Origin of the sequence: Variovorax sp. V213 (assembly GCF_041154455.1) — a bacterium.
GTDB lineage: Bacteria > Pseudomonadota > Gammaproteobacteria > Burkholderiales > Burkholderiaceae_C > Variovorax.
In genome coordinates this window covers 2173727-2285885 of the sequence record NZ_AP028664.1, presented here as the reverse complement: position 1 = coordinate 2285885, position 112159 = coordinate 2173727, and the positions used below count along the sequence as shown (strand labels likewise).

111 protein-coding genes and 2 tRNA genes (2 of these 113 cut by a window edge) are annotated in these 112159 nt (G+C 66.4%); 60 read left to right on the top strand and 53 right to left on the bottom strand.

Annotated elements, in window-relative coordinates:
* Together ACAM55_RS10900 and ACAM55_RS10895 are read right to left on the bottom strand one after the other, a co-directional pair.
* Positions 1–571: the 5' portion of a microcin C ABC transporter permease YejB gene (locus tag ACAM55_RS10900; RefSeq protein WP_093022711.1), read on the bottom strand. It extends 464 nt beyond the left edge of the window; 571 of the gene's 1035 nt are visible here — the first part of the coding sequence; the start codon lies at positions 569–571; its stop codon lies off the left edge, out of view.
* Positions 572–586: 15 nt separating this feature from the next.
* Entirely contained in the window at positions 587–2383 is a 1797-nt protein-coding gene (locus tag ACAM55_RS10895; protein WP_369656018.1) for an extracellular solute-binding protein, read from the bottom strand.
* Between the two features lie 37 nt (positions 2384–2420).
* Between ACAM55_RS10895 and fabI the strand changes: the two genes are divergently transcribed.
* Entirely contained in the window at positions 2421–3203 is a 783-nt protein-coding gene (gene fabI, locus ACAM55_RS10890; protein WP_369656017.1) for an enoyl-ACP reductase FabI, read from the top strand.
* 58 nt (positions 3204–3261) lie between these two features.
* Positions 3262–4113 carry a DNA ligase gene (locus ACAM55_RS10885; protein ID WP_369656016.1) on the top strand — a complete coding sequence of 284 codons (852 nt, stop codon included), beginning with the start codon at positions 3262–3264 and terminating at the stop codon, positions 4111–4113.
* A gap of 42 nt (positions 4114–4155) precedes the next feature.
* Here ACAM55_RS10885 and ACAM55_RS10880 read toward each other — a convergent pair whose 3' ends face one another.
* Positions 4156–6459, bottom strand: coding sequence for an Orn/Lys/Arg decarboxylase N-terminal domain-containing protein (locus tag ACAM55_RS10880; protein ID WP_369656015.1), 2304 nt, complete (start codon positions 6457–6459; stop codon positions 4156–4158).
* Between the two features lie 108 nt (positions 6460–6567).
* Between ACAM55_RS10880 and ACAM55_RS10875 the strand changes: the two genes are divergently transcribed.
* From ACAM55_RS10875 to ACAM55_RS10855, 5 genes are all read left to right on the top strand, one after another.
* On the top strand, positions 6568–6993 hold the full coding sequence (locus ACAM55_RS10875) for an NfeD family protein (protein ID WP_369656014.1): 426 nt from the start codon (positions 6568–6570) through the stop codon (positions 6991–6993).
* 24 nt (positions 6994–7017) lie between these two features.
* Positions 7018–7947 carry an SPFH domain-containing protein gene (locus ACAM55_RS10870; protein ID WP_369656013.1) on the top strand — a complete coding sequence of 310 codons (930 nt, stop codon included), beginning with the start codon at positions 7018–7020 and terminating at the stop codon, positions 7945–7947.
* Positions 7948–7971: 24 nt separating this feature from the next.
* Positions 7972–8062 (top strand) — tRNA-Ser (locus ACAM55_RS10865).
* Positions 8063–8119: 57 nt separating this feature from the next.
* Positions 8120–8605, top strand: a complete 486-nt coding sequence (locus tag ACAM55_RS10860) for a hypothetical protein (protein WP_369656012.1) — start codon at positions 8120–8122, stop codon at positions 8603–8605.
* 108 nt (positions 8606–8713) lie between these two features.
* Complete coding sequence (locus ACAM55_RS10855; protein ID WP_369656011.1) at positions 8714–9106, top strand: response regulator; 393 nt, start codon at positions 8714–8716, stop codon at positions 9104–9106.
* 86 nt (positions 9107–9192) lie between these two features.
* Here ACAM55_RS10855 and ACAM55_RS10850 read toward each other — a convergent pair whose 3' ends face one another.
* The 4 genes from ACAM55_RS10850 to ACAM55_RS10835 all read right to left on the bottom strand — a co-directional run bounded on the left by ACAM55_RS10850 (position 9193) and on the right by ACAM55_RS10835 (position 12913).
* Positions 9193–10398: a branched-chain amino acid ABC transporter substrate-binding protein gene (locus ACAM55_RS10850; RefSeq protein WP_369656010.1), complete on the bottom strand. Its 1206-nt coding sequence runs from the start codon at positions 10396–10398 to the stop codon at positions 9193–9195.
* Positions 10399–10533: 135 nt separating this feature from the next.
* On the bottom strand, positions 10534–10938 hold the full coding sequence (locus ACAM55_RS10845) for a hypothetical protein (RefSeq protein WP_369656009.1): 405 nt from the start codon (positions 10936–10938) through the stop codon (positions 10534–10536).
* Positions 10938–11381: a DNA polymerase III subunit chi gene (locus ACAM55_RS10840; protein ID WP_369656008.1), complete on the bottom strand. Its 444-nt coding sequence runs from the start codon at positions 11379–11381 to the stop codon at positions 10938–10940. The genes ACAM55_RS10845 and ACAM55_RS10840 overlap by 1 nt, the downstream gene beginning before the upstream one ends.
* Complete coding sequence (locus tag ACAM55_RS10835) at positions 11378–12913, bottom strand: leucyl aminopeptidase (RefSeq protein ID WP_369656007.1); 1536 nt, start codon at positions 12911–12913, stop codon at positions 11378–11380. Before ACAM55_RS10835 ends, ACAM55_RS10840 begins: the two co-directional genes overlap by 4 nt.
* A gap of 21 nt (positions 12914–12934) precedes the next feature.
* Here ACAM55_RS10835 and lptF point away from each other — a divergent pair, with 21 nt between their 5' ends.
* The 6 genes from lptF (at position 12935) to ACAM55_RS10805 (ending at position 18054) form a co-directional block, all read left to right on the top strand.
* On the top strand, positions 12935–14071 hold the full coding sequence (gene lptF / locus ACAM55_RS10830) for an LPS export ABC transporter permease LptF (protein WP_369656006.1): 1137 nt from the start codon (positions 12935–12937) through the stop codon (positions 14069–14071).
* Entirely contained in the window at positions 14068–15177 is a 1110-nt protein-coding gene (gene lptG, locus ACAM55_RS10825; protein ID WP_369656005.1) for an LPS export ABC transporter permease LptG, read from the top strand. Before lptF ends, lptG begins: the two co-directional genes overlap by 4 nt.
* An 18-nt stretch (positions 15178–15195) precedes the next feature.
* Complete coding sequence (locus tag ACAM55_RS10820) at positions 15196–15570, top strand: sirohydrochlorin chelatase (protein ID WP_369656004.1); 375 nt, start codon at positions 15196–15198, stop codon at positions 15568–15570.
* A 63-nt stretch (positions 15571–15633) separates the two neighbouring features.
* Positions 15634–16575, top strand: a complete 942-nt coding sequence (locus ACAM55_RS10815; protein WP_369656003.1) for a CysB family HTH-type transcriptional regulator — start codon at positions 15634–15636, stop codon at positions 16573–16575.
* A 29-nt stretch (positions 16576–16604) separates the two neighbouring features.
* Positions 16605–17780: a pyridoxal phosphate-dependent aminotransferase gene (locus ACAM55_RS10810; protein ID WP_369656002.1), complete on the top strand. Its 1176-nt coding sequence runs from the start codon at positions 16605–16607 to the stop codon at positions 17778–17780.
* Between the two features lie 115 nt (positions 17781–17895).
* Positions 17896–18054, top strand: a complete 159-nt coding sequence (locus ACAM55_RS10805) for a DUF3309 family protein (RefSeq protein ID WP_369656001.1) — start codon at positions 17896–17898, stop codon at positions 18052–18054.
* A gap of 72 nt (positions 18055–18126) precedes the next feature.
* Here the strand turns inward: ACAM55_RS10805 and hrpA are convergent, their stop codons facing one another.
* Positions 18127–21915 (bottom strand): ATP-dependent RNA helicase HrpA, encoded by a 3789-nt coding sequence (gene hrpA, locus ACAM55_RS10800; protein WP_369656374.1) that lies wholly within the window; start codon positions 21913–21915, stop codon positions 18127–18129.
* Positions 21916–22146: 231 nt separating this feature from the next.
* On the opposite strand from hrpA, the gene argA reads away from it, so the two are divergent.
* The 9 genes from argA to ACAM55_RS10755 all read left to right on the top strand — a co-directional run bounded on the left by argA (position 22147) and on the right by ACAM55_RS10755 (position 32339).
* Positions 22147–23493 (top strand): amino-acid N-acetyltransferase, encoded by a 1347-nt coding sequence (argA, locus tag ACAM55_RS10795; protein WP_028258750.1) that lies wholly within the window; start codon positions 22147–22149, stop codon positions 23491–23493.
* A 32-nt stretch (positions 23494–23525) separates the two neighbouring features.
* Positions 23526–24173, top strand: coding sequence for a LysE family translocator (locus ACAM55_RS10790; protein WP_369656000.1), 648 nt, complete (start codon positions 23526–23528; stop codon positions 24171–24173).
* A 34-nt stretch (positions 24174–24207) separates the two neighbouring features.
* A complete protein-coding gene (gene dapC / locus ACAM55_RS10785) occupies positions 24208–25428 on the top strand; it encodes a succinyldiaminopimelate transaminase (protein ID WP_369655999.1) in 1221 nt (406 codons plus the stop codon).
* Between the two features lie 44 nt (positions 25429–25472).
* Complete coding sequence (gene dapD, locus ACAM55_RS10780) at positions 25473–26306, top strand: 2,3,4,5-tetrahydropyridine-2,6-dicarboxylate N-succinyltransferase (protein WP_369655998.1); 834 nt, start codon at positions 25473–25475, stop codon at positions 26304–26306.
* Positions 26307–26357: 51 nt separating this feature from the next.
* Positions 26358–27506 (top strand): PilT/PilU family type 4a pilus ATPase, encoded by a 1149-nt coding sequence (locus ACAM55_RS10775; protein ID WP_369655997.1) that lies wholly within the window; start codon positions 26358–26360, stop codon positions 27504–27506.
* 25 nt (positions 27507–27531) lie between these two features.
* On the top strand, positions 27532–28707 hold the full coding sequence (gene dapE / locus ACAM55_RS10770) for a succinyl-diaminopimelate desuccinylase (RefSeq protein ID WP_369655996.1): 1176 nt from the start codon (positions 27532–27534) through the stop codon (positions 28705–28707).
* Positions 28708–28768: 61 nt separating this feature from the next.
* A complete protein-coding gene (gene prmB, locus ACAM55_RS10765) occupies positions 28769–29650 on the top strand; it encodes a 50S ribosomal protein L3 N(5)-glutamine methyltransferase (RefSeq protein WP_369655995.1) in 882 nt (293 codons plus the stop codon).
* A 140-nt stretch (positions 29651–29790) separates the two neighbouring features.
* Positions 29791–31812 carry an ABC-F family ATP-binding cassette domain-containing protein gene (locus ACAM55_RS10760; RefSeq protein WP_369655994.1) on the top strand — a complete coding sequence of 674 codons (2022 nt, stop codon included), beginning with the start codon at positions 29791–29793 and terminating at the stop codon, positions 31810–31812.
* Between the two features lie 23 nt (positions 31813–31835).
* The gene (locus tag ACAM55_RS10755; RefSeq protein ID WP_369655993.1) at positions 31836–32339 is read left to right on the top strand and encodes a hypothetical protein; all 504 of its coding nucleotides are present in this window, start codon (positions 31836–31838) and stop codon (positions 32337–32339) included.
* Between the two features lie 622 nt (positions 32340–32961).
* Here ACAM55_RS10755 and ACAM55_RS10750 read toward each other — a convergent pair.
* The 5 genes from ACAM55_RS10750 to tolB all read right to left on the bottom strand — a co-directional run bounded on the left by ACAM55_RS10750 (position 32962) and on the right by tolB (position 36475).
* Positions 32962–33037: transfer RNA gene (locus ACAM55_RS10750), tRNA-Lys, on the bottom strand.
* Between the two features lie 55 nt (positions 33038–33092).
* Positions 33093–33884 carry a ThiF family adenylyltransferase gene (locus ACAM55_RS10745; RefSeq protein ID WP_369656373.1) on the bottom strand — a complete coding sequence of 264 codons (792 nt, stop codon included), beginning with the start codon at positions 33882–33884 and terminating at the stop codon, positions 33093–33095.
* 71 nt (positions 33885–33955) lie between these two features.
* Complete coding sequence (gene ybgF, locus ACAM55_RS10740) at positions 33956–34705, bottom strand: tol-pal system protein YbgF (protein WP_055796966.1); 750 nt, start codon at positions 34703–34705, stop codon at positions 33956–33958.
* A complete protein-coding gene (pal, locus tag ACAM55_RS10735; protein WP_369655992.1) occupies positions 34705–35223 on the bottom strand; it encodes a peptidoglycan-associated lipoprotein Pal in 519 nt (172 codons plus the stop codon). Before pal ends, ybgF begins: the two co-directional genes overlap by 1 nt.
* Before the next feature lie 25 nt (positions 35224–35248).
* On the bottom strand, positions 35249–36475 hold the full coding sequence (tolB, locus tag ACAM55_RS10730) for a Tol-Pal system beta propeller repeat protein TolB (RefSeq protein ID WP_369655991.1): 1227 nt from the start codon (positions 36473–36475) through the stop codon (positions 35249–35251).
* A gap of 251 nt (positions 36476–36726) precedes the next feature.
* Here tolB and msbA point away from each other — a divergent pair, with 251 nt between their 5' ends.
* On the top strand, positions 36727–38511 hold the full coding sequence (gene msbA, locus ACAM55_RS10725; protein WP_369655990.1) for a lipid A export permease/ATP-binding protein MsbA: 1785 nt from the start codon (positions 36727–36729) through the stop codon (positions 38509–38511).
* Positions 38512–38515: 4 nt separating this feature from the next.
* Here msbA and rng read toward each other — a convergent pair whose 3' ends face one another.
* The 8 genes from rng to ACAM55_RS10685 are packed head-to-tail and all read right to left on the bottom strand — an operon-like array spanning position 38516 to position 45398.
* Entirely contained in the window at positions 38516–40042 is a 1527-nt protein-coding gene (gene rng / locus ACAM55_RS10720) for a ribonuclease G (protein WP_369655989.1), read from the bottom strand.
* A 13-nt stretch (positions 40043–40055) separates the two neighbouring features.
* Positions 40056–40661 (bottom strand): nucleoside triphosphate pyrophosphatase, encoded by a 606-nt coding sequence (locus ACAM55_RS10715; RefSeq protein ID WP_369655988.1) that lies wholly within the window; start codon positions 40659–40661, stop codon positions 40056–40058.
* Positions 40658–41125, bottom strand: coding sequence for a 23S rRNA (pseudouridine(1915)-N(3))-methyltransferase RlmH (rlmH, locus tag ACAM55_RS10710; RefSeq protein ID WP_215245358.1), 468 nt, complete (start codon positions 41123–41125; stop codon positions 40658–40660). Before rlmH ends, ACAM55_RS10715 begins: the two co-directional genes overlap by 4 nt.
* Entirely contained in the window at positions 41122–41787 is a 666-nt protein-coding gene (gene rsfS / locus ACAM55_RS10705) for a ribosome silencing factor (RefSeq protein WP_369655987.1), read from the bottom strand. Before rsfS ends, rlmH begins: the two co-directional genes overlap by 4 nt.
* Positions 41787–42422: a nicotinate (nicotinamide) nucleotide adenylyltransferase gene (gene nadD / locus ACAM55_RS10700; protein ID WP_369655986.1), complete on the bottom strand. Its 636-nt coding sequence runs from the start codon at positions 42420–42422 to the stop codon at positions 41787–41789. The genes rsfS and nadD overlap by 1 nt, the downstream gene beginning before the upstream one ends.
* Positions 42419–43336 (bottom strand): oxygen-dependent coproporphyrinogen oxidase, encoded by a 918-nt coding sequence (hemF, locus tag ACAM55_RS10695; RefSeq protein ID WP_369655985.1) that lies wholly within the window; start codon positions 43334–43336, stop codon positions 42419–42421. The genes nadD and hemF overlap by 4 nt, the downstream gene beginning before the upstream one ends.
* Entirely contained in the window at positions 43336–44634 is a 1299-nt protein-coding gene (gene purD / locus ACAM55_RS10690; protein ID WP_369655984.1) for a phosphoribosylamine--glycine ligase, read from the bottom strand. The genes hemF and purD overlap by 1 nt, the downstream gene beginning before the upstream one ends.
* A 38-nt stretch (positions 44635–44672) precedes the next feature.
* Positions 44673–45398, bottom strand: coding sequence for a YebC/PmpR family DNA-binding transcriptional regulator (locus ACAM55_RS10685; RefSeq protein WP_028260000.1), 726 nt, complete (start codon positions 45396–45398; stop codon positions 44673–44675).
* Positions 45399–45515: 117 nt separating this feature from the next.
* On the opposite strand from ACAM55_RS10685, the gene ACAM55_RS10680 reads away from it, so the two are divergent.
* From ACAM55_RS10680 to ACAM55_RS10665, 4 genes are read left to right on the top strand one after another with little or no spacing between them, the layout of a single operon-like run.
* Positions 45516–46304: a class I SAM-dependent methyltransferase gene (locus tag ACAM55_RS10680; RefSeq protein ID WP_369655983.1), complete on the top strand. Its 789-nt coding sequence runs from the start codon at positions 45516–45518 to the stop codon at positions 46302–46304.
* Positions 46305–46306: 2 nt separating this feature from the next.
* Positions 46307–47344 (top strand): Rid family hydrolase, encoded by a 1038-nt coding sequence (locus tag ACAM55_RS10675; protein ID WP_369655982.1) that lies wholly within the window; start codon positions 46307–46309, stop codon positions 47342–47344.
* A gap of 30 nt (positions 47345–47374) precedes the next feature.
* Positions 47375–48178, top strand: a complete 804-nt coding sequence (locus tag ACAM55_RS10670; RefSeq protein ID WP_369655981.1) for a lysophospholipid acyltransferase family protein — start codon at positions 47375–47377, stop codon at positions 48176–48178.
* The gene (locus ACAM55_RS10665) at positions 48145–48921 is read left to right on the top strand and encodes a glycosyltransferase family 2 protein (protein WP_369655980.1); all 777 of its coding nucleotides are present in this window, start codon (positions 48145–48147) and stop codon (positions 48919–48921) included. The genes ACAM55_RS10670 and ACAM55_RS10665 overlap by 34 nt, the downstream gene beginning before the upstream one ends.
* 12 nt (positions 48922–48933) lie before the next feature.
* Here ACAM55_RS10665 and fabG read toward each other — a convergent pair whose 3' ends face one another.
* The 10 genes from fabG to ACAM55_RS10615 are packed head-to-tail and all read right to left on the bottom strand — an operon-like array spanning position 48934 to position 58459.
* Complete coding sequence (gene fabG, locus ACAM55_RS10660; protein WP_369655979.1) at positions 48934–49665, bottom strand: 3-oxoacyl-ACP reductase FabG; 732 nt, start codon at positions 49663–49665, stop codon at positions 48934–48936.
* 58 nt (positions 49666–49723) lie between these two features.
* Positions 49724–50197 carry a hydroxymyristoyl-ACP dehydratase gene (locus tag ACAM55_RS10655; protein ID WP_369655978.1) on the bottom strand — a complete coding sequence of 158 codons (474 nt, stop codon included), beginning with the start codon at positions 50195–50197 and terminating at the stop codon, positions 49724–49726.
* On the bottom strand, positions 50194–50958 hold the full coding sequence (locus tag ACAM55_RS10650) for a class I SAM-dependent methyltransferase (protein ID WP_369655977.1): 765 nt from the start codon (positions 50956–50958) through the stop codon (positions 50194–50196). The genes ACAM55_RS10655 and ACAM55_RS10650 overlap by 4 nt, the downstream gene beginning before the upstream one ends.
* Complete coding sequence (locus tag ACAM55_RS10645) at positions 50955–51797, bottom strand: polysaccharide deacetylase family protein (protein ID WP_369655976.1); 843 nt, start codon at positions 51795–51797, stop codon at positions 50955–50957. Before ACAM55_RS10645 ends, ACAM55_RS10650 begins: the two co-directional genes overlap by 4 nt.
* Positions 51797–54196, bottom strand: coding sequence for an MMPL family transporter (locus tag ACAM55_RS10640; RefSeq protein ID WP_369655975.1), 2400 nt, complete (start codon positions 54194–54196; stop codon positions 51797–51799). Before ACAM55_RS10640 ends, ACAM55_RS10645 begins: the two co-directional genes overlap by 1 nt.
* Positions 54193–54807 carry a LolA-related protein gene (locus ACAM55_RS10635; RefSeq protein ID WP_369655974.1) on the bottom strand — a complete coding sequence of 205 codons (615 nt, stop codon included), beginning with the start codon at positions 54805–54807 and terminating at the stop codon, positions 54193–54195. Before ACAM55_RS10635 ends, ACAM55_RS10640 begins: the two co-directional genes overlap by 4 nt.
* Entirely contained in the window at positions 54779–55777 is a 999-nt protein-coding gene (locus ACAM55_RS10630; RefSeq protein WP_369655973.1) for an acyl-CoA synthetase, read from the bottom strand. The genes ACAM55_RS10635 and ACAM55_RS10630 overlap by 29 nt, the downstream gene beginning before the upstream one ends.
* Entirely contained in the window at positions 55777–57486 is a 1710-nt protein-coding gene (locus ACAM55_RS10625) for an AMP-binding protein (protein WP_369655972.1), read from the bottom strand. The genes ACAM55_RS10630 and ACAM55_RS10625 overlap by 1 nt, the downstream gene beginning before the upstream one ends.
* A 13-nt stretch (positions 57487–57499) precedes the next feature.
* Complete coding sequence (locus ACAM55_RS10620; protein ID WP_369655971.1) at positions 57500–58144, bottom strand: hypothetical protein; 645 nt, start codon at positions 58142–58144, stop codon at positions 57500–57502.
* A 3-nt stretch (positions 58145–58147) separates the two neighbouring features.
* Entirely contained in the window at positions 58148–58459 is a 312-nt protein-coding gene (locus tag ACAM55_RS10615) for a phosphopantetheine-binding protein (protein WP_354399570.1), read from the bottom strand.
* A 101-nt stretch (positions 58460–58560) separates the two neighbouring features.
* Here ACAM55_RS10615 and ACAM55_RS10610 point away from each other — a divergent pair, with 101 nt between their 5' ends.
* Entirely contained in the window at positions 58561–60072 is a 1512-nt protein-coding gene (locus ACAM55_RS10610; protein WP_369655970.1) for a helicase HerA-like domain-containing protein, read from the top strand.
* A gap of 30 nt (positions 60073–60102) precedes the next feature.
* Here the strand turns inward: ACAM55_RS10610 and ACAM55_RS10605 are convergent, their stop codons facing one another.
* Both ACAM55_RS10605 and ACAM55_RS10600 read right to left on the bottom strand, forming a co-directional pair.
* A complete protein-coding gene (locus ACAM55_RS10605) occupies positions 60103–60744 on the bottom strand; it encodes an NrsF family protein (RefSeq protein ID WP_369655969.1) in 642 nt (213 codons plus the stop codon).
* Positions 60741–61289, bottom strand: coding sequence for a sigma-70 family RNA polymerase sigma factor (locus tag ACAM55_RS10600; RefSeq protein WP_369655968.1), 549 nt, complete (start codon positions 61287–61289; stop codon positions 60741–60743). The genes ACAM55_RS10605 and ACAM55_RS10600 overlap by 4 nt, the downstream gene beginning before the upstream one ends.
* A gap of 212 nt (positions 61290–61501) precedes the next feature.
* Between ACAM55_RS10600 and ACAM55_RS10595 the strand changes: the two genes are divergently transcribed.
* From ACAM55_RS10595 to ACAM55_RS10545, 11 genes are all read left to right on the top strand, one after another.
* Complete coding sequence (locus ACAM55_RS10595) at positions 61502–61921, top strand: hypothetical protein (protein ID WP_369656372.1); 420 nt, start codon at positions 61502–61504, stop codon at positions 61919–61921.
* A 15-nt stretch (positions 61922–61936) separates the two neighbouring features.
* Positions 61937–62407, top strand: a complete 471-nt coding sequence (locus ACAM55_RS10590; RefSeq protein ID WP_369655967.1) for a DUF6152 family protein — start codon at positions 61937–61939, stop codon at positions 62405–62407.
* 112 nt (positions 62408–62519) lie between these two features.
* On the top strand, positions 62520–63848 hold the full coding sequence (locus tag ACAM55_RS10585) for a GTP cyclohydrolase II (protein ID WP_369655966.1): 1329 nt from the start codon (positions 62520–62522) through the stop codon (positions 63846–63848).
* Positions 63845–65266, top strand: a complete 1422-nt coding sequence (locus tag ACAM55_RS10580) for a URC4/urg3 family protein (protein WP_369655965.1) — start codon at positions 63845–63847, stop codon at positions 65264–65266. The genes ACAM55_RS10585 and ACAM55_RS10580 overlap by 4 nt, the downstream gene beginning before the upstream one ends.
* 33 nt (positions 65267–65299) lie before the next feature.
* Positions 65300–65929, top strand: coding sequence for a uracil phosphoribosyltransferase (gene upp / locus ACAM55_RS10575; protein WP_021007470.1), 630 nt, complete (start codon positions 65300–65302; stop codon positions 65927–65929).
* 76 nt (positions 65930–66005) lie between these two features.
* On the top strand, positions 66006–67010 hold the full coding sequence (locus tag ACAM55_RS10570) for a BMP family protein (protein WP_369655964.1): 1005 nt from the start codon (positions 66006–66008) through the stop codon (positions 67008–67010).
* A gap of 14 nt (positions 67011–67024) precedes the next feature.
* A complete protein-coding gene (locus tag ACAM55_RS10565; protein ID WP_369655963.1) occupies positions 67025–67963 on the top strand; it encodes a 5'-methylthioadenosine/S-adenosylhomocysteine nucleosidase in 939 nt (312 codons plus the stop codon).
* Positions 67964–68009: 46 nt separating this feature from the next.
* Positions 68010–69614: an ABC transporter ATP-binding protein gene (locus ACAM55_RS10560; protein WP_369655962.1), complete on the top strand. Its 1605-nt coding sequence runs from the start codon at positions 68010–68012 to the stop codon at positions 69612–69614.
* Positions 69614–70675 (top strand): ABC transporter permease, encoded by a 1062-nt coding sequence (locus tag ACAM55_RS10555; protein WP_369656371.1) that lies wholly within the window; start codon positions 69614–69616, stop codon positions 70673–70675. The genes ACAM55_RS10560 and ACAM55_RS10555 overlap by 1 nt, the downstream gene beginning before the upstream one ends.
* Positions 70672–71595: an ABC transporter permease gene (locus tag ACAM55_RS10550; protein WP_369655961.1), complete on the top strand. Its 924-nt coding sequence runs from the start codon at positions 70672–70674 to the stop codon at positions 71593–71595. The genes ACAM55_RS10555 and ACAM55_RS10550 overlap by 4 nt, the downstream gene beginning before the upstream one ends.
* On the top strand, positions 71595–72053 hold the full coding sequence (locus ACAM55_RS10545; RefSeq protein WP_369655960.1) for a hypothetical protein: 459 nt from the start codon (positions 71595–71597) through the stop codon (positions 72051–72053). Before ACAM55_RS10550 ends, ACAM55_RS10545 begins: the two co-directional genes overlap by 1 nt.
* A gap of 75 nt (positions 72054–72128) precedes the next feature.
* Here ACAM55_RS10545 and ACAM55_RS10540 read toward each other — a convergent pair whose 3' ends face one another.
* On the bottom strand, positions 72129–73205 hold the full coding sequence (locus ACAM55_RS10540) for a hypothetical protein (RefSeq protein WP_369655959.1): 1077 nt from the start codon (positions 73203–73205) through the stop codon (positions 72129–72131).
* Positions 73202–73783 carry an adenylyl-sulfate kinase gene (gene cysC, locus ACAM55_RS10535; protein ID WP_369655958.1) on the bottom strand — a complete coding sequence of 194 codons (582 nt, stop codon included), beginning with the start codon at positions 73781–73783 and terminating at the stop codon, positions 73202–73204. Before cysC ends, ACAM55_RS10540 begins: the two co-directional genes overlap by 4 nt.
* Positions 73784–74015: 232 nt before the next feature.
* Here cysC and ACAM55_RS10530 point away from each other — a divergent pair, with 232 nt between their 5' ends.
* Positions 74016–75296: an amidohydrolase family protein gene (locus tag ACAM55_RS10530; RefSeq protein ID WP_369655957.1), complete on the top strand. Its 1281-nt coding sequence runs from the start codon at positions 74016–74018 to the stop codon at positions 75294–75296.
* A gap of 11 nt (positions 75297–75307) precedes the next feature.
* Here the strand turns inward: ACAM55_RS10530 and ACAM55_RS10525 are convergent, their stop codons facing one another.
* From ACAM55_RS10525 to icd, 6 genes are all read right to left on the bottom strand, one after another.
* A complete protein-coding gene (locus ACAM55_RS10525) occupies positions 75308–75859 on the bottom strand; it encodes a GNAT family N-acetyltransferase (protein WP_369655956.1) in 552 nt (183 codons plus the stop codon).
* An 11-nt stretch (positions 75860–75870) separates the two neighbouring features.
* Positions 75871–77310, bottom strand: coding sequence for an exodeoxyribonuclease I (gene sbcB, locus ACAM55_RS10520; protein ID WP_369655955.1), 1440 nt, complete (start codon positions 77308–77310; stop codon positions 75871–75873).
* Positions 77311–78756 (bottom strand): cardiolipin synthase, encoded by a 1446-nt coding sequence (gene cls / locus ACAM55_RS10515; RefSeq protein WP_369655954.1) that lies wholly within the window; start codon positions 78754–78756, stop codon positions 77311–77313.
* A 115-nt stretch (positions 78757–78871) separates the two neighbouring features.
* On the bottom strand, positions 78872–81193 hold the full coding sequence (clpA, locus tag ACAM55_RS10510) for an ATP-dependent Clp protease ATP-binding subunit ClpA (RefSeq protein WP_369655953.1): 2322 nt from the start codon (positions 81191–81193) through the stop codon (positions 78872–78874).
* A 67-nt stretch (positions 81194–81260) separates the two neighbouring features.
* A complete protein-coding gene (clpS, locus tag ACAM55_RS10505; protein WP_369655952.1) occupies positions 81261–81620 on the bottom strand; it encodes an ATP-dependent Clp protease adapter ClpS in 360 nt (119 codons plus the stop codon).
* A gap of 398 nt (positions 81621–82018) precedes the next feature.
* On the bottom strand, positions 82019–83278 hold the full coding sequence (gene icd / locus ACAM55_RS10500) for an NADP-dependent isocitrate dehydrogenase (protein ID WP_369655951.1): 1260 nt from the start codon (positions 83276–83278) through the stop codon (positions 82019–82021).
* Between the two features lie 218 nt (positions 83279–83496).
* Between icd and ACAM55_RS10495 the strand changes: the two genes are divergently transcribed.
* From ACAM55_RS10495 to ACAM55_RS10485, 3 genes are all read left to right on the top strand, one after another.
* Positions 83497–83820 carry a cell envelope biogenesis protein TolA gene (locus ACAM55_RS10495; RefSeq protein ID WP_369655950.1) on the top strand — a complete coding sequence of 108 codons (324 nt, stop codon included), beginning with the start codon at positions 83497–83499 and terminating at the stop codon, positions 83818–83820.
* A gap of 152 nt (positions 83821–83972) precedes the next feature.
* The gene (locus tag ACAM55_RS10490; protein WP_369655949.1) at positions 83973–84161 is read left to right on the top strand and encodes a hypothetical protein; all 189 of its coding nucleotides are present in this window, start codon (positions 83973–83975) and stop codon (positions 84159–84161) included.
* Between the two features lie 86 nt (positions 84162–84247).
* Positions 84248–84706, top strand: a complete 459-nt coding sequence (locus ACAM55_RS10485) for a DUF192 domain-containing protein (RefSeq protein WP_369655948.1) — start codon at positions 84248–84250, stop codon at positions 84704–84706.
* 72 nt (positions 84707–84778) lie between these two features.
* Here ACAM55_RS10485 and ACAM55_RS10480 read toward each other — a convergent pair whose 3' ends face one another.
* A complete protein-coding gene (locus ACAM55_RS10480; protein WP_369655947.1) occupies positions 84779–85360 on the bottom strand; it encodes a superoxide dismutase in 582 nt (193 codons plus the stop codon).
* 50 nt (positions 85361–85410) lie between these two features.
* Positions 85411–86721, bottom strand: coding sequence for an exodeoxyribonuclease VII large subunit (xseA, locus tag ACAM55_RS10475; RefSeq protein WP_369655946.1), 1311 nt, complete (start codon positions 86719–86721; stop codon positions 85411–85413).
* A 315-nt stretch (positions 86722–87036) separates the two neighbouring features.
* Between xseA and ACAM55_RS10470 the strand changes: the two genes are divergently transcribed.
* The 6 genes from ACAM55_RS10470 (at position 87037) to adk (ending at position 90954) form a co-directional block, all read left to right on the top strand.
* Positions 87037–87669 (top strand): MotA/TolQ/ExbB proton channel family protein, encoded by a 633-nt coding sequence (locus tag ACAM55_RS10470; RefSeq protein WP_369655945.1) that lies wholly within the window; start codon positions 87037–87039, stop codon positions 87667–87669.
* A gap of 52 nt (positions 87670–87721) precedes the next feature.
* Entirely contained in the window at positions 87722–88162 is a 441-nt protein-coding gene (locus ACAM55_RS10465; protein ID WP_369655944.1) for an ExbD/TolR family protein, read from the top strand.
* Between the two features lie 6 nt (positions 88163–88168).
* Complete coding sequence (gene lpxK / locus ACAM55_RS10460; protein WP_369655943.1) at positions 88169–89203, top strand: tetraacyldisaccharide 4'-kinase; 1035 nt, start codon at positions 88169–88171, stop codon at positions 89201–89203.
* Entirely contained in the window at positions 89184–89366 is a 183-nt protein-coding gene (locus ACAM55_RS10455; protein ID WP_028260080.1) for a Trm112 family protein, read from the top strand. Before lpxK ends, ACAM55_RS10455 begins: the two co-directional genes overlap by 20 nt.
* 22 nt (positions 89367–89388) lie before the next feature.
* On the top strand, positions 89389–90162 hold the full coding sequence (gene kdsB / locus ACAM55_RS10450) for a 3-deoxy-manno-octulosonate cytidylyltransferase (RefSeq protein WP_369655942.1): 774 nt from the start codon (positions 89389–89391) through the stop codon (positions 90160–90162).
* Positions 90163–90297: 135 nt separating this feature from the next.
* Positions 90298–90954 (top strand): adenylate kinase, encoded by a 657-nt coding sequence (gene adk / locus ACAM55_RS10445; protein WP_369655941.1) that lies wholly within the window; start codon positions 90298–90300, stop codon positions 90952–90954.
* A 13-nt stretch (positions 90955–90967) separates the two neighbouring features.
* Here adk and ACAM55_RS10440 read toward each other — a convergent pair whose 3' ends face one another.
* Positions 90968–91960, bottom strand: coding sequence for an asparaginase (locus tag ACAM55_RS10440; protein WP_369655940.1), 993 nt, complete (start codon positions 91958–91960; stop codon positions 90968–90970).
* 72 nt (positions 91961–92032) lie between these two features.
* Between ACAM55_RS10440 and lexA the strand changes: the two genes are divergently transcribed.
* From lexA to ACAM55_RS10395, 9 genes are all read left to right on the top strand, one after another.
* Entirely contained in the window at positions 92033–92707 is a 675-nt protein-coding gene (lexA, locus tag ACAM55_RS10435; RefSeq protein ID WP_369655939.1) for a transcriptional repressor LexA, read from the top strand.
* A 138-nt stretch (positions 92708–92845) separates the two neighbouring features.
* Positions 92846–93217, top strand: a complete 372-nt coding sequence (locus tag ACAM55_RS10430) for a hypothetical protein (RefSeq protein ID WP_369655938.1) — start codon at positions 92846–92848, stop codon at positions 93215–93217.
* 92 nt (positions 93218–93309) lie between these two features.
* Positions 93310–94317 (top strand): D-2-hydroxyacid dehydrogenase family protein, encoded by a 1008-nt coding sequence (locus ACAM55_RS10425; protein WP_055796799.1) that lies wholly within the window; start codon positions 93310–93312, stop codon positions 94315–94317.
* Positions 94318–94321: 4 nt separating this feature from the next.
* Positions 94322–95479: an MFS transporter gene (locus tag ACAM55_RS10420; RefSeq protein ID WP_369655937.1), complete on the top strand. Its 1158-nt coding sequence runs from the start codon at positions 94322–94324 to the stop codon at positions 95477–95479.
* A gap of 126 nt (positions 95480–95605) precedes the next feature.
* Entirely contained in the window at positions 95606–97126 is a 1521-nt protein-coding gene (locus ACAM55_RS10415; RefSeq protein ID WP_369655936.1) for a 3-hydroxyacyl-CoA dehydrogenase, read from the top strand.
* Between the two features lie 31 nt (positions 97127–97157).
* The gene (locus ACAM55_RS10410) at positions 97158–97937 is read left to right on the top strand and encodes an oxepin-CoA hydrolase, alternative type (RefSeq protein ID WP_369655935.1); all 780 of its coding nucleotides are present in this window, start codon (positions 97158–97160) and stop codon (positions 97935–97937) included.
* A 59-nt stretch (positions 97938–97996) separates the two neighbouring features.
* On the top strand, positions 97997–98716 hold the full coding sequence (locus ACAM55_RS10405; RefSeq protein WP_369655934.1) for a Crp/Fnr family transcriptional regulator: 720 nt from the start codon (positions 97997–97999) through the stop codon (positions 98714–98716).
* 1 nt (position 98717) lies between these two features.
* Entirely contained in the window at positions 98718–99824 is a 1107-nt protein-coding gene (locus ACAM55_RS10400) for a phosphotransferase (RefSeq protein ID WP_369655933.1), read from the top strand.
* A 30-nt stretch (positions 99825–99854) separates the two neighbouring features.
* Positions 99855–101126 (top strand): acyl-CoA dehydrogenase family protein, encoded by a 1272-nt coding sequence (locus tag ACAM55_RS10395; RefSeq protein ID WP_369655932.1) that lies wholly within the window; start codon positions 99855–99857, stop codon positions 101124–101126.
* A gap of 80 nt (positions 101127–101206) precedes the next feature.
* On the opposite strand, the gene ACAM55_RS10390 is transcribed toward ACAM55_RS10395, so the two are convergent.
* From ACAM55_RS10390 to ACAM55_RS10370, 5 genes are all read right to left on the bottom strand, one after another.
* Positions 101207–101692 (bottom strand): GNAT family N-acetyltransferase, encoded by a 486-nt coding sequence (locus ACAM55_RS10390; RefSeq protein WP_369655931.1) that lies wholly within the window; start codon positions 101690–101692, stop codon positions 101207–101209.
* On the bottom strand, positions 101689–103026 hold the full coding sequence (glmM, locus tag ACAM55_RS10385; RefSeq protein ID WP_369655930.1) for a phosphoglucosamine mutase: 1338 nt from the start codon (positions 103024–103026) through the stop codon (positions 101689–101691). The genes ACAM55_RS10390 and glmM overlap by 4 nt, the downstream gene beginning before the upstream one ends.
* Complete coding sequence (gene folP, locus ACAM55_RS10380; RefSeq protein WP_369655929.1) at positions 103023–103925, bottom strand: dihydropteroate synthase; 903 nt, start codon at positions 103923–103925, stop codon at positions 103023–103025. The genes glmM and folP overlap by 4 nt, the downstream gene beginning before the upstream one ends.
* 63 nt (positions 103926–103988) lie before the next feature.
* Positions 103989–105905, bottom strand: a complete 1917-nt coding sequence (ftsH, locus tag ACAM55_RS10375) for an ATP-dependent zinc metalloprotease FtsH (protein ID WP_369655928.1) — start codon at positions 105903–105905, stop codon at positions 103989–103991.
* A gap of 180 nt (positions 105906–106085) precedes the next feature.
* Positions 106086–106754, bottom strand: a complete 669-nt coding sequence (locus ACAM55_RS10370; protein WP_369655927.1) for an RlmE family RNA methyltransferase — start codon at positions 106752–106754, stop codon at positions 106086–106088.
* 89 nt (positions 106755–106843) lie between these two features.
* On the opposite strand from ACAM55_RS10370, the gene ACAM55_RS10365 reads away from it, so the two are divergent.
* Together ACAM55_RS10365 and ACAM55_RS10360 are read left to right on the top strand one after the other, a co-directional pair.
* Positions 106844–107323 (top strand): YhbY family RNA-binding protein, encoded by a 480-nt coding sequence (locus ACAM55_RS10365; RefSeq protein ID WP_369655926.1) that lies wholly within the window; start codon positions 106844–106846, stop codon positions 107321–107323.
* Positions 107324–107364: 41 nt separating this feature from the next.
* Positions 107365–108084, top strand: coding sequence for a glycosyltransferase (locus ACAM55_RS10360; RefSeq protein ID WP_369655925.1), 720 nt, complete (start codon positions 107365–107367; stop codon positions 108082–108084).
* A 38-nt stretch (positions 108085–108122) separates the two neighbouring features.
* Here ACAM55_RS10360 and ACAM55_RS10355 read toward each other — a convergent pair whose 3' ends face one another.
* From ACAM55_RS10355 to carB, 4 genes are all read right to left on the bottom strand, one after another.
* Positions 108123–108545: a DUF4149 domain-containing protein gene (locus tag ACAM55_RS10355; protein WP_369655924.1), complete on the bottom strand. Its 423-nt coding sequence runs from the start codon at positions 108543–108545 to the stop codon at positions 108123–108125.
* 10 nt (positions 108546–108555) lie between these two features.
* Positions 108556–109032 (bottom strand): transcription elongation factor GreA, encoded by a 477-nt coding sequence (gene greA, locus ACAM55_RS10350; protein ID WP_369655923.1) that lies wholly within the window; start codon positions 109030–109032, stop codon positions 108556–108558.
* 64 nt (positions 109033–109096) lie between these two features.
* Positions 109097–109966 carry a Kdo hydroxylase family protein gene (locus ACAM55_RS10345; RefSeq protein WP_369655922.1) on the bottom strand — a complete coding sequence of 290 codons (870 nt, stop codon included), beginning with the start codon at positions 109964–109966 and terminating at the stop codon, positions 109097–109099.
* Positions 109967–109974: 8 nt separating this feature from the next.
* A protein-coding gene (gene carB / locus ACAM55_RS10340) for a carbamoyl-phosphate synthase large subunit (protein ID WP_369655921.1) crosses the window boundary here: on the bottom strand, positions 109975–112159 show its 3' portion. 1064 nt of this gene lie beyond the right edge of the window; the window shows 2185 of its 3249 coding nt (coding positions 1065–3249); its start codon lies off the right edge, out of view — the gene reads right to left on this strand; its stop codon occupies positions 109975–109977.

The following is a 112159-nucleotide window of genomic DNA, read 5'->3' as shown; positions in this document are numbered from 1 at the left end:
AGGTCAGCCCGCGCAGCGGAAACCACTGCAGCTGGCCGCCGAAGATCACGAGCAGCGCCACCCCCAGCACAAAGCCGGGAATCGCATAGCCGACCAGCACGATGAGCGTGGTCACGAAGTCGAAACGAGAACCCGCGCGCACGGCCTTCGCCACGCCAAGCGGCACCGCGATCAGGTAGCTGATGAAGAAGGTCCAGAGGCCCAGGCTGATCGAAACCGGCAATTTTTCCTTGACCAGGTCCCACACCGCCTTGCGCTGGTAGAAGCTCTGGCCCAAGTCGAGCTTCGCGAAAGACTTGAGCATCTGCCAGAAGCGCTCGTGCGCCGGCTTGTCGAAGCCGTAAAGCGCCTTGATCTCCGCAATGCGTTCCGGAGCCAGTCCCTGCCGCCCCCGATAGCCGGCGCCGCTGCTTGCGGCACGCTCGCCTCCCGAATCGCGCCCCTGCAACTGGGACACCATCTGCTCGACCGGCCCGCCCGGCACGAACTGGATGACCACGAAGGTCAGCAGCAGCACGCCGAGCAGCGTGGGCACCATCAGGAGCAGGCGTTTGAGGATGTAGCTGGCCATGGCGTGCGCGATTCTCTATTTGTTCGAGGGCGACGCCCACCAGGTGCTCATCGCCCACGTGTCGGCCTGGTAGTACGGAGGAATGGCATCCGGCAACACGAAGGGCCGCGGCCGATAGCCAATGAGGAAGGCGTCGCCGTAGTACTGCGGCACCGAGTAGTAGCCGTGCGACAGCACGCGGTCGAGTGAGCGCATTGCGGCGCCCAGTTCGGGCCGGGTGGTGGCGCCGACCACCTTCTGCAGCAGCGCATCGACCGCGGGGTCGGCAATGCCCCAGATGTTCTGCGAGCCGTGCGTGGCGGCCGCCTTGGAGCCGAACAGCTCCAGCAGTTCGCCGCCCGGCGCCGTGCTGCCGGGCAGCCGCAAGGAAGTCATCTCGAATTCGAAATTGTCCATGCGCTGCTGCGCGAGCGAGAAGTCCACCGTGCGAAAGCTCATCTGGATGCCGAGCTTCAGCAAGGCGGTCTGCAGCGGTGTCACGACGCGGATCAGCGACGGCTGGTCGTTCAGGAACTCGATGGTGAAGACCTCGCCCCTGTCGTTGCGCAGGGCGCCGTCGCGGTAGGTCCAGCCCGCCTCGGCCAGCAGCGTGCGGGCCTTGCGCAAGTTCTCGCGCAGGCTGCCCGGCGGCGCCGTGCTCGGCGAGATCGCGGCCGGGCCGAAGACCTCGGGCCGCAGCTTGTCGCGCAACGGTTCGAGCAGCGCCAGCTCGTCCGGCTTGGGAAGTCCTTCCGCATGAAACTCGCTGTTCGGGTAATAGCCCTGGACCCGCTTGTACAGGCCGTAGAAGAGCTGCTTGTTGAGCCATTCGAAGTCAAACGCGAGGCCGATGGCCTGGCGCACCCGGATGTCCTTGAACTTCGGGTTGCGGACATTGAACACATAGCCCTGGAAATCGCCCGGATTCTGGTTTTCGAAGGCGCGCTTCACGAGTTCGCCGGACGCGAACTGCTTGCCCGTGTACTGGCGCGCCCAGTTGCGCGAGGTGAACTCGCGCATGAAGTCGAACTCGCCCGCCTTCAGCCCTTCGAAGCGCGAGGTGTCGTCCAGGTAGATCTTGAAGGTGACGCGGTCGAAGTTGAAGAATCCCTTGCGCACCGGGAGCTCGGCACCCCAGTAGGCCGGGTTGCGCGCGTAGGTGATGTCGCGGCCCATGCGCGGGTTCGCGATCTTGTAGGGGCCCGAGCCGATCGGCACCTCGGTCGTGACCTGGTCGAAGGGCTTGCCGGCACCCCAGGCGCGGCTGAACACCGCCATCCCGCCCACCACCAGCGGCAGTTCGGGATTGGGGCTGGCGAAGTCGAAACGCACCGTGCGATCGCCGATGGCCTTGACGCCCTTCACTTCGGCATAGATGGTGCGGAACTGCGGCGCCGCCAAGGGCCCCGTAAGCGTGGTGAACGAATGCACGACGTCGGCCGCCAGCACCGGCGATCCGTCGTTGAAGCGCGCCTGCGGGCGGATGCGGAAGATGGCCGAGCGCTTGTCGGCCGCCACCTCGACGTCTTCCGCCAAAAGGCCATAGGCCGTGGTCGGCTCCTCCGAATTGCCTGTGAGCAGGCTCTCGAACATCAGCACGCCCAGGCCATAGGGCGCCGTGCCCTTGAGGGTGAACGGGTTGAACTTGTCGAAGTTGGTGGGCCGCGTCGGCGGCACCATCCGGATCTCTCCGCCCTTGGGCGCATTCGGATTCACGTAGCTGAAATGGGTGAAGCCGGGCGGATACTTGACATCGCCGAATTGCGCATAGGCATGGGCGGCCCATGAAGGAGCCGCCCAGAGCATCAAGAGAAAAAGCAGCCAAGCCCGCATGCGAGAATTCTGCCCAAGATTTTCACGAGGCAACTTCATGGGCTTTCTTTCCGGCAAAAAACTGTTGATCACCGGCGTGTTGAGCAATCGCTCCATTGCCTATGGCATTGCCAAGGCGTGTCACGAACAAGGCGCCGAGCTTGCTTTCAGCTACGTCGGCGAGCGATTCAAGGACCGTATCACCGAATTCGCCGCAGACTTCGACTCCAAGCTCATTTTCGACTGCGACGTGGGCGACGATGCGCAGATCGACAAGCTCTTTGCCGATCTGGCGCAGACCTGGCCCAAGTTCGACGGCTTCGTCCACAGCATCGGGTTCGCGCCGCGCGAGGCCATTGCGGGCGACTTCCTCGAAGGGCTGTCGCGCGAGGGCTTCAGGATTGCGCACGACATCAGTGCCTACAGCTTCCCGGCCATGGCCAAGGCCGCCCTGCCCTACCTCAACGACAAGGCCGCGCTGCTGACGCTGACCTACCTCGGCGCCGAACGCGCACTGCCCAACTACAACACCATGGGCCTTGCCAAGGCGTCGCTCGAGGCTTCGGTGCGCTATACCGCGGCGTCGCTCGGTCCCAGGGGCATGCGCGTCAACGGCATCAGCGCCGGGCCGATCAAGACGCTGGCGGCCAGCGGCATCAAGGGCTTCGGCAAGATGCTGTCCGCCGTGGCCGAGGCCTCGCCGATCCGCCGCAACGTGACCATCGAGGAAGTCGGCAACGTGGCCGCCTTTCTGCTGAGCGACCTCGCCAGCGGCGTGAGCGCCGAGATCACCTACGTGGATGGCGGCTTCAGCAACGTCGTCGCGGGAATGGGCGAATAAACGCTCGCCCCGGCAGCTTCCGCAGAACATTGCGTCTTCATCGATTGGCAGCGGCGTCGTGCTGACCCGACGTTCCCTCTTGCTTGCCGGGCTCGGTGCGCTGGCGGCCCGCACGGCCGTCGCGCGCGAGCCCGCACCGGCACTGATGCTGGCCGAGGTCTACCGCCCGGGCATGCCGCTGGCGGACTACTGGGTCAGCGAAAAATTCGATGGGGTGCGCGGCTACTGGGACGGCCAGCAGCTCTGGACGCGTGGCGGCGAGCCGGTGGTGGCGCCCGCCTGGTTCACGGCAAAGTTGCCGAAGCAGCCGCTCGATGGCGAGCTGTGGGCCGGCCGGGGCCAGTTTGCCCACGCCGTTTCCACCGTGCGAAGCCAGACGCCCAACGACGCCGCCTGGCACAGCATGCGGTTCATGGTGTTCGACCTGCCGTCCCAGGGCGGCGACTTCACGGCGCGGCTCGCTGCCCTGCGCAAACTGCTGCCGATCACCGACGCGCCGTGGATCGTGCCCGTGCCGCAAGAGCGCGCCACCACGCATCCCGAGTTGCAGGCGCTGCTCGACAAGACCGTGAAGATGGGCGGCGAAGGCCTGATGCTGCACCGGGGCGGCTCGCTCTATCGTGCCGAGCGCAACAGCGACCTGCTCAAGGTCAAGCTCCACGACGACGCCGAAGCCCGGGTGGTCGGGCACGTTCCGGGCAAGGGCCGGCACGGTGGCCGGCTGGGTGCGCTGCTGGTCGAAACGCCCGAGGGCAAGCGCTTCAAGCTCGGCACCGGCCTCACCGACGCCGAGCGCGAGAACCCGCCCGCCATCGGCAGCTGGGTGACCTACCGCTTCAACGGCACCAACCCTGGCGGCCTGCCGAGGTTTGCCCGCTTCATGCGGGAACGCATCGACCTGCCCTCCTGAAGCGCACCGCGCCCACGGCGCGCATTACTCTCGCTTCCCGGATTATTTTTTCTTCGGCGCGGCCACGCAGTCCGCGTAGTAGCGCTTCTTGCCGGTTTCGTCGACGCGCGCCACCAGGCCGTGGATGTCAGTCTCGAAGCCCGGGCACTGCAGGTTGAATTCGCGCGAGAACTTGAGGTAGTCGACGATCTTCTTGTTGAACACCTCGCCCGGAATCAAGAGCGGAATGCCCGGCGGGTACGGCGTGATCAGGCTGGTGGTGATGCGGCCTTCGAGCTCGTCGATCTCCACGCGCTCGGTCTTGCGGTGCGCGATGTGGGCGAAGGCGTCGCTCGGCTTCATGGCCGGCGTGAGATCGCTCAGGTACATCTCGGTGGTGAGGCGCGCCACGTCGTAACGTGCGTAGAGCTGGTGGATGTGCTGGCACAGGTCGCGCAGGCCCAGGCGTTCGTAGCCGGGGTGCTGCTGGCAGAACTCGGGCAGGATGCGCCACATCGGCTGGTTGCGCGCGTAGTCGTCCTTGAACTGCTGCAGCGCCGTCAGCAGCGTGTTCCAGCGGCCCTTGGTGATGCCGATGGTGAACATGATGAAGAAGCTGTAGAGCCCGGTCTTCTCCACGATCACGCCGTGCTCCGCGAGGAACTTGGTCACCACGCTGGCGGGAATGCCGGTCTCGGCAAAATTGCCCTCCAGGTCGAGCCCGGGCGTCACGATGGTCGACTTGATCGGGTCGAGCATGTTGAAGCCGTCGGCCAGATCGCCGAAGCCGTGCCAGTTGCGCGGCGACTTCTTGTTTTTCGGCTTGCCGTTCTTCTCGCCCGTCATGATCCAGTCTTCGGCGCGGCCGATGCCTTCGTCGACGAGCTTCTCGGGGCCCCAGACCTTGAACCACCACTCGTCCTTGCCGAACTCGTCCTCGACCTTGCGCATGGCGCGGCGGAAGTCGAGCGCTTCGAGAATGCTCTCCTCCACCAGCGCGGTGCCGCCGGGCGGCTCCATCATGGCGGCGGCCACGTCGCAGCTCGCGATGATCGCGTACTGCGGGCTCGTGGACGAGTGCATCAGGTAGGCCTCGTTGAACAGGTCGCGGTCGAGCGCACGGTTCTGCGAGTCCTGCACCAGCACGTGGCTGGCCTGGCTGATGCCGGCCAGCAGCTTGTGGGTCGACTGGGTCGCAAACACCAGCGATTCCTTCGGGCGCACGCGGCGCTTGCCCATGGCGTGGTAGGCGCCGTAGAACGGATGGAAGGCCGCATGCGGCAGCCATGCTTCGTCGAAGTGCAGCGTGTCGACGTAGCCGTCGAGCATGCCCTTGATGGTCTCGGTGTTATAGATCACGCCGTCGTAGGTCGACTGCGTGAGCGTCATCACGCGCGGCTTCACCTTGTTCGGATCCACGTCGGCAAGCAGCGGGTTGGCCTTGATCTTGGCCTTGATGGCGCTCTGCTCGAACTCGCTCTTGGGAATCGGGCCGATGATGCCGAAGTGGTTGCGCGTGGGCTTCATGAACACCGGGATCGCGCCGGTCATGATGATCGCGTGCAGGATCGACTTGTGGCAGTTGCGGTCGACCACCACCACGTCGTCGGGTGCCACCGTGTGGTGCCACACCATCTTGTTGCTGGTGCTGGTGCCGTTGGTCACGAAGAAGCAATGGTCGGCGTTGAAGATGCGCGCCGCATTGCGCTCGCTGGCCGCCACCGGGCCGGTATGGTCGAGCAGCTGGCCGAGTTCTTCCACCGCATTGCAGACGTCGGCGCGCAGCATGTTCTCGCCGAAGAACTGGTGGAACATCTGGCCCACCGGGCTCTTCAGGAACGCCACGCCGCCCGAATGGCCCGGGCAGTGCCACGAATACGAGCCGTCTTCGGCGTAGTCGATCAGCGCCTTGAAGAACGGCGGCTGCACGCCCTCCAGGTAGCTCTTGGCCTCGCGGATGATGTGGCGCGCCACGAACTCGGGCGTGTCCTCGAACATGTGGATGAAGCCGTGCAGCTCCCGCAGGATGTCGTTCGGGATGTGGCGCGAGGTCTTGGTTTCGCCGTAGATGTAGATCGGCACGTCGGCGTTCTTGCGGCGCACCTCGCCGATGAAGCTGCGCAGGCTCAGCACGGCGGGATCGAGGTCGGGGCCGACCGTGAACTCCTCGTCGTCGATCGACAAAATAAATGCGCTGGCACGGCTTTGCTGCTGCGCGAACTGGCTCAGATCCCCGTAGCTCGTGACGCCGAGCACCTCGAAGCCCTCGCTTTCGAAGGCCTGCGCAAGCGCGCGAATGCCAAGGCCCGAGGTGTTTTCGGAGCGGAAGTCCTCGTCGATGATGACGATGGGGAAGCGAAATTTCATGAGCAGGGCTCCGGACAGGCAATGAGGCGCGAAGTGTACGGAATTCGGATGAAGGATTCCCTGACCTTTTGACTCAGAATGTCGGGCGTCCATCAAAGAGGAGAAGACATGGCGAATTCCACCATCTGGTGGCTGATAGCGGGAGCCGCCATCGTGCTCGAATTGCTCTCGGGTACGGTTTACCTGCTGCTGCTGGCCACGGGCTTCGCAGCGGCGGCCGTTGCGGCGCACGTTGGCGCGGGAACGGTCGCGCAACTCGTCGTGGCGGCTGTGGTCGGCGTGGGCGCGGTCCTGGCCTGGTATGTGGTGCAGCGCCGACGCCCGGGCCCGCTTCCCACCGGCTCGAACCGCGACGTCAACCTGGACATCGGCGAGATCATCCATATCGAGGCATGGAACCCCGACGGCACGGCCACCGTGCGCTATCGGGGAGCCCAGTGGACCGTGGTTCCGCGCACCGGCCACGCGCCGGCCACAGGCGAGCACCGCGTGGTCGAGGTCATCGGCAGCCGCCTCGTGGTCGAGAAGACCTAGTCAGAATTCAAGAGGAGAAACATCATGGAATTTTCGGTTCCCATCATCATCCTGGTCATCGCGGTCATCGTCATCAGCCAGTCGGTCAAGTTCGTGCCGCAGCAGAACGCCTGGGTGCGCGAGCGCCTGGGCAAGTACCACAGCACCATGACGCCCGGGCCCAATTTCCTGATCCCCTTCATCGACAAGGTCGCCTACAAGCACAGCCTGAAGGAAATTCCACTCGACGTGCCGAGCCAGATCTGCATCACGCGGGACAACACCCAACTGCAGGTCGACGGCATCCTGTACTTTCAGGTGACCGACCCGATGCGCGCGAGCTACGGCTCGTCGAACTACATCGTGGCCGTGACGCAGCTGGCGCAAACGTCGCTGCGCAGCGTGATCGGCAAGCTCGAGCTCGACAAGACCTTCGAGGAGCGCGACGTCATCAACGCCCAGGTGGTTGCGGCCATCGACGAGGCGGCGCTCAACTGGGGTGTGAAGGTGCTGCGCTACGAAATCAAGGACCTGACGCCGCCCAAGGAAATCCTGCTGGCCATGCAGGCGCAGATCACCGCCGAGCGCGGCAAGCGCGCGCTCATCGCGGCTTCGGAGGGCAGGCGCCAGGAACAGATCAACATCGCCACCGGCGAGCGCGAAGCCTTCATTGCCCGCTCCGAGGGCGAGAAGCAGGCCCAGATCAACAACGCCCAGGGCGAGGCGGCCGCCATCACCGCCGTGGCCACCGCCACCGCCGACGCCATCGAGCGGGTGGCGGCGGCCATCCGCCAGCCCGGCGGCGAGCAGGCCGTGCAGCTCAAGGTGGCCGAGCGCGCGGTCGATGCCTACGGCAAGGTTGCGGCCGACTCCAAGACCACGCTGATCGTGCCAAGCAACATGACTGAAACCGCCGCGCTCATCGCGTCGGCCATGCGCATGGTCCAGGCCGGCAAGCCCTCGAATCCGACCTGAGCGACTGCTACAATCGAAGGCTCAGGAGCGGTGGATGAGCGGTTTAAGTCGCACGCCTGGAAAGCGTGTGAGGGTTAATAGCCCTCCGCGGGTTCGAATCCCGCCTGCTCCGCCAGAGAATTGATTGTTCGTAACCGTTCACGGACATGAGAGACAGAATAAAAAGCCCAGGTTGCCCTCCAGCATCCTGGGCTTTTTTGCTCGCCCGTTGCGCCCTTGCAACGTGCATCCGACTGCCCCCGCCGCCCTCAACTGGCGGTACGATCCAAAGTCTTACTTTCAAGCCCGCAAAGGAGCCCGGATGGCCGGACAATCCCAACCCACCCCGCATGGCGATACGTCGCTCGAACAGACATTGGAGAAGACCGAAGCGGTTGCCGCCGATGTGCAGCGGGCGTCGGACAACCTTGCGGTCGTGAACACGGTCCTCGAACAGGAGCTGCCCGAGGAAATCCAGGTGGGCGAAGTGGCTCAGGCCATCGAGCACACCAGCCAGCTTGAAGAAAAGCTGGCCAAGTCGGCCGAAACATTGGCCGAGGTCAACGCCGCCTTGAGCGAGGAAATCGAGAAGCGCCTGGAGATCACTGCCCAGCGCGATGAAAGCCAGGCACAGGCCGAAGAACTCAAGGCAAGGATCCGATCCGGCGCTGCGGACTGATCGTCTCCACGGTCTTTCCGGGCGGTACGGGTCGCTCCTTATCCCTTCTCCTACGCTGCAGACGCATCCGGCACGCTACGCTATTGGTTCTCAAAGCGAAACCACGGCATGGCCCTCATCACGTTCCTCGTCGAGGACAACAAGACCATCAGGGACAACCTGGTCCCGGCTCTCGAAGATCTGGTCAACGGCCAGATCGTCGGCTTCGCCGAAACCGAATCCGATGCGCTCGCCTGGCTCGCTTCCCATCCCCACGATTGGCAGTTGCTCATCGTTGACCTGTTCCTGAAAGAAGGCTCCGGGCTGGGCGTGCTGTCGGGCTGCAAGGCCCGCGGGCCGGGCCAACGCGTGGTGGTGCTGAGCAACTACGTGACAGCCGACATCCGTGCGCGTTGCGAGGCACTGGGCGCCGACGCGGTCTTCGACAAGTCGCGCGACCTCGACGCGTTCATCGAATACTGCAACACCGATCGGCCTTCGGGCCTTGCCGGCTTGAACTGACGCCAATTGCCGTTGCCAAGAAAAAAGGGCCCGAAGGCCCTTTTTTCTTTTTTGCGCCATGGCGCAACGGTGTGCAATGAAACCGATCAGCGCACCACGGCGATCTGCGTACGCACGCCACCCTTGTAGGTGAAGAGCGTCAGCGCGCCGTTCTTGATGTCGCCCTTTTCGTCGAAGGCGATCGGGCCGGTCACGCCCTTGTATTGCACCTTGCCGACTTCCGGCAGGTACTTTTCGGGGTCGGAGGAACCGGCCTTGACCATGGCTTCAGCCAGAACGTTGACCGCGTCGTAGACGTACGGTGCATAGATCTGGACTTCCACGCCGTTCTTGGCCTTGAACTTGGCCTTGAAGTCTTCCAGCGGCTGCTTGAAGTCGCCGTCGACACCGCCGGCTTCGGCGCAAACCACCATCTCTTCGCCGATGGCATCGCCAGCCAGCTTGGGCAGTTCGCCGGTGCACAGGCCGTCGCCGCCCATGAACTTGACGTTCAGGCCGAGTTGCTTGACCTGCTTGAGCATCGGGCCGCCAACGGCGTCCATGCCGCCGAAGAACAGCACGTCGGGCTTGGCGGACTTGAGCTTGGTCAGGATGGCGTTGAAGTCGGTCGACTTGTCGGTCGTGAACTCGTGGCCGACGATGGTCCCGCCGGCAGCCTTGGCAGCCTTTTCGAACTCCTCGGCAACGCCTTGGCCGTAGGCCGTGCGGTCGTCGATCACGGCAATGTTCTTGCCCTTGAGCGTTTCGACGGCGTACTTGCCCAGCGTGCCGCCGAGTTGCGTGTCGTCGGCCACCACGCGGAACGCGGTCTTGAAGCCTTGGCGCGTGTACTTGGGATTGGTTGCCGAAGGCGAGATCTGCGGAATGCCGGCGTCGCTGTAGAGCTTGGAGGCGGGAATCGTGGTGCCCGAGTTCAGGTGGCCGACGATGCCGTTGACCTTGCTGTCGACCAGCTTCTGGGCCACAGCCGTGCCTTGCTTCGGATCGCCGGCGTCGTCTTCTGCGAGCAGTTCGAACTTGGCAACCTTGTCACCGATCTTGAGGCCCTTGGCGTTCAGGTCTTCGATGGCCATCTTGGCGCCGAACTCGTTGTCCTTGCCAAGGTGGGCAATGGCGCCGCTGGTGGGGCCAACGTGGCCGATCTTGACGACCAGCGTGCTTGCCGGAGGCGCTGCAGGTGCGGGGGCCGCTGCCGTGGGCGCCGGAGCGGCGGGTGCAGCAGCTTCTTCTTTTTTGCCGCAAGCCACAAGCGTGAGAGCAGCCAGTGCGACCGCAGTCCATTTCAATTGCATGAGAACCTCCAGAACATTGATAAATAAACTAAGAACCGGTCGTGTGATCCGGGCGCGCAGACCTCGCAAGTTTCGCGCCGCAGACCAGCGGCACCCTCCCGCCCCACCGACCTGGCGCGCAGTTTAGCTGAAGCTTTACGCTCCGGAAGCTGGCGTAGACCCTGTGTTTTCGGAGAGCTCGGCGGCCATTGCCTCGATCACCAAAGCCCGCAATACGGCCTCGATTTCTTCGCGCAGCCGAGGCACCATGGCATCGAGTTGCTGCTGCACGGCCGCCGAGACGGTGTCGCTCAAACGCTCCTCCAAAGACAGGTCGACACGCTGCAGCACGCGGTGCAGAAGCTGCTCTTCGAGGCGGACGATTTCGGCCTCTGAGCGCTGTTCGGCCGGAGGCAGCGCAACGGCTTCGGCGGGGTCGATGGGTGCGGCCGGCGCGGCCACAGGGCTCGCCGGCTCGGCAGCCGGCGTCTCGGCCGGCAGGTCGAGCACCGTGGTCAGGGTGGGGACGAACCGGGGCGGTGTACGCAGCGTGCTGGCCATCAGGAAGCGCTCCTTGCAAAGTCGTGCGGCTGGATGGTGTAGCCCCGGTCGGCATAGTGGCGCCACCGCGAACGCCCGATCTGCCGGTCTGCCGCCTCGTCGCTCACGATGTCGATCAGGCGCTCGAAGCGCTCGAAACCCGCCGGGACCTCAGCCCCCAGGTTCACGAGCATTTCGCGGTGCGGCAGCGATGCGGCCTGCGCGCCCTCGGCCGAAAGAATGACCGGCGAGCGGGCCACCACATGAGGCTGCGCGTCGGCCCGGCAATGGGCAATGAAGTCGGAGGGCAAGAGCTGCCAGAGCGCGGCATCCATCGCCTCGAGCGTCTGCGCCTCGCCCACCACGACCACGCACAGCCCGCGCGCGTTCACGGCCTTTCGAACCAGCCGGCAGGCATAGTTCACCTTGTCCGGCGTATTGAAATGAATGCCGATTTCCGTCACTGCGCGGACCGGGCCTTTCGGGCGGCCGAACCGGCGCTCTTGCGAGCGGACTTCGACGGGGCAGCCTCCCTGGCGGCGGCGCTGCGTGCGCGGTCCATCAGGTAGGACACCAGCAGGCCCACGGGCCGCCCGGTCGAGCCCTTGGCCGCCCCGCTCTTCCAGGCCGTGCCTGCGATGTCCAGGTGCGCCCAGACGAAGTCGCCGGCAAAGCGCTGCAGGAACTTGGCCGCGGTGATGGCGCCGCCGGCACGGCCCGCCACGTTGGCCACATCGGCAAAGTTGCTCTTCAGGCCATCGGCATATTCGTCGTCGAGCGGCAGGCGCCAGCAGCGGTCTTGCGATTCTTCGCCGGCCGCCTGGAGCGCTGCGGCCAGCGTCTCGTCGGTCGTGAACAAGCCGCTGCGCACGCCGCCCAGTGCCACCACGCAAGCGCCGGTGAGCGTGGCAATGTCGATCACGGCGGCCGGCTCGAAGCGCTTGGCGTACGTGAGGGCGTCGCACAGGATGAGCCGTCCCTCGGCGTCGGTGTTGAGCACCTCGATGGTCTGGCCGCTCATGCTGGTGACCACGTCGCCGGGCTTGATTGCGCGGCCGTCGTTCATGTTCTCGCACGTCGGCACGAGTCCCACCACGTTGATGGCAGGCTGGATTTCCCCGAGCGCGCGGAAGGTGCCCAGCACGCTGGCCGCGCCGCACATGTCGAACTTCATCTCGTCCATTTCGGCGGCCGGCTTGAGCGAGACGCCCCCGGTGTCGAAGGTGATGCCCTTGCCGACCAGCACCACGGGCGCTTGGTCCTTGGGGCCGCCCTGGTAGCGCAGCACGATGAAGCGCAACGGCTCGGCCGAGCCTTGTGCCACGGCGGCGAACGAGCCCATGCCGAGCTTCTGCACCTCCTTGGGGCCCAGCACCTCGCACTTGATGCGGGGCAGCTTGGACAGCCCCTTGGCCGCCTCCGCCAGCAGGGTCGGCGTGCAGTAGTTGCCCGGGCGGTTGCCCCACTCTTTCGCGAGCTCGATGCCGGACACGGTGGCGCGGGCTTCGTCGAAGGCCTTGCCCACCGCCGCGGCGTCGGCCACCCCGAGCGTCAGGTTGCGGATGGTGCGCCCGTTCTCGCCGTTCGAGGCCTTCGCCTTGGTCGTGGTGTAGACGTAGCTGGCGTCGGCGGCGGCGGCCACGGCGCAGCCGACCGCGGCACCACTGGCCTCTTGCGCGAAGGCCATGACCACGCGCTTGGGCCCGTAGGCCTTGGCTGCGTTGACCGCCGCGATGACGCCGATGCGCACCGACGCGGGCTTGCCATCGCCGATGGCGGCCAGCACGACGCGCGAGGCCACCACCTCGTCGGGGTGGTAGAGCGCGAGCAGCTTGCCGGCCTTGTCCGGCAGGTCGCCGGCCTTGCGGGCGCTGGCGATCAGTGCGGAGAGCGGATCCTTGGCGGTGAGGGGTGCGCTGCCGACGAGCACGATCAGCACGTCGGATTTTTCGGCTGCGGCGCGGGCAACGGTGAGGGTCTTGAGCTGAAAGTCCATAATCCTTTTTTTCCTCGAACGATGTTATTCCATTCTTCCCTACGCAAGGAGCTGTCGCGCAGCTTCGGAGCGACCCTCGTCGTCCTGGTCACCATCGTGATGACCATGATGCTCATCCGCACGCTCGGGCTCGCCTCCAAGGGCAGCGTGAACCCGTCCGAAGTGTTCCTGGTGATGGCGTACACGGTGCTCGGCTACATGCCCACCATCCTGAGCCTGAGCCTGTTCATCGCCATTGTCGGCACCTTGTCGCGCATGTACCGCGACAGCGAAATGGTGATCTGGTTTTCCAGCGGGCGCGGCCTGGCCGATTTCGTCGAGCCGCTGTTCCGCTTTGCCTGGCCCGTGCTTGCTTTGATCGCGGTCATGGCGCTGGTGGGCTGGCCCTGGGCCAACTCGCAGACCATCGGCATGCGTGCGCAGTACGAAAGGCGCAGTGACATCGAACGCGTCACGCCGGGCGAGTTCCGCGAATCCTCCGGGCGCATGCGCGTCTTTTTCATCGACAAGGACACGCCTGACGGCGCCACGGCGACCAATGTGTTCATCTGGGCCGTCGAGCGCGGGCTGCAGATCACGACCTCGGCACGCAGCGGTCGCATCGAGAACATCGGCGAGAACCGCTACCTGATGCTGAGCAATGGCCAGCGGCTCGAACGCCCGATGCTGCCCACCGCGGGCCTCAAGATCAGCGAGTTCGAAACCTACGGCACCCGGGCCGGCGGCAACGCGGCACTGGCAGGCGACACCACCCCGGCTCGCGCCAAGCCGACGCTTCAACTCCTGCGGGAGCCCGGCAACTCAAGCCGCGGAGAACTGGCCTGGCGCATCGGCATGCTGCTGGCCGGCATCAACTTCGTGCTGCTTGCATTGACCGTGTCGAGCGTCAATCCGCGCGTGGGACGCAGCGGCAACCTGCTGTTCGCCCTCTTCGCCTTCGTCGTCTACTACAACATGCTCAACCTGGGCCAGAGCTGGATCAGCTCCGGCCGCTTCGGCATGGGTTCCTTCATGCTGCTGCTGCACGGCGGCGTCCTGCTGATAGGCGTCGCGTGGCTGCTTCTGCGCAACAACAACTGGGGCCGGCGGCGCAAGACCGAGCGCGTCATCGCCGGCGGCCTGCCCGCCCAGCCCGCGAAAATCGACCCGACCTCGTGAAAACAATCCGACGCCTGATCTATGTCGAGGCACTGAAAGCCGTGGCTTTCGTGACGCTCGGCTTCCTGAGCCTGTTTTTCTTCTTCGACTTCGTCGACGAACTGCAGTCCATCGGCAAGCCCGAAAGCCTGGCTTACGGCCCCGCGCAGGCACTGATCTACGTGACCCTGCTGATTCCGAGCCACTTGTACGAACTGCTCCCGATCACGGTGCTGATCGGCTGCATCTTCGTGATGGCGCGCCTTGCGCAAAGCTCCGAATACACCATTCTTCGCACCAGCGGCCTCGGCCCTTGGCGCGCCCTGCGCACCCTGCTGCTGCTCGGCGTCGGTTTCGTCGTGCTGACCTTTGCCATCGGCGACTACATCGCGCCGGTCTCCGAGCGCACCGGGCAACTGCTCAAGTCGCGCTACCAGGGCTCGTATTCACTGGTGGGCAATACCGGGGCCTGGCTCAAGGAGAAGCGCGAGAACGTGTCCTATGCGGTCAACGTGCTGTCCATCGCGCGCGATGGCTCCCTGAAGAACGCGCGCATCTTCGAATTCGACGCCAACGGCTATGTGCGCAAACAGCTCGTCGCGTCTTCGGCGCGCATCTACGACGACCACTGGGCGCTGTCCGATGTCGAACTGCAGGACTACGACACGCGCACCGCCGCGGACAAGGCCCACATCGTCACCACCAAGGTGCCGCAGCTCGACTGGCCGACCACGCTCACGGCCGAAATGGTGTCGGTGGCACTCCTGCGGCCCGACCGCATGGGTACTCTCGACCTGTTCGACTACATCCGCCACCTCGACGCCAACGGCCAGACCGCGCAGCGCTACGAGATCCAGTTCTGGCGCAAGGTCTTCTACCCGCTCTCGTGCCTGGTGATGGTGGTGCTCGCGCTGCCCTTCGCCTACCTGCACTTCCGCCAGGCCGGCATCACCACCTACGTGTTCGGCGGGGTGATGATCGGCATCAGCTTCTTCCTGCTGAACAACGTGTTCGGCTACCTTGGCAACCTGAGCAACTGGTCTCCGTGGCTGACGGCTGCCGCGCCGGGGCTCATCTATTCGGTGATGTCGCTTGCCGCGTTCAGCTGGCTGGTTCTTCGAAGATAGAAGAGAAAAAAACAACAGATGGCGGCCGAAAAAGCGAGGGGGATCATCCTCTTGGCCCATGGATCGCGCGACGAGCGCTGGCGCGCGCCGATCGAGGCCGTGGCCGCGCGCGTCACGGCGCTCGACCCGCAGGCCCGCGTGGTTTGCGCCTACATGGAACTGGCCGCGCCCGACCTGCGCACCGCGGCGGCGGCCTTGATTGCCAGCGGCGCCCGCTCGCTCAGGGTGGTTCCGCTCTTCCTTGGCATGGGAAAGCACGCCCGCGAAGACCTGCCACTGCAGCTCGACGCACTGCGCGGCACCTGGCCGCAGGTCGAGTTCCAACTGGCCAACATCGTCGGCGAAGAGCCCGAACTGGTCGAACTGCTGGCCAGAATTGCAAGCAAGTCTTGAATTCGCAGCTATTTCCATAGACTCCGAAGGCATAATGAATTCCGCAATAAGACGGAATTTGATATGAATCTGCACCAGTTCAAGTTTGTTCAGGAAGCCGTGCGGCGCAACCTGAATCTCACGGAAGCGGCCAAGGCGCTCCACACCTCGCAGCCGGGGGTGTCGAAAGCCATCATCGAACTCGAGGAAGAACTCGGCGTCGAGATCTTTGCCCGCCACGGCAAGCGGCTCAAGCGGGTCACGGAGCCGGGCCAGCACGTCATCGCCAGCATCGAACTGATCATGCGCGAGGTCGGCAACCTCAAGCGCATCGGCGAGCAGTTCAGCGCGCAGGACAGCGGCACCCTCTCCATTGCCACCACGCACACCCAAGCGCGCTACGTGCTGCCGGTGCCCGTGGCCAGGTTGCGCGAGGCCTACCCGAAGGTGAACGTGAGCCTGCACCAGGGCTCGCCCGACCAGGTGGCACGCATGGTGATCGACGAAATCGCCGAGGTGGGCATTGCCACCGAATCGCTGGCCGACTACGCCGAACTGGTGACGCTGCCCTGCTACGAATGGCAGCACGTGCTGGTGCTCCCCAAGGACCACCCGCTGGCCGCCAAGGACCGCATCTCGCTCGAGGACCTGGCGCACGAACCCATCATCACCTACCACCCGTCTTTCACCGGCCGCACGCGCATCGACCACGCCTTTGCGCAGAAGAAACTCACGCCGCGCATCGCGCTCGAGGCCATCGACTCCGACGTGATCAAGACCTATGTGCGCCTTGGCCTGGGCGTAGGCATCGTGGCCGAGATGGCGGTGCGCGACGAGTCGAACGCCGACCTCGTGGTGCGACCCATGGGCCATGTGTTCGGCCAGAACATCGCCCGCGTGGCGTTCAAGCGCAGCGCCTACCTGCGCAACTTCGTGTTCAAGTTCGCCGAGCTGCTGTCCGACCGGCTCGACCGCAACCTGATCGCCAAGGCCCTGAGCGGGCATCAGCAAGACTACGAACTCTGAGATCCAGCCTCCAGCTTCCGACCACGACCATGAGCACCGCTACTTCTTCTCCCCGCACTCCGGCCATCGGCACCAAGCTGCCCGCCGTCGGCACCACCATCTTCACCGTGATGTCCGCCCTGGCGGCAGAGAAGAACGCGGTGAATCTCGGCCAGGGCTTTCCCGATTTCAACTGCGACCCGAAGCTGCTCGAAGACGTGACGGCCGCCATGGCCGCGGGCCACAACCAGTACCCGCCGATGCCCGGCATTCCGGCGCTGCGCCAGGCGATTGCCGGCAAGATCGCCGCGCTCTACGGCCACGGCTACAGCGCCGCCGACGAGATCACGGTGACCGCGGGTGCCACGCAGGCGATCATCACGGCCATCCTCGCCGTGGTGCGCGCGGGCGACGAGGTGATCGTTCTGGAACCCTGCTACGACAGCTACGTGCCCAACATCGAGCTCGCCGGCGGCAGCGTGGTGCGCGTGCCGCTCGTGCCCGGCACCTTCCGGCCCGACTTCGACAAGATTGCCGCGGCGCTCTCGCCGCGCACGCGCGCGATCATCGTCAACACGCCGCACAACCCGAGCGCCACGGTCTGGACCGCGGCCGAGATGCGCAAGCTCGAAGAGTTGCTGGCCCCGACCGAAGTGCTGGTGATTGCCGACGAGGTCTACGAGCACATGGTCTACGACGGCGCACAGCACGAAAGCGTGGCGCGCTTCCCGGGCCTGGCTGCGCGCAGCTTCATCGTGAGCAGCTTCGGCAAGACCTACCACGTCACCGGCTGGAAAGTCGGCTACGTCGCGGCACCGGCACCGTTGATGGCCGAATTCCGCAAGGTGCACCAGTTCAACGTGTTCACCGTCAACACACCCATGCAGCATGCGCTCGCGCAGTACATGGCCGAACCGGGGCCCTACCTGGAACTGCCGGACTTCTACCAGCGCAAGCGCGACCTGTTCGCCGCCGGGCTGGCCGAGAAGACCCGCTTCAAGCTGCTGCGCAGCGAAGGCAGCTACTTTCAGTGCGTCGACATTTCCGCGGTGAGCGAGCTTTCGGAGGCCGACTTCTGCCTGTGGCTGACCCGCGAGATCGGCGTGGCCGCCATTCCGCTGTCGGCTTTCTATGGCAACGGCTTCGACCAGCGCGTGGTGCGTTTCTGCTTCGCCAAGAAGGACGACACGCTGGTTGCGGCCCTGGACCGGCTGGCACGGCTATAAAGCCGACGCCGCCGGTAGGATAGTCCTGACCACCGAAGGAGCGGCTTTCCGGCGTGTTTTTCGCCCCTGGACAGCGAGCATGAGGACTCGTAACAACAACGTCCAGGAGATAAGCATGTCCCTCTCGTTCATTCTGCTGATCGTTCTGATCCTGCTGCTGATAGGCGCATTGCCGAGCTGGGGCTACAGCCGGAGCTGGGGCTACTGGCCCAGCGGGGGCCTGGGCCTGGTCGTGCTGGTCCTCGTCATCCTGGTGCTCATGGGACGCATATGAAGCTTCCGGACATTTCGCGCACCTGAAAGAAGCCCGCGGCAAGCGGGCTTTTTTTCGCCCGTCTGCCGGGGTTCAGGCCTGCAACTGGGCCCAGGCCTTGTCCAGCCGCTTGATGCTGACCGGCTGCGGCGTGCGCAGCTCCTGCGCGAAGAAACTCACGCGAAGCTCCTCCAGCAACCAGCGGAATTCGAGCATGCGCTCGTCCACGGCGCCCTTGCGTTCCGCCACCAGTCGCCAGTAGCGTTGCTCCTGAGGCCGAAGCTCGGCCAGCTTGGCGGCATCGCGCGCGGGGTCGGCGCGCAGTTTGTCGAGCCGCAGCACGATGGCCTTGAGATAGCGCGCGAAATGCTGCAGCTGCGTCCACGGCGCCTCCGAGATGAACCGCTTGCCGACCAGGCGCTGCAATTGCTGCGCGGCGTCCTGCACGGCCTCGGACTGGATCTTGGTGTCCTTGATCTTGCGCGCGGCAGCGGCGTACTCGGCCAGGATGGCCGCGGCCAGCCGCGCCACCTCGTTGGCAATCAAGGTGAGCCGGCCCCGGCCTTCTTCGAGGCGGCGCTTGAAGGCGAATTCATCGGTGGGCAGCGGCTCCTGCAGAAAGGCCCGGTCGATCGCGACGCCGATGATCTGCGCCCGCAGCTCTTCCGATGTGCCGAGCGGCATGTAGGCCACCGCCATCTTCTGCAGATCGGGGATGTTCTTCTCGAGGTACTTGAGCGCGTCTTTCAGCTGCAGCGCAAACAGGCGGCGCAGACCGGCGCGGTGCTTCGCGGCGGCCACGGCCGGCTCGTCGAACACCTCGATGGTCACGGCATCGCCTTCGTCCCGAAGGGCCGGAAAACCGATGAGCGACTGCGCGCCACGGCGCACTTCCATCAGCTCGGGCAGCTCGCCGAAGCTCCAGCTCGTGTATCGCTGGCCCGCGGGCAGGCTCGGTGCAGAGGGGGCCGGCGCGACGGCATGGCCCTTGGCCTGCGCCTGTCCTTCGGCGGCTTCGGCCGGCTTGCGGTCGGCGGAAGCCTTGACGTTGAGCCCGGCCAGCGCCTGGAAGGCGCCTCGCGCCTGCGCGCCCAGTTCCGCCTTGAGCGCGCCCAGGTTGCGCCCCATGCCGAGCTGGCGTCCGTGCTCGTCCACGATGCGCAGGTTCATGAACAGGTGCGGCGGCAGCATGTCGAGCTTGAAGTCCGCGCGCTTCACGTCGATGCTCGTGGCATCGCGCACACGCTTGAGCAGCACGTCGGTCAACGAACCGTGGCCGAACACCTCGGGCGCCGAGAGTTCTTCCGCGAGCCTTGCAGCCGATTCGGGCAACGGCACCAGCCGCGAGCGCGGGCGCTGCGGCAGGCTCTTGAGCAGCGCCTGGATCTTGTCCTTGAGCATGCCCGTCACCAGCCACTCGCAGCGCTCTTCGCTCACCTGGTTGAGCACGAAGAGCGGCACGCTGGCCGTGAGGCCGTCTTTCGCGTCGCCCGGCTCGTGCAGATAGCTCGCCGCGCAGTCGACACCGCCGAGCCGCAGCGTGGACGGAAACGACTGCGTGGTGATACCGGCCGCCTGGTGGCGCATCAGCTCTTCGCGTGTCAGGAAGAGCAGGCGCGGCTGCTCCCTCGAGGCCTGGCGGTACCAGTTCTCGAAGGTGATGCCGCTCGCCACGTCGGCGGGCAGCTGCGCGTCGTAGAAGGCGAAGATCAGCTCGTCGTCGACCAGCACGTCCTGCCGGCGCGACTTGTGCTCCAGGCCTTCGACCTCGCGCACCAGCTTGCGGTTGGCCGCGAGAAACGGGAACTTGCTCTCCCATTGCCCGCCGACCAGCGCTTCGCGAATGAATATCTCGCGCGCCGCCACCGGATCGACCTTGGTGAAATCGACCCGGCGCCCGCTGTAGACCACGAGGCCGTAGAGCGTGGCGCGCTCCAGCGCCGAAACCTGCGCGCCCTTCTTCTCCCAGTGCGGGTCGAGCAGTTGCTTCTTCAGCAGATGGCCCGCCACCTGTTCGAGCCACTGCGGTTCGATGTTGGCAATGCCGCGGCCGAAGAGGCGCGTGGTCTCGACCAGCTCGGCCGCGACGATCCAGCGGCCGGGCTTCTTCTTCAGGTGCGCACCCGGATGGCGGTAGAACTTGATGCCGCGCGCCCCCAGGTACGCCTCGTCGTCCTCGAGCTTCCAGCCGACGTTGCCGAGCAGGCCCGCAAGCATCGAAAGATGCAGCGGTTCATAGCCCGCCGGTTCGGCGTTGATGCGCCACTTGTGCTCGGTCACGACCGTGAGCAGCTGCGAGTGGATGTCGCGCCATTCGCGCACGCGGCGGATGTTGATGAAGTTCTGGCGCAGCAGCTGCTCGTACTGGCGATTGCTGAGCTTGTGAGTGTCACCGTGGCCGCCGCGCGCATCGGCGATCCATTTCCACAGCCGCAGGTAGCCGCTGAACTCGCTCTTCTCGTCGTCGAATTTCGAATGCGCCTGGTCTGCCTGCTGCTGCGCGTCCATCGGCCGGTCGCGCACGTCCTGGACGCTCAGCGCCGAGGCGATCACCAGCACTTCTTCGAGCGCGCCGCGTGTGCGCGCTTCCAGGATCATGCGGCCCACGCGCGGATCGAGCGGCAGCTTGGCGAGCTCACCGCCCGTGGCGGTGAGCTCGTTGGCATCATCGACTGCACCGAGTTCGTTGAGCAGCTGGTAGCCATCGGCAATGGCGCGCGGCGAAGGTGCCTCGAGAAACGGGAACCGCGCCACGTCGCCCAGGCGCAGCGACTTCATCCGCAGGATCACCCCTGCCAGCGAGGAACGCAGGATCTCGGGGTCGGTGAAACGCGGCCGGCCTTCGAAGTCCTTCTCGTCATAGAGCCGGATGCAGATGCCGTTGGCCACGCGGCCGCAACGGCCCGCGCGCTGGTTGGCCGCAGCCTGGCTGATGGGTTCGACCAGGAGTTGCTCGACCTTGCTGCGGAAGCTGTAGCGCTTGACGCGCGCGGTGCCGGTGTCGATCACGTAGCGGATGCCCGGCACGGTGAGCGAGGTTTCCGCCACGTTGGTGGCAAGCACGATGCGCCGGCCCGTGTGGCCGTCGAAGATGCGGTCCTGCTCAGGCCCCGACAGCCGCGCGAACAGCGGCAACACCTCGGCATTGCGCAGCAGCGGCTGGTGGCTCAGGTGGCGGCGCAGATGATCGGCCGCCTCGCGGATTTCGCGCTCGCCGGGCAAGAACACCAGGATGTCGCCCGCGTTGTGCGGGTCGCGCCAGAGTTCGTCGACGCCGTCGGCGATCGCGTCGTTCAGGTCATGCTCGCGCGACTCCTCGAACGGCCGGTAGCGCTGCTCGACCGGAAAGGTACGGCCCGACACCATGATGATGGGCGCGGGCCCCTTGGCCGACGCGAAATGCTGCGCGAACCGATCGGCGTCGATGGTGGCCGAGGTCACGATCACCTTCAGGTCGGGCCGGCGCGGAAGAATCTCGCGCAGGTAGCCCAGCAGGAAGTCGATGTTCAGCGAGCGCTCGTGCGCCTCGTCGATGATCAGCGTGTCGTAGGCCTTGAGCAGCGGATCGGTCTGCGTCTCGGCCAGCAAGATGCCGTCCGTCATGAGCTTGACCGAGGCGTCGCGGCTCAGCCGGTCCTGGAAGCGCACCTTGAAGCCGACCACGTCGCCCAGCGGCGTCTTCAGTTCTTCGGCGATGCGCTTGGCCACCGAGCTTGCGGCAATGCGCCGCGGCTGCGTGTGGCCGATGAGCCTGCCCTTGCCCGGCGGCGCGTTGAGCTTGCCACGGCCGAGCGCCAGGGCGATCTTCGGCAACTGCGTGGTCTTGCCCGAGCCTGTTTCGCCGCAGACGATCACCACCTGGTGCGCCTCGATGGCGGCCATGATTTCGTCGCGCCGGCCGGAGACCGGAAGCGATTCGGGAAAGTCGATGCGCAAGGGAACGGAAGGTGTCGTGGTCGTCAAGGGAAAAGCTGATTCGCGAAGGCGCGGCGGGCAAACCGTCGATTATCGGTGCGCGCCGCCCCTGTTGCACGCCCTGCGACGCCACCCGGCTGCTGCGGGCGATCGCCCGTCCCGCGCGAACCGCCCCTCAAGAATGCACAATCACGCTCCATGTCCACCGTTTTCAACTTCACCTTCGTGCCCTGGTTCCGCTCGGTCGCGCCCTACATCCACACGCACCGAGGCAAGACTTTCGTGGTCGCCCTGGCGGGTGAGGCGATCGCGGCGGGCAAGCTGCAGAACATTGCGCAAGACCTGGCGCTGATCCAGAGCATGGGCGTCAAGATCGTCCTGGTGCACGGCTTCCGCCCGCAGGTCAACGAACAGCTCGCGGCCAAGGGGCACGAGGCGCGCTACTCGCACGGCATCCGCATCACCGACGAGGTGGCGCTCGATTCCGCCCAGGAAGCCGCCGGCCAGCTGCGCTACGAGATCGAAGCCGCATTCAGCCAGGGCCTGCCGAACACGCCGATGGCCGGCTCCACCGTCCGCATGATTTCGGGCAACTTCATCACCGCCCGCCCCGTGGGCGTGGTCGATGGCGTGGACTTCAAGCATTCGGGCCTGGTGCGCAAGGTCGACGCCGTGGGCATCCGCCGCACGCTCGATTTCGGCGCCATGGTGCTGATGTCGCCCTTCGGCTTCTCGCCCACGGGCGAGGCCTTCAACCTGACGATGGAAGAAGTGGCCACCAGCGTGGCCATTTCGATCCAGGCCGACAAGCTGATCTTCCTGACCGAGATTCCGGGCATCCGCATCGACAGCGAATTGCCCGAGAGCGAAGACAACCCCATCGACACCGAGCTGCCGCTCGCCGCGGCCGAAAAGCTGCTGGCGTCGCTGCCGCCACCGCAGAAGCCGACCGACACCGCCTTCTACCTGCAGCACTGCGTCAAGGCCTGCAAGGGCGGCGTGGAGCGCAACCACATCCTGCCCTTTGCCCTGGACGGCGCGCTGCTGCTCGAGGTGTATGTGCACGACGGCGTCGGCACCATGGTGATCGACGAGAAGCTCGAAAGCCTGCGCGAAGCCACGGTCGACGACATCGGCGGCATCCTGCAGCTGATCGAGCCCTTCGAGCGCGACGGCACGCTGGTCAAGCGCGACCGCACCGAGATTGAGCGCGACGTGGGCCACTACACGGTCATCGAGCACGACGGCGTGATCTTCGGCTGCGCGGCGCTCTACCCCTACCCCGAGGCAAAGACCGCCGAGATGGCCGCGCTGACCGTCTCGCCCCAGTCGCAGTCGCAGGGCGACGGTGAACGCATCCTCAAGCGCATCGAGCACCGCGCCAAGGCCATGGGCCTGGAAAGCATCTTCGTGCTCACCACGCGGACCATGCACTGGTTCCTGAAGCGCGGTTTCCAGCAGGTCAACCCCGACTGGCTGCCCGAAGCCCGCAAGCGCAAGTACAACTGGGACCGCAAGAGCCAGGTGCTGGTCAAGAAAATCTGAGCCTTTGAACCTTTAGAGGGAAGCCCGCCGCCATGACGCTCGCCACCGCCCTGCTGTTCTCCATCGTCGCGCTGGCCGCCATCGCCACGCCCGGACCAACCGTGCTGCTGGCGCTGAGCAATGGATCGCGGCGCGGCGTGCGCGGTGCGCTGCCGGGCATCCTGGGTGCCGTGCTGTCCGACTTCGTCCTGGTCGGCGCGGTGGCGCTGGGCCTGGGCGCGCTGCTGGCGGCGTCGGAGTTCTGGTTCTCCATGCTCAAGTGGGTGGGCGCCGTGTACCTGGCCTGGCTGGGCGTTCGCATGCTGCGCTCGAAAGGCGGCAGTTTCGACGCGCCGCGTGCCGACGCGGGCGAGCCCGCCACGGGCATGAACGGAGACGGCCGCAAGGTCTTTCTCAAGTCATTCCTGGTGGCAGTCACCAACCCGAAGGGCTATCTGTTCTGCTCGGCGCTGATGCCGCAGTTCATCGACCCCGCGGCCGCCCAGGGCATGCAGTACGCCATCATCGCCGTGCTGTTCGCCTCCCTGGACGCGTTGGTGATGGGGGTCTACGCCTTCGTGGGTGCGCGGGCGATGCGGCTGCTGACGGTCGCCGCGGGTCGCTGGATCGATCGCACCTGCGGCGCGATGCTGCTGGCGCTGGCCGGCTCGCTGGCGTTCTACCGGCGCAGCGGCACCTGAGCGGCCGGCGACCCGTCGCCGATAATCGCTCTCCATGAACCCCCTGCTTTCCAAGCTCCAGCCCTATCCTTTCGAGCGGCTGCGGCGCCTGTTCGAGGGCGTCCAGCCCAATGCCGATTTCGCGCCCATCAGCCTGGGCATCGGCGAACCCAAGCACGCCACGCCGGCCTTCATCAAGGAAGCGCTGGCCGCCAGCATGGCCACGCTCGCGGCCTACCCCGCCACGGCCGGCAGCCTGCCGCTGCGCACCGCCTTCACCGACTGGCTGCGGCGCCGCTACGCCCTGCAGCTGGACCCGGCCACCCAGGTGCTGCCGGTCAACGGGTCGCGCGAGGCGCTGTTCTCGCTCGCGCAAACGGTGGTCGATGGCAGCAAGACTCCGGCGCCGGTGGTGGTTTCGCCCAACCCGTTCTATCAAATCTACGAAGGGGCGGCCCTGCTCTCGGGCGCCGAGCCCTACTACGTGCCGAGCGTGCCGGCGCGCAACTTCGCGGTGGATTGGGACAGCGTGCCCGAGGCCGTCTGGGAGCGCACGCAACTGGTGTTCGTCTGCTCGCCCGGCAACCCGACCGGCGCCGTGATGCCGCTGGATGAGTGGCGCAAGCTCTTTGCGCTCTCGGACCGCTACGGCTTCGTGATTGCGGCCGACGAGTGCTACAGCGAGATCTACTTCCGCGACGAGCCACCGCTCAGCGGGCTGGAGGCCGCCGCCAAGCTCGGCCGAGGCGACTTCAAGAACCTGATCGCGCTCACCTCGCTGTCCAAGCGCAGCAACGTGCCGGGCCTGCGCAGCGGCTTCGTGGCGGGCGACGCGGCCATCATCAAGAGCTTTTTGCTCTACCGCACCTACCACGGCAGCGCCATGAGCGGCACCGTGGCGGCGGCCAGCATCGCGGCCTGGGGCGACGAGACCCACGTCGTCGAGAACCGGGCCAAGTACCGCGCCAAGTTCGCCGCCGTGACGCCCCTGCTCGAACCGGTGCTCGACGTGCGGCTGCCCGACGCCAGTTTCTACCTCTGGGCGGGGGTGCCCGAAGTGTGGGCTGGCGACGACGAATCCTTCGCCCGGGCGCTCTACGCTCAATACAATGTTACGGTTCTGCCGGGGAGCTATCTGGCGCGCGACACGGCACACAGCGCCAACCCCGGCCGTGGCCGCATCCGCATGGCCCTGGTGGCCGAAACGGCCGAATGCGTGGAAGCCGCCGAGCGCATCGTCCGCTTCGTGCAATCCGGCCAACCGGGCCGGGGCTGAACCGCTGCTTTCCCGGCTCCCATTTTTCACACGAGACTTTCTCCATGACCCAGCAACTGCAACAAATCATCGACGCCGCGTGGGAAGACCGCGCCAACATCTCGCCCAGCGCCGCCTCGGCCGAAGTGCGCGACGCCGTCGAGCACGTGATCTCCGAGCTCAACAACGGCAAGCTGCGCGTTGCCACGCGCGAGAGCGTGGGCAAGTGGACCGTGCACCAGTGGATCAAGAAGGCCGTGCTGCTGTCGTTCCGCCTGAAGGACAACGAGCAGATGCAGGCCGGTTCGCTGGGCTTCTATGACAAGGTGCCGACCAAGTTCTCGCACCTGTCGGCCGGCGAGCTGAAGGAATCGGGCGTTCGCATCGTGCCCCCGGCCGTCGCACGCCGCGGCAGCTACATCGCCAAGGGCGCGATCCTGATGCCCTCGTACGTGAACATCGGCGCCTACGTGGGCGAAGGCACCATGGTCGACACCTGGGCCACCGTAGGTTCGTGCGCGCAGATCGGAGCCAATGTGCACCTGTCCGGCGGCGTCGGCATCGGCGGCGTGCTCGAGCCGCTGCAGGCCGGCCCCACCATCATCGAGGACAACTGCTTCATCGGCGCCCGTTCCGAAGTGGTCGAAGGCGTGGTGGTCGAAGAGAACTCGGTGCTCGGCATGGGCGTGTACATCGGCCAGAGCACCCCGATCTTCAACAGGGACACCGGAGAGACCTTCTACGGCCGCGTGCCCTCCGGCAGCGTCGTCATCAGCGGCAACCTGCCCAAGAAGACCAAATCGGGCCAGGACTACAGCACTTACGCCGCAATCATCGTCAAGACGGTCGATGCGCAAACGCGTTCCAAGACCAGCCTGAACGACCTGCTGCGCGATTGATCCCGCCTTTGTCCCGTTAGAAAACAACAGCACCCGAGGAGAGTGAGAGCGATGAACATGATGGAGCGAATCCTTCGTCTGATGGCCGAGCGCAAGGCCTCCGACATCTACCTCTCGGCGCACTCCCCGGTGCTGATCCGCATCAACGGCACCTGCGTGCCGATCAATGCCCAGGTGCTGCCGGCCGCCGCGCCGCTCGCGCTGCTGGCCGAAGTGGTGCCCGAAGCCCGCATCCAGGAGCTGGAGAGCAAGGGCGAGCTCAACATGGCCGTGATGCTCGAGGGCGCCGGCAACTACCGCATCAGCGCCATGCGCCAGCGCGGCAGCTATGCGGTGGTGGTGCGGCACATTGCCTCGACCATTCCCAGCTTTGCCGACCTGAACCTGCCCGACATTCTCAAGACGCTGATCATGGAGAAGCGGGGCCTGATCCTGATGGTCGGCGCCACGGGCGCGGGCAAGACCACCACGCTGGCCTCGATGCTCGACTACCGCAACGAGCACGCCACGGGCCACATCCTCACGGTGGAAGAGCCCATCGAGTTCACCTACACCAACAAGAAGTCGCTGGTGAACCAGCGCGACGTGGGCAGCGACACCGAGTCACTGCATGTCGCGCTCAAGAATGCGTTGCGCCAGGCGCCCGACGTGATCCAGATCGGCGAAATCCGCGACCGCGAAACCATGACCGCGGCCATTGCCTATGCGCAGTCGGGCCACCTGTGCGTGGCCACGCTGCATGCCAACAACAGCTACCGCGCGCTGAACCGCATCCTGAGCTTCTTTCCGGTCGAGGTGCGCCCCACCCTGCTGGGCGACCTGGGCTCGGCGCTGCGCGCCATCGTGTCGCAGCGGCTGCTGCGCACGCCCACGGGCGGCCGCGTGCCGGCGCTCGAGGTCATGCTCAATACGGCCCTGGTGGCCGAGCTGATCGAAAAAGGCGATTTTTCCGCCGTCAAGGAAGCCATGGAGCAGTCGATGGCCGAAGGCTCCCAGACCTTCGAGGAAGACATTGCCCGCCTCATCACCGAAGAGCGCGTGACGCGCGAGGAGGGCCTGGCCCAGTCCGACTCGCCCACCAACCTGATGTGGCGGCTGCAGAACCGCGCCGCGCCCAAGCAGAAGGCCGAAGAGCGCAACCTGATGGACCAGGTCGACGAACCCACCTTTACCGACATCACGCTCGACGTGAAGTTCTGACCCAGCCTCACCGGCTTTTTTTCCGATGTCCCGTACGCTCCAGCTCGCCGAACAACTCATCTCGCGCCCCTCGGTCACCCCTGACGATGCGGGCTGCCAACAGATCCTCAGCGAACGGCTGGCGCCACTGGGCTTCACGCTGGAGACCATCGAGAGCGGTCCCGCGGATTTCCGCGTGACCAACCTCTGGGCGGTGCGCCGTCCGGCCGCTGCCACGGCCACAAAGACGCTGGTGTTCGCCGGTCACACCGACGTGGTGCCCACCGGCCCGGTCGAGCAATGGACCAGCCACCCCTTCACGCCCACGCACCGCGACGGCAAGCTCTACGGCCGCGGCGCCTGCGACATGAAGACCTCGGTTGCGGCCTTCGTTGTCTCCATCGAGGAGTTCCTGCGGGCCACGCCCGATCCGAAGCTCACGCTGGCGCTGCTGCTCACCAGCGATGAGGAAGGCCCGGCCGTCGACGGCACCGTCGTCGTCTGCAACACGCTGGCGGCGCGCGGCGAGGTGCTCGACTACTGCATCGTCGGCGAGCCCACCGCCGTGCAGCGCTGCGGCGACATGATCAAGAACGGCCGCCGCGGCACCATGAGCGGCAAGCTCACGGTCAAGGGCGTGCAGGGGCACATCGCCTACCCGCATCTCGCCAAGAACCCCGTGCACTCGGTGGCGCCTGCGCTGGCCGAACTCGTGGCCATCAACACGGCCGGCGGCTGGGATGCGGGCAACGACTACTTCCAGCCGACCAGTTGGCAAATCAGCAACTTTCATGCGGGCACCGGCGCGAGCAACGTGATCCCGGGCGACGCTGTGATCGATTTCAATTTCCGCTTCTCGACCGAGTCGACGCCCGAGTCCCTGCAGAAGCGCGTGCATGCGGTGCTCGATGCCCATGGCGTCGACTACACGCTGGCCTGGACCGTCGGCGGCCTGCCCTTCCTGACCACGCCCGGCGAGCTCGTCAGCGCGGTGCAGGCGGCCATTGCCGATGAAACCGGCATCGCGACAGAACTCTCGACCAGCGGCGGCACCAGCGACGCGCGCTTCATCGCCAAGATCTGCAAGCAGGTGGTCGAGCTCGGCCCGGTCAATGCAAGCATCCACAAGATCGACGAGCACATCGACGTGGCCGAGATCGAAACGCTGAAGAACATCTACAGGCGCACGATGGAGCGGCTCGAAGCGTCGCTGGTCGGATGAGCGCCACGCCGAGCCGCCCCAAGCAAGCTCGCACCGCAGCGCGAAGCGCGGAGGTCATTCAATGAGCACGGTCATCGAGCTGATCGAGGCTGGTGCCAAGCGGCTCGAAGACGCCGGCGTCGCCTTCGGCCACGGCACCGCCAACGCCTTCGACGAAGCCGCCTGGCTGGTGCTGTGGCGCCTGAAGCTGCCGCTCGACGACCTCGATGCGGTTGCCGACACGCCCGTTTCGCCGGCCGATGCAGGCAAGGTGGCCGCGTTGCTCGACGAACGCATCGCCACGCGCAAGCCCGCCGCCTATCTGACGAAAGAGGCCTGGCTCCAGGGCGTGCCCTTCTACGTGGACGAGCGCGCCATCGTGCCGCGCAGCTTCATTGCCGAGCTGATTGCCGACGGCAGCATCGACTACTGGCTCGGCGAGCACACGCAGCGCGTGCTCGACCTGTGCACGGGCAATGGCAGCCTGGCCGTCCTCGCGGCCATGACCTACCCGGACATCGCCGTGGACGCGGCCGACCTGTCGGTCGAAGCTCTCGAGGTGGCCGCCATCAACGTCACCCGGCACCAGCTGGATGCGCGCATCCGGCTGATCCAATCCGACGGCCTGGCCAACCTGCCCGGCCCGTACGACCTTGTGCTGTGCAACCCGCCTTACGTGAACAGCGCGAGCATGGCCGCCCTGCCCGCCGAATACCAGGCCGAGCCCGAACTGGCGCTGACCGGTGGAACCGACGGCATGGACTTCGTGCGCCGGCTGTTTGCCGAGGCCCCCTCGCGCATGAGCGAAGAGGCCGTGCTGGTGCTGGAAATCGGCAACGAGCGCGAATACTTCGAGGCAGCGTTTCCTCAACTCGAAGTCGTGTGGCTGGAAACCTCCGCGGGCGAAGACCAGGTCCTGCTCGTGACCCGGACCGCCTTGCTGGCCGGCGCCGGCGCGCGTTAGCTGCGACCGCCCAAGCCCCTTTCAGCCGCTTTTTCGCAACCTTGGCTGCGTCCCCCTTCATCGGGTGATGTCCCCATTTGCCCCTTCGCGCCAAGCCGCCCGGGGGCGGGCGGGATAATCGCCCCTACGGTTCCTATTTCATGATTACTCTCAAAAACGTCATTCTTCGCCGCAGCGCCAAGGTTCTGCTCGACGGCGCCACCGTCACCATCAACCCCGGTGAAAAGGTCGGCCTCGTGGGACGCAACGGCGCCGGCAAGTCGACCCTGTTCGCGCTCTTCAACGGCTCGCTGCACGAGGACGGCGGCGACTTCTACGTGCCCAAGCAGTGGCGCATGGCGCAAGTCGCGCAGGACATGCCCGAAACCGAGGAGTCGGCCACCAACTTCGTGGTCGGCGGCGACACCCGGCTGGCCGAGCTGCGCGCCACGCTGGCAGCCATCGAGGCGGCCTATGCCGAGAACCCCGACGACGCCGACATCGGCATGGAACTGGCCCACGCCTACACCGACCTGGCCGATGCCGGCGAGCACGACGCGGTGCCGCGCGCCCAGGCCCTGATCCTCGGGCTGGGTTTCAAGTCGCACGAGCTGGACGGCCCCGTCAACAGCTTTTCGGGCGGCTGGCGCATGCGCCTGCAACTGGCCCGCGCGCTGATGTGCCCGAGCGACCTGCTGCTGCTCGACGAACCCACCAACCACCTGGACCTGGACGCCTTGGTGTGGCTGGAAGCCTGGCTGCAGAAATACGCCGGCACCATGATCGTCATCAGCCACGACCGCGAGTTTCTGGACGCCGTGACCGACGTGACCTTGCACATTGCCAACGCCCAGCTCACGCGCTACGGCGGCAACTACAGCAAGTTCGAGGACATGCGCGCGCTGCAGATGGAGCAGCAGCAGGTCGCCTTCTCCAAGCAACAGGACAAGATCGCTCACCTGCAGAAGTTCATCGACCGCTTCAAGGCCAAGGCCAGCAAGGCCAAGCAGGCGCAGAGCCGGGTCAAGGCGCTCGAGCGCATGGAAAAGGTTGCGCCGCTCCTGGCCGAGGCCGACTTCACCTTCGAGTTCAAGGAGCCGGGCAACATTCCCAATCCGATGCTGTCGATCAGCAACGCGAGCTTCGGCTACGAAATCGAAGATGCCGAGCCCAAGACCATCCTGCGCGGCGTGAGCCGCTCGGTGCTGGCGGGCCAGCGCATCGGCATCCTGGGCGCCAACGGCCAGGGCAAGTCGACGCTGGTGAAGACCATCGCGCGCGAAATGGGCGCGCTGGCCGGCCAGGTCACCGAAGGCAAGGGCCTCAACATCGGCTACTTTGCGCAGCAGGAACTCGACGTGCTGCGCCCGCAGGACAACCCGCTCGAGCACATGGTGCGCATGGCCCGCGAGCTGGGCAGCGCCGTCAAGGAAAGCACCGGCGAGCAGGCCTTGCGCGGCTTCCTCGGCAGCTTCAACTTCAGTGGCGACATGGTGAAGCAGCCCGTCGGCACCATGAGCGGCGGCGAAAAGGCTCGCCTGGTGCTCGCGATGATGGTGTGGCAGCGCCCCAACCTGCTGCTGCTGGACGAGCCCACCAACCACCTGGACCTTGCCACGCGCGAGGCCCTGGCCGTCGCGCTGAACGAGTTCGAAGGCACGCTGATGCTGGTGAGCCACGACCGCGCGCTGCTGCGCTCGGTGTGCGACGAGTTCTGGCTCGTGGGGCGCGGCGTGGTCACCGATTTCGACGGCGACCTCGACGACTACCAGCGCTACCTGCTCGACGAAGCCAAGCGGCTGCGCGAGGAGGCCAAGATCGCCGTGCGCGATGCGGCCGCCGCAACCGCTGCCGCGCCCGTGGCCGTTGCCGCTCCGGCACCCGCCGCCAGCGATCCCGCGGCCGCGAACAAGAACCCGCAGCAGCGCAAGCAGGACGCCCAGGGACGCCAGCAGCGCAGCGACCAGGCCAAGCCGATCAAGCGCGAGATTGCGCAGATCGACGAACGATTGGCCGTGGCAGGCACCGAGCGCGCCGCGCTCGAAACGCGCCTGGCACAGCCCCTGCCGTCCGCCGAGATTGCCGAAGCGGGCAAGCGGCTGAAGGCTCTCAACGACGAAATCGGCCGACTCGAAGAGCGCTGGCTGGCCCTGTCGGACCAGCTCGAGACGCTGACGGCCTGAACCCTGCAAAGGAGGCACATCGCATGCCGTCTGCCATCGAACTGGCCCGGGGCGACGAAAAACTGATCGCGGCCATTCACCGCAGCCGCCGCCTGATCGGGCGCAAGGCGTTGATGGCTGCGGCCGCCAGCGCCGTTCCGTTGCCGGGCATCGACTGGGCCGCCGACGCGGCCCTGCTCGCACGCCTGGTGCCGCAGATCAGCGCCGAGTTCGGCCTTTCCGTCACGCAGGTCGAAAAGCTCGCGCCACACCAGCGTGAACGCATCCAGAAGGCCGCCACCACGGTCGGCGCCTTGCTCGTCGGCCGGCTCGTCACACGCGAGCTGCTGATCAAGCTCGCCCGGTATGCGGGCGTGAAGCTCACCGCCAAGCAGGCCACCAAGTATGTGCCGGTTGCCGGGCAGATCGTTTCCGCCGCGCTCGGCTATGCGGCCTTGCGCGCCCTCGGCGAGCAGCACATCAAGGATTGCGTCCGCGTGAGCACGACGCTCGCCCTGGCACCGCCTGAACCACACGCGCCCGCCTAGATCGCACCATCGTCGAGGGCGACGATTCCCTCTGGTCAGGTTATGTGCAGGTTGAGCGAACATAGTGGAGGCTCTCCCGTGGCCTGCACTCCCTCTGATCCTCCCTCCTCCAGCAGGCCACCTTCCAGCCCGCCCTTGCGCGGGCTGTTTTTTTGCCGAGCAGCAACGTCCGCCTGAGACATCGGGCCGGTCGAAGTCCTGCGCGACGCAAAGACGGCCGAGGGGTTTGTGCCCCCCTCAAATGGCCTCCCGGCTTTCGGAGTTAGTTATTACTGATATGTAATACCAAATGTGTACAACTTTCTTCGCGCCGCCTTCCATTACGCCAATTGCAGAGGGCGAGTTCTCCACCATTGCGGTGGATAAGACGGTGGAAAAGCATGTGCACATCGCCGGAGACCGTTGCTGCGCCTGCGCTGCGACGCTGCGCCTGTAAAAGCGGCATCGCGGTGCCTTGTCCCGGAGGATGAGGCAACTGAAAGTTGCCGCGCTCGGTCGGAGGCCTTGGAGGTGAGGGAGAAGTTGCACGGCAACCCACCCACACTATTCCCCACACCATGGAAATCACTGTCAGTGATTCGCCTCAGGGGCAAGCGCAACCTGTCGATGCGCTTGAAGGTTCTGGTAGGACGTACTGGATTCGAACCAGTGACCAACGGATTAAAAGTCCGCTGCTCTACCAACTGAGCTAACGTCCCGGAACCATTTTTTCTTCTTGACGATTTGCCGGGGTTGATGCGGCAAAGCCAAAGATTATAGCGTGGCGTTGCTCGCGATTTTGTCGAGAACCCAACCTGCCGCACATTGGCCGAAAGTAGCCGTCACGCTCACCACCGAACCGTAGCCGTGGCAGTTGAGCGAGCCGTCGCCTTCGATGGCGCAGGAGGCATCGGGCGGCGCGACGCTCTCGCGGCTGAAGACGCAGGCGACGCCGATCTTGCGGCCTTCGCGCGGAGCGCCATGCTCCTTGCGAAGGCGCTGCCGCAACTGGGCCAGCAGCGGGTCGTGCGTGACGAGCGAAAGATCGTCGATGTCGACCTTGTGGGCCTGCCGCTTGCCGCCGGCCGCGCCCACGGTGACGAAAGCCGTGCGCGATGCGCGCGCCCATGCGGCCATCGTGAGCTTGGCCTTTACCTGGTCGCAGGCATCGATGACCGCGGTGGCAGGGCCGTTGGCTTGCTGCGCCGCGTCGAGCAGCATCGTCCAGTTGCCGGGCTCGACGAACTCGTCGATCGCGAGCACCTTGCACTCCGGATTGATCTGCGCGATGCGGTCGCGCATGGCCTCGACCTTGGCCTGTCCCACGGTCGCATCGAGGGCGTGGATCTGCCGGTTGATGTTCGACTCCGACACATGGTCGAGATCGACCAGCGTCAGCCGCCCCACTCCGCTGCGCGCCAGCGCCTCGACGGCCCACGAGCCTACACCGCCGATGCCGGCGACGAGCACATGGGCGTTGCGGATGCGCGCGGCGCCGGCCACGCCATAAAGACGTTCGAGGCCGCCGAAGCGGCGCGCAAAGTCGGGCGCCGCCGCGGTGTCGATGACGACATTCGCGGCGGCGTTCGATGTTTGCGGAAGCGTTGCAGCGCTCAAGCGGGAGGGCTCCGCCGGCGTCAGCGCAGTCGCGAGAGACGCTCGCGGCCCGCCTGTGCGGCTTCGGATTGCGGATAGGCCTTGGTCAGGTCTTCCAGCGTGCGGCGCGCGGCGCGCGTGTCCTTCAGCTCGATCTGGCAGTTGGCAATCGACAGCACGGCCTCGGGAGCCTTGGCGTGGTCGGGCGCAAGCGACAGCATGGAGCGGAAGTTCGCGATGGCCTCGTTGTAGTTGCGCGTGGCGTACTGCGCATTGCCGAGCCAGAACAACGCAGAGGCGTTGTAGCCGCTTTGCGGGTAGCGCTTGACGAACTCGGCGAACGCGGTTTGCGCCTGCGCGAACTGCCCCGCGCGGAAGATGCCAAGCGCCGCATCGAAGTCGGCCTTTTCCTTGGGATCGGCGGTGAACTCGCGGCCGTCTACCGACACCTTCGCCGGCTCGTTCTGCTTGAGCCGGTCGTCGATGGTGGTCTGGCGCGACTGCAATTCGCTCAGCGTGCGCTGCAGCTGCTCGTTCTGCCCCGTCATGCGTGCCAGATCGCCCCGCATCTGCTCGATCTGGTTTTGCAGTTCGAGCAGGCTGCGGCGCAGCTGGCCGTTTTCGTCGGTCAGCCGCTGGTCGGTCTGCTGGCGCATCGCCTCGACCCGCTGCCGCAGGTCGAGGATGGCGCGGCGCGCTTCATCATCCTCGAACAAGGCAGCTTGCGAGCCGATCGAAACGCAAAGCAAGGCGGCAGCCAGGGCCGCGCCTCGCAACAAGGCGCGTTGCATCACCGGGTGTATCGGATTTCAGCGCGGCGGTTTTGCGCCCAGGCTTCTTCGCCCGAACCCTGGACCGCGGGCTTTTCCTTGCCGAAGCTCACAGCTTCGATCTGGGCGTCGTTCACGCCCAGCAGCGTCAGCGCACGGCGGACGGCTTCGGAACGCTTCTGGCCGAGTGCCAGGTTGTACTCGCGGCCGCCGCGTTCGTCGGTGTGGCCTTCGATGGAAATGCGGCGCTGCTGGTTGGCCTTGAGGAAACGGGCATGGCCGTCGATCAGGGCTTGGAACTCGGGCTTGACCGTGTAGCTGTCGTAGTCGAAATAGACGATCCGTTCGATCCCGACCGGACCTTGCGCGGTGGATGCATTGGGGTCGATGGTGACGGGCGCGACCGCAGTCGAGCTGCCCTGCTGGCCGCCGGCGGTGCCGGAGCGGTCGGTCACCGGGGCGTCGTTGAGCTTGGTGCCCGACGAACAACCGGCAATCAGAGCCACGATGGCCAGCGAATAAATCGTACGTTTCAACATTGGGTACTCCTCAAATAAACCTTGATCATTGCTTTTGAAACGGACCCCAGTCCGGTTCTCTTATGTCTCCCGCCTGCCCGGCGAGCCGCGCTTTTATTTTTCCGTCCAGCGTGGTCGTCATGAGCGCTTCGCGGCCTTGCAGCTGCGTTGCGTAGACGATCAGCTTGCTGTTGGGGGCGAAACTGGGACTCTCGTCTGCCGAGGTGTCGGTGATGGCCGAGACGTTGCCGGTTGCCAGCTCCATCACATGGAGTTTGAATGCACCGCCAACGCGTGAGATGTAGGCCAACCACCGGCCGTCGCCGCTGACAGATGGAGAAATGTTGTAGGTGCCACTGAAGGTAACACGGGTCGGCGCGCCGCCGCCGGCGCCCATCTTGTAGATCTGCGGAGCCCCGCCGCGGTCGCTCACGAAGTAGATCGTGCTGCCGTCGGCCGAGTACACGGGTTCGGTGTCGATGCTCGCGCTCTGGGTCAGGCGGCGCGGCTCGCCGCCGCTTGCCGGGATGGTGTAGAGCTGCGAGCCGCCGTCGCGGCTCAGCGTGACCGCCAGCGAGCCGCCATCGGGCGCCCACGCCGGGGCGCTGTTGGAGCCGCGGAAGTTCGCAAGCAACCGGCGCTGTCCGCTGGCCACGTTGTGCACGTACACCACGGGCTTGCGCGATTCGAAGGACACGTACGCCAACTGCTGGCCGTTGGAAGACCAGACCGGCGAAATGATGGGTTCCGGGCTCGCGAGCGCGGCTTGCGCGTTCTCGCCGTCGGCGTCCGCCACCCACAGCGAATAACGGCTGCCGCCCTTGGTGACGTAGGCGATGCGCGTCGAGAAGATGCCCTTGTCGCCTGTGAGCTTCTCGTAGACGTAGTCGGCAATGCGGTGCGATGCGAGGCGCAGGTCGCCTTGCGGAACGGTATAGCTCTGGCCGCCGAGGTCTTGCCCGCGCACCACGTCCCAGAGGCGAAAGCGCACGTCGAAGCGGCCGTCGGCCAGGCGCGTGACGCTGCCGACCACGAGCGAATCCGCCGTACGCTGGCGCCAGAGGGATAGATCGGGACGCGACGCCTCGTCGAGCGCCTGGCCGGAGGCATCGACGCCGCGGAACTGGCCGCTGCGTTCGAGGTCGGCCTGCACGATCTCGGAGATCTTTTGTGGCGATGCGTCCTGCCCCTTGAACGGAACCAGCGCGATGGGCCGCTGCGTCAGTCCGACGCCAGACACCTCGACCCGGAACTGGGCGAGCGCGGGCAGCATGGGAGTTGCAGCAAGAGCCGCAATCAATGTGCGGCGTGCAAATAACGATGAAGAAGGAGTTGGAATGGAAACTGGCAACGGCTTGTTCATGCGGTTCGGAGATGTTTCGGGGTAAAAAGTTCTCCCCAAGTGCGACGGGCCACATGTTACACACTGGTTTGGCCGCGTAATCACAAAAGGTGTATCGGTCGGTGCCGTCCTACAGCATGGCCTTCAAAGCGCCTGCCGGGGCCCCCGTAGAATCCGCCGCCATGCAAGCATCCCCCGGCAGCGAGACCGCGCGCCCTCCCCTGTTGCGCCGACTGGCGCGACTCATGACCTGGTTCGGCGGCTCGCGCCACTGGTGGGCCGTCGGGCTCGTCGGCGCCCTGTTGGCAGCCATCACCGAGCCGCTGATGGCCGCCCTGCTGAAGCCGCTGCTCGACCGCGGCTTCAACCGCGGACAGCTGGCGCTGTGGATCGTGCCGGCCGCCGTGCTGCTGCTGTTCGCGGTGCGCGGCATTGCCCAGTTCATTTCGCAATATGCGCTCTCGCGCATTGCCAACGAAGGCATGCAGCGGCTGCGCCGCGTGCTGTTCGAGCGCCTGCTGGGCGCGGAGCTGGCCCTATTCTCGCGCCAATCGGCCAGCGCGCTCTCCAACACGGTGGTGTATGAGGTGCAGACCGGCTCCATGCTGCTGGTGCAGGCACTGCTCGGGCTCTCGCGCGACGGTTTCACGCTGGTGGCGCTGCTTGCCTACCTCGTCTACCTGAACTGGAAGCTCACGCTTATCGTCGCCTTCCTGGTGCCGAGCATCTCTTGGATCATGAAGGTGTTCTCCAAGCGCCTTTATCGCCTGACGCAGCAGGGTCAGCAGGCCACCGACGAACTGGCCTACGTGGTGGAAGAGAACGTGCTCGCGCACCGCATGGTGCGGCTGCATGGGGCCGAGGCGGCGCAGGGCGAGCGCTTCGAGCAACTGAGCCAGCGCCTGAACCGGCTGGCCGTGAAATCGACCATCGCGCAGGCGGCCACCACGCCGCTCACGCAGATGATGGCGTCGCTCGCGCTGTCGATCGTGGTGATGATCGCGCTGTGGCAGAGCGGCGAACAGGGACTGACGGTGGGCGGATTCGTCGCCTACATCACGGCCATGCTGATGCTGATCGCACCGATCCGCCGCCTGGCGGACATGGCCGCGCCGATCACCCGCGGCCTTGCGGCGCTGGAACGCGGCCTGGTGCTCATCGACGACGTGGCCCCCGAGCCGCAAGGTACTTTCCGCATCGAACATGCGCAGGGCCGCATCGAGCTTCGCGACGTGAAGGTCAGCTACCGCGGCGAGGACGAAGCCCGTGCGCTCGACGGCGTGAACCTGGCCATCGAGCCGGGCCAGGTGGTGGCCTTCGTCGGACCCTCGGGTTCGGGCAAGACGACGCTGGTCAATCTGCTGCCGCGCTTCGTGCTGCCCAGCGGCGGGCAGGTGCTGCTCGACGGCCACGACACCAGCGAATGGGAGCTCAAGAGCCTGCGCGCGCAGTTCGCCATGGTCAGCCAGGACGTGGTGATGCTCAACGACACGCTGGCCGCCAACGTAGCGCTGGGCTCCGAGATCGATCGCGCGCGGGTGCAGCAATGCATAGAGGCCGCGAACCTCGCGAGCCACGTCGAGAGCCTGCCGGAGGGCGTCGACACGGTGCTCGGCCACAATGCCACGCAGCTTTCGGGCGGCCAGCGCCAACGCCTGGCCATCGCGCGCGCGCTCTACAAGAACGCGCCCATCCTGCTGCTCGACGAAGCAACCTCGGCCCTCGACACCGAATCGGAACGGCTGGTGCAGGATGCCCTGCAGCGCCTGATGCAGAACCGCACCACGCTCATCGTCGCGCACCGGCTCTCGACCATCCAGCATGCCGACCGCATCATCGTGATGGAGCAAGGCCGCGTCGCCGAGCAAGGCAGCCACGCACAATTGATGGCACTGGACGGGCTCTACGCCCGCCTGCAGACGCTGGCGGTGCGCAGCGCGACCCCGGGCCAGGACCCGACGCTCTGAGCCCTCAGAGCAGGACGATGTCGTACTGGCCTTGCCCGATGGCCGGTTCGGACTGCAAGGAGATCGGCTTGCCGATGAAATCGCTCAGCCCCGCCAGGTGCTGGCTTTCCTCGTCGAGAAACAGCTCGATCACCTGCGGCGACGACACGATGCGGAATTCGCGCGGCGTGAACTGCCGCGCCTCGCGCAATATTTCGCGCATGGCGTCGTAGGCCACGCTGCGCGCCGTCTTCACGATGCCCTGCCCGCCGCACGCGGCGCAGGGCTCGCACAGCATGTGGGCCAGCGATTCGCGCGTGCGCTTGCGCGTCATCTCGACGAGCCCGAGCTGCGAAAAGCCGCCGGCGGTGGTCTTGACGCGGTCGCGCGCGAGCTGCTTGCGGAACTCGGCCAGCACCTGTTCGCGGTGGTCGTCGCGCCCCATGTCGATGAAGTCGACGATGATGATGCCGCCCAGGTTGCGCAAGCGCAGTTGCCGCGCAATGGCTTGCGCCGCTTCCAGGTTGGTCTTGAAGATGGTGTCGTCGAAATTGCGCGCGCCGACAAAGCCGCCCGTATTCACGTCCACCGTGGTGAGGGCCTCGGTCTGGTCGACCACGAGGTAGCCGCCCGACTTGAGTTCGACCCGGCGGCCCAGCGCCTTGGCGATTTCCTCGTCGACCGAATACAGGTCGAAGATCGGCCGCTCGCCCTTGTAGTGCTGCAGCTTGCCGGCCGCCTGCGGCATGTATTCGAGTCCGAACTTGAGCAGCACCTCGAACTGCTCGCGCGAATCGATGCGGATGGTCTGCGTGTCTTCGCTGGTCATGTCGCGCAGCACGCGCTGCAGCAGGCTCAAATCCTGGTGCAGCAGGGACATCGGCGGCATCTTGCTCGATGCTTCACGGATGCGCGACCAGGTCTTGCGCAGGTAGGCGATGTCCTCGGCCAGCTCGGCATCGGACGAATCTTCGCCGTTGGTACGCAGGATGAAGCCACCCGTGTTGGCCGGCACCACGCCGCCGCTGTCGGCTGCCGCGGCCGCTTCGATCAGCGCGAGCATGCGCGCGCGCAACGAATCTCGTTGGTCCGAAGGGATCTTCTGCGAAACGCCGATGTGGTTGTCCTGCGGCAGAAACACCAGCAGCCGGCCGGCAATGCTGATCTGCGTCGACAGCCGCGCCCCCTTGGTGCCGATCGGATCCTTGATCACCTGCACCAGCAGCGACTGGCCTTCGAACACCTGCTTCTCGATGGGCACCATCGGCCCGCCGTTGCGGTGGTCGCGCTCGGGCGCCGGTGCGCTGGGGCGCGAGCCCGGCGTGAACGGCGCCACGATGTCGGCCACGTGCAAAAAGGCCGTGCGTTCCAGGCCGACGTCGATGAAGGCCGACTGCATGCCCGGCAGCACGCGCGACACCTTGCCCAGGTAGATGTTGCCGACCAGCCCGCGCTCCAATGTGCGTTCGACGTGCAGCTCTTGCACCGCGCCGTGCTCGACCAGCGCCACACGGGTCTCCTGCGGGGACCAGTTGATCAGGATGTCTTGCATGGGATTGGAATTCTCAGGTATTGAAACCTGCGCTGCGAAGGAGCTGCGCGGTCTCGAACATCGGGAGTCCCATGATGCCCGAATAGGACCCGCTGATGTGCTCGATGAACGCGGCCGCTGCGCCCTGGATCGCATAGGCGCCGGCCTTGCCGATCGGCTCGCCGCTGCCGGCGTAGCGCGCGATCTGCTTTCGGGTCATTGTTGCGAAGCGCACGCGCGAGACGCTGAGTGCCGCATGGCGGCGGCGGCCGTTCTGCAGCGCCACGGCGGTCAGCACGCGATGCGTGGTGCCCGACAAGAGCGCCAGCATGCGCTCGGCATCGCGTGCGTCGTCGGGCTTGCCGAGGATGCTGCGGCCGAGGGCCACCGTGGTGTCGGCGCAGAGCACCGGCCCATCGGCGAGTCCGAGGCGCTTGCGTCGCGCCACTGCGGCATCGAGCTTGAGCGCAGTGACGCGCTGCACGTAGGCGGTGGGAGATTCGTTGGCCAGCACAGCCTCGAGCGATTCGGCATCTTCTTCCGGGCCGGCAAGGAGAAGCTCGTGGCGAATGCCGAATTGGCCGAGCAGCTGGGCGCGGCGCGGGCTCTGCGAGGCGAGATAGATGAAGTCTGGTGTCATTCCCGGTGGTACGGATGGCCCGCGTTGACCGACCAGGCCCGGTACAGCTGCTCCACGAGCAGCACGCGCGCCATCGCATGCGGCAGGGTCAGGTCGGAGAGGCGGATGCGTTCGTGGGCCGCGGCCTTGAAGGCGGGATCGAGCCCGTCGGGGCCGCCGATGACGAGGGCCACGTCGTCGCCCTCGCCCTGCCAGGCCTGCAGGCGCGCTGCGAGCGCCTTGGTGGTGAGCGCGGTGCCGCGCTCATCCAGCGCCACGATGCGCATGCCACGGGCGATGGCCCCTTCGATGCGCTCGCGTTCGGCGGCGTAGATGGTTTCGAGCGACTTGGAACCGCGGGGTTCGGTCTTCACGGCCCGCAGCTCGAGCTTGAGCTCGGGCGGGAAGCGCTTGGCGTAGTCGTCCCAGGCAGTCTGCGCCCAGTCGGGCATGCGCTGCCCGACGGCGACCACCAGGAGCTTCATGCGCGGCGGGCTGGCGCCTTCTTGGCAGGCGCCTTCTTTGCCGCGGGCTTCTTCGCGGCCGGCTTGCCGACCACCTTGACCGGCACGCGCGCGGTCGTGGTCTTCTTTGCCGGGGCTTTCTTGGCGGCGGTTTTCTTTGCCGGGCTCCGGCTGGCCTTCTCAGCCTTGGCTTCCTGCTCGGCTGCGCGGATGGCGGTCTTGGCCGCGCTTGCACGGCGCAGATTGGGCATCTTGGCCGCGACCGGCTTTTTCTCGTCGATCACCTTGGCGGCGGTTGCAAGGGCCGGCTTGGTGCCGCCGAGCTTGGCGCGCACCGGCTTGTCGCCCCAGATTTCTTCCAGGTGGTAGTACTGGCGGATGGCGGGTTGCATGATGTGCGCGACCGCCGCGCCGCAGTCCACGATGATCCACTCGCCGTTGTCCTCGCCCTCGATGCGCGGCTTGCCGAAACCGGCCTCGCGCACTGCGTCGCGAACGCTGGCGGCCAGCGCCTTGGTCTGCCGGTTGGAGGTGCCTGAGGCAACGATCACGCGTTCGAACAGCGGTGAGAGATGCTCGGTGTCGAAAACCTGGATGTCCTGCGCCTTGACGTCTTCGAGTCCATCGATGATGGCTCGCTGGAGTTTTTGGGTGTCTTTCTTGGCGGCGGCTTCAGTGGTCATCAGGCAGAGCGGTAAAGGTGGTGTTGGTCAATATAGCGTGCAACGGCTGGCGGAACCAGCGAGGAAATGTTCTCGCCAAGCGCCGCGCGCCGCCGTATATCGGTGGCGCTGGTGTCCATGACCGGCAGTTCGAGCGCTTCGAAACGCGCGCCAGCCGGGAGGCCGGGCAGCATCTTCGGATCAAAACGAGCAGTGCCGCCCGTCGATAATGCGCGATACGCTACAGAAACAATAGCAATGCCGAGTATAGCCTGCCAGCCGTGCCATGTTGGCAATGCGCTGGCCTGGTCGGCGCCCATGATCAGGACCAGCTGGGCTCCCGGCTGCTCCCGCTGCAATTCATGCAGGGTGTCGAGGGTGTAGGTGGGGCCATCGCGCAGCACTTCGCGGCTGTCGACCACCACCGTTCCCTTCAGCCCCGAAAAAGCCAGCCGCGTCATTGCGAGACGGTCTTGCGCCGGCGTCAGCGCCCGGCTCTTGTGCCAGGCCTGCCCAGTGGGTATGACGTACAGCTCGGCAAGGCTTAGCTGCGAAAGCGCCGCCTCGGCCAGCGCCACGTGGGCGTTGTGCGGCGGGTCGAAGGCGCCACCGAAAATGCCGATGCGCGGGGGTGACTTGCTGGCAGGAGGGTTCACAACCAGTCGCGCCGCACGATGAAGTCGCTGTAGAGCGCGGCTTCGGGGCTGCCCGGTTCCGGCTGCTGGCGGTAGGCCCAGCTGGCGAGCGGCGGCATCGACAGCAGAATCGATTCGGTGCGCCCGCCCGACTGCAGCCCGAAGTGCGTGCCCCGATCCCACACGAGGTTGAACTCCACGTAGCGTCCGCGCCGGTAGAGCTGGAACGCCCGCTCGCGCTCGCCCCAGGGCATGGCGCGGCGGCGCAGGGCGATGGGCAGGTAGGCCGGCAGGAAGGCATCGCCCACGGAGCGCAGCATCGCAAAGGCGTTCTCGAATCCGCCCTCGGCGAAGTCGTCGAAGAAGATGCCGCCGATGCCGCGCTGCTCGTTGCGATGCTTGAGAAAGAAATACTCGTCGCACCAGGTCTTGAAGCGCGGATATTTGTCGTCGCCGAAAGGGGCCAGCGCGTCGCGGCACGCGGTGTGAAAGTGCACCGCGTCTTCCTCGAAACCGTAGCAGGGCGTCAGGTCCATGCCGCCGCCGAACCAGCACACCGGGTCCTTGCCTTCGGGCAGCGCAGCCAGCATGCGCACGTTCATGTGAACGATCGGCACATAGGGGTTGCGCGGATGAAACACCAGCGACACGCCCATGGCCTCGAAAGGCGCGCCCGCAAGTTCGGGCCGGTTCTGCGTGGCCGATGGCGGCAGCCTCGCCCCGCGCACTTGCGAGAAGCCACAGCCCGCACGCTCGAACAGTTCGCCGCCCTCGAGGATGCAGGTGAGGCCGCTGCCTTGCAATGCCTCGCCGGGCTCCTTCTGCCAGGCGTCTCGGGTGCAGGTACCGCCGTCGGCCGCTTCAACCGCAGCGACGATGTCCTGCTGCAGCTTGCGCAGGTAGTCGCCGACCGCTGCGGGATTGGTCTGCTGCATCAGGCGTGCGGGGCGCCGCGCGCGTGCAGCGCGCGGTGCCCGATGTCTTTGCGGTATTGCGCGCCGTCGAAATTGATGCGCGCGGCGACTTCGTAGGCCCGCTGCTGCGCGAGCTTCACGCTGTCGGCCAGAACGGTCACGCACAGCACGCGGCCGCCGCTGGTCTTGAGCTCGCCGTCCTGCTGCGTGGTGCCGGCGTGGAACACCACGGCATCGGGTGCCTCTGGCGGAATGCCGGTGATGCGGTCGCCCTTGCGCGGCGAAAGCGGATAGCCGTGCGCCGCCATCACCACGCCAAGCGCCACGCGCCGGTCCCACTGCAGCTCGACCTGGTCGAGCGTGCCGTCGGTGGCGTGCCAGAACACTTCGAACAGGTCGGACTTGAGCCGCATCATGATCGGCTGCGTTTCGGGGTCGCCCATGCGGCAGTTGAATTCCAGCGTCTTCGGGTGCCCCGACGCGTCGATCATGAGACCGGCGTACAGGAAGCCCGTGAACGGGATGCCGTCTTTCTCCATGCCACGGATGGTCGGCAGGATGATTTCGCGCATGGCGCGCGCATGCACTTCGGCCGTGACCACCGGTGCGGGCGAGTACGCGCCCATGCCGCCCGTGTTGGGCCCTTCGTCGTTGTCGAGCAGGCGCTTGTGGTCCTGGCTGGTGGCCAGGGCGGTCACGTTCTTGCCGTCGCACAGCACGATGAAGCTGGCTTCCTCGCCCTGCAAAAACTCTTCAATGACGACGCGCGCGCCGCCATCGTTGTGCGACACGCCGAACTTGTTGTCGACCAGCATGAAGTCGACCGCCTCGTGCGCCTCCTGCGCGGTCATGGCCACCACCACGCCCTTGCCGGCGGCCAGGCCGTCGGCCTTGACGACGATGGGGGCGCCCTTGGCGTCGATGTAGGCATGGGCCGCGGCCGCATCGGTGAAGGCCTCGTACTCGGCCGTGGGAATCTTGTGGCGCTTCATGAACGCCTTGGAGAAGGCCTTGGAGCTCTCGAGCTGCGCAGCGGCCCGCGTGGGTCCGAAGATGCGCAGGCCGTGGGCGCGGAATTCATCCACCACGCCGGCCGCCAGCGGCGCTTCGGGCCCGACGACGGTGAGCGCGATCTTTTCCTTGGCCGCCCATTCGCGCAGCGCGGCGGGCTCGGTGATGTCGATGCAGTCGTAGCGCTCGTCGCTCACGGTGCCGCCGTTGCCCGGCGCCACGTACACGCGGCTGACCCGGCTGGCCTGCGCCAACCGCCACGCCAATGCGTGTTCCCGGCCCCCTCCTCCAATTACCAATACCTTCATTCGTGGGCCTTCTTCATTCGCTGTGGATCAATAGTCATTCATTCGGAAAGCGCGGCGTTGTGATAGACCTCTTGGACATCGTCCAGGTCTTCGAGCACATCGAGCAGCTTCTGCATCCTGGCGGCGTCTTCGCCGGTCAGTTCGATCGTGTTTTCGGCCCGCATGGTGACCTCGGCCACCTCGGGCTTGAGGCCGGCGGCCTCGAGCGCGTTCTTGACGGTTTCGAAATCGGCGACGGCGGTGATCACCTCGATGGCGCCGTCGTCATCGGTGACCACGTCTTCGGCGCCGGCTTCGAGCGCCGCTTCCATCACTTTGTCTTCATCGGTGCCGGGCGCGAAGATGATCTGCCCGCAATGCTTGAACTGGAAGGCCACCGAGCCTTCGGTGCCCATGTTGCCGCCGTGCTTGGAGAATGCGTGGCGCACTTCGGCCACGGTGCGCACGCGGTTGTCGGTCATGGTGTCGACGATGATCGCCGCGCCGCCGATACCGTACCCTTCGTAACGAATTTCTTCGTAGTTGACGCCTTCGAGGTTGCCGGTGGCCTTGTCGATGTTGCGCTTGACGGTGTCGATCGGCAGGTTGACCGCCTTGGCCTTTTCCACCGCCAGCCGCAAACGAGGGTTAGCACTGAGGTCTCCCCCGCCGGCACGCGCGGCCACCGTGATCTCGCGAATGGCGCGCGTCCAGAGCTTGCCGCGCTTCTCGTCCTGGCGGCCCTTCCGGTGCTGAATGTTTGCCCATTTGCTATGTCCGGCCATGGCTTTCTATCTCGCAGTCTTGTGTTTTCAAAGCAGGCTCCGAGTTTACTGTCCGGCGCACACAACGGCTGGCGAGGCAGCGCCGAGGCGGCGATCCCTTTTGGTGATAATCCCCCGATGACGCCATCGCCTTCCGTCGGGCCCGGGAAACCGACCATCCTGCCGCCTCACACTCCATTGCCGCTGTATTACAAGAATGAGGCGGAGCACCAGGCGTTCCTGCGTCGCATCTTCGACAGCACCGCTGCCGACTACGACCGCATCGAGAGCGTGCTCGCCTTCGGCACGGGCCCGTCCTACCGGCGGGATGCCCTGTCGCAGGCCGGGCTTGCCCAGGGCGCGCAGGTGCTCGATGTCGGCATCGGCACCGGACTGGTCGCCCGCGAGGCGCTCAAGATCATCGGCCCGACCGGCCGGCTGGTGGGCGTCGATCCCAGCGTGGGCATGATGGAACAGATCGATCTGCCGGGCGTCGAGTTGGTTGCGGGCGTGGCGGAATCGCTGCCCCGGCCGGACGCCAGTTGCGATTTCGTGAGCATGGGCTACGCCATGCGCCACATCAGCGACGTGGCGGCCGCCTTCAGCGAGTTCCACCGCGTGCTGCGCCCCGGCGGACGCCTGGTGGTGCTCGAGATCACCAAGCCCGAGGGCCGCATCGCCACCGCGCTGCTCAAGGGCTACATGCGCGCTGTGGTGCCGCTGATCGCCCGGGTGGTCGGGCGCCGCACCAGCACATCGGAGCTGTGGCGCTATTACTGGGACACCATCGAGGCCTGCATCCCGCCCGAACGCGTGCTGGAGGCACTGCGCGCCGCCGGTTTCACCGACGTGCGCCGGCACGCCAGCCTGGGTGTCTTCTCCGAGTACATGGCCCGCAAACCGGAAACCATCGTCGAGGCCGGCTGACCGTGCAAGTCCAGGGCGAAACCTCACATCTGCGCGTCGAGCGCCTTTCACTGCCCGCCTGCGTCGCGCTGGCCGCGGACGGCGCCGCGCCTTTTGCGGCGCTCGGCTACGGCACGCCGCACGAGCTGGCGTGGATGCCGACGGTCAACGCGCGCGTTCTTTCGGCGCAAGGTGCCATGGCCGACGTATGGCACGTGGCCGGTGCGAACGTCGAGTCGGGCACCACCGGCATCGCCCGCTGGCGCACCGATGGCCATTGGCTGCTCGGCGCCATCGATATCGACGAATCCGTGGAAGAACAGAACCTCGCCGAAATCGCCCACCGCGCCTATCGCGATCTGTTCAAGACGCTGGATCAGGCCGCGACACCGCACCTGCTGCGCATCTGGAACTACCTGCCGCAGATCAATGCCGACGGCGGCGGGCTGGAGCGCTACCGTCAGTTCAACCTCGGGCGCCAGGAAGCCTTTTTCGAAGCCGGCCGCGCCGCCTTCGAGGGGGCGCCGGCGGCTTGCGCACTGGGCATCCACCAGGGTGCATTGTCGATCCGCTTCCTGGCCGGCCAGAAGGCGCCGTTGCCGGTCGAAAACCCGCGCCAGGTCTCGGCCTACCGCTACCCGGAAACCTACGGGCCGCGCTCGCCCACCTTCTCGCGCGCCGCGCTGGCCGACATCGGCAACGGCGAGATAGCGCTATTCATCTCGGGCACCGCAAGCATCCTGGGCCACGAAACCGTTCATCACGGCGACGTACTGGAGCAAACCCGCGAAACGCTGCGCAATCTCGAAGCCGTGATCGCGGCCGCCAACGGGCAGGTGACCCACGTCTCGGGAGCGTTCTCGCTCGCCACGCTCGACTGCGTGGTCTACGTGCGACATCCGGCGGACACCGACAAGGTGCGCGGTGTGATCGAGAGCGCGCTCGGCGCCGGCGCGCCGATGATCCGCGATGCCGTCTACCTGGAGGCGGACATCTGTCGCAGCGACCTGCTGGTCGAGATCGAGGCCCATGCGGTCGCTCCGGGTCGCCTGCGGGCCTGACCCGCTGCGATCGATCGGACCGACGACCCCATGTCGATGACTCGCGTGCTGCGCATTCTCACGGCCATTCCACTCGCGTTGATGCTCTACGCGCTGCTGCTTTTCCTCGGCCTCATTTCGCTGGCCTGGAATTTCGTCGCCATGCTGCTTTATCCGGTGATGCCGGAGGCGCCTGCCCGCGCGCTGGGTCGGCTGACCATCGCCTTTGCGTACCGCATGTTCTGGGGCCTGGCCACCGTGACCGGGATGATGCGCATCGACGCCAGCTGCCTGGACCCGATGCGCGACGAGCCCGGCGTGATCTTCGTCGCCAACCATCCCACGATGCTCGACGCCCTGCTGCTGGTGGCGCGGCTGCCGCGCAGCGCCTGCATCATGAAGGCCGACCTGTTGCGCAACATTTTCCTCGGCGCGGGTGCGCGGCTCGCGCGCTACATCAGCAACGAGTCGGCTCGCACCATGGTGCGCCTGGCCGTGGCCGACCTGCGCAATGGCGGCCAACTGGTGATCTTTCCCGAAGGCACGCGCACGGTAACTCCGCCGCTCAACCCCTTCGGCCATGGCGTGACACTGATCGCCAAGCTTGCGCAGGCGCCGATCCAGACCGTGTTCATCGAGACCGACTCGCCCTATCTCAGCAAGGGCTGGCCGCTGTGGCGCGTGCCGCCGCTGCCCATCGTCTTCAAGCTGCGGCTGGGCGAGCGGTTTGCGCCGCTTCCGGACAGCCACGTGCTGCAATCGGAGCTGGAACAATACTTTCGCCAAAACATGGAACAGCGCGCCACCGACGCGTCCCCCGCATGCCAGACGCCTCGCGCACACACCTTGTCCTGATCCCCAGCTACAACACGGGCGAACGCCTGTTCTCGACAGTCGAAGCGGCGCGGGCGCAGTGGAGTCCGGTCTGGGTGGTGGTGGACGGCAGCACCGACGGCACGGGCGAGCGCCTGCAGCAAATGGCTGCCGGCGACCCGGGGCTGCGGGTGTGGCTGCTGCCACAAAACCAGGGCAAGGGCGCGGCCGTGCTGCACGGTTTGCGAGAAGCCCAGAAGGCTGGCTTCACGCATGCATTGACCATGGATTCCGACGGCCAGCACCCGGCCGACCTGATTCCCGCTTTCATGCACGCATCGCAGGCCCGGCCGGAAACCATGGTGCTGGGCCGCCCGGTGTTCGATGCCTCCGCCCCGCTGCTGCGCGTGCGCGGAAGGCGCGTGTCCAACGGCTGGACCCAGCTCGAAACCCTGTTTGCCGGCGTGGGCGATTCGCTCTACGGATTTCGCGTGTACCCGGTGGCCGACCTGATCGCCGTGATGGCGCGGCAGCCGTGGATGCGCCGCTTCGACTTCGACACTGAAGCCGTCGTGCGGCTGGCCTGGCGCGGCGTCAAGCCAGTGAACATCGATGCACCGGTGAAGTACCTGACGGCCGAGGAAGGCGGGGTTTCGCACTTTCGCTACGGGCGCGACAACGTGCTGCTGACCTGGATGCACACGCGGCTGATGATCGAATTCGTCTTGCGCCTGCCCGGGCTGCTGTGGCGCAAAGCCATGCGCTTGCCGCCCTTTCAGGCGTGACGGATTCGGCGGCTAGATCATCCCGCCGTTGATCGAGATCACTTGCCCCGTGATGTAGGCCGCCTCGTCGCTCACCAGAAAAGAAGCCAGCGCCGCCACTTCCTGCGGCGTTCCGGCGCGCTTCATCGGCACCATCTGGTTGACCATGGCGGGGTCGAACGCCGCATCGGCCATGGGCGAGGCGATGATGCCCGGCGCAATCGCGTTGACGGTCACGCCGCGCGACGCCACTTCGAGCGAGAGCGCCTTGGTTGCGCTGTTGAGCGCACCCTTGGCCGCGGCATAGTTGACCTGCCCGCGGTTGCCGGTCAGCGCCGACACCGAAGAAATGTTGAGAACGCGGCCCCAGCGCGTGCGCATCATCGGCAGCAGCAGCGGCTGCGTCACACGGAAAAATCCATTGAGCGAAATGTCGATGACCTTGTGCCACTGCTCGGCACGCATGCCGGGCAGCACGGCGTCGTCGTGCACGCCCGCGTTGTTGACGACGATCTGCACCGGCCCGCCTTCGAGTATGCGTTCGCACGCCACCCGGCAGGCGTCGTCGCTGCGCAGGTCGAACACGTGGCACTCGGCCTTGCCGCCCGCAGCCACGATGGCGGCCGCCAATTGCTCCACCGCTTCGGGTCGCGAGTTGGCATGCAGCAGCACCGTGGCGCCGTCGCGCGCCAGGCGCTCGGCCATCGCTGCGCCCAAGGCGCCGCTGGCGCCGGTGATGAGCGCGCGTTTTCCTTCAAGAGTCATGGGTAAACCTCCGCCCTGCGGGCTGTGGTGCGAGTCCCTTCGGGCGGCCGGGCGGGACTCATGGCGTCGTGGCTCCGGTTGCAAGCGGCGTATTCAGCACAACCACGGCGCGGCCTTCGGCCAGCACACGCCCGGCACTGTCGTTCACCGCGAATTCATAGAGGATCTGGTTCGTGTCGCCCGAGAGGCGCCTCGCCTGCACCTGCAGCGCACCGGCAACCTCGTCGAGCCGCGCGACCGACAGGCGCACGTTGCGCGCACTCGCGAGGAATCCGGCCGAAGGCGAGCTTCCCTCGGCAGCCAGCAGGCCGCCGTGCAGCGCCATGGCCTGGGCTGCGTACTCGATGGCGGTGGGCGCGAGCAGCCCGCCCGCCGTCCGCAGCGGATTGTCGGGCTGCAGGTGCGTGCGGGTGCTGCAGTGGATGGACTCGGCGTCCCAGCGTTCGAGCCGCTCGAGCAGGCACATGCTGCCGCTATGCGGAATGCGCTCGGCAATGCCGGCGCGGTCGAGCGTCTGCGGGGCCATGGTCATGCGGTAGGTTCCAGGTCGGCCACCAGAAGCACGTTGGCAAAGGGCGTGCCTTCGCTCATCGGAATGCTCTGTACGCGAAACTCCAGCCGCTGCAGCGCCGCCACCCAATCGGCCAGCGGGCGGCCCCAGGTGGGCGACACCTTGTGGCCGCGAATGCGTGTCACTGTGCGATCGACCCATTGGCTGATGGCGAAGCCGCGCTTGCTCGACGCATCGCCGATGCGCAGCAGCAGCCGGGCATTCGCATTGCTGCCGCGCCGCAATGCGTCGCGCACGCGCTGCAGCACGCTGTCTTGGGCCTCGATGTCCACGTAGTGCAGCACGTCGAGAATCACGACCAGGTCGCACTCGGGCAGCGGCGCCGAGCACATGTCGGCGCAGAGCAGGCGGGGCGCCGGCTGGAGATGCCCGATGGAAGCCGCGGCGCGCGCCACGTCCTTGGGCATCAGTTCGATGCCGGTGTAGTCGGGCGCCGCCGGCGTGGGCTTCCACGACGACGGCCAGCGGCCATGCGCCTGCATGCGGCTCATCGACGCCAGCAAGCTTGCGAAGAGCCCCTGGCCGCAGCCGATATCGACCACGCGGCGGTGCGCCGAGTCGATCAGCCCGCACTCGAGCAGTCCGCGAAACACCGGGTCGCGCCCCAGTTTGCCGCGCGCGAAATGCCAGGCGAAGCTGCCGCCTTTCTTGTAGGGAACGGTAGCGGCTTCGTGAAGCTCGCGCCAGGCGGTATCGGTGGAAAGAGGTGGCACTGCGCTCATGGTTCAAGGCCTTCCGGCAAGGTGACGGCGCGCAGTCCGCCGGCGTGCAAGCGTTCGAGAAGCAAGGGCAATACCTCCAACAACACGGGGTTTCCTCCAGGGGTGCGCGCGGCATTGCCGTCGTGCAGAAGCAGGATGTCGCGCGCCTGCAGATTGCGGCCGAGGCGCGCCATGACCTTGGCAGGGTCGCCTTCGCGCGTGTCGAAGCCGCGGCGCGTCCAGCTCACCAGCGACAGGCCGAGCCGGTGCAGCACCGGCTCCAGGAACGGATTGCGCAAACCGGCCGGTGCGCGGAAACAGGTCGGGCGCTGGCCGGTGGTTTCGGCCAGGATGTCTTGCGCGCGCGCAATCTCGCTGGCAAAGCCGCGGGGGCCGAGAAAGGAAAAATTGTGCCGATGCCGCGCGGTGTGGTTCTGGATGCTGTGGCCCCGCGCCACGATCTCGCGCGCCAATGCCGGGTGGGCAAGCACGCGCTCGGCAATGCAGAAGAAGGTGGCACGCTGGCCGTGTGCGTCCAGCAGGTCGAGCACGCGGGGCGTGACCTCGGGGTCCGGGCCATCGTCGATGGTGATCGCCACCTGGCCCCGGGCACCGGCCGCTTCGGGCAGCCGCGTGACGTTGGGGCCCAGCAGGCTGCTGCGCGGCGTCAGCCCCGCGCCGGTGATCAGCGCATGGTTCAGCACGATGGCGCCGATGGCCCAGGGCATGGCGCCGGGCACCAGGGCGCCCGCGCCGATGGCCGCCACGTGCCAGACCGCGCTGGCGCGGATGGCCGGCGGCCAGGGCCAGGATTCGGGCGGGGCGGCGGAGGCGGAGGACATGGCGCGGGATTTTCCCATCAGCCGCGCGCAGGCGGGGGCGCCATTTGCCGCGCAAATGCGGCCGACAGCAGCAGCGCCAGCAAGGCGCCCGGCGCGACCACGCGGCCGATCGACGACAGCGCCGGAATGTCCGAGATCGCAATCAGCCCGAAAGACACCACCGTGGTCAGGTTGGCAAGCATGAGCGACGCCAGCGTATCCTCGTCCGCCCGCCCGGCCACGCGCAGCTGGTCGAAGAACAGCGCGTAATTGGAGCCCACCGCGACGATCAGCAGCAGCCCCACCAGGTGCAGGATGCCCAGCGGCACCTGAAGCACCGCCATGCCGCCCAGCGTGAGCACCACCGCAAAGAGCAGCGGCTGGCACACCGCGAGCAAACGGCGTCCCGAACGCAGGTAGATGCCGAGCAGCACCACCACCGCCAGCGCGCCGAGCAGCACCTGGACGAAGGCCTCGTGCAGATAGCGCTGGTAGAGCCCCGCCAACTCGCGGCCCACGTCGACCACCTGCACTTCGGGCACGCCCGCGAGCGCCTTTTCAAGCCGCTCCGCACGGAAGTTCGGGCCGGGATGCAGAACCACCAGCGTCGACCAGCCGCCGCCCGGGCGCTGGTACATGAGCGTGTTGACCACCGAGCCGAGCGGCCCGCCGGTCAGGTCGGCGCGCCGCACGGGCGCCAGCTTGCGCGCGGCTTCGACGTCGGCCAGGAAAGGCCCGAGCCGCGTGGCCGGGAGCGGCGAGCCTTGCGTGGCCTCGGCGAGACGAGTACGCAGCGCCTCGCCCTCGGGCAGGCTGGCCAGGCGCGCCGCTTGAGTCGCCACGCTCGGCAGCACGCGGGTCACGGCCTCGAAACCGCCGAGCTCTCCCTTGTCGACCAGTGCCTCGAGCCGCGCCGTGGCGGCTTCGGTGTTGCGCAATGCCGCTTCTTCATCGGCACCGTAGACCACCACCAGCGTGCCGCCGTCGCCGGTGCCGATGTCGGCACGCAGCATTTCATCGAGTTGCTGCGCCGACTTGGGCACCGGGCTCATCGCACCGAGATCGGCGCGCCAGAGATGGCCGCCCTGCCAGATCACGACCACCAGCGCGGCGGCGCCAAGCCCGGCCAGCACCCAGCGCAGGCGTGGCAGGCCGCGCACGAGCACGCCGGCAGCGTGCGCCATGTACCTGCGCATGCCCATGCCGGTGGCGCCATCGGGCGCGAGCATGGGCAGCGCGTAGCGCGTGGCCAGCGCGGCAGCGGCAAGACCAGCGATGGAAAACACACCCAGCTGTGCCAGACCCGGAAATCCCGAGAACACCAGCGCCGCGAACCCGCACACCGAGGTCAGCAGCCCGAGCCGCACGGTGGGCCAATGCACCTCGCGCCAGCGGGCCCAGCCGGTGCCGGCCACGGCGGCGCCGCGGGCCTGGATCAGGTAATAGATGGCGTAGTCGACCGTCTCCCCGATCAGCGTGCTGCCGAAGCCCAGGGTCATGCCGTGCACCGAGCCAAAAACCACGCTCACCGCGGCGGTCCCCACCACCACGCCGGTGACCACCGGCAGGAACGCGATGACCAGCGCGCGCGGCGAGGCGAACGCCAGCAGCAGCAGGCCGCCCATCACGATGCCGCCCACGATGGCCAGGTGAATGGCCTCGGTCTTGATCTTGTCGCGGCTCAACACGGAGAACACGGGCGGTCCGCTCAGCAGCAGCTTCGGCCTGCTGGCCTCGGCCATATCCCGCGTTGCGGCGTCGAAAGCCGCCTGGACCCGGGCAATAGCTACGGCCTGTGCGTCGAGATCGCTGCCCGCCGCGCGCGTGGTGGCGATCATGAGCGCGCGCGGCGCGGTGCGCGACATCCACACGCCGTTCTCGCTGCGCGGCGCGCTGGCCGGCGTCAGCTCCACCGCGATGCGCTGCGTTTCGCCCGTCGGATCGCGGTCGAGCAATGGCTTGATCGCATTGCCGGCCGGCGTGCCCAGCATTGACAGCGTCTCGTAGATCGCATCGCGCAGACCGGCGACCGTGAACTGCTCGGGCCGCACACCGGGCGAGAGCTGGTAGCGATGCTCGAAGACCCAGGTGCCGGCTTCGCTCCAATCACCGGTGTCGCCGTTCTGGATCAGGTCGAACAGCTGGCTTTCGCGCATGGCCTTGGCGACAGCGCGCGACACCGCGGCGCGCACCTCCGCGCTGGCACCGCCCTCGATACCGAGCATGAGCGTGCGCGACGCCACGCCGCTTTGCAGCTGCTCGATGAGCACCTGCTGCCGCACGTCGGGGCTCTTGGGCAGGAAAGCCGAGAGATCGGCGCTGAAGTGCGTGCGCGCAATCTGCAGTGCGCCGCCGAGCAAGACCAGGGCCCAGACCAGCAGCACCACCGCCCGGCGCCGCCAGCTCGGCGGGCCTTCCCCGGTCTCGCGTGCCCTCACGGCGTGGTGCGTCCAGCAGCGCCCGGGCGTTCGGGCGTGATGCTCATCACCGAGCGGTCCCCGCCGACGAATTCCATTTCGAGTCCGATCACCTCGCTGGCGCGGCCGCTGATGCGGATGCTGCGCACCTGGGCGGCAAGCCGGCTGTCGGCCGGCAGCAGATCGAGCGTCCAGTTGCCGGCCGAGCCGCTCACCGTGCTGCGGAAATAGCGCTGCAAGGTGGCACCGTCGCCGCTCAAAGTGCCGCGCATGGCTTCGACCAGGCCGAGCAGCTCGGGCATGCTGTCGAGCGTCAGGGTGCGGTTGCGGCCGCCGCGCGACAGCGTGAGCGTGTTGCCTTCGACCGCCATCGTCTCGTCACGCGGCGACAAGGTGCGCCGCACCAGCTTGTCGGGGGCGCTGAAGCTCAGGGTGCCGCGCGAATCGAGCGGACCTTCGAGGCCGTGGACGAAGCGCTGTTCGGTGAAGCGGGCTTCGCCGCTCTTCTGCCTGGAGAGCAGCCCCATCAGCTCGGGCAGGTCGAAAGCCCAGGCCGGGGCGGCGCAGCAGGCCAGTGCCAGCAGCAGGCTCCTGCACAGCCAGTCAAACCGAATCTTCGAGCCAGAAATCATGAAAGTTGAACCAGTTGTACGGATAGGCGCGGCACAGCGCTTCCAGGCGCGTCACGTAGGCTTCGACCGCCGCGCGGATGCGGCGTTCCCGCTCGGCGGGGTCGGACGCCCGCTCGCTGAAGTCGGCCAAAAGGTCGAATTGAACATCGTAGCGCGCGCCGCCGCCATAGAGGCCGGCCATGAAGAACACCTTGCGCCGCAGCAGCGCCGCAAGCCGGAACGGGCCGTCGTTGAAACTTGCCGGCTGGCCGAGGAACGGCAGCACGATGGTGTTGCCGCGCTGGTGCGTCGGCTGGTCTTCGCTGCCCGGCAGGGTGCGGTCGGCGAGCATGCCGCCGAGGCCGCCGCCATCGAGCCAGTCGCGCAGCGCGAGCATCGAATGCGGGCGGCCCAGCGCGATCACGTGAGGCCGCAGTTCGGGCAGGCTGATGGCATTGAGGATGGCCGTGATGCGCTGCGCGTTGTCGGGGTACATCAGCATCGCAAGCCGCAGCGCTTGCTTGTGCTGGCTCTTTTGCTTGCAGGCGCCCATCGCCTCGAAGCTGCCGACGTGCGCGCCAAGCAGGAAGGCGCCACGCCCGTTCAGCGCCTCGGCTTCCAGCGCAAGGTTGCCCTTGACCTTCACGTCGAACAGATCCATGCGCCCGCGCAGGAAGTACACGCGGTCGAGCACCGTCGAGGCAAAGGCATGCAGCAGGCGGTAGCCGTCGGCCCAGCCGGCATGCGGGCCGATGGCCCTGAACAGGTAGCGCTTGATGTGGCGGCGCGGCGCAGGCGCGAACAGCAGAAAGTACAGGCTGATCGGCGGCAGCAGCAGGCGCGTGACGTGGCGCCCGCAGACCAGCGCGATCAGGCAGATGAAACGCAGCGCCAGCATGTTGCTGCGCTCGGGCGTGTGCGCCCAGTCGCCGCGGTGGCCCGCCTGCGCCGCATCGCTCACGGCGCGCGTCTCGGCATCGGTGTGCTTCATCACGCAGACTCTTGCACGGCGGCCCAGCGGCCGGTGACAGCCACCACGCCGTCGCAACGCACGTCGAAACGCACGCCGCGCGCCGCGCCGGGCTCGGGTTGCAGATCGATGGAGAGCATGCTCCCCGGCCGCACGGGCGCGAGGAACTTGGCGGCCGCCAGCGTGGGATGGCAGCCGAGCCGCGCGACCAGCGCCGGCACGCGCTGCACGGCCTCCATGACCTCGGCCAGTATGAGTGCGCCCGGAAGCAGCGGCTGGCCCGGAAAGTGCCCGGCGAACGCGGGATGGTCAACGGGCACCGCATGGGCCAGTTGCACCGGCGTGTTGTCGTCCGCGAGTTGTGCGAGCGCGAATTCGCGCAGTGCCCGCACCGTGAGCTTGCCGGTGCCTTCGCGCGGAAAGGCCTTCACCTGCACCACGCGGCGCGGCACGAACACCGGCTCCAGCCGCTGGCGCAGCGCGGCAATGATTTCGCCGGCCGAAAGCGTGGGCGCGACCACGAAGGCCACGGGGCGCACCACGCCGTCGGCCACTTCGTCGGGCAGCCAGAACGCGCCGTCCTCCACACCCGGAACGCTGTTGAGGTGATAGTTCAGGTGCGCGAGCGAACTGCGCCGGCCCGCAACGTGGATCAGGTCGTTGGCACGGCCGAACAGCCGGAAGCGGCGCGCATCGAGCAGTTCGAGCACGTCGGCCATGGGCGTGGGCTCGGGCAGGAAGTCGCCGCTGAAGATGAAGCGCTCGGGACCGTCGCCCTCGCCCGGCTCGGCATGCACGCGGATGCTGCCGAAGTTCTCCCAGATATCGCTCTGGGTGGTGCGGCGGGTGGCGACCTGGCCGGATTCGGTGCTGCCGTAGATTTCGATCAGCACCCCGCCGAGCGCCTGCTCGGCCTGGGCCGCGAGTTGCGGCGACAGCGGCGCGGTGGCGGAAAGAATCAGGTCGACCGCCGGCAGTTCGATGCCCGACAGCAGCAGTGTCTTCAGATGAAACGGCGTGGTGACCAGCGCGCGCGGACGCGGCACCGACTCGAGGGTTTTTGCGACATCGGCCGGAAAGAACGGCCGCCCGCTTTCGAACGCGGCGCCGCCGAGCATGGCCAGCAGTGCCGACGATTCCAGCCCATAGCTGTGCTGCACCGGCACGGTCGCCACCAGCGTCAGGCCGGCGAGCGACGGCAGCCCGAGCAGGCTGGAGAGCCGCTCCACCGCCACCGCAACGTCGCCGACCAGCGTTTCCCACCGCTTGGCGTGCGGCTGGGGCACGCCGGTGGAGCCGGAAGTCAGCAGGCTCACGGCGTGCATGGCGCCGTCGATGAGCGGTACCTCCAGGCCGTCGCCGCCTTCGGGGCTGGAGCGGTCTTCGATCAGCACGCGCGGCATGCCGGGCGTGGCGAGATCGGCATCGTCGGTCAGCGCAAAAAGGCTCGATCCGCCGGATTCGAGCAGGCGCGCGAGCGTGTCGGGCCGCGCGTCGGGCGGCAAGAGGCTCGCATGGCCGCGCACCAGCGCAGCCGCCAGGCTGACGGCAAAGGCGTAGCGGTCGACGCACAGGTTGACGGCTTTCCCCTCCGCCGGCAGCACCGGCGCGAAGCGGGCCACGTCGGCCAGGAACTGCCGCGTGCTGACCGGCACGCCGGCGCGCCAGGCCAGGGGCGCATCGAGGTCGCGGTTGGCGATCAGCGGCAGCAGGCGGGTGTCGGCGGTCACGCGGGTGCCCCCTTCACCGGCCGCCGGTGCCGTGATCAATGGTCGATGTGCCTTGAAAGGCGCGCACCGCATCGATGAGCCGCGTGCGCTCGAATTCAGGATGCAGCCGGTAGCGCACCAGATGTTCGCCCACGAAAAGAAGCGTCACCGAGAGCGGGGTCAGCACGTTCGCGAGCAGCGACCAGGCTGAAAAAGACAGGGTCAGGTACACCGCGATGGACGACACCACCACCAGCGCGAAGTACACGGTCCAGATGCGGGTGAGCTGCGTGGTGTAGGCCAGCATGTGGCCCTTGAGCGGATGCACGCGCTGGGCGAACTGGGTGATCAGAGGAAGGCCGGGCCCGCGCAGCGAGGCGCCGAACCAGCCGCACAGCAAGCCGTTGATGGCGACGTGCTGGAACACATAGAGCCGGTTGGTGTCGCCCGCTTCACCCAGGAACACGAGCGCGAAGCCCCCGATGCCGAGCAGCGTTGCGGCGGCAAAGCCCCAACGGCCGAACTTGCTGGCGGCAAAGCCGATGGCGGCGAGCCAGAGCGGGCCGAGCAAGACCACCACCGCCCACGGCTCCGTGGGGTGGAACAGCATCATCCAGTGAGAGAGGCCGGCATAGGCCACGCCCACCAGCAGGAGGAGCGCCAGTCGCCATCGTGACATGGATCAGGAAGCGCTGCGATGCTCGGCGACGTGGGTCGCGAGCGTACGCAGCGACTGGAAGATCTGTTGGTTGCGCTCGTCGTCCGAGCGCAGCTGGAAGCCGTAGCGCCGCGACACTTCGAGCGCAACTTCGAGGATGTCGATCGAATCGAGGCCAAGGCCTTCGCCGTACAGCGGATCAGTCGGCACGATGTCTTCGGGCGCGACTTCGAGGTTGAGCGCGTTCACCAGCAAGACGGCCAACTCTTTTTCAATCGGCGACTGTTCAGGGGAATCGCCAACGGCGGGAATGGGGGGCTGAGCAGTCGATGACAAGAAAACCTCCTGAAACTTTTTCGGTTACTACCTCGGGGGTCGTGGATTATAGGAGGGAGGCTTGATTAGACTGCCCGCTTCGATACGACCCGGAGCCCCTCATGGCCGACCCCCTTCTGATCGCGCGCCACGACACCATCGAGTGCACCCTGCTGCCCAGCCTGGCCAACCGCCACGGCCTGATCACCGGGGCCACCGGCACCGGCAAGACGGTCACCTTGCAAACCATGGCCGAAAAGCTCTCGAGCATCGGCGTTCCGGTGTTCATGGCCGACGTGAAAGGCGACCTGACCGGCATGAGCCAAAAAGGCGCCATCGGCGAAAAGATGGCGGCCACGCTGAAGGAACGCGGCATCGACCTGCCCGAATCGGCCGCCTGCCCAGTCACCCTGTGGGACGTGTTCGGCGAACAGGGCCACCCGGTGCGCGCCACGGTTTCCGACATGGGGCCCCTGCTGCTGGGCCGCATGCTCGACGTGAACGAAACCCAGGCTGGCGTGCTGAACCTGGTGTTCAAGATCGCCGATGACAACGGCCTGCTGCTGCTCGACCTGAAGGACCTGCGCGCCATGCTGCAACACGTGGGCGAGAACGCGAGCCAGTTCACCACCGAATACGGCAACATCAGCGCCGCCAGCGTGGGCGCCATCCAGCGCGGGCTGCTGCAGATCGAAACCCAGGGCGGCGACAAGTTCTTCGGCGAGCCGATGCTCAACATTGCCGACTTCATGCAGACCGTGGGCGGCAAGGGCGTGGTCAACATCCTGGCGGCCGACAAGCTCATGAACTCGCCGCGGCTCTACGCCACCTTCCTGCTCTGGATGCTGTCGGAACTGTTCGAACAGCTGCCCGAAATCGGCGACCCCGACCAGCCCAAGCTGGCCTTCTTCTTCGACGAGGCCCACCTGCTCTTCAACGAAGCGCCCAAGGCACTGGTCGAACGCATCGAACTCGTGGTGCGGCTGGTGCGCTCCAAGGGTGTGGGCGTCTATTTCGTGACGCAGAACCCGCTCGACATTCCGGATTCGGTGCTGGCCCAGCTCGGCAACCGCGTCCAGCACGCGCTGCGCGCCTTCACCCCGCGCGACCAGAAGGCCGTCAAGGCCACGGCCACCACCATGCGCCAGAAGCCGGGCCTGGACATCGAAACCGCCATCACCGAGCTTGCGGTCGGCGAGGCGCTGGTGAGCTTTCTCGACGCCAAGGGCCGCCCGAGCGTGACAGAGCGCGTGTTCGTGGTGCCGCCCGGCAGCCAGATCGGGCCCATCACACCGGCGCAGCGGCAGGCGGTGGTGGGCGGTTCGCTCGTGGCCGGCGTCTATGAAAAGACGGTGGACCGCGAATCGGCCTATGAAAAACTCAAGGGCCGCGCCGAAACCGCACCCGATGCACCGCCGGCCAAAACGCCAGGCGGCAAGGGTGCGGCTGAATCGTCCGAAGGCAGCAGCATGCTGAACGACCTGCTCTTCGGCAGCACCGGCCCGCGCGGCGGCAAGCGCGACGGCCTGGTGCAAACCATGGCCAAGTCGGCGGTGCGCACCATGGGCACCTCGGTGGGCAAGGAGATCCTGCGCGGCGTGCTGGGCGGCATCTTCGGCGCCAAGAAGCGCTGAGGCCGGCCCGCTCCGGGCCGGGCAATCGGCTTACCAGCGCAGCAGGCGCGGCCCGAGCACGGCGCCCACCAGCACAGGCAGTGCGATGCCGCTGACGTACCAGACCGCCAGGAAGGGTGCTGTCAGTTCCATGCAGTGCAGCGCATAGACGGCGGCGCCCACCCCGCCCGCCAGTCCGCCGGCGGCCGCACCGGCCAATGCCGGCCGAGTGGGCGCGAGGCTTTTCAACGCCAGCAGCGCGGCTGCGAAGACCGGCAGCGCCATCAGCCCGATGCTGAGTGCGCAGACGCGCCACGACTCGCCCATGAGAAGGGGCATGCGGTCCTGTGGCAGCGCATTGAACCAGGCCATGGCCGCCAGCACCCACACCACGAGCACCGGCACGGCGGCGCCCAGCCAGGCGCGCCGCACCTGCACGCCCGGTCGCGCGAGGCGCTGCACCATCACGAAGGCCGCCGCCGCAATGCACAGCGGAAACAGCACCTTGACCCAGAACATCGGCCAGAACATGGCCTGCACCAGATCGCGGCGCAGGCCGTATTCGGTGAACAGGATGACGAACGACAAGGGCAGCCCCGCCAGCAACGCAAAGGCCAGGCGCCGCCCCGCGGCGCGGCGCGGCGCGGCCGTGGGACCGGTGGCCAGCATGGCGACGAGATCGTCCGTCTTCATGATGCCTTGCCTCCCATCTTTGCCGCGAGCGCCTTGAGCCCGCGATGGATGCCGACCTTCACGGCCGACTCGGACATGCCGGTCAGGCTGGCGGTCTCGGCCACCGAGAGGCCTTCGAGCTTCACGTGCACGATCGGCAGGCGCTGGCGCTCCGGCAGCGTCTGCAGCAGGCCGCCCAGGTCGCGCCGCGCGTCGCTGGCATCGATGGCCGATTCGGCGAACACCGCCAGGTCGTCGTCCAGCGGGTCATGCAGCGCTTCGCGCGCGGACTTGGCGCGCAGCAGGTCGATCATCTTGTAGCGCGCAATCGCATGCACCCAGGCCGTCAACGGCTGGTCGCTCTGGTAGGTATGGCGTTGGTTGTGCATGGCGAGCAGGCATTCCTGGACAAGGTCTTCCACTTCATCGGGCCAGCCGAACAGGCGCTTGCCCAGAAAGGCGCGCAGGTGCGCGCTGAGTTTTTGCAGGAACTCGCGATAAGCCGCTGCGTCGCCGTCCAGGCCGCGCAGGAACAGGCCCCGCAGCGCCGCCTCGGCGTCGCTCATTCGCTTCCTGCTGTCCACTGTGTTTCGTACCATCGGACCGGCTGGTTACAGCCCTTTCGAAAAAAGATTCCGCCGGATTGTGCCGTGCCCGGCCGCGGCGCCGGGATCGATGCTCGGCTAAGCTCGCCCGAACTCACGGAAGGAGCGCCCATGCAAGCTGCCACCTCATGCCGTCCGGTTCGCGAACCGCGCCCGGGCAGGGACTGAAGCCGATGCTGGCCGCGCTGACTTCGCACCCCTGGGCCTATCCGGCCCTGGAAGTGGTGCACATCGTCGGCATTGCGCTGCTGTTCGGCGGCCTGCTGGTGTTCGAACTGCGCGTGCTCGGCCTCGGACGGGAGCTTTCGGCGCCGCGGCTGGCCCGCCTGACGCTGCTGCCGGCACTGGTCGGCTTCGGGCTGTGCGCCGCCACCGGCCTCACCATGTTCTCCACGCAGCCCGGCGAACTGCTGGCCAACAATGCGTTCCGGGTCAAGCTGTTCCTGATCGGCCTGGCGGGCGCCAATGCCATCTGGTTCCACGTTCGCGGCGGCCCCGCCGCCACCGGCGCAATGGCCAAGGCGCAATGCCTGTTGTCGTTGGGGTTTTGGCTGGCTGTCATCATCTGCGGGCGTTGGATTGCCTACATCTGAGCCAAGGAGACCGAGATGATTCAGAGACGACGCTTGTTCGTTGCCGGTTCGCTGGGCCTGGCCCTGCCGGCCTGGGCCCACCATGGATGGAGCAGCTTCGACCAGGATCGCCCGCTCTATCTGGAGGGGCGTGCGACCAAGGTCATGTGGCGCAATCCGCATGGCGAACTGGAACTCGAACTCCCCGAGAACCCGGTCCTGCCGCCCGACCTGAAGCAGCGCGCGTTGCCCAGGCAAAGCGCAGCCGTCGATGGCCCCGCGCTGCTGGCCAAGGCGCAGCTGCCGACGCGGCGCGACCGCAAGTGGATGATCGAACTGGCGCCGCTCACGCGCCTGCAGGCCTGGGGGCTCGACGAGATCAAGCCTGGCACCCCGGTGGCCGCGCTGGGCTTCACCTTCACCGGCGAAAAAGGCGACCCGGTGCTGCGCGCCGAATACCTGTTCGTCGGCGGCAAGGCCTACGGCTTGCGCTCCTCGCCGGCCTGAACGGCACTCTGGCTGCTTGAAATGCCGCGGCCATCGGCGGCACTGACGACGTTCGCGCCCTGCTTGCCAGCCGCGCGAGTGATCGGTACATTGCATTTTTTGAGGGCCTCCAATGTCCGCAGATAGCACAGTGACCCCTTCGGCGATCCCGGCGATTCCAGCGACTCCTGTCGTCTCCCCCCTTCCCCCCCTTCACCCTTCGTCGTCGACCGGGCACATCCGGCTGACCTCCCATGCCGGGGGTTTCGGCGCGCTGCCCATCCGATGGGGCGCGGCCACCGCCACCGAACGCGGGCCCGTGGTGGGCACCACCACGAAGCGGGCGCATCGCAACGTCATCGGCACGCACAGCGGCTCATACAGCGTGTACCGCGCACTGGCCGTGGCGGCCGGCGCCCTCAAGCGCGAGCACAAGGCCGACCTGACCAACACCGCGCCCACCGACGTGATCGGCCCGTACCCGCAGTGGAGCGAGCCGGGCCGCATCGTCTCGCTCGACCCCTGGGGCGCATTGGTGGCCGATGTGTTCTCCGCCGAGCTGGCCGCGGGCTACGACATTCGCCCGACCATCGCGATCACCAAGGCGCACGTGATCCTGCCCGAGGTGATAGAAGCGCTGCAGAGCGGCCGCCTCAAGGCCGACGGCCACTTTCTCACCGCGGGCGGCGCCGCGATGGTGACCAAGGCCGCCATCGAGCCCGTGTGGTACCTGCCCGAAGTGGCGCGGCGCTTCGGCTGTTCCGAAACCGATCTGCGGCGCACGCTGTTCGAAGAGACCGGCGGCATGTACCCCGAGCTCGTCACGCGCTCCGACCTGGAGGTGTTCCTGCCGCCCATCGGCGGGCAGACGCTCTACATCTTCGGCAACCCTCGCGACCTGGCCAACCCGGAGGTGGAGCTCACCGCGCGCATCCACGACGAGTGCAACGGCTCCGACGTATTCGGCTCCGACATCTGCACCTGCCGCCCCTACCTCACGCACGCCATCGAAGAGTGCATCCAGGGCGCGCAGCGCGGCGGCGTCGGCCTCATCGCCTATTCGCGCAAGGAAGGCCGCGCGCTCGGCGAGGTGACCAAGTTCCTGGTCTACAACGCGCGCAAGCGCCAGGTCGGCGGCGACACGGCCGACCAGTATTTCGCGCGCACCGAGTGCGTGGCCGGCGTGCAGGACATGCGCTTCCAGGAGCTGATGCCCGACGTCTTCCACTGGCTCGGCATCAAGAAGATCCATCGGCTCGTGTCGATGAGCAACATGAAGTTCGACGCCATCACCGGCTCGGGCATCGAGATCGGCGAGCGCGTGAACATTCCCGACGAACTGATTCCGGCCGACGCCCGCGTCGAGATGGACGCCAAGATGGCCGCCGGCTATTTCACGCCCGGCCCGGTGCCCGATGCCGAGGAACTCAAGAAAGCCAAGGGCCGGGGACTGAGCGAATGAGCCGCACGACCGACCCCACGAACAACGGCAGCCAATACCTGCCCGCCGACGGTTCGGGCAGCCTGCCGCCGGGCAGCGCAGGCGACATCGATCCGGCGATCGAATTCGCTCCCGACACCGACCACCCCGCGGGCGCCGCCACCGTGCTGCGCACGACCGCAGCCATCCGCGAGCGTGCGGCTGCGCTGCTGGCGCGCGCGCGCCGGGGCGAGTCGCAGTGGTTCCGCATCGGCGGCGACAGTGCAATAGACGACGCGGCGCGCACGGTGGCCGAGGTCACGCGCGAGCGCTATCCCTGGGACACCATTCCGTACCACAGCCGCTGGCGCCACTTCGAAGCCGGCGGCGTCGACCGGCTGAAGCAGCTCGACCAGCTGCTCGGCAAGCGCATCGATGCCCGGCAGCGCGCCAGCGCGCACATCGACCTGGTGCTGGTGAGCGTGCTGCTCGATGCCGGTGCCGGCCCCGACTGGCACTACACCGAGCCCGCCACCGGCGAGCGCTTCACGCGCTCCGAAGGGCTGGCCGTCGCGAGCTTCCATGCCTTCACCAGCGGACTGTTCTCGTCCAACCCCGACCATCCGCTGCAAGCCGATGCGGCCGGCCTGCGAGGGCTCGTGACCGACCGGCTCGGCGACGCCTTCCAGGTCAGCGACGTCAACCCATTGGTGGGCCTGGCCGGCCGCGCGGTGCTGCTGCGCCGGCTCGGCGAGGCGATGAGCGAACAACCCGAGACTTTCGGCGACGACGGCCGGCCCGCCGGCATGTTCGACGCGCTGGTCGCCCCGCTTGGCGCCGCCGCGCCGCCCACGGCCGAGATCACGGCACACCAGATCCTGTCGCTGCTGCTCGAAACGCTGTCGGGCATCTGGCCCTCCGCCAATGCCATCGACAGCATCGCGGCCGATGGCAGCGACGCCACGGGCGGCATCGGCTGGAGCGACCCGGCCCTCGCCCTCGGCGACTGCTGGCGCCACAGCGCGGTGCGCGGCCCCGGCCTCACCAACGGCTGGATGCCGTTCCACAAGCTGTCGCAATGGCTCACCTATTCGCTGCTCGAGCCTTTCGAATGGGCGGGCGTGAAAGTGCGCCATCTCGATGCGCTCACCGCCCTGCCCGAATACCGCAACGGCGGCCTCTTGATCGACAGCGGCGTGATCGTGCCGAAGGACCCGGCCTTTCTTTCGCGCGTCTGGAAAGCCGGGGACGAGTTCATCGTCGAGTGGCGCGCGCTCACCGTGGCGCTGCTGGACGAGCTGGCGCCGCACGTGCGCAAGATGCTCGACCGCACCGCGGAAGAACTGCCGCTGGCCTGCGTGCTTGAGGGCGGCACCTGGGCCGCCGGCCGCGTCTTGGCACAGCGCTTGCGTGACGGAGCGCCACCGCTCCTGATCGAAAGCGACGGCACCGTCTTTTAGACTCCCAGCTTCAGCAACGGCAGAAAAAATCCAATGAGCAACGTCCACCTCGTCGATCACCCCCTCGTCCAGCACAAGCTCACGCTGATGCGCCGCAAGGACGCTTCCACCAACAGCTTTCGCCGGCTCCTGAACGAAATCAGCATGCTCATGGCCTACGAGGTCACGCGCGACATGCCGATGCAGGACATCGAGGTCGAGACCCCGCTCGAAACCATGCAGGCCAAGGTCATCGACGGCAAGAAGCTGGTGCTGGTGTCCATCCTGCGCGCGGGCACCGGCATCCTCGACGGCATGCTGACCGTGGTGCCGGGCGCGCGCGTCGGCCACATCGGCCTGTACCGCGACCCCAAGACGCTCACGGCCGTCGAGTACTACTTCAAGATGCCCGGCGAAATGGAGAACCGCGACGTGATCGTGGTCGACCCGATGCTGGCCACCGGCAACTCGGCCGTGGCCGCGGTCGAACGCCTGAAGGAGCTCAACCCCAAGTCGATCAAGTTCGTCTGCCTGCTCACCTGCCCCGAAGGCATCGCGACCATGCAGAAGGCGCACCCCGACGTGCCGATCTACACCGCCGCGATCGACCGCGAGCTGAACAGCCACGGGTACATCCTGCCGGGCCTCGGCGACGCAGGCGACCGCATCTTCGGCACGAAGTAAGGCCGGCGCCTTCTGGCGGCGGCCGCTGTCGATCCGGCAGCAACAAGAAGATTTCCATACCTCGAGGAGAAGCACCGTGACAGCACGCCGTCAGTTGATCATTCGTTCGGTCGCCATCGCAGCGGCAACGCTTGCAGCGGGCGCGCCCGGCCTCGCGCTCGCACAGGCCAAGCTCAAGGTGGCGGCGGTGTACACCGTGCCCTTCGAGCAGCAGTGGGTGGGCCGCATCCACAAGGCGCTCAAGGCCGCCGAGGTGCGCGGCGAGATCGAATACAAGGCCACCGAAAACGTCAGCAATGCCGACTACGAGCGCGTGATGCGCGAGTACGCCACCGGCGGCAACCAGCTGATCTTCGGCGAGGTGTTCGGCGTGGAAGCGGCGGCGCGCAAGGTCGCGAAAGACTTTCCCAAGGTCGCCTTCCTGATGGGCTCGTCGCTCAAGCCGCAGGCCCCCAACTTCAGCGTGTTCGACAACTACATCCAGGAACCGGCGTATCTCTCCGGCATGGTGGCCGGCGGCATGACCAAGAGCAACCGCATCGGCATGGTCGGCGGCTTTCCCATTCCTGAAGTGAACAGGCTCATGAACGCCTTCATGGCGGGCGCGAAGGAGACCAACCCCAAGGTCGAGTTCAGCGTGAGCTTCATCAACAGCTGGTTCGACCCGCCCAAGGCCAAGGAAGCGGCTTTCGCGATGATCGACAAGGGCGCCGACGTGATGTATGCGGAGCGCTTCGGCGTCTCCGACGCGGCCAAGGAAAAAGGCAAGCTCGCCATCGGCAACGTGATCGACACCCAGGCCCAGTACCCCGACACGGTGGTGGCCTCGGCGCTGTGGAACTTCGAGCCCTCGGCCGACCGCGCGATCAAGCTCGTGAAGGAAGGCAAGTTCACGGCCGAGGACTACGGCGTCTACTCGACCATGAAGCACAAGGGCTCCGAGCTCGCCCCGCTCGGCACTTTCGAGAAGAAGGTCCCCGCCGACATCGTCGCCAAGGTGAAGGCAAAGCAGGCCGACATCCTGGCCGGCAAGTTCACGGTGAAGGTCGACGACTCCCAACCGAAGTCCACCGCAAAGTGAAGGGGCCGACGACGATGCGCTGGCGCTCTTTTCTCGCGGCCGGCGTGCTGGCCCTCGGTCTGGCGGGTTGCGCCGGCGTCAACAAGACAAGCGGTGCCGGCATCGGCGGCACCCGGCTGGACGACACCCCCCGCATCGCGGTGATCTCGGCTTTCCAGCCCGAGCTCACGCTGCTGCTGAACCGCCTGCAGGGGGCGGCGAAGCACAGCGTCAACGGCGTCGAGTTCACCACCGGTACGCTCGAAGGCAAGCCGGTCGTGCTGTTCCTCTCGGGCATCAGCATGACCAACGCGACGATGAACACGCAGCTGGCGCTCGACCGCTTTCGCATCACCAGCATTGTCTTCAGCGGCATCGCGGGCGGCGTGAATCCGCAGCTGCATGTGGGCGACGTCACGGTACCGGCCCAATGGGGACAGTACCTCGAAGTGCTGATGGCGCGCGAAACCGCGCCGGGCAAATACACTGCGCCGCCCTTCATCAAGGATGCCACGCTGCCCAATTTCGGCATGATGCATCCGCGCCCGGTCGAGGTGCGCTCCGCGGCGCATCCGCAGATCATGCGCAAGTTCTGGTTCGAAGCCGACCCGAAGATGCTCGAAGTGGCGCGCAGCATCCGCAACGTCGACCTCGCGAATTGCAGCGCCGGCAAGTGCCTGGCGCGCAAGCCCCAGCTGGTGGTGGGGGGCAACGGCGTCTCGGGCCAGGCTTTCATGGACAACAAGGCGTATCGCGAATACACCTTCAAGACCTTCCAGGCCAACGTGCTCGACATGGAGACCGCGGCCGTGGGCATGGTGGCCTACAGCAACGGCGTGCCCTACATCGCCTTCCGCTCTCTCAGCGACCTCGCGGGCGGCGGCGACGGCGAGAACGAGATGGGCACCTTCATGGGCATTGCAGCCGACAACTCGGCCAAGGTCATGCTGGCGTTCCTGGCCGCGTGGAAGTGATCCCGCTTTCACTCCCTCCCCTTCGGGGGGAAGGAGCAAGACCCTCATGAACAGCGCGACCGTGCTCCGCCTCAGGGGCATCACCAAGCGCTTTGGCGCCCTCGTCGCCAACGACGCCATCTCCCTCGACCTGCAGGCTGGCGAAGTGCTTGCGCTGCTGGGCGAGAACGGCGCGGGCAAGTCGACGCTCATGTCCATTCTGTTCGGCCACTACGTCGCCGACGAAGGCAGCATCGAGGTCTTCGGTGCGCCACTGCCTCACGGCAACCCCAAGGCCGCGCTGGCCGCCGGCGTGGGCATGGTGCACCAGCACTTCACGCTGGCCGACAACCTCAGCGTGCTCGACAACGTGATGATGGGTACCGAGCCGCTGTGGCGCGTATTCTCGCGCCGCGCGGCGGCACGCGCGCGCCTGCTCGAAGTGGCGCAGCGCTTCGGCCTGCCGGTGCAGCCCGACGCGATGATCGGCAACCTCTCGGTCGGCGAGCGGCAGCGCGTCGAGATTCTCAAGGCGCTGTATCGCGGCGCGCGCATCCTGATTCTCGACGAGCCGACCGCCGTGCTGACGCCGCAGGAGAGCGAAGCGCTGTTTGCCACGCTCGCGCAGATGGTGGCGCAGGGTTTGTCGGTGATCTTCATCAGCCACAAGCTCGGCGAGGTGCTGCGCGTGTCGCATCGCATTGCCGTGCTGCGCGGCGGCAAGCTCGCGGCCGAGGCACGCACAGCCGAGACCACGCAGGCGCAGCTGGCGCTCTGGATGGTCGGACATGCGGTCGACGCCCCGCAGCGCCGGCCGGCCAAGTCGGTGGGCGATGCCGTCTGCGTGCTCGACCATGTGAGCACCGCATCGGCCAAGGATGGCGGGCAGGACCATTCGAGCGCCCTCCGCGAGGTGTCGCTGACGCTGCGCGCCGGCGAGATCACCGCCATCGCAGGCGTCTCGGGCAACGGCCAGGTGGCGCTGGCCGAGTTGCTGTGCGGCACGCGCCGCGCCACGTCGGGCACGGCCCGGCTGATGGGCCGCGCACTGCCGCCCTCGCCTGCCCGGCTGGTGCAGCGCGGCGTGGCGCGCATTCCGGAAGACCGGCATGCGGTCGGCGTGGTCGGCGACCTGCCGGTGTGGGAGAACGCAGTGTCGGAGCGGTTGCGCAGCCCGGTGTTCTCGCGCTGGTCGTGGTTCGTGCGGCGCGCGGCCGCGCGGCTTCATGCCCGGCGCATCGAAAAAGCATTCGACGTGCGCGGCGCCGGCCTGATGGCGCCGGCCCGCTCGCTCTCCGGCGGGAACATGCAGAAACTGATCCTTGGCCGCGCGCTGCTCGCACCCGAGCAGGCCGAAGACGCAGACAACAAGAAGTACCCGACGCGCGCGCCGCGCCTGATCGTCGCGCACCAGCCGACCTGGGGCCTCGACATCGGTGCCGTGGCCTATGTGCAGCAGCAGCTCATCGCCGCGCGCGATGCCGGCGCTGCGGTGCTGGTGATTTCCGATGACCTCGACGAAGTGCTCGCGCTCGGCGACCGCGTGGCCGTGATGCATGGGGGCCAACTGGGCGAAGCGCGCCCCGCCGCCGCCTGGACGCGCGAAGCCATCGGGCTGGCGATGGCCGGCGCGGCGGCGCCGCAGCAGCCACTCGCGGGAACCTTGCCATGATGCGGCTCGAACGGCGCCACGAAACCTCGCGCGCCGCGCTGGTGCTGGCGCCCATCGGCGCGGTCGCGTTCACCATGGTGGTGAGCGCGCTGCTCGTGCTCTGGGCCGGCGCGCCTGTCGGCCGCACCTACGCGTTGCTGTTGCAGGGCGGCTTCGGCTCGGTGTTCGCATGGAGCGAGACGCTGACGCGCGCGGTACCGCTGATCCTCACCGGGCTGGCCGCGACGGTCGCCTTCAAGGCGCGCCTTTTCAACATCGGCGCCGAGGGGCAGCTGTTCGCCGGCGCCCTTGCCGCCGTGGCCGTGGGCGGCCTGCACGGCGGCGCCGGCTTCGAGCTTGCGCCCTGGCTGCTGTTCCCGCTGATGATGCTGGCTGCGGCCGTCGCGGGCGCCCTGCTGCTGCTGGGCCCGGCACTCATGAAGAACAAGCTCGGCGTCGACGAGGTGGTGACCACGCTGCTGATCAACTTCATCGTGCTGCTGGGCGTCTCGGCCCTGCTCGACGGGCCGATGAAAGACCCGGCCGCCATGGGCTGGCCGCAGAGTGTGTCGCTGCAGCCCGACCTCGAACTCGGCAAGCTCATCGCCCAGACGCGCGTGCACACCGGGCTCGTCTGGGCGGTGTCGCTGGCGGTGATGATGTGGGCGATCTTCAAGTACACGGTGCTGGGTTTCGACATCCGCGCCACGGGCGCCAATGCGCGCGCCGCCGCCTTTGCGGGCGTGCCAGCCACGCGCACGGTGGTGTTGGTGGCGCTGCTCTCGGGCGCGCTGGCCGGGCTGGCCGGCGCCATCGAAGTGGCGGGCCGCACGAGCTACGTCACGCTCGACATGTCGCCGGGCTATGGCTACACAGGCATCGTGATCGCGATGCTCGCGGGCCTGCATCCGCTCGGCGTGATCGCCGCCGGCGTGTTCGTGGCGGGCGTGCTGGTCGGCGCCGACACCATGAGCCGCGCCGTGGGCGTGCCGACCTACATCGCCGACGTGATCGTGGCGGCCTCGCTGATCGCGGTGCTGGTGGCGACCTTGCTGACGCAATACCGGGTGCGGCTGAGATGACGGACCTGCTCGACATCCTCGCCAATCCCGCCTTCTGGGTCGCGGTGCTGCGCATCGCCACGCCGCTCATTCTCGGCACGCTCGGGGTGCTGCTGTGCGAGCGCGCGGGCGTGCTCAACCTGGGCATCGAGGGGATCATGGTCGCGGGCGCCTTCACGGGCTGGCTCGCGGTCTATGCCGGTGCGCCTCTGTGGGTGGGCGTCGGCGCGGCCGCGCTCACGGGCATGGTGTTCGGGCTGCTGCACGCCTTTCTCACCGTGGGCCTTGCGCTGTCGCAGCACGTGTCGGGGCTGGGCATCACGCTCTTGGCCACGGCCCTCAGCTACTTCGGATACCGCGTGAGCTTTCCGAAGGTGAACGCGCCGCCGACCATCGCCCCCTTCGCGCCGATGGAGTGGCTGCCGGTGCCGATCTTGAACGCGCAGACGTCGCTCACCCTGTTCGCGCTGCTGCTGGTGCCAGCCATCGCCTGGGTGCTCTACCGCACGCCGCTCGGCCTTGCGCTGCGCATGGTCGGCGAGAACCCGCAGGCGGCCGAAAGCCAGGGCGTGTCGGTCGCGGCCACGCGCACCGGCGCCATCGTGGCGGGCTCGGCGCTGATGGGCGTGGCCGGCTCGTTTCTCACGCTCTCCGCCTTCAACGCCTTCTTCTTCAACATGGTGAACGGCCGAGGCTGGATCTGCGTGGCGCTGGTGGTGTTCGCCTCGTGGCGGCCTGGCAAGGCCCTGCTCGGCGCGCTGCTGTTCGCGTTTTTCGACGCGCTGCAGCTGCGGCTGCAACAATCGGGCGATGCGGTGCTGCCCTACCAGATCTACCTGATGCTGCCCTACCTGCTGTCGATCCTCGCGCTGGTGCTGGTGGCGCGCAAGGCCAGCTATCCGCAGGCGCTGATGAAGCCTTATCGCAAGGGTGAACGCTGATGCCGAAGCCGGCCGCCGTACGTGGAACGCTGCTCATGGCGCTGCTGGCGCTGTGCAGCGCGGGCGTGCACGCGCTGGGCAGCGACCTGCCCTACGAGCGCTTCAAGACCCCCGACGCAGTCAACTGGGTGCAGTTGTGCGGCACCTGGGGCAAGGACCACAAGGGCACCTACCGCGTGATCCATGCCGACCAGGAGGCACAGTCGTTCCTCTACGTGCAATGGATGCGCCGTGACGCCAATGGCAGCCCGCATGCCGAGCACACGGTCGCCATCGCCGAACTCGACAACGACCATGCCGAGATCGCGCTCAGCGACCTGACCTGCCGCGCCACGCCGCGCGGCATCGTGGTATCGGCCAGGGCCAGTTCGGGCCACGACGACAAGCTGCGCCGCGTGATGATCGAGGTCGGACCTGCGCCGGGGCAGTACCGGTACCGGGCGCAACGCACGCGCTAAGGCAAATCTCGGTCGGCTCTCGCTGGCGGCCACCCCGCGCGTTCGGTCCCGTATCGATGCTGCACCGGTTTCTTTTCATGGACGAGAAGAAAATGCCGCTCGCCAAAAATTCTTCATCACGCCAGATACCACGCGCATCGGCGCGGTCACACGCCACGAGTGCGACGCCTGCAATGAGACAACGCGCCGCTCCATTTGCGCAACGCAGATCGCGGACTCCTTCAGCCTCTGATTCAGTTCGGCTTTTTCCAGTGTCAGTTGCGCAGCACGGGTCGTTGCTTCATCCCGCTCCCGTTCCAATACGGTGCTGCCCAACGTCAATTGCTGGGCATGAGTCCGTGCCTTTTCGAGTTCCCGTTCCAACGCCGTTTTTTCCAAGATCAGTTGCTCGGCATGAATCGTCGTCTTGTCCAGTTGGCGTTTCAATGCGGTTCTGTCAAGCACCGCATGGCTGGGGAATGCAATGCCTGCCGGCTTTGTGCCGGAATCCGGCTGGCATTTCACAGCGTCATCAAGAGTCAACTCCTTGCCAATGCGAACCTTCGAAGGCACCGCAATTCGCTCATGCGCACGCAGGGCCGATGCACGATCGACCTTGCTCCCCAGGACCGAACGCACTGCCTCATAGAGATAGTTTGGGTCGTCGACCAAACGCGGAAAATCAAGCAGCACGACTGGAATATTTCGCTTCACGAGCGCGTGCAGAAGTTCATGGAAGCCAAGCGCAAGAAGACGCGCCTGGTCGATGGGGTTGAGTGAATAGACGATTCCGCCCGGCGTCGTTCCCCAGGACTCCCATTGCTTGCAATCGTCGGGCATCGTCGGGCTGCCATAACGTGCGCGCAACTCGTTGATGGAACGACTGGTTGCCGCTTCGACGATGCTTCGCATTGGAACAATGACCGCATCCACCGCAATCTCTCGATCTGCCAGCAGGCGCTCCACGTACTCGTACAACCAGGGCGACTTGACGACGTATGGCGCATCGGCATTGCCTAGCAGCAAGTCTTCCAGCCCCGCGTTGGCATCCTCGTCGTAACCGGGATGCTGATTGCGGGCAAGATGAGTATCCAGACCGCATTCGGCAAGGTATTGCACCAGGAACGTCGTGCCGGCCCGACCTGTTCCTGCGATCAGCAGATGATTTTTCATTTTCTTCTGTCCCTCATGCGCCACTCGCTGAAAGCCGACATCAGAGCGCTCGTTGCCTGCGCGACTTCACAGTCCGAGGTATCGATGACCAAGTCGGGCTGAAGGGGGGCCTCGTAGGCATCCGAGATGCCCGTGAATTTGGTCACCTCGCCCCGGCGCGCGCGCGCGTACAGACCTTTGACATCTCGCCGTTCGCAAGCCGCGAGTGGGGCACTTACATAGACTTCACGGAAAGCCGCGCCGATGATGTTCCGCGCCAAGGCGCGGAGTTCACGCATCGGAGACACAGCGGCCACGATGACCACGAGCCCCTGGTCACTCAGCAAGCGGGCGACTTCGGCAATTCTTCGGATGTTCTCGCGGCGATCCGCCTGGCCAAACCCCAACCCTTGGCTCAGGCCGCGGCGAACATCGTCCCCGTCAAGAATGGCGACCGGAACACCGGCGGCAATTGCACGCAGGCGCAGACTTTTGGCGATCGTAGATTTGCCGGCGCCTGAAAGTCCTGTTAACCAAATAACGCACGGTGCGTCACTCCACTGCCTTTGCGGCAATATCGGATCATGATCAATCCTCATGATCTTCGGCCTTTGGACAAAATGCACGGCCGATCTGCCGGGTAAGCGACACGGAGCCACGAAGAATTCGGGTCAACAATCCACATGAAACCACGACTTTGAGCTTGGTATATCGGAGCATGAGAGGATAGACAGCACCTTCTTGCGCTTTGTCTCCCCAGCGCAAAGTTTTCTGATATGAAAATTAGGCTCTATCTCGGGCCACTGGAAACACCGCCGTGCAGAGCATCCAATGCTGAATCTTCTCCTCACCAACGCCACCCTCCCCGATGGCCGCACCGGCATGTCGATTGCCGTCGAGGGAGGCCGCATCGCCGAAGTCACCAAAGGCCTCGTCGCCCCTGCCCACGAAACGCTCGACGCGCAAGGCCTGCTCGTCGCGCCCCATTTCGTCGACCCGCACTTTCACATGGACGCCACGCTGAGCTATGGCCTGCCGCGCATCAACCAGAGCGGCACGCTGCTCGAAGGCATCGCGCTGTGGGGCGAGCTCAAGCCGCTGCTCACGGCCGACGCGCTGATCGAGCGCGCGCTGGCGTATTGCGACTGGGCCGTGGCCAAAGGGCTGCTAGCCATCCGCTCTCACGTGGACACCAGCGACCCCAGCCTGCTCGCGGTCGATGCGCTGCTCGAAGTCAAGCGCCAGGTGGCGCCCCACCTCGACCTGCAGCTGGTCGCCTTTCCGCAGGACGGCGTGCTGCGCTCCCCCGGCGGCGTCGACAACCTGAAGCGCGCGCTCGACAAGGGCGTGGACGTGGTCGGCGGCATTCCGCATTTCGAGCGCACCATGGCCGATGGCGCTGCCAGCGTGAAGCTGCTGATGGAACTTGCGGCCGAGCGCGGCAAGCTGGTCGACATGCACTGCGACGAGTCCGACGACCCGCTCTCGCGCCACATCGAGACGCTGGCCTTCGAGGCGCAGCGCCTCGGCATGCAGGGCCGCGTGACGGGCTCGCACTGCACGTCGATGCATTCGATGGACAACTACTACGTGAGCAAGCTGCTGCCACTCATTGCCGAGAGCGGCGTCAGCGTGGTTTCGAATCCGCTCATCAACATCACGCTGCAGGGCCGGCACGACACCTATCCCAAGCGCCGCGGCATGACGCGCGTGCCCGAGCTGATGGCCGCCGGCGTGAACGTCGCCTTCGGCCACGACTGCGTGATGGATCCCTGGTACGGCATGGGCTCGGGCGACATGCTCGAAGTCGCGCACATGGGCCTGCACGTGGCGCAGATGACGAGCCAGGCCGGCATCCGCCAATGCTTCGAGGCCGTGACCACGAATGCTGCGCGCGTGATGCACCTGGAAGGCTACGGCCTGGAGGCCGGCTGCGATGCGAGCTTCGTGCTGCTGCAGGCGCGCGACCCGGTCGAGGCGATCCGCCTGCGTGCCACGCGGCTCAAGGTGTTTCGCAAGGGCAGGCTGCTGGCGGAAACGCCGGCCGCCACGGCCGCGCTGCATCTGCCGGGCCGCGCGCAGGCCACCAGCTGGATGATCCCGAAGTCCTAACGGGCAGGCGCCTAGCGTGGTCTGGCGCCCAGGTCGCACCACATGTGCACCTTGGCGAGCATGTCGCCTTCGACCGCGATGGCCAGCGGCTCCACGCCGAAGACCCGGAAACCGCAGCGCTCGTACAGCGCTTGCGCCGTGTGGTTGCCTTCGGTCACGGTGAGCTGCACCAGGCGCAGCCGCTCTATCGCGCGTGCGTGCGCCAAGACCGCCAGCACCAGCCGGTGCCCGAAACCGGCACGGCGCGCCGAAGCGGCCACGGCCATGCCGAAGAGCGTGGCCTTGTGTCGAGCGCGCTGCCGCGTTTCGAAGCTCAGCCCCGCCACGCCCACCAGCGCACCTGTGTCGTTGAAAGCACCGTAGACCACACCGGCTTCGCCCGCATCATCGGCACCCAGCCGCTCTTCCCACCAGCGAAGCGGCAGACCTGCGCGTTCGTCCACGGTCGTCGTGAACGCACTGGGATGCGTGGCATAGGCGTCGAGCATCAGGGTGCGATAGCCCGCGGCATCGGCCGGCGCCAGCCGCCGAATGGTGCCAGGGAGATTTTCAGGGGCGGACATGGACAGAAAGCTCAGGCCTCCGGCGCGATGGCCTCGGCGTACTCGTAGAGCGCACCCAGGATTTCCTCGCCGCGTTCGTCCGCGGTTTCGGACAGCGCATCGACCTCGCTGAACAGCATCTCGATGGTGCGCGCCCCGCCCTCGCCCTTGAAGAGCCGTGCAACGCGCAGCGCCTCCCAGCGTTCGGCTTCTTCCGGGCTGAGCATCTCGGGCCAGTTGCGTGCGCGATAGCGGAAGAGTATTTCTTCAAGGCGCCCGTCGTCGAAGCCGGTGCGGTCCTTGGCAAGCTCTTCGGGCGACAGCGCGCGCAGCTGGTTCAGGCGCCGCCTGTCGCCATTGCCGACGAACCCGCCGTACAGGTCTTCATCGACATCGAGCGCCGCCTCCTTGGGGCGGGCGTACACCTGCGACCAGATGGCGCTCATGTCGGGCAGGTCGCGCGCGATGGCCGCGTGGCGCATGGCCGCATCGAGATCGACGTTCCAGCGCTCGGCCATGGCCGGGGCGAGCGTGCGCAGGTTGCCGACCACCATCGGTGACTTGTTGAGGTGAATGCCTTTCACCGGCAGGCGGACCACGCCTTCGGGCAGGTCGGCGGTGCGCGTGAACAGGCGCAGGCGCAGGGTCTCGATATCGATGTCGCGCAGCTCGCTGGGGTCGTGGGCCAGGTCCCAGGCGATCAGTTCGTTCTTGTTGGTCGGGTGGCTCGCGAGCGGCCACATCACGCCGAGGCACCCGCGTTCGACCGGGAACATGCCCGACACGTGCAGGAAAGGCCGGGCCGTTTCACGCATGGCCGGCAAGCCGAGTTCGCTGGCCACGCGGTCTTTCTTGTGCAGGCCGAAGGCGAACTCGAACAGCTTGGGCTGCCGATCGCGGATCAGCCGCGCCAGCGCGATGGTGGCGCGAACGTCGGACAGCGCATCGTGCGCCGACTCGTGCAGCAGGCCGTTGGCGCGCGCCAGGTCTTCGAGCTTGAAACTGGGCTTGCCGTCTTCCTTCTTCGGCCACTCGATGCCGTCGGGGCGCAGCGCGTAGGTGAGGCGCACCACGTCGAGCAGGTCCCAGCGGCCGCAGTCGTTCTGCCATTCACGCGCGTACGGATCGATGAGGTTGCGCCAGAACAGGAAGCGCGTGACCTCGTCGTCGAAACGGATGGTGTTGTAGCCCACGCCGATGGTGCCGGGCTGCGAGAAAGCCTTCTCGATCTGCGCGGCGAAGGCGTGCTCGGGGATGCCGCGCTCCAGGCACAGCTGTGGCGTGATGCCGGTGATCAGGCAGGCCTCCGGGCTCGGCAGGTAGTCGGGCGCCGGCTTGCAATAGATCATCAGCGGCTCGCCGATTTCGTTCAGCTCGGCGTCGGTGCGGATGGCGGCAAACTGCGAAGGCCGGTCGCGGCGCGGCACGGCGCCGAAGGTTTCGTAGTCGTGCCAGAGAAAGGTGTGGTTCATTCAGAGCAAGGGGGAAAACAATCGTGCAAGCGCATCGCCGAGGCGGCGCCAGAAACTCTGCGGCCGGTGGGCGCGCACCGCGCCGGAGCTGTGGAGATCGGTCTCGAACTGCGCGGCCAGCGGGCGCGCCAGCTCGGGGCCGTAAACCACAGCGCTCACCTCGAAATTGAGCCTGAAACTGCGGTTGTCGAAATTCGCGGTACCGATCATCGCGCAATGGTCGTCGACCACCAAGGTCTTGGAGTGCAGCATGCGCGCCTTGTACTCCCACACCTTGACGCCGGCCGCGATCAGCTCGTCGAAATAGGAACGCGCGGCCGCGCTCACAATGGCCGAGTCGCTGCGGCGCGGCACCAGGAGACGCACGTCCACGCCGCGCAGCGCCGCGCTGGTGAGCGCCATCAGGGCGGGCTCGCCGGGCACGAAGTACGGTGTGGTGAGCCAGGCGCGTTCGCTCGCCGAATGAATGGCCTCCACGTGCATGCGATGGATGGGTTCCAGCACGTTGTCCGGGCCGCTGGTCACGATCTGCACCGGAATGTTGCCAGCCTCCACCTGCGGCAGCATGGCGCCCATCAGGTGGTCCATGTTGCGCAGGTCTTCGCCGGTGGCGTAGGCCCAGTCTTCGAGAAAGGTCGTCTGCAGCCAGCGCACGGCGCTGCCTTCGATCCGCAGGTGCACGTCATGGTACGCGTCGGGCCGCGTGCGCTTGTCTTCCTCGTCGGTGATGTTGACGCCGCCGGTGAAGCCGACGCGGCCGTCGCACACCACGATCTTTCGGTGAGTGCGGTAGTTGGTCACCGGCCGCAGGCGGCGGCCGATGCGCGTGTCGTGGAAAAGCGCGACCTGCACGCCCGCGGCATGCAGCGGCGCCATGAACCTGCGGCCGATGCGCTTGGAACCGAGCGCATCGAGCAAGAGGCGTACGGCCACGCCCTGCCCCGCACGCTCCACCAGCAGGTCGCGCAGCGCGGTGCCGATCTTGTCGGGCTCGAAAATGTAGTACTCGAGGTGGATGTGGTCGCGCGCCCCGCGCACCGCATCGAAGATGGCGTCGAAGGTGCGCGCGCCGCCCGAAAGCAGTTCCACGCCCGTCGCGCTGGAAACCGGCAGCCCGCACGCGGCGGTGCCGAGCCGCGCCATCTGCTGCAGCGCCGGCGGCGCGTTCTGCGCCGCATCCCGCACGCGCGCCAGGTCGGCCTGCGTGTGGGCCTTGGCGCGGCTGCGCAGGCGCTTGACCCGCTGCTTGCGCAAGCGCTGCGGCCCCAGGAAGTAATAGACGACGAAGCCCGCAAACGGCAGCAGCGCCAGCGACAGGATCCAGCTCATGGTGGACACCGGCGCGCGCTTCTGCATCACGATCCAGACCGACAGCACGGCGATATAGCCGCTCCAGGCCAGAGAGAGGCCGGTTTTCCATTCCTGGCTGAGCTCGGGAAAAATCAAGGTAGGACTTGCGGTACGGGTAAATTCCGGCCCCAAGAAAAAAGGCCGGCAGCGAATGCTACCGGCCTTTTGGGTACTGCCAGAAATACCGCGGAACCGGCTCTGCCGGGCCGCTTTATCCTGCAGCAGCCTCTTCGGCTTCGGGCTTGGACTTGCCTTCCTTCTTCGGCAGCGGCTGGATGTCCAGCTGCACTTCGCCCTTGTCGTCGATGTCGACCGACAGGCGGCCCCCGTCGATCAGGCGACCGAACAGCAGCTCGTCGGCCAGGGCACGACGGATCGTGTCCTGGATCAGGCGCTGCATCGGGCGGGCACCCATCAGCGGGTCGAAGCCCTTCTTCGCCAGGTGCTTGCGCAAGCCGTCGCTGAACGTGACGTCGACCTTCTTCTCGGCCAGCTGCGTTTCGAGCTGGAGCAGGAACTTGTCGACCACGCGCAGGATGATCTGCTCGTCCAGGGCCTTGAAGCTCACGGTCGCGTCCAGGCGGTTGCGGAACTCCGGCGTGAACAGGCGCTTGATGTCGGCCATCTCGTCGCCCGCCTGGCGCGGGTTGGTGAAGCCGATGGTCGCCTTGTTCATGGTCTCGGCACCCGCATTGGTGGTCATCACGATGATCACGTTGCGGAAGTCGGCCTTGCGTCCGTTGTTGTCCGTCAGGGTGCCGTGGTCCATGACCTGGAGCAGCACGTTGAAGATGTCCGGGTGCGCCTTCTCGATTTCGTCGAGCAGCAGCACCGCGTGCGGCTTCTTCGTGATGGCTTCGGTCAGGAGGCCGCCCTGGTCGAACCCGACGTAGCCCGGAGGCGCGCCGATCAACCGGCTCACCGCATGGCGCTCCATGTATTCGGACATGTCGAAACGGATCAGCTCGATGCCCATGATGTAGGCGAGCTGCTTGGCCGCTTCGGTCTTGCCGACGCCGGTGGGGCCGCTGAACAGGAACGAGCCGATCGGCTTGTCTTCGCGGCCGAGGCCCGAACGCGCCATCTTGACCGCCGACGCCAGCACCTCGAGGGCCTTGTCCTGGCCGAACACCACGCTCTTCAGGTCGCGTTCGATGGTCTGCAGCTTGCCGCGGTCGTCGTTGCTGACGTTGGCCGGGGGAATACGCGCGATCTTCGCGACGATGTCCTCGACCTCGGTCTTGCTGATGGTCTTCTTGCGCTTGTTCGCCGGCAGGATGCGCTGCGCAGCACCGGCCTCGTCGATCACGTCGATGGCCTTGTCGGGCAGATGACGGTCGTTGATGTACTTGGCGCTCAGCTCCGCCGCCGCCTGCAGGGCCGCCACCGCGTACTTCACGCCATGGTGCTCTTCGAAGCGCGACTTCAGGCCCTTCAGGATGTCGACGGTTTCCTGCACCGTCGGCTCGACCACGTCGACCTTCTGGAAGCGGCGCGACAGGGCCGCATCCTTCTCGAAGATGCCGCGGTACTCGGTGAAGGTGGTCGCACCAATGCACTTGAGCTGGCCGCTCGAGAGCGCCGGCTTGAGCAGGTTCGACGCATCGAGTGTGCCGCCCGAGGCCGCGCCCGCACCGATCAGGGTGTGGATCTCGTCGATGAACAGGATGGCGTTCGGCTTGTCCTTGAGCGACTTGAGCACGCCCTTCAGGCGCTGCTCGAAATCACCGCGGTACTTGGTGCCGGCCAGCAGCGCGCCCATGTCCAGCGAATAGACCTGCGCCTCGGCCAGGATTTCCGGCACGTCGGTCTGCGTGATGCGCCATGCCAGGCCTTCGGCGATGGCGGTCTTGCCCACGCCGGCCTCGCCCACCAAGAGCGGGTTGTTCTTGCGCCGGCGGCACAGGATCTGGATGACGCGCTCGACCTCGTATTCGCGGCCAATGAGCGGATCGATCTTGCCGTCCTTGGCGAGCTGGTTCAGGTTCTGCGTGAACTGCTCCAGAGGCGAAGCCTTCTCGTTCTTTTCGCCGCCGCCCTCTTCGCCCTCGCCCGAGGACGATTCGCTGCTGCCCTTGACGGCTTCAGGCGGATCGCTCTTCTTGATGCCGTGGGCAATGAAGTTCACCACGTCGAGGCGGGTCACGCCTTGCTGGTGGAGGTAGTACACCGCGTGCGAGTCCTTCTCGCCGAAGATCGCGACCAGCACGTTGGCGCCGGTGACTTCCTTCTTGCCGTTGCCGGTGGACTGCACATGCATGATGGCGCGCTGGATCACGCGCTGGAAACCCAGCGTCGGCTGGGTGTCTACATCGTCGGTACCCGCCACCTGGGGCGTGTTGTCCTTGATGAAGTTGGTGAGCGACGCCCGCAGGTCGTCGACGTTGGCCGAGCAGGCGCGAAGAACTTCCGCGGCGCTCGGGTTGTCCAGCAAAGCGAGCAACAGATGCTCCACGGTGATGAACTCGTGGCGCTGCTGCCTGGCCTCGACGAAGGCCATGTGCAAGCTGACTTCCAGTTCCTGGGCAATCATGTGATTTCCTTTTGCCTTGCTGTAAATAACTTCTCAGATGGGTTGGAGCTTGCGCAATTCAACTGGTTCACGCAACAGGCTCGCTCACGCACTGCAACGGATGCCCGGCCTGGTGTGCCGCCTCCATCACCTGATTGACTTTGGTGGCCGCGAGGTCGCGGGAATAAACCCCGCAAACGCCGCGCCCGTCGAGATGAATCTTTAACATGATCTGGGTCGCGGTTTCGCGATCCTTGTTGAAATATTCTTGCAGCACGACGATCACGAACTCCATGGGCGTGTAGTCGTCGTTCAGCATGACCACCTGGTACATCTGGGGAGGCGCGGTTTTTTGCGGCCGCCGCTCCATCACGACCGAATCTCCGTCATCCCCGGCCGGTTTCTGGGCCGGCGGAGTGCTGGGAGTCTTTGGAATTCTCGTTGCCATAAAAAAGATTCTATAGAGCGTGCAAGCAACGTGCCGGCGCAAGAAGACTTGGTGGCGCATATTCGACAAATCAAGGGCCTTGCGCCGTGTGCGACAGCACGAAGGCTTGAAAAATTCAAGCCTCCGCGGGATGCCTCAGGAATATTGCATGGCTGCGGCTCGGAAGACCCGCCCGCCCGGATCCGGGGAATCGATTTCCTCGTCGACCGAGAGGTTTCAGGCCCCACGGCAGGCCACCTCCGGAGCAAGGTGTACCGGCCTGTCCCGACTCTGCGCACGCCATGGACCGGCCCGGCCTGGCGAGAGGAAAAACCAAGAAAAAGCCCTCGAGACCGGAACGATCCCGAGGGCCATGGCTTCCCGGCGCCTGGGGCGCCAGAACGCTATTGCTCGCGCAATTACATGTTGTCGATCATGACCTGGCCGAAGCCCGAGCAGCTCACCTGCGTGGCGCCGTCCATCAGGCGGGCGAAGTCATAGGTGACCTTCTTGCTGGCAATCGACTTTTCCATCGAGCTGATGATCAGGTCGGCTGCTTCGGTCCAGCCCATGTGGCGCAGCATCATTTCGGCCGAGAGGATTTCGGAACCGGGGTTCACGTAGTCCTTGCCGGCGTACTTGGGAGCCGTGCCGTGGGTGGCTTCGAACATCGCGACGGTGTCGCTCAGGTTCGCGCCCGGGGCAATGCCGATGCCGCCGACCTGGGCCGCCAGCGCGTCGGATACGTAGTCGCCGTTGAGGTTGAGCGTGGCAATGACGCTGTATTCGGCGGGACGCAGAAGAATCTGTTGCAGGAACGCGTCGGCGATGCTGTCCTTGACGGTGATTTCCTTGCCCGTCCTGGGGTTCTTGAACTTCATCCAGGGGCCGCCGTCGACCAGCTCGGCACCGAACTCCCTGGCTGCCAGGGCGTAGGCCCAGTCGCGGAAGCCACCTTCGGTGAACTTCATGATGTTGCCCTTGTGCACGATGGTGACGCTGGGCTTGTCGTTGTCCACGGCATATTGCAGCGCCTTGCGAACGAGGCGCTCGGTGCCTTCCTTCGAGACGGGCTTGACGCCGATGCCGGAGGTGTTGGGGAAGCGGATCTTCTTGACGCCCAGTTCGTCCTGCAGGAACTTGATGAGCTTCTTGGCCTTGTCGCTTTCGGCTTCGAACTCGATGCCGGCGTAGATGTCTTCCGAATTCTCGCGAAAGATGACCATGTTGGTCTTGTGCGGCTCGCGCACCGGGCTTGGCACGCCTTCGAAGTACTGGATGGGGCGCAGGCAGACATACAGGTCGAGTTCCTGGCGCAGCGCGACGTTCAGCGAACGGATGCCGCCGCCCACGGGCGTGGTCAGCGGGCCCTTGATGGAAACCACGTAGTCGCGCACGGCGTGCAGCGTTTCTTCGGGCAGCCAGACATCGGGGCCATACACCTTGGTCGACTTTTCGCCGGCATAGACTTCCATCCAGTGGATCTTCTTCTTGCCGCCGTAGGCCTTGGCCACGGCCGCGTCCACCACCTTGAGCATCACCGGGGTGATGTCCAGACCCGTGCCGTCGCCTTCGATGAAGGGAATGATCGGCTGATCAGGCACATTGAGCGAGTTGTCTGCGTTGACCGTGATCTTCTGGCCTTCGGCCGGGACTTTGATGTGCTGGTAGCTGGACATGAGGGGGAGTGACTCCGGGGGTGACGTAATTCAGGAGACTGTCTGCGAATTCAGACAACGATGGGAATCGCTGTACAGCCCGCGAACAAATCGCTGTACATTTTAGACGCAACCCATCAGCTGGCGTTTGTCAACCCGCGAGGCAACGACCTCGTTAGTGGCTGACCTTCTGCTCGCCGGGAGGCGTTTCCAACCAATTCTCGATAGAGGAATCATCAATGAGCAAAATTCTCGCAGTCATGATCGCTGGCCTGTTCGCCGCTGGCGCCTACGCCCAGAACCCCACCGGCACCACGCCTGAGCAAGGGAACGCCACCAACAGCAAGCCCCAAGCACGCGCTGAAGCCAAGAAGGAAGCCAAGCCCGCTGGTAAGGTGGCTCCTCCCGCCGGCGACATCGCCAAGACGCCTGAAGGCGGCGCGGTCGGCACCGACAAGGCTGCAGTTGCTGGCGAAAAGCGCGCCGAAACGCGCGACCAGCGTCGCCGCAACAAGGACGGCAGCGTCAAGCGCAAGTCGACCCAAGGCGGCACGCCCCAGTAAGTCGGCCTCGTCCGTACAAGAAAGCGCTCTCCGGAGCGCTTTTTTTTGCCTGCCATGGCACAACTGCTGTCAACCGGGGCAAGCGGCTGACGCGTTGAATGTCGACCTTCCACCGGGAGGTGATCCATATCAACAATCTCAAAGGATGTTTCATGAACAAGCTGCTCGCAGCCCTCGTCGCCGGTCTCTTCGCAGCCGGTGCATTTGCGCAAACCCCGCCCGCTCCGGCGCCGGCCGCGCCTGCCGTGGTCCACAAGGCTGCGCAACCGGTGAAGCACGCCGTCAAGAAGCACAAGGTTCGCCACCACGTGGCCAAGGCGCACGTCGCCAAGAAGGTGTAAGCTGCCACGCTCACCGGCAATGCCCGCATCAGCGGGCATTTTTATTGGCTCCGCGCCCTTGAACCCGCCCTGAAGGAAGCCTTCCGATGTTTCAGCGTTTTGCCGCCCTGCTCCTGCTTGCCGCATCCGTGATGGGCGCCGCACAGGCCCAGCAGCAACCCCAGACCGACCTGCAACGCACCAAGTTGTCCGTTGGCTTGTACAAGATCGATGCGCAAGTCGCGCAGACACCCCAGCAACGGGAGATCGGCCTCATGTTCCGCAAGGAAATGCCGCAGGCCGAAGGCATGATCTTCGTCTTCGATCAGCCGGCCACCCAGTGCTTCTGGATGCGCAACACGCTGCTGCCGTTGACGGCCGCCTTCGTGGCGGACGACGGCCGCATCGTCAACCTTGCCGACATGCAGCCGATGACCGAGAACTCGCACTGCTCCGAAGAGCCGGTTCGCTTCGTGCTCGAGATGAATCAGGGCTGGTTTGCCAAGAAGAACATCAAGAAAGGCGCCAAGCTGGGCGGCGAGCTGTTCGCTGCTTCCAAGCGCTGAGTTCCGCCTGCCTTCTCTTCAGACCACGAAAAAGCCGACCCTGAGGTCGGCTTTTTCAATGAGGAATCCGGTTCAACCGAAGTTCTTGGCGGCGAAGTCCCAGTTGGCCAGCTTGGCCAGGAAGGTCTCCACGAACTTGGGGCGCAGGTTGCGGTAGTCGATGTAGTAGGCATGCTCCCAGACGTCCACCGTCAGCACCGGGGTGTCGCCGGTGGTCAGCGGCGTGCCCGCGGCACCCATGTTCACGATGTCCACCGAGCCGTCGGCCTTCTTCACCAGCCAGGTCCAGCCCGAGCCGAAGTTGCCCACGGCCGACTTCACGAAGGCTTCCTTGAAGGCGTCGTAGCTGCCCCACTTGGCATCGATGGCCTTGGCCAGCGCGCCGGTGGGAGCGCCGCCGCCCTGGGGCTTCATGCAGTTCCAGAAGAAGGTGTGGTTCCAGATCTGGGCGGCGTTGTTGTAGATGCCGCCGCTGGACTTCTTGACGATTTCCTCGAGGGTCATCGACTCGAACTCGGTGCCCTTTTGCAGGTTGTTGAGGTTCACCACGTAGGCGTTGTGGTGCTTGCCGTAGTGGTACTCGAGGGTCTCCTTCGAGTACTCGGGTGCCAGCGCGTCGAGGGCGTAAGGCAGGGGTGGGAGCACATGTTCCATGGTTTTATCTCGTGGGTTGGTTGCGGGGAATAGAGGATTCTAGAAAGGAATCAGGCGCCCGGCGTCGGACGCGTTCCCGTTTTGCCGGGCGTCACGGTCAGGTCGACCGAGCCGTCGGCGAGCCGTGCAACCACGGCGTCGCCCGGATTCAGTTTTCTTGCGCTGACGATCGCGCGGCCATCGGCGCCGGTGAGCCAGGCATAGCCGCGCTGCAGCACCAGCGCGGGGTCGAGCAGCTTGAGCCGCAGTGCCACGCGTTCGAGCCGATCGCGCCGCTCTGCCAGCGCACGCTCGAGCTTGCGAGGGAAATCAACCGAGATCGACCGCGGCACATGGGCCAGGCGCTCTGTTCTCGACAGCACCGCATAGCGCAAGCGCTGCGAATGGTGCGCGAGCCGAAGCTGCTGGCGTGCCACCAGCGTCGAGGGCCGCCCCAGGCGTGACGCCGCCTGGTCGAGGCGCTGGCCCAGCACATCGAGCCGGGTGTCCAGCGCACCCTGCAACCGTTCGCCCAGAAGATCGATCGCGCCAAGCCACATTGCCTGCGGCGCACTGACGAGTTCCGCCGCAGCAGTGGGCGTGGGCGCGCGCAGGTCGGCGCAAAAGTCGGCAATGGTGAAGTCGGTTTCATGGCCCACGCCGCAAATCAGCGGCACCGGGCTTTGAACGATGGTGCGGGCCAGTGTTTCGTCGTTGAAGGCCCAGAGGTCTTCGATGGAGCCACCGCCGCGCACCAGCAGGATCACGTCGACCGCCGGTTCCAGGGCGAACAAGGATTGCAGCGCGCGCACGAGTTCCGTAGGCGCACCGGCGCCCTGCACTGCCGCGGGCGCCAGGACCACCGGGATGTGAGGCACGCGGCGCCGCAGGGCAGTCACCACATCGTGCAGCGCCGCGGCACCCAGCGAGGTCACCAGGCCCACCGCGCGCGGCATGACCGGCAGCGCCCTCTTGCGCTCCGCATCGAAGAGCCCTTCGGCTTCGAGCCGCGCCTTGCGTTGCAGGAACTGCTCGAACAGCGCGCCTTGTCCCGCACGTTGCAGGCTTTCGACCACCAGTTGCAGATCGCCGCGCGGTTCGTACACCGCCAGGCGGCCGCGCACCTCGACCTGGTCGCCGTCGCGCGGAGAAAAATCGAGCAGACCGGCCGCGCGCCGGAACATCGCACAGCGCAGTTGGCCGGAATCATCCTTGAGCGCGAAATAACAATGTCCGCTCGACGCGCGCGAAAAACCGGAAATCTCGCCGCGCACCGCGACCGGATTGAAGCGCGCATCCAGCGCATCGGCGACCGCGCGGCACAGCGCGCCGACAGGCCAGATGCGCGGGCCCGGTGTGGTGTTGGAATCACGCAAATTCACGAAACGCCCGAATAGCGGGTGACCACTCTTCCACAGTGGGGCGACAAGCCCCCGTGCCCAATCCCCCATACGGGACAGGCGCACGGTTTGTCGTGCAAGCTGTTGATTTCATTCAGAAAACTGCTGCTCAAAATTCAGTCGATCTAATGGGAAGCCCACGCCATGCGGGTCGGGACACGTTGCCCAGCAGGTTAATCACAAAGTTATCCACAGAATCTGTGCGTCTTTGCTTACAAACAAACAAGGCGCGTGGCGATGGTGGGCTCGGTGGATAATCGCCGCGCATTTGCAGTCTATTCGGGGCCGGAGGATTCCTTGTTTTCCATCATAGTTGCCGCGGGCTGGCCCATCTGGCCATTGCTCGCTTGTTCGATCATCGCGCTCGCGCTGGTTATAGAACGTTTCACAAGTCTTAAAACCGTCAAGGTCCTGCCGCCCAAGCTGCTCGATGAAGCCATGACGGTGTCGCACGGTTCCGTGCCGGGGCCCGACGTGGTGACCAAGCTCGAGCGCAATTCGATGCTCGGGCAAGTGCTGGCCGCGGGCCTTCGCGCCCTCAACGCCAATCCACGCTGCACCGAGGACGACCTGCGCGCGGCCATGGAAGCCTCGGGACGCACCGTGGCGCACAAGCTGGAGCGCTACCTCCCCGCGCTGGCCACCATCGCTTCGGCTGCGCCGCTGCTCGGCCTGCTGGGCACGGTGATCGGCATGATCGAGATCTTCGGCTCGCAATCGCCCGCAAGCGGTGCCGTGGGAGCGGGGAATCCGGCGCAACTGGCGCACGGCATTTCCATCGCGCTGTACAACACGGCGTTTGGCCTGATCGTGGCCATTCCGACCTTGATCTTCTGGCGCTATTTCCGCAGCCGGGTCGATGAATACCTGCTGAACCTCGAACTCTCCGGCGAGCGCTTTGCCCGCCACCTGAACGCATTGCGGAAATGATGGCCCCCACGCTTGCCACTGCGTGTGCTGCACTGTCCAGCAGAGGCTCGCCATGACCCGCGGCCGCATGCAGTTTCGACATGGCGCGCGCGATGAGCCTGAGATCAACCTGATCCCGTTCATCGACGTGCTGCTGGTCGTCCTCATCTTCCTGATGCTGTCGACGACCTACAGCAAGTTCACCGAGATGCAGTTGCGCCTGCCGACGGCGGACGTCGACTCGCAACGCGACTACCCCAAGGAAGTGATCGTGGCGGTGTCCGCCGACGGCCGCTATTCGATCAACAAGACGCCCCTGGCAGACCGCAACGTGGCGACGGTGGCCGCCGCGCTGGGTGCGGCAGCCACGGGCGGCAAAGACAGCGTGGTGATCATCAGCGCCGACGCCAGCAGCCCGCACCAGTCCGTGATCACGGTGATGGAAGCCGCACGCCGCGCGGGCCTGGTGCAGATCACCTTCGCAGCCCAATCGACGGCCCAAGCAGGGCACTGAGCGCCGTTGCAGGGCCGCAGCACTCCCGGCAACAGCAGCGCGACCAGCGCGCCCGCTTCGCGGCTGCAGCGTGCCTGGCTGCGCCGCGGTGCGTTGGCTTGCCTGTTGTGGCCGCTGTCGCTGCTCTATGCGGCGCTGTTCGCGCTGCGGCGCTGGATTTATCGGCAGGGTTGGCTAAAGACGGGGCGTGCGCCGGTGCCGGTCATCGTGGTGGGCAACGTCATTGCGGGCGGCGCGGGCAAGACACCGGTGGTGATGGCCGTGGTTCGGCATCTGCAGGCCCGCGGCCTGCGCGCCGGCGTGGTGTCGCGCGGCTACGGCCGCCGCACCGACGACTGCCGTGAAGTGCGGGGCGAAAGCGATCCGCAGGATGTTGGCGACGAGCCCGCGCTGATCCGCCGTGCCACCGGCGCGCCCGTGTTCGTGGCGCGGCGCCGCATCGAAGCCGCGCGCGCCCTGCTCGCCCGGCACCCGGCCACGCAGGTCATCGTGAGCGACGACGGTCTGCAGCACCTGGCGCTCGCGCGCGATGTCGAGATCTGCGTGTTCGACGATCGCGGCGTGGGCAACGGCTGGCGGCTGCCCGCAGGCCCCTTGCGCGAGCGCTGGCCGCGCCCGTGCGACCTGGTCCTTCACAGTGGCGAACATCCGGCGTTCGAGGCCGGCTACACCGCCACTCGCGCCCTGGCGCAAGATGCGGTTGCGAGCGACGGAAAACGCACGCCGCTCGATGCCCTGGCCGGCAAGCCAGTAATCGCGCTTGCGGCCATTGCGCGGCCCGAGGCCTTCTTCGACATGCTGCGCGCGCGCGGCCTCATCCTGGCGGAGACCATCGCGCTGCCCGATCACTTCGACTTCGACGGCTGGCAGCGCCCTTCCGATCGTGATTTCCCTCTGGTCTGTACCGAGAAAGATGCCGTCAAGCTCTGGCGGCAGGCCCCGGATGCGCTGGCCGTGCCGTTGCACTTCGTACCCGAGCCGCGATTCTTCGCGGCGCTCGATGCGAAGCTATCATCGCTCGATGGATCCCAAGCTGCTTGAACTGCTCGTCTGCCCCGTCACCAAGGGCCCGCTGACCTGGAACCCCGAGAAGCAGGAGCTCTGCTCGCGCAGCGCACGCCTGGCCTACCCGGTGCGCGACGGCATTCCCGTGCTGCTGGAGAACGAGGCGCGCACGCTGTCCGACGAAGAGCTGGGGCTGTGAGCGCCGCGCCAAGGGAGCACCAATGAGCTTCACCGTCCTGGTGCCGGCCCGGCTGGCTTCGACGCGGCTGCCCAACAAACCGCTGGCGGACATTGCCGGCCTGCCCATGGTGGTGCGCGTCGCCCAGCGGGCGAGCCAATCCGGCGCGGCGCGCGTGGTGGTTGCCGGAGACGATCCTTCCATCGTGGCGGCCTGCACGACACATGGCGTGCAATCCATCCTGACTCGGCAGGACCATCCCAGCGGCACCGACCGGCTGGCCGAAGCCTGTGAGCAACTGGGCCTGGACGGCGACGATATCGTCGTCAACGTGCAGGGCGACGAACCGCTGATCGACCCCGCCCTGATCGATGCGGTGGCCTCTGCGCTGGTGGCTCACCCGGAAGCCGCCATGAGCACGGCGGCCCACGAAATCGATTCGCTCGACGACTTCCTGAACCCGAACGTGGTGAAGGCCGTGCTCGACGCACAGGGCAACGCGCTCTACTTCAGCCGCGCACCCATTCCGTGGTGGCGCGACGGCTCCGCCGGTGGTGCGCCGCCGGGCGTGCTGCCCTCGCCTGCGCCGCTGCGCCATATCGGCATCTACGGATACCGCGCCGGTTTCGTGCGCAAGTTTCCTTCGCTCGCGTCCGCCCCCATCGAGGCCACCGAAGCGCTCGAACAATTGCGCGCGCTGTGGCATGGTCATCGCATCGCCGTGCATGTCAGCCAGGCCGCTCCCGGCCCGGGCATCGACACCCCGGAAGACCTCGCCCGCGTGCGCGCAGTCTTTGCAGCCCGGCCGGCACCCTGAGGCGCATTCACGCCCGTGGCGATTAACGGGAATTCTTCACGCTTACGCATGCTATCCTCGACGCAATTCCGCCTTGTACGGCTCTTGGGCCGGCGCTGGGCGCGACACAAGATCTAAGAACCGTCCGAGGACACCATGAGACTAATTTTGCTGGGCGCGCCCGGGGCGGGCAAAGGCACGCAAGCGGCTTTCATCTGCCAGAAGTACGGCATTCCTCAGATTTCGACCGGCGACATGCTGCGCGCCGCCGTCAAGGCCGGTACACCGCTCGGACAACAGGCCAAGGCCGTCATGGAATCGGGCGGCCTGGTGAGCGACGACCTGATCATCAATCTCGTGAAGGAACGCATCGCGCAACCCGATTGCGCCGATGGGTTCCTCTTCGACGGCTTCCCGCGCACCATTCCGCAGGCCGACGCCATGAAGGCAGCCGGCGTCAAGCTCGACTACGTGCTCGAAATCGACGTGCCGTTCGGCGACATCGTCGAACGCATGAGCGGCCGGCGCTCGCACCCGGCATCGGGCCGCACCTACCACGTGAAGTTCAACCCGCCGAAGGTGGAAGGCAAGGACGACGTCACGGGCGAAGACCTGATCCAACGCAAGGACGACGAGGAAGAAACCGTGCGCAAGCGGCTCGAGGTCTACAGCCAGCAGACGCGTCCGCTGGTCGACTACTACTCGGCCTGGGCCAAGGCCGATCCGGCCGCAGCGCCGAAGTACCGCGCCATCAAGGGCGTCGGCACGGTCGAAGAGATCACCCAGCGCGCCCTCGCCGCACTGAGCAGCTGAACGCGCGCCGCCATCAGGCGGCAGTGGCTTCGAGCAGCTCCAGCATCAAGGCGATGCGTGCCTTGACGGGCGTCAGGGCACCGGCGTCCCGCAGAAGATCATCGGCTCTTGGCAGGATGCGCCCGCTCGCGCAGCGCGTGGCGCGCAGCACGGCCACTCCCGCATCCTGGGCGCGGAGCGCGGCAGCCTCCAGCGCATGGTGCACCGTGCCATTGCCGGTCGCGGCCAAAACCAATCCTCGAATCGGCTCGGGCACGCCGGCTGCGCACTCCTGCAGCAGCAGGTCGACCATGGCGCCGCTCGCGCCGGCATGGCTGGTAACGATCTCGACCCTGGGCCAGCGCATTGCGGCGCCTGCCTTCATTACGGGAATCTTCGAAGCCCCGCTCACCGGCAATTGCGGCCAGTCGCGAAGAAGCCGCACCGCCCCCTCTTCCACATAGCCGATCGGGCCTGCATCGCCCGATGAAAACGCATCCGGGCGATAGGTGTGCGCTTTCTGCACATCCAGCGAACCGTGGACCGTGCCCGCGCAGACCACCGTCACGCCCTGCGCTCCCGGCGTGGCCGCAACGGCAATGGCATCGCGCACATTCTGCGGACCGTCGGGCGAAAGAGAGCTCGCGGGGCGCATGGCACAGGTCAGCACCACGGGCTTGCCAGGTGCAAGCACCGCCTGGAGAAAGTAGGCCGTCTCTTCGATGGTGTCGGTGCCATGCGTGATCACCACGCCCGCCACGTCGGCCTCGGACAGCCAGAACGCGCAGCGCTGCGCAAGTTGCAGCCAGACATCGAAGCCCATGTCCTTGCTGTCGAGCTGCGCCACCTGCTCGGCTTCGAGCGCCACGCCATCGGGCGCATCGACGCCGCCGAGCAAATCTGCCACGCCCACTTGCCCTGCGGTGTAGCCGATGTTGTCGCCGCCGTTGGCGGCGCGGCCCGCGATGGTGCCGCCGGTGCCCAGCACCACAACGCGACGCAGGCTGGACGAAAGGGAATTGACCATGCTTGCCAACTTTTAAAAACTGGTTAAAAATACAGGTACTGGATATTCAGCCAGTGCCGCAAGGAACCACATATGCAGTTCGCCGTGAAGCTTACCGCCCGCCAGCAGCAAATCCTGGACTTGATCCAGAGCGCCATCGCCCGTACCGGTGCTCCGCCCACGCGGGCCGAAATCGCCAGCGAGCTGGGCTTCAAGTCGGCCAATGCCGCCGAGGAGCACCTGCAGGCGCTGGCGCGCAAGGGCGTGATCGAACTCGTCAGCGGCACCTCGCGCGGCATTCGCCTGAAGGGCGACGCGCTGCGCTCGCTCAACGAGTCGCGCAACAACCAGTTTTCCCTTTCGCTGCCCGGCATGGCGCAGCTTGCGCTGCCGCTCATCGGCCGCGTCGCGGCGGGTTCGCCTATCCTCGCGCAAGAGCATGTCGACCAGACCTACTACGTCGAGAACACGCTGTTCCAGCGCCAGCCCGACTACCTGTTGAAGGTGCGCGGCATGTCCATGCGCGACGCCGGCATCATGGACGGCGACCTCCTGGCGGTGCAGGCCACCAAGGAAGCGCGCAACGGCCAGATCGTGGTGGCCCGCCTCGGCGACGAGGTCACGGTCAAGCGCCTCAAGCGCAACAAGCAGGTCATCGAGCTGCACGCCGAGAACCCCGACTACCCGACCATCGTGGTCCAGCCTGGCGAACCCTTCGAGATCGAAGGCTTGGCGGTCGGCCTCATCCGCAACACCATGCTGATGTAGGCCCTGCGGCCTGCCGAAAGCAGCACCCCATCCGGCCGCAACAGGTGGCGGGCGTATGGCGCAAAGTCGCCATCACCCTGTTGCGTCCCTTCAAAGAAATCCTGCCTGTGTTCAACCTCAGACTTTTTTGGAGTTCACATGGGAATCGCCCTCCTCACCATCGTTGATTTGTGGATGCCGCTGCAATCGCTGGCAAGCCGCCTGCTGCCGGCGCGCCGGCTCCGCCACCGCGACAATAGTGGTAGCGCGTCCGCAGGACTGCGCTACGTCGCGGTACGGCCGGCCTGCACGGCGCGGCCCCACGGCGCCGCGGCACCCAAGGCAGCGCAAGCACCCCGGCCGCTTCGCGTCATTCGCGTGGTCGACGGGCCCCAGGGCGAAAAGCGCAGCACCAATCGCATGGTGATCTCGGGGCGCATGGCCGACGTCTGCGCCGAACTCGACCGGCTGGCCGCGCTCGAGGCCATGGAAGCGGCCAGCACCGCACCACGCGCCACGCGCCTGCACTGAACCCGTGCAAGCCCCGGTGACCATGGCCCGGGGCGGGTATCCAAACGTTCACGCGCGCGTCATGCCAATGCTGCGAGGCACAATGGCACGCCATGAACATTGTGATCCTCGACGATTACCAGGACGCCGTGCGCAAGCTGCGCTGCGCCGCCAAGCTGGACGCGTACGCGGCCAAGGTCTACACCAATACGGTCAAGGGCATCGGCCAACTTTCGGTTCGCCTGAAGGATGCCGATGTGATCGTGCTGATACGGGAGCGCACCCACATCTCGCGCCAGCTGATCGAAAAGCTGCCCAAGCTCAAGCTCATTTCGCAGACCGGGCGCGTGGGTGGCCATATCGACGTCACGGCCTGCACCGAGCGGGGCGTGGCGGTGGCCGAGGGCACCGGCTCTCCCCAGGCGCCGGCCGAGCTGACCTGGGCACTCATCATGGCGGCCATGCGCCGCCTGCCGCAGTACATCAGCAACCTCAAGCACGGAGCGTGGCAGCAGTCGGGACTCAAATCGGCCTCGATGCCGCCCAATTTCGGGCTGGGTTCGGTGCTCAAGGGCAAGACGCTCTGCATCTGGGGCTATGGCCGCATCGGCCAGCTGGTGGCGCGCTACGGGCAGGCCTTCGGCATGCAGGTCGTCATCTGGGGCCGCGAGGCAAGCTGCGCCAAGGCCCGGTCCGACGGCTTCCAGGTGGCGCAGAACCGCCACGAGTTCTTTGCCGCCGCCGATGTGCTGTCGGTGCACCTTCGGCTCAACGAGGAAACCAGCGGCCTGGTCAAGCTCGAGGATCTTTCGCGCATGAAGCCGACGGCGCTCTTCGTCAACACCTCGCGCGCCGAACTGGTCGAGGCCGATGCGCTGCTGGCCGCGCTCAACCGCGGCCGGCCAGGGCTGGCTGCCGTCGATGTGTTCGAGAGCGAGCCGCCGCTGCAGGGCCACGCGCTGCTGCGCCTCGAAAACTGCATCTGCACGCCGCATATCGGCTATGTCGAGCAGGACAGCTACGAAAGCTATTTCGGCCAGGCTTTCGACAACGTCGTGAGCTTCATCAAGGGCAACCCCACCAACATCGTGAATCCCGGCGCGCTGCAGGTCCGCCGGTGATCTCATGAGCGGGCCAGCGCCCCGGGGCGCGCTCTGGGCGCTGCTGGCCGGCAATTTCGTGATCGGCACGGGTGTGATGGTGGTGCCCGGCACGCTCAATGAAATCAGCACGTCGCTTGCCGTCACCGTTGCAGCCGCCGGCCAGCTGATCACCGCCGCCGCGGTCGTGATGTGCCTTGGCGCCCCATTGCTGGCGGCGGTGGTCGCGGGCTGGGACCGCCGCCAGCTGCTCGCCCTCACCCTCGCCTGGTACGCCGCCGGGAATGTGGTTGCGGCCTTGATGCCGAGTTTCGCCGCGCTGCTGCCGGTGCGCATGCTCACGGTGGTGGCACCGGCCATCTTCACGCCCCAGGCCGCGGCCTGTGCCGGCATGCTGGTGCCGCCGGAGCAGCGCGGGCGCGCCGTGACTTTCGTTTTTCTCGGCTGGTCGATGGCCTCGGTGCTGGGCCTCCCCCTTGGCGCGCTGGTTGGCGGCCACCTGGGCTGGCGCACGGCTTTCATGGCCGTTGCGCTGCTCAGCATCGCGAGCGCGGCATCGATCTGGCTGACCCTGCCGCGAGGCATCCGGCCCGCGGCGCTGACGGCGGCAGCCTGGTCGCGCGTGCTCCGCAGCCCGGTATTGATGGGTATCGTCTCGGTCACCGCCCTGCAGGGCGCCGGCCAGTTCGTCCTGTTCAGCTATTTCGGCCCCCTGCTGAAGCAGAACTTCGGCGCCGACCCCACCACCTTGAGCCTGATGTGGGCCCTGTTCGGCGCCTTCGGCCTGGTTGGCAACATGCTGGTGAGCCGGTCCATCGACCGCGTGGGCGCCGGCCGCATGGTGCTGCTGACCAGCTCGTCGATTGCGCTCAGCCTCTTTCTCTGGCCCTGGGCCGGCACACTCCCATGGCTGGCGGCGGTACTCGTGCCCTGGGGCCTGGGCTGCTTCGCGACCAATTCGGCGCAGCAGGCGCGCCTGGTGGGCCTGGCCCCCGCTCTCGCGCCGGGCTCGGTGGCGCTCAACAGCTCTGGCATCTACATCGGCCAGGCCGTCGGTGCCGGGCTGGGCGGATGGCTGCTCGCCAGCGACGCGGTGGCTTGGATGAACTGGGTCGGCTTCGCCTTGCTGCTGCTGGCCATCGGCCTGAGCGTGGCCATCGAGCGCAGCCGCCGCGCGGCCTGAAGCGCAGACCCGCGTAAAACCCGGCACGCCCCCGAGGCCCGTGGCTGCAAAATCGAAGGCTGCGCAACTCCGGGCCCGGCGCCTGCCAGCAGGCCCGGACCCATCAACCAGCGAAAATCTTTCTCAATGACAGTGAACTACACCCGGATCGGCGTCGTCGGCGCCGGCGCCATGGGTCGAGGCATCGCCCAGATCGCAGCCCAGGCGGGCAGCGAAGTGCTGCTGCTCGACAGTTTTGCAGGAGCGGCCGAACGCGGGCGCGAGGCCCTCGCGGCCCAGTGGAACAAGCTGCACGAGAAGGGCAAGATCGACGCCGCGGCGCGCGATGCGCAGATGGCCCGCGTCAAGGCGGTCGATTCGGTTGCCGCCCTGGCCCAGTGCGATCTGGTGATCGAAGCGGTGGTCGAAGACCTCGAGGTCAAGCGCTCGCTGTTCCGCGAACTCGAATCGGTGGTCGCACCCACGGCCACGCTCGCCACCAACACCTCGTCGCTGTCGGTCACGGCCATCGCGGCCGGGCTCAAGCACTCGGGGCGGGTGGCTGGCTTTCATTTCTTCAACCCCGTACCGCTGATGAAGGTGGTCGAGGTGGTGGCCGGCTTCAAGACCTCCACCGAAGTCTGCAAGCAACTGGCCGGCTATGCGGTGCAGATGGGCCACAGCGCCGTGCAGGCGCAGGACACGCCCGGCTTCATCGTCAACCACGCCGGCCGCGGCTACGGCACCGAGGCGCTGCGCATCGTGGGCGAAGGCGTGGCCGACTTCGCCACCGTCGACCGCATCCTCAAGGAGCAGGCCGGCTTCCGCCTGGGCCCCTTCGAATTGATGGACTTGACGGCGCTCGACGTGTCGCACCCGGTGATGGAGTCGATCTATCACCAGTACTACGAGGAGCCGCGCTTCCGCCCCAGCGTGATCACGGCCCAGCGCCTTGCGGCGGGCGTGCTGGGCCGCAAGACCAATGAAGGCTTCTACAGCTACCACGACGGTGTGATGCAGCAGGTTGCCGAAGCCGCACCACCTGCGCTCGCCCTGCTGCCCTCGGTCTGGGTCTCTCCCCGCGCCGCGCGGAGGGCCGATCTGCTGCGGCTGGTCAACGCATTGGGCGCCCAGATCGACAGCGGCGCCACGGCCGCGCCCACCTCGCTCATCCTGGTGGCACCGCTGGGCTTCGACGTGACCACGGTGGCCGCGGTCGAGCGCCTGGATGCCACGCGCACCATCGGTATCGACATGCTGATCGACGATGCCGCCACCAAGCGCCGCGTACTGGCAACCAACCCCGCCACGCGCCGCGACATCCGCGACGCGGCGCACGCCCTCTTCGCACGCGATGGCAAGGCCGTGAGCGTGATCCGCGACAGCGGCGGCTTCGTTACGCAGCGCGTGATCGGCAACATCGTGAACATTGCCGCCGACATGTGCCAGCAGCGCGTCTGCTCGCCGGCCGATCTCGAAACCGCGGTTCAGCTGGGGCTGGGCTACCCGCGCGGCCCGCTGGCCATGGGCAACCTGTATGGCCCCACCAACATGCTCGAGGTGCTGTTCAACCTGCAGACCGTCTACGGCGATCCGCGCTATCGCCCGAGCCCGTGGCTGCGCCGCCGCGGCGCGCTCGGCCTGAGCCTGCTGCACGAAGAAGAATAAGTAAGCAAACCCCAAGGAAAGCATCACAGCGATGACCGCCGAACTGAAGAGCACCAGCGAAGGACGCACCATGGTGCTCACCATTGCCAACCCGACCCAGCGCAATGCGCTGGGCCCCGAGATCTATGCCGCGGGCATCGAGGCGCTCAACGGCGCCGAGAGCAGCGAGGAAATCCGCAGCGTCGTCATCGTGGGCGAAGGCGCATGGTTCTGCGCCGGCGGCTCGCTGCAGCGGCTGTCCGACAACCGCCAGCGCGACCCTTCGGTGCAGGCCGAAAGCATCGAGGGCCTGCACAACTGGATCGACTCCATCCGCGCCTTTCCCAAGCCCATCATCGCGGCGGTCGAAGGCGCGGCGGCAGGCGCGGGCTTCTCGCTCGCGCTGGCCTGCGATTTCGTCGTGGCCGCGCGCGACGCGGTTTTTGCGGCCTCCTACAGCAACGTGGCACTGTCGCCCGATGGGGGCCTGAGCTGGCACCTGGGCCAGGCATTGCCGCGCCAGTTGGCCAGCGAGTGGCTGATGTGCGGCGAGCGCATCGGTGCGCCGCGACTGCATGCGCTCGGGCTGGTCAACGAGCTGAGCGAAAACGGCCAGGCGCTCGCCAGCGCATTGGCGCTGGCGGCCCGGCTCAACGCACGCGCGCCGAATTCGCTGGCCAGCATCAAGGAGCTGCTGAGCGAGGCGCGCGGCGCCACGTTCGCGTCGCAACTCTCGCAGGAGCGCGACCACTTCGTGCGCAACCTCCACCATCCGAATGCCGGCATCGGCATTGCCGCGTTTCTCGAGAAGAAGCCTCCGCAGTACGAGTAACGGCGCTACGTCGCTCTCGTGACACCCTCCAGCATTTCAGTCGCCGACAGGACAGACCAATGGACGACCCCATTCTTACCATCGAAGAACGTGAAGCGATCAACAGTGGTCGCTGGTTTTCTTCTCTATCTCCCTCGCTGCGGCACGACATTCTCCGATGCGCTTTCGTCAAACGCTACAAGGACGGCGACCTGATCGCCGCCCGCGGCGATCCTCCCGACCACTGGATTGCCTGCGCCAAGGGCGCGGTGCGCGTCAGTTCGACGGCCGTGTCGGGCAAGCAGGTGACGCTGACCTACGTGGAGCCGGGCATCTGGTTCGGCGACGTGGCGATGTTCGACGGGGACCGGCGCACCCACGACGCCTATGCGCATGGGGAAACCACCATCCTCTGCGTGGCGCGGGCCGATTTCCAGAAAATCCTGGCCACGCACGTGGAGCTGTACGAAGCGCTGATGCGCCTGCAGGCACGCCGCATCCGCACCCTGTTCGGACTGGTGGAAGACCTCAACACCCTGCCCCTGCGCGCGCGGCTGGCCAAGCAGCTGATTCACCTGGTGCGCAGCTACGGCGTGCCCAACCTGGAAGACGGCAGCCAGATGCGCATCGGCCTGCAGCTTGCGCAGGAAGAGCTGGCGCAGCTGCTCGGCGCATCGCGCCAGCGCGTCAACCAGGAACTCAAGACCATGGAACGCGAGGGCACCATCCGCATCGAGCCAGGCGGCCTCGTGGTACTGGACCGCGTGGCACTGATGCGCGTCTCCGAAGCGGATATCTGACATGAGCCAGGACTTCTCCAATTTCATCGGCACCCGCGCGGTCTCGCAGCAGCACGCCTTCGACGTCGGCGCGCTCGCAGCCTGGCTCGAGAAGAACCTCGACGGTTTCAAGGGTCCGCTGACAGTCGAGATGTTCAAGGGTGGCCAGTCGAACCCGACCTACAAGCTCGTCACGCCTACGCAGAGCTACGTGATGCGCGCCAAGCCCGGGCCGGTCGCCAAGCTGCTGCCCTCGGCCCATGCGGTGGAGCGCGAATTCAAGGTCATGAGCGGCCTTGCCGGCACCGACGTGCCCGTGCCGCGCATGCACTGCCTGTGCGAGGACGAAGCCGTCATCGGCCGCGCCTTCTACGTGATGGAGTTCATGCAGGGCCGTGTGCTGTGGGACCAGTCGCTGCCCGGAATGAGCAATGCCGAACGCACGGCCATCTACGACGAGATGAACCGCGTCATCGCGGCACTGCACACCGTGAAGTTCGCCGAGCGCGGCCTGGCCGACTACGGCAAGCCCGGCAACTACTTCGAGCGCCAGATCGGCCGCTGGAGCAAGCAGTACAAGGCCTCGACCGATGGCGCCGGTGACCTGTCGCAGCCGATCGAGGCCATGGAGCGCCTGATCGACTGGCTCCCCGCCCACATGCCTGCGAGCGCACGCGACGAGAGCAAAGTCTCGATCGTCCATGGCGACTACCGCCTGGACAACGTGATGTTCCACGCCACCGAGCCGCGGATCATCGCGGTGCTCGACTGGGAGCTCTCCACGCTGGGCCATCCCCTGGCGGACTTCAGCTACCACTGCATGTCCTGGCACATGCCCCCCACCACCGGCCGCGGCATCGGCGGCGTGGATGTCGCGGTGCTGGGCATTCCCACCGAGAGCGAATACATCCGCCGCTACTGCGAGCGCACGCGCATCACCACGCCCGAGGCGCTGGCGCCCGACTGGAATTTCTACCAGGCCTACAACCTGTTCCGCATGGCCGCGATCCTGCAAGGCATTGCCAAGCGGGTCGAAGCCGGTACCGCATCGAGCGAGCAAGCCGTGGCCTCTGCCCGCGGCGCGCGACCGATGGCCGAGATGGCCTGGCAGTTTGCCCAAAAGGCATAGCCGCCCTACACCCCCACCAGGAGACAAAAGATGGACTTCGAATACTCGGCAAAAACCAAGGAACTCCAGAAGCGCGTGAGCGCATTCATGGACGCGCACATCTATCCGGCCGAAGCCGAGTATTCGGCCGAACTGGCCGCCAACACGGCCGCCGGCAAGCGCTGGACCGCGCTCAAGACGGTCGAGAAGGTGAAGGAAAAAGCCAAGGCCGAGGGCCTGTGGAACCTGTTTTTGCCGGTCGACAGCGCGGCCGCCTCGGGCTACGAAGGTGCCGGGCTCACCAACCAGGAATATGCGCCCCTGGCCGAGATCATGGGCCGGGTGCCATGGGCTTCGGAAGCCTTCAACTGCTCGGCGCCGGACACCGGCAACATGGAGACCATTGCCCGCTATGGCTCCGAAGCCATCAAGGCACGCTGGCTCAAGCCACTGCTCGAAGGCCAGATCCGATCGGCCTTCGCGATGACCGAGCCGGACGTCGCATCGAGCGACGCCACCAACATCTCGACCCGCATCGAACGCCAGGGCGACGAGTACGTGATCAACGGCCACAAGTGGTGGATTTCGGGCGCTGCCGACCCGCGCTGCGCCGTGTTCATCACCATGGGCAAGAGCGACCCTGACGCGCCCAGGCATTCGCAGCAGAGCATGATCATCGTGCCGGCTGAAGCCAAAGGCATCCGCATCGTGCGCCCGCTCAACGTGATGGGCTACGACGACGCGCCGCACGGCCACGTCGAGATGTACTTCGAGAACGTGCGCGTGCCTGTCGACAACATGCTGCTCGGCGAAGGCCGCGGCTTCGAGATCGCCCAGGGCCGCCTCGGCCCGGGACGCATTCACCACTGCATGCGCCTCATCGGCCTGGCCGAGCGTGCGCTCGAGCTCATGTGCCGGCGTGCCTCCTCGCGCGTGGCCTTCGGCAAGACGGTTGCGTCCCAGACCGTGACGCAGGAACGCATCGCCGAAGCGCGCTGCAAGATCGACATGGCCCGCCTGCTCACGCTCAAGGCCGCATGGCTGATGGACGTGGCCGGCAACAAGGTCGCGAAGAACGAGATCGCGATGATCAAGGTGGTCGCGCCGAGCATGGCCTGCCAAGTGATCGACTGGGCCATGCAGGTGCATGGCGGCGGCGGCATGAGCGACGACTTTCCGCTGGCCTATGCCTACGCCGGTGCGCGCACGCTTCGTTTTGCGGACGGCCCGGACGAAGTGCACCGCAACGCGATTGCCAAGTGGGAGCTGGGCAAGTATTCGCCGAACAAGGCCGATGCCGAAATGCCGGTCACGCGCTTCTGATTTGTCTTGCCCCCTCTCCCTCCGGGAGAGGGTTGGGGTGAGGGCCGACGGCGATCGATGCGCCTCGGCCCTTTTTACGTTCAGAGCTTCTTCTGCAAAAACACGGCGTGCCCGAATGCCGGATCGAGCTGATAGCCGATGAATCCTTCGCGCTCGTAGCTGCGCAGCGCAGGCGCATTGCCGGAGAGCACTTCGAGCGTGAGCTTGCAGGCGCCACGTGCCCTCGCCTCCTGCTCCACCTGCGCGAACATGCGCTGCGCAACGCGCTGGCCGCGATGGCTGGACAGGACGACCACGTCGTGCACATTGACCAGCGGCCGGCAGGCAAAAGTCGAGAAGCCTTCGATGCAGTTGACGAGACCGACGGGCTGTGCGCCGTCGTACGCCAGCACGCTGAAGGCTTGCGGCCGCGCGGCCAGTGCCGCGGGCAGGCCGGCGCGCACGCTGCTGTCGAGCGGCGTGCCGCCGCCGGCGGGATCGCGCGCATAGGCGTCGAGCAGGTCGACCAGCGCGGCCGCATGCGCGGCATTGCGGTAGTCCGCCAGAACGACTTCGATGGCCGTCACCGCGCGGGCTCGAGGGTTGCCGCCAGGCGTTTGGCGCAAGACTCGGCCTGCTTCGCGTCGCGCGCCTCGACCATGACGCGCACCAGCGGCTCGGTGCCGCTCGCACGAATCAGCACGCGGCCGCCGTCGCCAAGCTCGGCTTCGATGCGCTGGGTTTCGCTGGCCAGCGCATCGTTGTTCTTCCAGTCCTGGCCCGGCGTCAGGCGGACATTGATCAGGACCTGGGGAAACAGCGTGAGATCCGCAAGCAGCTGGGCCACGGTCTTGCCGCTGCGCACGCAGGCCTGCAGCACCTGCAGCGCGCTCACGATGCCGTCCCCCGTGGTGTGGCGGTCGAGCACCAGCAGATGGCCCGAGCCCTCACCGCCCAGGAGCCAGCCGCGCTTGTCGAGTTCTTCGAGCACGTAGCGGTCGCCCACCTTGGCACGAACGAACTCGATGTCCTGCCCGCGCAGCGCCACCTCGACGGCCTTGTTGGTCATCAGCGTGCCAACCACGCCCACGGGCTTTTCGCCGCGCGCGATCCGCTCGGCCACCATCAGATAGAGCAGTTCGTCGCCGTTGAAGAGGCGCCCGCTCGCGTCGACGAGCTGCAGGCGGTCGGCGTCGCCGTCGAGCGCAATGCCGTAGTCGGCCTTCTGCGCCGTCACGGCCGCCACCAGCGCAGCGGGATGCGTGGCGCCAAAGCCCTTGTTGATGTTGAGCCCGTCGGGCGTACAGCCGATGCTGGTGACCTCGGCCCCCAGTTCGTGGAACACGTTCGGCGCCACCTGGTAGGCCGCACCGTGGGCCGCATCGATCACCAGCTTCATGTCGCGCAGCGTCAGGTCGTTGGCGAAAGTGCTCTTGCAGAACTCGATGTAGCGGCCCGGCGCGTCGTTGAGGCGGCGGGCCTTGCCGAGTTCGGCCGAGGCCGCCCACACGGGAGCCTCCTCGAGCGCGGCCTCCACTGCGAGCTCCCACTCGTCGTCGAGCTTGGTTCCCTGTGCGCTGAAAAACTTGATGCCGTTGTCCGGGTAGGCGTTGTGGCTGGCGCTGATCACCACGCCCAGGCTCGCACGCTGCGCGCGCGTCAGGTACGCCACGCCGGGGGTCGGCAGCGGGCCCAGCAACACCACGTCGACGCCCGCGGAATTGAAGCCCGACTCGAGCGCGCTTTCGAGCATGTATCCGGAGATGCGGGTGTCCTTGCCGATCAGCACCGTGGGGCGCGACTGGCTCCTCTTGAGCACGCGGCCCACGGCATGCGCGAGGCGCAGCACGAAATCGGGGGTGATGGGCGACTGGCCGACCGTACCGCGGATGCCGTCGGTGCCAAAGTATCTTCGGGTCACGGGTTCTCCTCTTGTTGTTGATCTTGTGAAACTTGCAAATCAGGATGCGGCTCTTCGGCCTTCATGGCGCGCCACACGGCGAGTGCCGACACGGTGTCGCGCACATCGTGCACCCGCACGACGGCCGCGCCCCGCTCTACCGCGAGCACCGCCGCCACCACGCTGGGCACGATGCGTCCGCTGGCAATCTCGATGCCGCTCACGGCGCCGATCGAAGACTTGCGGGACCAGCCCAGCAGCAGCGGAAAGCCGGCTCCGAGCAATTCGCGCTGGCGCGCCAGCAGGGCAAAATTCTGCGCCACGGTCTTGCCGAAGCCGATGCCAGGGTCGAGCGTGATCCGCGAGGGATCGATCTTCAGCGCCTGCAACTGCGCCAACTGCTTCGCCCAGAACGACAGCACCGCGGGCACCACGTCGCCCTGCATCGGCGCCGCCTGCATGGTTTGCGGGTCCCGGTGCATGTGCATCAGGCAGACGCCGCACGAGGGATGCGCAGCCACGGCTTCGCGTGCACCGGGCTGCCGCAGCGCCCAGACGTCGTTGACGATATCGGCGCCCAGTTCGAACACCGCGCGCATGACTTCCGGCTTGTAGGTATCGACGGACACGGGCACGTTCAACTTGACCGCCTCCCGGACCACGGGCAGCACGCGCGCCAGCTCGGCGTCGAGCGGCACGGCCGGGCTGCCCGGGCGGGTCGATTCGCCGCCGATGTCGAGGATGTCGGCGCCCTCTTTCAGCAGCTGCTCGCAATGGCGCAGCGCGGCCTCGGTGGAAGCATGCGCTCCGCCGTCGGAGAAGGAATCGGGGGTGACATTGACGATGCCCATCACGCGCGGCTGCGCGAGATCGATTGCAAAACGCGCGGTCTGCCAGACCGGTGCGGAAGGCATCGTCATGCGGCGGCACCTTCATCGAAAACGGGGCCCAGGGCCCCGTTGCTGTTTGACGCCGGATGCACTTCAGGCAACTGTGGGTGCCGGATCCGGATTGACGGCTGGCGTGCCGCCGCTGCCGCCACTGCCCGACGGCGGGATGCGTGGCGTCCAGTCCTTGGGCGGACGCGGGGCGCGGCCGGCCATGATGTCGTCGAGCTGCTCGGTGTCGATGGTTTCCCATTCGAGCAGGGCCTTGGCCATGGCGTGCATCTTGTCGCTGTTTTCCTCGATGAGGCGGCGCGCCAGGGCGTACTGCTCGTCGATGATGCGGCGTACTTCGGCGTCGACCTTTTCCATGGTCTGCTCGCTCATGTTCGTGGTCTTGGTGACCGAGCGGCCGAGGAACACTTCGCCTTCGTTCTCGGCGTAGACCATCGGGCCCAGCGCGTCGGTCATGCCGTAGCGCGTGACCATGTCGCGGGCGATGGAGGTCGCGCGCTCGAAGTCGTTGCTGGCGCCGGTGGTCATCTGGTGCATGAACACTTCTTCGGCGATGCGGCCGCCGAACAGCATGCTGATCTGGTTCAGCATGTACTCGCGGTCGTAGCTGTAGCGGTCCTGCGCCGGCAGGCTCATGGTGACGCCCAGGGCGCGGCCGCGCGGAATGATGGTGACCTTGTGGACCGGGTCGCACTTGGGCAGCAGCTTGCCGATGAGGGCGTGGCCGGACTCGTGGTAGGCCGTGTTGCGGCGCTCTTCCTCGGGCATGACCATGCTCTTGCGCTCGGGGCCCATGAAGATCTTGTCCTTGGCCTTCTCGAAGTCCTGCATTTCGACCACGCGCGCATTGCGGCGTGCGGCCATCAGGGCGGCTTCGTTGCAGAGGTTGGCCAGGTCGGCGCCGGACATGCCGGGCGTGCCGCGCGCGATGACGCTCGGGTTCACGTCCTGGCCCAGGGGCACCTTGCGCATGTGGACGCCGAGGATCTGCTCGCGGCCGCGGATGTCGGGCAGCGTGACATACACCTGGCGGTCGAAACGGCCCGGGCGCAGCAAGGCGGCGTCCAGGATGTCGGGTCGGTTGGTGGCAGCCACCACGATCACGCCGAGGTTGGTTTCGAAACCGTCCATCTCGACCAGCATCTGGTTCAGGGTCTGTTCGCGCTCGTCGTTGCCGCCACCCAGGCCGGCACCGCGCTGGCGGCCCACCGCATCGATTTCGTCGATGAAGATGATGCAGGGAGCGTTCTTCTTGGCGTTCTCGAACATGTCGCGCACGCGGGCTGCGCCCACGCCGACGAACATCTCGACGAAGTCGGAACCCGAAATCGAGAAGAACGGGACCTTGGCTTCGCCGGCAATCGACTTGGCCAGCAAGGTCTTGCCGGTACCCGGAGGGCCGACCAGCAGCAGGCCGCGCGGAATGCGGCCGCCGAGTTTCTGGAAGCGCTGCGGGTCTTTCAGGAAATCGACGACTTCACGGACTTCTTCCTTGGCCTCGTCGCAGCCCGCGACGTCGGCGAAAGTGACCGTGTTGTTGTTTTCGTCCATCATGCGGGCCTTGCTCTTGCCGAAGCTGAACGCCCCGCCTTTGCCGCCTCCCTGCATCTGGCGCATGAAGTAGATCCAGACGCCGATCAGGAGCAGCATCGGGCCCCAGCTCACCAGCAGCGTCATAAGGAGCGAGCCCTCTTCGCGCGGCTTGACGTCGAACTTGACGTTGTGGTCGATCAGGTCGCCCACCAGGCCGCGGTCGAGCACGGTGGCGGTTGTGCGGATCTTGCGATCGTCGTTGGTGACGGCCACGATTTCTCCGCCGCCGGCGCCTTCAGGGATGACGGCGCTCTTGATCTGGTTGTTCCGGACCTGATCCAGGAACTCCGAATAGCTTACCGCCCCCGAGCCAACGCCGCCGCGGGTGTCGAACTGCTTGAACACAGTGAACAACACCATGGCAATGACGAGCCATACGGCAACTTTGGAAAACCACTGATTGTTCAAACGAAGCTCCAGTCGAAAGCGCGTGACAAGATTATGAAAAAGAACGCGCTATGGATACGCAATTGCGCCCCATTTTAGGCTTTTCAAGCTACGAAAAGCGGGCATTTCCCTAAAGCAGCCATAGCCTGACAAGGGTTTGCGCCCCAACGGCGCCGTGTTAGGGCCCGTCGCGTCAAGGTATCAAGGCGTTTCCTGGGCCTTCAGACCCATGCCGACGAGAAAGGTTTCGGACGATTTGTCGCGCGAAGCCTTGGGTTTGAAAGGCTTCACGGTGCGGAAATTCGCCTTGAACAACTTCACCAGCTCGTCATAGCCGCTGCCATGGAAAAGCTTGGCAACCAGCGCTCCCTCCGGCTTCAGATGGTGCTGGGCGAAGTCGATTGCAAGCTCGATCAGGTGGGCCACGCGTGCGGCGTCGGCCGAATGGATGCCCGAGAGGTTGGGTGCCATGTCGGACACCACCAGGTCGGCCTTTCGGCCCGCCAGCACGCCCAGCACCTGTTCGAGGAGTTCCGCCTCGCGGAAGTCGCCCTGCAGGAAGGTCACCCCCTCGATCGGTTCCATCGGCAGCATGTCCAGCGCAATGATGGTGCCGTTCAGCTCGCCGGCCGCAGCGCCGTCAGGAGACATCCGTCGCCGCAGGTACTGGCTCCAGGCTCCGGGCGTGGAGCCCAGATCGACCACGAGCTGGCCCGGCTTGACGAGGCCCAGCGATTCGTCGATTTCCTTGAGCTTGTAGGCGGCGCGTGCGCGGTACCCCTCCCGCGTGGCCAGTTTGACGTACGGGTCGTTGATGTGGTCGTGCAGCCACGCCTTGTTGACTTTTTTGCTTTTCGCCTTGGTGCTCATGGGGAGCCTCTCGTGCTTCGCGCTGCGGTATTCGCCTTGAAGCGGCCCGGCGGTTCGAGAGGTTGCTTTCTACCCTCGATAATACGGGGATGCCCGCCATTCAACTTACCCCTGCCGAGCGCAAGGTGCACCGCGCCGAAGCTCACCACCTGGATCCGATCGTCATGGTCGGTGGAGACGGGCTCACCCCTGCCGTGAAAAAGGAAGCCGACGCGGCGCTCAAGGCCCATGGCCTGATCAAGGTCCGTGTCTTTTCCGACGACCGCCTGGCACGCGACGCCATGCTGCGCGAACTGGCCGAGGAGCTCGACGCGGCGCCCATCCAGCACATCGGCAAGCTGCTGGTGCTGTGGCGCCCCAAGCCCGAAAAGGAGCGTGTGGTCGATGAAGACCGCATGCCGGGCCCGCGCGACATCAAGGTATTGAAGTACAGCAAGCGCGGAGGCCAGCGCCCCGAAATCAAGACCCTGCGCGTGCTCGGCAACCAGCGCCTCACCCCCGGCGGCACCATCAAGCGCGCCAAGGCGAAGCGCCCGCTCTCGGCCAAGAAGCGCAACCAGGCGGATTGAGTTCGGTGGCAGCGCAAGGCGCCCAGCGCCACATTCTCTGCATGAAGTGGGGCACGAAATACGGCCCCGAATACGTCAACCGCCTCTACGCGATGGTGCGCCGCAATCTCAGCGGCGACTTCAAGTTCGTATGCCTGACAGACGACGGCAACGGCATCCGCCCCGAAGTGACCTGCCTGCCGATCCCGCCGCTCAACCTGCAACTGGCGCCCGGCCAGCGCGACGGCGCGTGGAAGAAGCTCACGACCTTCGAAAAGGACTTGCACGGCCTGCGCGGCACCGCCCTGTTCCTGGACGTCGACGTGGTCGTCGTCGGCAGCCTCGATGCCTTCTTCGAGCAACCCGGCGAATTCCTGATCATCCACGACTACGCGCGCCCCTGGCGCCGCGAGCGGATCACGGGAAACTCATCGGTATACCGCTTCGAGCTGGGCGCCCATGCCGACGTGCTGGCGTATTTCCGCGACAACATGGACAAGGTGCAGGCCGAATACCGCAACGAGCAGGCCTACCTGTCCGACATGCTGCACAAGCAGGGCAAGCTCTCCTATTGGCCCGCGGCCTGGTGCCCCAGCTTCAAATACCACGGCATTCCCACGTGGCCGACCAACTACTGGGAAGAGCCCTTCGTGCCCGAAGGCGCACGCATCATGGTGTTCCATGGCGAATGCAACCCGCCCGACGCGCTGGCGGGCCGGCGCAACCGCGCATTCCGCTATATCCGGCCTGCGAACTGGGTCGCGAAGTTCTGGAAAGAGTGACCGGAAGGCGGCGGGAACACCAGTCCGGCCGCCGGCACTCAGCCCGCCGTGGGCGCCCTGGCACCCATGCGCCAGAGCAGCACACCGGCGCACAGCCATTGAACCAGGTACATCCCGCTTCCCACGGCATGCCACAGCTTGAGGTTGTCGCGCGCCAGGATGCGGGGTGCCACGGCGTATTGCTGGAGCAGCGCCAGCAGCAACGCGCCCAGTATCAGGAAGATGGCGGTCATCGACGCGCTGTCGATGCGGTCGTCCATCTTCGTCCTGAAATGAACCAGGAGGAGCAGGCCGCAGCCAATGGCGATCCAGCTCTGCGCCTCGAACAGCTGCCCTGCGAAATTGCCCGCCACCGTGGGATTGCCGAGCTTCGCGAAGAGCATCGGCACCACCAGGAAACCGATGGTCGTGAGGCTGCCCCACCAGAAGGCGGCCAGCAGCAGCGCGAGGCGGTCTTTCATCCGGCGCGGATCAGAGGTAGCGGACCGCGACGATCTCGTAGCGCTTGAGGCCGCCCGGGGCCTGCACCTCGGCGACGTCGCCCTCTTCCTTGCCGATGAGCGCGCGCGCAATCGGGCTGGAGATGTTGATGAGGCCCTGCTTCAGGTCGGCTTCGTCCTCGCCGACGATCTGGTACTTCACGGCCTCGCCCGAGTCTTCTTCCTCGAGCTCCACCGTGGAACCGAACACGACCTTCCCGGCGGCGTCGAGCTCGGCCGGGTCGATGATCTGCGCGGCCGAGAGCTTGCCTTCCACCTCCTGGATGCGGCCTTCGATGAAGCCCTGGCGGTCCTTGGCGACTTCGTATTCGGCGTTCTCGCTCAGGTCGCCCTGCGCGCGGGCCTCGGAAATCGCGTTGATGACCCAGGGGCGGTCCACGGTCTTGAGCCGATGCAATTCAGCGCGCAGTTTTTCGGCACCGCGCTTGGTAATTGGGATGGTGGCCATGTTTGGTTCTCCATAAAGCGAAACCGCCGAACGCTGCCGTTCGGCGGTCGATTGGGGGAAAGGATCAGACGAGGGTGCGTCCGGTCAGCCGGCTCAGGATGGCGAGCGGGCTCGAATCTGGATTGTATTGCTTCGCCGCGGCCAGATGAAGGGTCTGCTCGAGCATGTACTGGCCCGCCATGACGGCGTGCGAGGTCTGGTCGGAAAAGCACACCCACACCGAACCGGGCGGGAACTTGGCGGTTTCCTGCGGCGAACTTTCCTGGTAGGCCATGTCCGACTTCATGCCGTCGTGCAGCTGCAGCATCAGGTGGTCGTATTCGCTGCGCAGTGACTTGGTGACGCGCAGCGCGCGCAACACCCTCGCCTGCCAGCGCACATAAGGCCTAGCCCGCGGCAAAAAGCGCTTGGCAATGTCTTCGAAGGGCTCGCCCACGCGCCACACGCGCGGCGCGCCGTCGGGATTCACGTTGGTGAACACGCGCAGGATGCGCTCGCCATAGTTCGGGCGCGACGGAAATGCATCAACGTGCAACCGCCGGTCGTCTGCGCGCCACGACTGCACGCGGGTCTCGACCTGCGCCGGCCTGTAGCTGGTCGGCGCCAGGCGCAAGGCCGGCGTGTAGTGCGGCAGGAGGCCATGGATGAGTTGCTGCGCCTGTGCGCGAAAGCGCCCAACCATCGCCGCCACCGCACGCTGCACCGCCTCGTCGCCAGCCACCCCTTTGAGGCGGCCGTTGGCATCGAGGCTGATGTTGCGCACGTCAGGCGACAGCAGGCTGGGCGTCAGCAGGCTGCGCTCTTCCGGCAGCAGCTCGAAGCCCAGGCGCGGAAAGTACAGCACCTTGCCGGCCTCGAGCGCCGCGATCCACGCCTCGTTGGGCGTGGCCGCGTTCCAGTCGGCCAGGTCCAGTTCGACCAGCTGGGTTTCCATGATGGCGCTCAGGCGGCAGCCAGCTGCGCGTGCATCTCCTGCACCGAGATCACGCCGAGCTCGTCCATGAAGCCCATGCCCTCGACCGCGGCTTCGGCGCCGAAGATCGTGGTGAAGGTGGTCACGCGGGCCAGGAGCGCCGAGGTGCGGATCTGGCGCGAATCGGTGATCGCGTTGCGGCGCTCTTCCACCGTGTTGATGACCAGCGCAATCTCGTTGTTCTTGATCATGTCCACGATGTGCGGGCGCCCCTCGGTCACCTTGTTCACCGTCGCGCACTCGATGCCGGCGGCGCCGATGGCGGCGGCCGTGCCCTTGGTGGCGATGATCTCGAAGCCCAGCTTGACCAGGCCGCGCGCCACTTCGACCGCACGGGCCTTGTCGTTGTTCTTCACCGAGATGAAGACCTTGCCCGACTTCGGCAGGTGCGTGCCGGCACCGAGCTGCGACTTCACGAAGGCCTCGCCGAAGGTCTTGCCCACGCCCATCACTTCGCCGGTCGACTTCATCTCGGGGCCGAGGATGGTGTCCACGCCCGGGAACTTGACGAACGGGAACACCGCCTCTTTCACGCTGAAGTACGGCGGCGTGACTTCCTTCGTCACGCCCTGCGACTTGAGCGACTGGCCGGCCATGCAGCGTGCCGCCACCTTGGCGAGCTGGATGCCGGTGGCCTTGCTCACGTAGGGCACGGTGCGCGAGGCGCGCGGGTTCACTTCGAGCACGTAGATGACGTCCTTGCCGTCCTTCTGCTGGATCGCGAACTGCACGTTCATGAGGCCGACCACGTTGAGCGCGGCCGCCATCGCGGCGCTCTGGCGCTTCAGCTCGGCGATGGTCTCGGCGCTCAGGCTGTAGGGCGGCAGCGAGCAGGCGGAGTCGCCCGAGTGCACGCCGGCCTGTTCGATGTGCTCCATCACGCCGCCGATGAGGGTGGCGCCTTCGGCGTCGCGAATGCAGTCGACGTCGCATTCGACGGCGTCGTTCAGGAAGCGGTCGAGCAGCACCGGCGAGTCGTTGCTGACCTTGACGGCTTCGCGCATGTAGCGCTCGAGGTCGCGCTGTTCGTGCACGATTTCCATCGCACGGCCGCCGAGCACGTAGCTCGGGCGCACCACCAGCGGGTAGCCCAGCGCCGCGGCCTTTTCGAGCGCCTCGGGTTCGGTGCGCGCGGTGGCGTTCGGCGGCTGGCGCAAGCCCAGTTCGTGCAGCAGCTTTTGGAAGCGCTCGCGGTCTTCAGCCGCGTCGATCATGTCGGGCGAGGTGCCGATGATCGGCACGCCGTTGGCCTCGAGGTCGAGCGCGAGCTTGAGCGGCGTCTGGCCGCCGTACTGCACGATCACGCCGAGCGGCTTTTCCTTGTCGACGATCTCAAGCACGTCTTCGAGCGTCAGCGGCTCGAAGTACAGGCGGTCCGAGGTGTCGTAGTCGGTCGACACGGTCTCGGGATTGCAGTTGACCATGATGGTCTCGTAGCCATCCTCGCGCATCGCGAGCGCGGCATGCACGCAGCAGTAGTCGAACTCGATGCCCTGGCCGATGCGGTTGGGTCCGCCGCCGAGCACCATGATCTTCTTCTTGTCCGTCGGGTCGGCTTCGCACTCTTCCTCGTAGGTCGAGTACATGTAGGCGGTGTTTGTCGCGAACTCGGCCGCGCAGGTGTCCACGCGCTTGTAGACCGGGCGCACGCCCAGGGCGCGGCGCTTCTCGCGGATCGCGGTGTCGGTGGTCTTCAGCTGCCTGGCCAGGCGGCGGTCGGAGAAGCCCTTCTTCTTGAGGGCGAGCAGCGTGTCCTTGTCGATGTCGGCCAGCGACTTGGTTTCGAGTTCGAGTTCGATCTTCACGATCTCTTCGATCTGCACCAGGAACCACGGATCGATCTTGGTCAGCGCGAACACTTCGTCCACGCTCAGGCCCATGGCGAAGGCATCGCCCACATACCAGATACGCTCTGGGCCGGGCTCGCCAAGCTCCTTCTCGAGCACTTCGCGGTCTTGCGTTTTCTCGTTGAGGCCATCGACGCCCACTTCAAGGCCGCGCAGCGCCTTCTGGAACGATTCCTGGAAAGTGCGGCCCATCGCCATCACCTCGCCCACCGACTTCATCTGCGTGGTGAGGCGCGAATCGGCCTGCGGGAATTTTTCGAACGCGAAACGCGGAATCTTGGTGACCACGTAGTCGATCGAGGGCTCG

Bases quoted from the DNA above. Each gene is read 5' to 3' on its own strand.
- hrpA (WP_369656374.1), bottom strand. From the start codon at position 21,915: ATGGCCGCCATCGAGGCGCACCAGGTGGTGATCGTCTGCGGCGAAACA.
- ACAM55_RS10595 (WP_369656372.1), top strand. From the start codon at position 61,502: ATGCTGGCCGCGCTGACTTCGCACCCCTGGGCCTATCCGGCCCTGGAA.
- ACAM55_RS10415 (WP_369655936.1), top strand. From the start codon at position 95,606: ATGACAGTGAACTACACCCGGATCGGCGTCGTCGGCGCCGGCGCCATG.
- ACAM55_RS10565 (WP_369655963.1), top strand. From the start codon at position 67,025: ATGCGCTGGCGCTCTTTTCTCGCGGCCGGCGTGCTGGCCCTCGGTCTG.
- ACAM55_RS10425 (WP_055796799.1), top strand. From the start codon at position 93,310: ATGAACATTGTGATCCTCGACGATTACCAGGACGCCGTGCGCAAGCTG.
- rng (WP_369655989.1), bottom strand. From the start codon at position 40,042: ATGCAAGACATCCTGATCAACTGGTCCCCGCAGGAGACCCGTGTGGCG.
- ACAM55_RS10650 (WP_369655977.1), bottom strand. From the start codon at position 50,958: ATGAGCGCAGTGCCACCTCTTTCCACCGATACCGCCTGGCGCGAGCTT.
- argA (WP_028258750.1), top strand. From the start codon at position 22,147: ATGTCCACCGTTTTCAACTTCACCTTCGTGCCCTGGTTCCGCTCGGTC.
- hemF (WP_369655985.1), bottom strand. From the start codon at position 43,336: ATGCAGCAGACCAATCCCGCAGCGGTCGGCGACTACCTGCGCAAGCTG.
- kdsB (WP_369655942.1), top strand. From the start codon at position 89,389: ATGAGCTTCACCGTCCTGGTGCCGGCCCGGCTGGCTTCGACGCGGCTG.
- ACAM55_RS10400 (WP_369655933.1), top strand. From the start codon at position 98,718: ATGAGCCAGGACTTCTCCAATTTCATCGGCACCCGCGCGGTCTCGCAG.
- dapD (WP_369655998.1), top strand. From the start codon at position 25,473: ATGACCCAGCAACTGCAACAAATCATCGACGCCGCGTGGGAAGACCGC.
- ACAM55_RS10410 (WP_369655935.1), top strand. From the start codon at position 97,158: ATGACCGCCGAACTGAAGAGCACCAGCGAAGGACGCACCATGGTGCTC.
- ACAM55_RS10420 (WP_369655937.1), top strand. From the start codon at position 94,322: ATGAGCGGGCCAGCGCCCCGGGGCGCGCTCTGGGCGCTGCTGGCCGGC.
- ACAM55_RS10545 (WP_369655960.1), top strand. From the start codon at position 71,595: ATGCCGAAGCCGGCCGCCGTACGTGGAACGCTGCTCATGGCGCTGCTG.
- ACAM55_RS10590 (WP_369655967.1), top strand. From the start codon at position 61,937: ATGATTCAGAGACGACGCTTGTTCGTTGCCGGTTCGCTGGGCCTGGCC.
- ACAM55_RS10525 (WP_369655956.1), bottom strand. From the start codon at position 75,859: ATGTCCGCCCCTGAAAATCTCCCTGGCACCATTCGGCGGCTGGCGCCG.
- ACAM55_RS10345 (WP_369655922.1), bottom strand. From the start codon at position 109,966: ATGGAAACCCAGCTGGTCGAACTGGACCTGGCCGACTGGAACGCGGCC.
- ACAM55_RS10560 (WP_369655962.1), top strand. From the start codon at position 68,010: ATGAACAGCGCGACCGTGCTCCGCCTCAGGGGCATCACCAAGCGCTTT.
- ACAM55_RS10630 (WP_369655973.1), bottom strand. From the start codon at position 55,777: ATGAAGCACACCGATGCCGAGACGCGCGCCGTGAGCGATGCGGCGCAG.
- ACAM55_RS10480 (WP_369655947.1), bottom strand. From the start codon at position 85,360: ATGGAACATGTGCTCCCACCCCTGCCTTACGCCCTCGACGCGCTGGCA.
- ACAM55_RS10815 (WP_369656003.1), top strand. From the start codon at position 15,634: ATGAATCTGCACCAGTTCAAGTTTGTTCAGGAAGCCGTGCGGCGCAAC.
- ACAM55_RS10845 (WP_369656009.1), bottom strand. From the start codon at position 10,938: ATGGCCAGCACGCTGCGTACACCGCCCCGGTTCGTCCCCACCCTGACC.
- ACAM55_RS10715 (WP_369655988.1), bottom strand. From the start codon at position 40,661: ATGACACCAGACTTCATCTATCTCGCCTCGCAGAGCCCGCGCCGCGCC.
- ACAM55_RS10465 (WP_369655944.1), top strand. From the start codon at position 87,722: ATGACCCGCGGCCGCATGCAGTTTCGACATGGCGCGCGCGATGAGCCT.
- ACAM55_RS10610 (WP_369655970.1), top strand. From the start codon at position 58,561: ATGGCCGACCCCCTTCTGATCGCGCGCCACGACACCATCGAGTGCACC.
- lexA (WP_369655939.1), top strand. From the start codon at position 92,033: ATGCAGTTCGCCGTGAAGCTTACCGCCCGCCAGCAGCAAATCCTGGAC.
- upp (WP_021007470.1), top strand. From the start codon at position 65,300: ATGAGCAACGTCCACCTCGTCGATCACCCCCTCGTCCAGCACAAGCTC.
- ACAM55_RS10850 (WP_369656010.1), bottom strand. From the start codon at position 10,398: ATGCAATTGAAATGGACTGCGGTCGCACTGGCTGCTCTCACGCTTGTG.
- ACAM55_RS10685 (WP_028260000.1), bottom strand. From the start codon at position 45,398: ATGGCCGGACATAGCAAATGGGCAAACATTCAGCACCGGAAGGGCCGC.
- ACAM55_RS10680 (WP_369655983.1), top strand. From the start codon at position 45,516: ATGACGCCATCGCCTTCCGTCGGGCCCGGGAAACCGACCATCCTGCCG.
- ACAM55_RS10355 (WP_369655924.1), bottom strand. From the start codon at position 108,545: ATGAAAGACCGCCTCGCGCTGCTGCTGGCCGCCTTCTGGTGGGGCAGC.
- dapC (WP_369655999.1), top strand. From the start codon at position 24,208: ATGAACCCCCTGCTTTCCAAGCTCCAGCCCTATCCTTTCGAGCGGCTG.
- ACAM55_RS10455 (WP_028260080.1), top strand. From the start codon at position 89,184: ATGGATCCCAAGCTGCTTGAACTGCTCGTCTGCCCCGTCACCAAGGGC.
- prmB (WP_369655995.1), top strand. From the start codon at position 28,769: ATGAGCACGGTCATCGAGCTGATCGAGGCTGGTGCCAAGCGGCTCGAA.
- ACAM55_RS10550 (WP_369655961.1), top strand. From the start codon at position 70,672: ATGACGGACCTGCTCGACATCCTCGCCAATCCCGCCTTCTGGGTCGCG.
- ACAM55_RS10360 (WP_369655925.1), top strand. From the start codon at position 107,365: ATGAAGTGGGGCACGAAATACGGCCCCGAATACGTCAACCGCCTCTAC.
- fabG (WP_369655979.1), bottom strand. From the start codon at position 49,665: ATGACTCTTGAAGGAAAACGCGCGCTCATCACCGGCGCCAGCGGCGCC.
- tolB (WP_369655991.1), bottom strand. From the start codon at position 36,475: ATGCTGCCCGCGCTCGCCCAGTTCCGGGTCGAGGTGTCTGGCGTCGGA.
- adk (WP_369655941.1), top strand. From the start codon at position 90,298: ATGAGACTAATTTTGCTGGGCGCGCCCGGGGCGGGCAAAGGCACGCAA.
- ACAM55_RS10835 (WP_369656007.1), bottom strand. From the start codon at position 12,913: ATGGACTTTCAGCTCAAGACCCTCACCGTTGCCCGCGCCGCAGCCGAA.
- ACAM55_RS10895 (WP_369656018.1), bottom strand. From the start codon at position 2,383: ATGCGGGCTTGGCTGCTTTTTCTCTTGATGCTCTGGGCGGCTCCTTCA.
- ACAM55_RS10540 (WP_369655959.1), bottom strand. From the start codon at position 73,205: ATGAAAAATCATCTGCTGATCGCAGGAACAGGTCGGGCCGGCACGACG.
- ACAM55_RS10880 (WP_369656015.1), bottom strand. From the start codon at position 6,459: ATGAAATTTCGCTTCCCCATCGTCATCATCGACGAGGACTTCCGCTCC.
- ACAM55_RS10440 (WP_369655940.1), bottom strand. From the start codon at position 91,960: ATGGTCAATTCCCTTTCGTCCAGCCTGCGTCGCGTTGTGGTGCTGGGC.
- rlmH (WP_215245358.1), bottom strand. From the start codon at position 41,125: ATGAAGCTCCTGGTGGTCGCCGTCGGGCAGCGCATGCCCGACTGGGCG.
- pal (WP_369655992.1), bottom strand. From the start codon at position 35,223: ATGTTGAAACGTACGATTTATTCGCTGGCCATCGTGGCTCTGATTGCC.
- rsfS (WP_369655987.1), bottom strand. From the start codon at position 41,787: ATGACCACTGAAGCCGCCGCCAAGAAAGACACCCAAAAACTCCAGCGA.
- ACAM55_RS10870 (WP_369656013.1), top strand. From the start codon at position 7,018: ATGGAATTTTCGGTTCCCATCATCATCCTGGTCATCGCGGTCATCGTC.
- ACAM55_RS10495 (WP_369655950.1), top strand. From the start codon at position 83,497: ATGAGCAAAATTCTCGCAGTCATGATCGCTGGCCTGTTCGCCGCTGGC.
- ACAM55_RS10620 (WP_369655971.1), bottom strand. From the start codon at position 58,144: ATGTCACGATGGCGACTGGCGCTCCTCCTGCTGGTGGGCGTGGCCTAT.
- ACAM55_RS10805 (WP_369656001.1), top strand. From the start codon at position 17,896: ATGTCCCTCTCGTTCATTCTGCTGATCGTTCTGATCCTGCTGCTGATA.
- ACAM55_RS10810 (WP_369656002.1), top strand. From the start codon at position 16,605: ATGAGCACCGCTACTTCTTCTCCCCGCACTCCGGCCATCGGCACCAAG.
- ACAM55_RS10485 (WP_369655948.1), top strand. From the start codon at position 84,248: ATGTTTCAGCGTTTTGCCGCCCTGCTCCTGCTTGCCGCATCCGTGATG.
- dapE (WP_369655996.1), top strand. From the start codon at position 27,532: ATGTCCCGTACGCTCCAGCTCGCCGAACAACTCATCTCGCGCCCCTCG.
- ACAM55_RS10580 (WP_369655965.1), top strand. From the start codon at position 63,845: ATGAGCCGCACGACCGACCCCACGAACAACGGCAGCCAATACCTGCCC.
- ACAM55_RS10875 (WP_369656014.1), top strand. From the start codon at position 6,568: ATGGCGAATTCCACCATCTGGTGGCTGATAGCGGGAGCCGCCATCGTG.
- ACAM55_RS10775 (WP_369655997.1), top strand. From the start codon at position 26,358: ATGAACATGATGGAGCGAATCCTTCGTCTGATGGCCGAGCGCAAGGCC.
- ACAM55_RS10585 (WP_369655966.1), top strand. From the start codon at position 62,520: ATGTCCGCAGATAGCACAGTGACCCCTTCGGCGATCCCGGCGATTCCA.
- ACAM55_RS10760 (WP_369655994.1), top strand. From the start codon at position 29,791: ATGATTACTCTCAAAAACGTCATTCTTCGCCGCAGCGCCAAGGTTCTG.
- lptF (WP_369656006.1), top strand. From the start codon at position 12,935: ATGTTATTCCATTCTTCCCTACGCAAGGAGCTGTCGCGCAGCTTCGGA.
- ybgF (WP_055796966.1), bottom strand. From the start codon at position 34,705: ATGCAACGCGCCTTGTTGCGAGGCGCGGCCCTGGCTGCCGCCTTGCTT.
- ACAM55_RS10645 (WP_369655976.1), bottom strand. From the start codon at position 51,797: ATGGGAAAATCCCGCGCCATGTCCTCCGCCTCCGCCGCCCCGCCCGAA.
- ACAM55_RS10635 (WP_369655974.1), bottom strand. From the start codon at position 54,807: ATGATTTCTGGCTCGAAGATTCGGTTTGACTGGCTGTGCAGGAGCCTG.
- ACAM55_RS10790 (WP_369656000.1), top strand. From the start codon at position 23,526: ATGACGCTCGCCACCGCCCTGCTGTTCTCCATCGTCGCGCTGGCCGCC.
- ACAM55_RS10365 (WP_369655926.1), top strand. From the start codon at position 106,844: ATGCCCGCCATTCAACTTACCCCTGCCGAGCGCAAGGTGCACCGCGCC.
- greA (WP_369655923.1), bottom strand. From the start codon at position 109,032: ATGGCCACCATCCCAATTACCAAGCGCGGTGCCGAAAAACTGCGCGCT.
- ACAM55_RS10555 (WP_369656371.1), top strand. From the start codon at position 69,614: ATGCGGCTCGAACGGCGCCACGAAACCTCGCGCGCCGCGCTGGTGCTG.
- purD (WP_369655984.1), bottom strand. From the start codon at position 44,634: ATGAAGGTATTGGTAATTGGAGGAGGGGGCCGGGAACACGCATTGGCG.
- ACAM55_RS10665 (WP_369655980.1), top strand. From the start codon at position 48,145: ATGCCAGACGCCTCGCGCACACACCTTGTCCTGATCCCCAGCTACAAC.
- ACAM55_RS10395 (WP_369655932.1), top strand. From the start codon at position 99,855: ATGGACTTCGAATACTCGGCAAAAACCAAGGAACTCCAGAAGCGCGTG.
- sbcB (WP_369655955.1), bottom strand. From the start codon at position 77,310: ATGAACCACACCTTTCTCTGGCACGACTACGAAACCTTCGGCGCCGTG.
- ACAM55_RS10855 (WP_369656011.1), top strand. From the start codon at position 8,714: ATGGCCCTCATCACGTTCCTCGTCGAGGACAACAAGACCATCAGGGAC.
- cysC (WP_369655958.1), bottom strand. From the start codon at position 73,783: ATGAGGATTGATCATGATCCGATATTGCCGCAAAGGCAGTGGAGTGAC.
- msbA (WP_369655990.1), top strand. From the start codon at position 36,727: ATGCAAGCATCCCCCGGCAGCGAGACCGCGCGCCCTCCCCTGTTGCGC.
- ACAM55_RS10370 (WP_369655927.1), bottom strand. From the start codon at position 106,754: ATGAGCACCAAGGCGAAAAGCAAAAAAGTCAACAAGGCGTGGCTGCAC.
- ACAM55_RS10820 (WP_369656004.1), top strand. From the start codon at position 15,196: ATGGCGGCCGAAAAAGCGAGGGGGATCATCCTCTTGGCCCATGGATCG.
- ACAM55_RS10755 (WP_369655993.1), top strand. From the start codon at position 31,836: ATGCCGTCTGCCATCGAACTGGCCCGGGGCGACGAAAAACTGATCGCG.
- ACAM55_RS10405 (WP_369655934.1), top strand. From the start codon at position 97,997: ATGGACGACCCCATTCTTACCATCGAAGAACGTGAAGCGATCAACAGT.
- ACAM55_RS10670 (WP_369655981.1), top strand. From the start codon at position 47,375: ATGTCGATGACTCGCGTGCTGCGCATTCTCACGGCCATTCCACTCGCG.
- ACAM55_RS10530 (WP_369655957.1), top strand. From the start codon at position 74,016: ATGCTGAATCTTCTCCTCACCAACGCCACCCTCCCCGATGGCCGCACC.
- clpA (WP_369655953.1), bottom strand. From the start codon at position 81,193: ATGATTGCCCAGGAACTGGAAGTCAGCTTGCACATGGCCTTCGTCGAG.
- clpS (WP_369655952.1), bottom strand. From the start codon at position 81,620: ATGGCAACGAGAATTCCAAAGACTCCCAGCACTCCGCCGGCCCAGAAA.
- ACAM55_RS10605 (WP_369655969.1), bottom strand. From the start codon at position 60,744: ATGAAGACGGACGATCTCGTCGCCATGCTGGCCACCGGTCCCACGGCC.
- ACAM55_RS10655 (WP_369655978.1), bottom strand. From the start codon at position 50,197: ATGACCATGGCCCCGCAGACGCTCGACCGCGCCGGCATTGCCGAGCGC.
- ACAM55_RS10600 (WP_369655968.1), bottom strand. From the start codon at position 61,289: ATGAGCGACGCCGAGGCGGCGCTGCGGGGCCTGTTCCTGCGCGGCCTG.
- ACAM55_RS10430 (WP_369655938.1), top strand. From the start codon at position 92,846: ATGGGAATCGCCCTCCTCACCATCGTTGATTTGTGGATGCCGCTGCAA.
- ACAM55_RS10490 (WP_369655949.1), top strand. From the start codon at position 83,973: ATGAACAAGCTGCTCGCAGCCCTCGTCGCCGGTCTCTTCGCAGCCGGT.
- fabI (WP_369656017.1), top strand. From the start codon at position 2,421: ATGGGCTTTCTTTCCGGCAAAAAACTGTTGATCACCGGCGTGTTGAGC.
- folP (WP_369655929.1), bottom strand. From the start codon at position 103,925: ATGACGATGCCTTCCGCACCGGTCTGGCAGACCGCGCGTTTTGCAATC.
- icd (WP_369655951.1), bottom strand. From the start codon at position 83,278: ATGTCCAGCTACCAGCACATCAAAGTCCCGGCCGAAGGCCAGAAGATC.